Raw genomic sequence first — 115,343 nt, 5'->3', positions numbered from 1 at the left:
GAGCGAGACTACTTTGTGCTGTCGAAAGGCCATGCGGGCCCGGCGCTCTACAGCACGCTGGCGATTAAGGGCTACTTCCCGGTGGAAGAACTGAGCACCCTGAACCAGAACGGCACGCGCTTGCCAAGCCACCCGGACCGCCTGAAAACGCGCGGCGTGGATGCCACCACCGGCTCGCTGGGGCAGGGGATCTCCATTGCGGGCGGCATGGCGCTGTCGCACAGGCTGGCCGGGCGGCCAAACCGTGTCTTCTGCATCGTCGGTGACGGCGAGCTGAACGAAGGCCAGTGCTGGGAAGCGTTCCAGTTTATTGCTCACCATCGCCTGAACAACCTGACGGTGTTCGTGGACTGGAACAAACAGCAGCTCGACGGCGAGCTGGACGAAATCATCAGCGCGTTCGACCTGGAGGGGAAATTCCGCGCCTTCGGATATGACGTGGTGACGGTCAAAGGGGATGACATTCCGGCGCTGCTGGAGGTGACGTCCCTTGTGCCCGAGGCCGATGCGCGCCCGCTGGTGGTGATCCTCGACAGCATTAAAGGGCAGGGGGTGCCGTACCTGGAACAGCTCGGCAATTCGCATCACCTGCGTCTCACCGAGGAGAGCAAGGCCGCGCTTAACGAGACGATTCGCCAACTGGAGGCTTCACATGATTAAGGTTGCACCTGCAGGACAGAAAGACGCCGTTGAGATGCGTAAGGTCTACGCGGGCTTCGTGGCAAAGCAGATTGAGGCCGGAAGCGACATCATTGCGCTCGAAGCGGATCTCATGAGCTCAATGGCAATGGACGGCGTGGCGCGCGATTATCCGCAGCACGTGATCAACTGCGGCATTATGGAGGCCAACGTCATCGGCACGGCGGCCGGGCTGTCGCTCACCGGGCGCAAGCCGTTCGTCCATACCTTTACCGCCTTTGCCAGCCGCCGCTGCTTCGACCAGCTGTTTATGTCCCTGGACTACCAGCGCAACAACGTGAAGGTGATAGCGTCGGACGCGGGCGTGACGGCCTGCCACAACGGCGGCACGCACATGTCGTTTGAGGATATGGGCATCGTGCGCGGCCTGGCGCACTCGGTGGTCCTGGAAGTGACCGACGCGGTGATGTTCGAAGACGTGCTGCGCCAGCTTATCGACCTCGAAGGCTTCTACTGGGTACGCACTATTCGTAAGCAGGCCCCGAGCGTGTATGCGCCGGGCTCCACCTTCACCATTGGTAAAGGCAACGTGCTGCGTGAAGGCACCGATATTACCCTGATTGCCAACGGCATCATGGTCGCGGAAGCGCTTGAGGCGGCGCGCCAGCTCGAGCAGGAGGGGGTAAGCGCGGCGGTCATCGACATGTTTACCCTGAAGCCCATCGACCGGATGCTGGTGAAAAACTACGCCGAGAAAACCGGACGCATCGTGACCTGCGAAAACCACAGCATTCACAACGGCCTCGGGTCGGCGGTGGCGGAAGTGCTGGTGGAAACCTGCCCGGTGCCGATGCGGCGGGTAGGGGTGAAGGAGCGCTACGGCCAGGTGGGAACGCAGGACTTCCTGCAGAAGGAGTATGGCCTCACGGCGCATGACATTGTGTCGGCGGCGAGAGAGCTGCTGTAAATAAAAAAGGCGACCAGTTAAGTGGTCGCCTTTCTTGCCGGATGGCGCTTCGCTTATCCGGCCTACAAAACCGTAGGCCCGGTAAGCGCTAGCGCCACCGGGCTTTTTAGCTTACTGCTGCTGCGAAGACTGGATCGCGGTCAGAGCGATGGTGTAGACGATATCGTCTACCAGCGCGCCACGAGACAGGTCGTTCACAGGTTTGCGCATGCCCTGCAGCATTGGCCCGATGGAGATCAGGTCTGCAGAACGCTGTACCGCTTTGTAGGTGGTGTTACCGGTGTTCAGATCCGGGAAGATGAACACGGTGGCGCGACCTGCAACCGGAGAGTTCGGCGCTTTGGATTTCGCAACGTCAGCCATTACCGCAGCATCGTACTGCAGCGGGCCGTCGATCATCAGGTCAGGACGTTTTTCCTGCGCCAGACGGGTCGCTTCACGCACTTTCTCTACGTCGCTACCTGCACCTGAGGTGCCGGTGGAGTAAGAGAGCATCGCAACGCGCGGTTCGATACCGAAGGCAATCGCGGAGTCCGCGGACTGGATAGCGATTTCCGCCAGCTGTTCTGCGGTTGGGTCCGGGTTGATCGCGCAGTCGCCGTAAACGTAAACCTGTTCAGGCAGCAGCATGAAGAACACGGAAGAAACCAGAGAGCTGCCCGGTGCCGTTTTGATCAGCTGCAGCGGTGGACGGATGGTGTTCGCCGTGGTGTGAACCGCACCGGAAACCAGGCCGTCAACTTCGTCCTGCTCCAGCATCAGCGTGCCGAGCACCACGTTGTCTTCCAGCTGCTCGCGCGCAACGGCTTCGGTCATGCCCTTGCTCTTACGCAGCTCAACCAGACGGGCAACGTAGCTTTCGCGAACCACTTCCGGATCGACGATTTCGATGCCAGCGCCCAGCTCAACGCCCTGAGACGCCGCAACGCGGTTGATCTCGTCCGGGTTACCCAGCAGCACGCAGGTCGCGATGCCGCGCTCTGCACAGATGGCCGCCGCTTTAACGGTACGCGGCTCGTCGCCTTCTGGCAGAACAACGCGTTTGCCCGCTTTGCGCGCCAGCTCGGTCAGCTGGTAGCGGAAGGCTGGAGGAGACAGACGACGGCTGCGCTCGGAGGTCGCGGTCAGGGATTCAATCCAGTCTGCGTTGATGTAGCCCGCAACGTATTCCTGAACCTTCTCGATACGCTCGTGGTCATCAACCGGCACTTCCAGGTTGAAGCTCTGCAGGCTGAGGGAGGTCTGCCAGGTGTTGGTGTTCACCATGAAGACCGGCAGGCCGGTCGCAAATGCGCGTTCGCACAGCTTGCTGACGCGTGGATCCATCTCGTAGGCACCGGTAAGCAGGATCGCACCGATTTCCACGCCGTTCATCGCGGCCAGGCAGGCTGCAACCAGCACGTCAGGACGGTCTGCGGAGGTCACCAGCAGGGAGCCTGCGCGGAAGTGTTCCAGCATGTGCGGAATGCTGCGCGCACAGAAGGTCACGGACTTCACGCGGCGGGTGTTGATGTCGCCTTCGTTAACCACGGTGGCGTTCAGGTGGCGCGCCATATCGATTGCACGGGTGGCAATCAGATCGAAGCTCCACGGCACCGCGCCCAGGACTGGCAGCGGGCTGGCGTCCTGCAGTTTAGCCGGATCAACTTTAACAACCTTCGCTTTGGAAGAGTCGTCGAAGATTTCGGACAGGTCAGGGCGAGTACGACCCTGCTCATCAACCGGTGCGTTCAGTTTGTTAACAATAACGCCGGTAATGTTGGTATTTTTCGCGCCACCGAAGCTGCTGCGGGTCAGTTCGATACGCTCTTTCAGCTGTTCCTGGGTGTCGGTACCCTGGGACATCACGAAGACGATTTCCGCGTTCAGCGTTTTCGCGATCTCGAAGTTCAGAGACTGCGCGAACTGGTGTTTGCGGGTTGGGACCAGGCCTTCAACCAGCACCACTTCTGCGTCTTGCGCATTCGCGTGGTAGTTGGCGATGATCTCTTCCATCAGCACGTCTTTCTGGTTGCTGGAGAGCAGAGACTCAACGTGGCTCATCTTCAGCGGTTCAGCCGCTGGCAGATTGGAGTTCTTGCGAACGATGGTGGTGGTCTGGTCTGGCGCATCGCCACCGGCACGTGGCTGGGCGATAGGCTTAAAGACGCTCAGACGAACGCCTTTGCGTTCCATAGCACGGATCACGCCAAGGCTGACGCTGGTCAGGCCGACGCTGGTTCCGGTAGGGATCAGCATAATAGTACGGGACACGGTTTATCCTCTTTCGTTACCGCCGAATTCAGCGGGTTACAAAACAGCACCGCCAGCTAAGCTGGCGGTGTGGAATCAGGCAGTCAGACGGCTCGCGTCTTGCGCGATGACCAGCTCTTCGTTAGTTGGAATAACGATAGCAGGGCGGGTACCTTCTTTGTTGATGAAGCCAGACTTGCCGAAGCGGGCAGCCAGGTTACGCTCGTGATCAACTTCGAAGCCCAGAACGCCCAGTTTGCCCAGGGACAGTTCACGAACCATTGCCGCGTTCTCACCGATACCACCGGTGAAGATAACCGCGTCCAGACGGCCGTCCATCAGTGCAGTGTAAGAACCGATGTACTTCGCCAGACGGTGGCAGTAAACGTCCATTGCACGTTTAGCGTCAGCTTTTTCTGCGTAGTTGTCTTCAACGTAACGGCAGTCGCTGGTGACTTCGGTCAGACCCAGCAGGCCAGACTCTTTGGTCAGCATTTTGTTGATGTCGTCAACGCTCATGCCCAGGGTGTCGTGCAGGTGGAAGATGATCGCCGGGTCGATGTCACCGGAACGCGTACCCATCACCAGACCTTCCAGCGGGGTCAGACCCATGGAGGTATCAACACATTTACCGTTGCGGATGGCAGAAACAGAACCACCGTTGCCCAGATGGCAGGTGATGATGTTCACTTCTTCAACCGGCTTGTTCAGAACTTTTGCGGCTTCCTGAGTCACATAGAAGTGGCTGGTGCCGTGCGCGCCGTAGCGACGTACGCCGTGCTCTTTATACAGGCTGTACGGCAGGGCATACAGGTAAGACTCTTCCGGCATGGTCTGATGGAACGCGGTGTCGAACACGGCCACGTTTTTGTCTTTCAGATTCGGGAAGGATTTCAGTGCTTCAGCGATACCGATCAGGTGAGCCGGGTTATGCAGCGGTGCGAAGGATGCAGAGTCTTTGATGCCCTGAATCACAGATTCGTCAATGATGACGGAGCTGGTGTATTTTTCGCCGCCGTGGACGATGCGGTGACCAATCGCGGTCAGCTGAGCAGACAGTTCTGGTTTTTGTGCCAGAATAGTGTTAACGATAAAGTTCAGCGCTTCACTGTGAGCGGCGCCTGCACCTAAAGCCGCTTCTTGTTTGCTGCCGTCCATTTTCCACTTGATACGTGCTTCAGGCAGATGGAAACATTCGGCCAAACCAGAGAGGTACTCGTCACCGTTGAGCGCATCGATGATGGCGAATTTCAGTGAGGAGCTACCGCAGTTCAGAACCAGTACTAACTTACTCGACATGGAAGTACCTATTATTGATACGTGGCTAAAAAAACGTCAGTGAGTCTAAAAGCGTAACGCATGCTGACCCAGACATTTATGATTAACATCATGCCAAACGAACATTGTGGCATGATGAAAGGAATACTTATGATTTTATGCCATTTTGAACATTTTTCAGACAATGGCATAATAGGTAATAATTTGACGAGTTAACGATTCTCGTCTACAGCCCAATCAGGCTGGCACAGGATACCCGATACGGGGTAGCGATGACAAAATATTTTGAACGTTGTCATAGCCTGTTGTGGTTTTGCACAAAAATTTTAATTTTTATATGTGAAGTTGAGGTACAGCCATGTCGACACCCGAAATCCCATCCGTGAACTTTTTCAGTCTGTTTCGCCGGGGGCAGCACTACGCAAAGACGTGGCCGATGGAAAAGCGCCTTGCGCCAATGTTTATTGAGAATCGCGTCATTCGCGCCACGCGCTATGCGATTCGCTTTATGCCACCTGTCGCTATCTTTACGCTGTGCTGGCAAATTGCCCTTGGTGGGCAGCTTGGTCCGGCCGTCGCCACGGCGCTCTTTGCGCTGAGCCTGCCGATGCAGGGGCTGTGGTGGCTGGGTAAGCGTTCAATTACGCCATTACCGCCTACAATTTTACACTGGTTTTATGAAGTTCGCGGGAAACTTGAGGAAGCCGGACAGGCGCTGGCCCCGGTTGAAGGCAAGCCGGATTACCAGGCGCTGGCCGACACGCTCAAGCGCGCTTTTAAGCAACTTGATAAAACATTCCTTGATGACTTGTGATTGATCATCGAAACGACTAATAAAAGAAGGCACAGTAACAAACAGTTACCGTGTCTTTTTTTTAAAGTGCAATGCGCTACAGGAGTCGAAAGATGGAAATGACCCACGCTCAACGTCTGATTTTGTCTAACCAGTACAAGATGATGACCATGCTTGATCCCGATAACGCTGCGCGCTACAGCCGCCTGCAGACCATCGTCGAACGCGGGTTCGGCCTGCAGATGCGCGAACTGGATCGCGAATTTGGCGAGCTGAAGGAAGAAACCTGCCGCATCGTTATCGACATCATGGAGATGTACCACGCGCTGCATGTGTCCTGGACCAATCTTAAAGATCGGCAGTCTATTGACGAGCGCCGCGTAACATTCTTAGGCTTTGATGCGGCGACGGAAGCGCGCTATCTGAGCTATGTGCGCTTTATGGTGAACACCGAAGGGCGCTATACCCACTTTGATGCGGGTACCCACGGCTTCAACGCGCAGACCCCGATGTGGGAAAAATACCAGCGCATGCTGGGCGTATGGCACGCCTGCCCGCGCCAGTACCATTTAAGCAGCAACGAAATTCAACAAATCATTAATGCCTGACGGAGGTGCGTGTGCAGTGTAAAGGTTTTCTGTTTGATCTGGACGGTACGCTGGTGGATTCGCTGCCGGTTGTGGAGCGTTCGTGGTGCCATTGGGCCGACAGGCACGGCATCGACCATCAGGACGTACTGAATTTCATCCATGGCAAACAGGCCATTACCTCATTGCGGCACTTCTTGGCGGGGCGTTCTGAGGAGGAGATTCAGGCGGAGTTCAAATACCTTGAGCAGATTGAAGCCACCGATACCGACGGCATCACCGCGCTGCCCGGCGCGCGCGAATTGCTTGAGCACCTGAACGAAGCGCAGATCCCGTGGGCGATCGTTACCTCCGGCTCGATTCCCGTCGCCCATGCCCGCCATAAGGCAGCCGGTTTACCGAAGCCTGAGGTGTTCATTACGGCAGAGCGCGTCAAGCGCGGCAAGCCAGAGCCGGATGCGTTTCTGCTCGGCGCCGAGCTGCTGGGGCTTGCACCCGCGGACTGCGTGGTGGTGGAAGATGCCGCTGCGGGCGTGCTGGCCGGGCTGAACGCCGGCAGCCACGTCATCGCTGTGAACGTGCCGGCGGATTCTCTCCGGCTGGACGAGGCCGATTTTGTTCTGACCACGCTGACCGCGATTAACGTCTCGAAGGCACCCGACGGAGATGTAACCGTCTCGCTAAAAATGTAATCCCATGATTTAGCCCCACATTGCTGGGGCTTTTTTATGGCAAAATTCCGTCTCTTCCACTGACAAGGATACGTTGTGAACGGTGAACTGATTTGGGTCCTGAGCCTGCTGTTAATCGCCATCATTCTCTTTGCTACCGGCAAGGTGCGCATGGATGCCGTCGCCTTGTTCGTCATTGTCGCGTTTGTGCTGAGCGGCACGCTCACGCTGCCGGAGGCGTTCTCCGGTTTCAGCGATCCCAACGTTATTTTGATTGCCGCCCTGTTTATCATTGGCGATGGCCTGGTGCGCACCGGCGTGGCGACCATAATGGGCTCGTGGCTGGTGAAGGTGGCGGGCAGCAGCGAAACCAAAATGCTGATCTACCTGATGGTGACGGTTGCCGGGCTGGGGGCGTTTATGAGCTCGACGGGGGTCGTCGCGATCTTTATTCCGGTGGTGCTGAGCGTCTCCATGCGAATGCAGATTTCGCCGTCGCGCCTGATGATGCCCCTGAGCTTTGCCGGGCTGATCAGCGGCATGATGACGCTGGTGGCCACGCCGCCAAACCTCGTCGTCAACAGTGAACTGATCCGCGAAGGTCTGGAAGGGTTTAGCTTTTTTAGCGTCACTCCGCTGGGGCTGGTGATTCTGGTGATGGGCGTAGTCTATATGCTGCTGACCCGCTTTGCGCTGAAGGGCGAGAATCAGGATAAAAGCAAAGACGGCTGGAAAAGACGTACCTTCCGGGATCTGATTAAAGAGTACCGCCTTACCGGTCGCGCGCGCCGTCTCGCCATCCGCCCCGGTTCACCGATGATTGGGCAACGCCTGGACGACCTCAAGCTGCGCGAACGTTACGGTGCAAACGTGATTGGCGTGGAGCGCTGGCGGCGCTTTCGGCGCGTGATCGTGAACGTAAACGGCGTGTCCGAGTTTCGGGCGCGTGACGTGCTGCTGATTGATATGTCCACTGCAGAGGTGGATCTGCGCGAGTTTTGCACGGAACAGCTGCTGGAGCCGATGGTGCTTCGCGGCGAATATTTCTCCGATCAGGCGTTAGACGTGGGCATGGCAGAAGTATCGCTCATACCGGAATCAGAGTTGCTGGGTAAAACCGTTCGGGAAATGGGGTTCCGTACCCGCTATGGCCTGAACGTCGTGGGGCTGAAGCGCGACGGCGTGGCGATGGAAGGGGCAGTGGTCGATGAGCCGATCCTGCTGGGCGATATTTTCCTCGTTGTGGGCAACTGGAAGCTCATCAGCCAGCTTGGCCAGAAAGGCCGTGATTTCGTGGTGCTGAATATGCCCGTCGAAGAGAGCGACGCGTCACCTGCGCACAGCCAGGCGCCGCACGCCATTTTTTGCCTGGTGCTAATGGTGGCGCTGATGCTCACCGATGAAATCCCCAACCCGATCGCGGCAATTATCGCCTGCCTGCTGATGGGGAAATTCCGCTGTATTGACGCCGAAAGCGCGTATAAAGCCATTCACTGGCCAAGCATTATCCTTATCGTCGGGATGATGCCCTTTGCCCTGGCGCTGCAGAAAACAGGCGGGGTGGATCTGATCGTGAAAGGGCTGATGGACGTCGGCGGGGGCTATGGCCCGTATATGATGATGGTCTGTCTGTTTGTCATGTGCGCCTCGATCGGGCTGTTTATCTCTAATACCGCGACGGCGGTGCTGATGGCGCCGATCGCGCTGGCGATGGCGAAATCGATGGGCGTGTCGCCTTACCCGTTTGCGATGATGGTCGCCATGGCGGCCTCTGCGGCATTTATGACGCCGGTCTCTTCACCGGTGAATACGCTGGTGCTGGGGCCGGGGAACTATAAATTCAGCGACTTCGTGAAGATTGGCGTGCCGTTCACCGTGCTGGTGATGGTGGTGTGCGTGGTGTTGATACCGGTTTTATTCCCGTTTTAGCGTGAGCGCAGAAACGTAGGCCGGGTAAGGCGAAGCCGCCACCCGGCTAAAAATTACAACGGAGAGTCCTGGCTAATCTCATCCAGCGACAGATGGAAGCTCGGCACAAACACCTGCATAAAGTAATCCATCTCTTCGCTGCGGCGCGATTCCAGCGTTTTTTCCAGACGCGTTTTCGCCAGTAAAAACTCGTTGTTCCCCGCAGACAGCTCTTCCAGACACTTCAGGTAGGCGCAGAGCGCGTCGGCCTGCTTCACCAGCAGCTTCTCATCTTCAGTGTACTGATGCTCGTCGATCAACGGCTCAAAGATATCGCGCAGCTCCTCCGGCACCATTTCGATCAGCTTTTGTTGGGCAATTTTCTCGATGGCCTTATATTCCTGCGCAATCTGCGAATTGAAATATTTCACCGGCGTAGGCAGATCCCCGGTCAACACTTCTGACGCGTCGTGATACATCGCCAGCAGCGCAATGCGTTCAGCGTTCACCTGTCCGTTGAATTTGCGGTTTTTAATGGCGGCCAGGGCGTGAGCGACCATGGCGACCTGAAGGCTGTGCTCGGATACATTTTCGGTGCGCACGTTGCGCATCAGCGGCCAGCGGTTGATGAGCTTTAGGCGGGAGAGGTGGGCAAAGAAATGACTCTGACTCATAGGTTACCTTTTGTCTTTACTGCGACAGGCGTTCATTGTGCGGGGAGGGGAGGCAAGATGCAAATTTGCGGGTTTTGTAGGCCGGGCAAGCGCAGCGCCACCCGGCTGATAGTGAACGTTACTGATGGTAGCCAGAGAGGAAGCGCCCGAAGCGGCTGATGGCCATTTCGAGATCGTCTTCGCGCGGCAGGGTCACAATACGCACGTGATCCGGCCACGGCCAGTTAAACGCCGTACCCTGAACCAGCAGCACTTTTTCCTGCAGCAGGAAATCGAGCACCATCTTCTGGTCGTCGTGAATGTTAAAGCGCTTCGCGTCAATTTTCGGGAACATATACAGCGCGCCGTTCGGCTTCACGCAGGAGACGCCCGGAATGTCGTTGATCAGCTCCCACGCGCGGTTGCGCTGTTCGTACAGGCGGCCCCCGGGGACGATGAACTCGCTGATGCTCTGATAGCCGCCCAGCGCGGTCTGGATCGCATGCTGCGCCGGCACGTTGGCACAAAGGCGCATTGACGCCAGCATTTCCAGGCCTTCAATATAGCCTTTTGCGTGCTTTTTCGGGCCGTTCAGCACCATCCAGCCCTGGCGGAATCCCGCCACGCGGTAGGTTTTAGACAGGCCGTTGAAGGTAACGGTCAGCAGGTCCGGCGCCAGCGCGGCGATTGAGTGGTGCTGCGCCGCGTCGTACAGGATCTTGTCGTAAATTTCGTCCGCGAAGATGATCAGATTGTGCTGGCGGGCGAGCTCTACGATCTCCATCAGCAGCTCTTTTGAATACACCGCGCCCGTCGGATTGTTCGGGTTGATGATCACGATCCCGCGCGTGCGCGGCGTGATTTTGGCGCGGATATCATCCAGGTCCGGGAACCAGTCAGAGGATTCGTCGCACAGATAGTGCACGGCTTTCCCGCTGGAAAGGGACACTGCCGCCGTCCACAGCGGGTAGTCCGGCGCGGGGACCAGCATTTCGTCACCGCTGTTCAGCAGCGCCTGCATGGCCTGCACGATCAGTTCGGAGACGCCGTTGCCGATATAAATATCCTCAACGGTAACATCACGCATGCCGCGTGCCTGATAGTGCTGCATGATGGCTTTACGTGCGGAGTAGAGTCCTTTTGAATCGCAGTAGCCTTGTGCAGTGGGCAGGTTGCGGATCACATCAACCAGGATTTCATCCGGCGCTTCAAAACCAAACGGCGCGGGGTTACCAATGTTGAGCTTCAGAACCTTGTTGCCCTCTTCTTCAAGGCGCTTGGCCTCTTTCAGTACCGGGCCGCGAATGTCATAACAGACGTTATCTAATTTGCTGGATTTTTCGATAGGGGACATGAACCTTTAACCTTTTCGCTATTATTGCCACTCCCTGCCGTGGAAGTCAGCATGGAACAATGTACTCCCCCCTCGTCTGGTTTTGAAGGGTATACAGAAGAAGATTTCGTGCAATCGGTCAAAAGCTTTGTAATCTATATTACTGGCTGGTCGCCTTTTTAACATGCAAAAATCACGCTTTTAACATGTGTTATGGGTTAATATTCCATATGTTTGCGTTATGACTCTATTTTGTGTTGTGGAAAATAAAGCGTCAGGCGGAAAGCCACCATCAGTTTACCTGAGTGACATTTCGTAAAACCTGAACACTCCATTACGGCTTGATCTAATAGGACGTTCAGGCTAAAAGTTACTCATGTGAAATTAATGTTAAGTGTTATTAATGAATGACCTTAATCTAAATTAAACTTTATTTATTATTAACGATGAAAATGCAACTTTCGTTAATTTTAATAAAATTAGTTTTTCTGGCTGGCGACGGCCTTAAATCCTGAATAGTGCATTAAGACTTATAAATAAAGTGGATTTGGGTTAAGATGTCTTTCAGGGAAGCAGCGCTACGAAACGTTTTTTTCGTATTTCTGAACCTGCATCTCTGAATTAATCGATTGTTATTGTTATAGTTATCTCTGGCCGGACGGTGTGAAACACATCCAGCTACGTTGACAGCGCTGCGATAAAGATGGCAGAAAACGTATCGACCTTTAATGGAATTTACATAAACCTGCAAACATCTAAATATTCTGAACCTTTTAGAGAATAAAAATAACGTCATGAAACGTGATTTCTGACTGTTGATATAAGGCAGCACAATAACTATCTGTCAGGCAGTCTGCCGGGCCGGGACGCGAGGGAAACCTTCAGAGGGAATTGCTTAACTGTTACACACAGCTTCAACCCGGGCAGCTCCGCACGAGCAACCTGAAAGTGAATTGATATGATAAATGCAAATCGTCCGATAATGAATCTCGACCTCGATCTGCTGAGAACGTTTGTTGCGGTCGCCGATCTCAACACTTTTGCAGCAGCTGCTGCCGCAGTTTGCCGAACCCAGTCTGCCGTTAGCCAACAAATGCAGAGGCTGGAGCAGCTGGTCGGTAAAGAGCTTTTTGCCCGTCATGGGCGTAATAAGCTTTTAACTGAACACGGTATTCAGCTACTGGGTTATGCCAGGAAAATACTTCGCTTTAATGATGAAGCATGTATGTCTTTAATGTTTAGCAACCTTCAGGGGGTGTTAACCTTAGGGGCGTCTGATGAGTCTGCGGATACGATATTACCGTTCCTTCTTAATCGAATTAGTTCGGTTTATCCGAAGCTTGCGCTGGATGTGAGCGTCAAGCGTAATGCTTTTATGATTGAGATGCTGAAAGAGAACGAAGTTGACCTCGTGGTCACGACGCATCGCCCGGGGCAATTTGATTGCCTGACGCTGCGAACCTCTCCGACGCATTGGTATTGCGCCGCGGAATATGTTTTGCAAAAAGGGGAGCCTATACCGTTGGTTCTGCTTGATGAGCCGAGCCCGTTCCGCGATATGGTGCTCTCGGCGCTGAACGAAGCCAGCATTCCGTGGCGTCTGGCCTATGTTGCCTCTACGCTACCTGCGGTACGTGCTGCCGTTAAGGCTGGCCTTGGCGTTACGGCGCGTCCGGTGGAGATGATGAGCCCCGATTTGCGCGTGCTGGGTAAAAGCGATGGTCTTCCTGCTCTACCCGATACGGAATACCTGCTGTGCCATAACTCGTCGAGCGGCAATGAACTGGCGAAGCTGGTCTTTGACGCGATGGAAAACTACCATAATCCATGGCAGTACGAGCATGTTACTCCTGAAGGGGGGGACAACTCCCTCATCGTGGAAGGGGACTTTGAGTGATCAATCACTCAAAATTCTGGTAACAAAATGTAAGTGTAAAAAAGAGCCACTCGCGCGAATTTCGCGTGAAGTGGTTTTTTTTTGACAAAAATAACCCTAAGTTAAGCGCGGATTTTGTAAATAAGTCATATTTATCAATGTGGTAAATGTATTTGCGTGAAAAGTGCTCACTTTCTGTTCCAACTTCCATCACATCCCTCGCTTGTTAAAAAAACAGGAAATATGTTGCTGTTTTTTTGATTGAATTAACAAAAGCGTGTCTCAGATCAAGAAAATACTCCTATTTGGGGGGAGGAATCGTTCGCAAATCCTGTCAAAATAGGAGGGTTATTTTTTTTACTTCCAAAACGGACACGATTCAACAACATGCATTTGACGTAAAGTCATGTACCCACCAGGGTTAAAGGGCATGAAATGTTAATGAGAATCGCTCGATGTCATTTAATGTGAAGAAACCTTTGTTAAAGTTGACAAAAGGTTATAGAAAGGAGTAAAAAACCCCATCATTTTGCTGTCTATGTCTCATTTCTGACAGTTAGTGTAAGGTTATTTGTTCCTCCCCATGAATCGATGTGATGCCTATCTGCCAGCAAGAGCAGTGTTGTCGGTATCACTTTTGATGAGTAAGCAATGAGTATGTCAACATCCACAGAAGTCATCGCTCATCACTGGGCATTCGCAATCTTTCTTATTGTAGCCATTGGCCTGTGCTGCCTGATGTTAGTCGGCGGCTGGTTCCTGGGCGGTCGCGCCCGCGCAAGGCACAAAAACACACCTTTCGAATCAGGTATCGATTCCGTAGGTACCGCTCGCTTACGCCTGTCTGCCAAGTTCTACCTGGTAGCCATGTTCTTCGTCATCTTTGACGTGGAAGCGCTCTACCTTTTCGCATGGTCAACGTCCATTCGCGAAAGTGGTTGGGTGGGCTTTGTCGAGGCCGCAATTTTCATTTTAGTGTTACTGGCCGGCCTGGTTTATCTGGTGCGTATTGGCGCGCTGGACTGGACGCCTGCGCGTTCACGTCGCGAACAGATCAACCCGGAAAACAGTATCTCTAATCGTCAGCAGTAACAGCGAGGCAATAAGATGGATTATACGCTCACCCGCATAGATCCTAACGGTGAGAATGACCGTTACCCCCTGCAAAAACAGGAGATCGTAACCGACCCCCTGGAGCAAGAAGTCAATAAAAGCGTGTACATGGGCAAGCTCGAACATGCCATGCACGACATGGTCAACTGGGGTCGTAAGAACTCCATCTGGCCGTACAACTTTGGCCTTTCTTGCTGCTACGTTGAAATGGTGACGTCATTCACTGCGGTGCATGACGTTGCGCGTTTTGGGGCAGAAGTACTCCGTGCTTCCCCACGTCAGGCTGACCTGATGGTGGTGGCCGGTACGTGCTTTACCAAGATGGCGCCGGTCATTCAGCGTCTTTATGACCAGATGCTGGAGCCAAAGTGGGTTATCTCCATGGGCGCATGTGCAAACTCTGGCGGTATGTACGACATTTATTCTGTCGTGCAGGGCGTTGATAAGTTCATCCCGGTGGATGTCTACATCCCAGGCTGCCCGCCGCGCCCGGAAGCCTACATGCAGGCGCTGATGCTGCTGCAGGAGTCTATCGGTAAAGAACGCCGCCCGCTTTCATGGGTTGTTGGCGATCAGGGTGTGTATCGCGCGAACATGCAGTCTGAGCGCGAGCGTAAACGCGGTGAACGTATTGCCGTCACCAACCTGCGTACGCCTGACGAAATTTAATTTGCGCCTGTGGGCCTGGAGACTACCTTCGCATATCACTACTCAAATAGCGCGAAGCCAGGCTTAACAGTCACCACGGACCATTTGCAATGGTGAACAATATGACCGACTTAACCGCGCAAGAAGCCGCCTGGCAGACACGGGATCATCTGGATGACCCAGTCGTTGGCGAACTGCGCAACCGTTTTGGGCCGGATGCCTTTACTGTTCAGGCCACCCGTACCGGGGTACCCGTTGTTTGGGTGAAGCGTGAACAATTGCTGGAAGTGGTCGATTTCCTCAAGAAATTGCCGAAACCTTACGTCATGCTGTTTGACTTACACGGCATGGACGAACGTCTGCGTACGCACCGCCAGGGTCTCCCTGCTGCGGATTTTTCCGTTTTCTACCACCTGATCTCAATAGACCGCAACACGGATATCATGCTCAAGGTGGCATTGTCTGAAAACGACATGCATCTGCCGACGATCACCAAAATTTTCCCGAACGCGAACTGGTACGAGCGTGAAACCTGGGAAATGTTCGGCATGACCTTTGATGGCCACCCGCACCTGACGCGCATCATGATGCCGCAGACCTGGACCGGCCACCCGCTGCGTAAAGACTACCCGGCACGTGCAACCGAATTCGATCCGTTTGAGCTGACCAAAGCCAAGCAGGATCTGGAGATGGAAGCGCTGACCTTCAAGCCGGAAGACTGGGGCATGAAGCGCGGTACCGAAAACGAGGACTTCATGTTCCTCAACCTCGGTCCGAACCACCCGTCTGCGCACGGTGCATTCCGTATTATTCTTCAGCTTGACGGCGAAGAGATTGTCGACTGCGTGCCTGACATCGGCTACCACCACCGTGGCGCTGAGAAGATGGGCGAGCGTCAGTCCTGGCACAGCTACATTCCGTATACCGACCGTATCGAGTACCTCGGCGGCTGCGTAAACGAAATGCCCTACGTGCTGGCCGTTGAGAAGCTCGCGGGTATTACTACGCCGGATCGCGTCAACGTGATCCGCGTGATGCTCTCCGAGCTGTTCCGTATTAACAGCCACCTGCTCTACATCTCGACGTTCATTCAGGACGTCGGCGCGATGACGCCGGTCTTCTTCGCTTTTACCGATCGTCAGAAAATCTACGATCTGGTGGAAGCGATTACCGGTTTCCGTATGCACCCGGCCTGGTTCCGCATCGGCGGCGTGGCACACGATCTGCCGCGCGGCTGGGACCGTCTGCTGCGTGAGTTCCTCGACTGGATGCCGAAACGCCTGGCGTCTTACGAGAAAGCCGCACTGCGCAACACCATCCTGAAAGGCCGTTCACAGGGCGTTGCGGCCTACGGCGCGAAAGAAGCGCTGGAGTGGGGCACAACGGGCGCTGGCCTGCGTGCAACCGGTATTGATTTCGACGTGCGTAAAGCCCGTCCTTACTCTGGCTACGAGAACTTCGACTTTGAAGTCCCGGTAGGTGGCGGCGTTTCCGACTGCTACACCCGCGTGATGCTGAAAGTGGAAGAGCTGCGCCAGAGTCTGCGCATCCTTGAGCAGTGCCTCAACAACATGCCGGAAGGCCCGTTCAAGGCGGATCACCCGCTGACGACGCCGCCGCCGAAAGAGCGCACGCTGCAACATATCGAAACCCTGATCACCCACTTCCTGCAGGTTTCCTGGGGCCCGGTCATGCCGGCGCAGGAATCCTTCCAGATGGTGGAAGCGACCAAGGGTATCAACAGTTACTACCTGACCAGCGACGGCAGCACCATGAGCTACCGTACCCGCGTGCGTACGCCAAGCTTCGCGCACCTGCAGCAGATCCCAGCCGCCATCCGCGGCAGTCTGGTCTCCGACCTGATTGTGTATCTGGGTAGTATCGATTTTGTTATGTCAGATGTGGACCGCTAATTATGCACGAGAATCAACAACCACAGACCGAGGCTTTTGAGCTGAGTGAAGCAGAGCGTGCCGCCATTGAGCACGAGATGCACCACTACGAAGACCCGCGTGCGGCGTCCATTGAAGCGCTGAAAATCGTTCAGAAACAGCGTGGCTGGGTGCCGGACGGGGCGATCTACGAGATTGCAAAAGTGCTGGGTATTCCGGCAAGTGACGTAGAAGGCGTAGCCACGTTCTACAGCCAGATCTTCCGTCAGCCGGTGGGCCGCCATGTGATCCGCTACTGTGACAGCGTTGTCTGCCACATCACCGGTTATCAGGGCATTCAGGCTGCGATTGAGCAGAAGCTCAATATCAAGCCGGGCCAGACCACGTTCGATGGGCGCTTTACCCTGCTGCCAACCTGCTGCCTGGGTAACTGCGACAAGGGGCCGACCATGATGATTGATGAGGACACTCACAGCCATCTGACGCCGGAAGCGATTCCTGACCTGCTGGAGCAGTACAAATGAAAACGGTAATTCGTACTGCTGAGACGCATCCGCTGACCTGGCGTCTGCGCGATGATAAACAGCCGGTATGGCTTGAAGAATACGAAAGCAAAAACGGCTATGCCGGTGCGCGTAAAGCCCTTGGCGGCATGGCGCCGGATGAGATCGTTAACGCGGTGAAAGACGCTGGCCTGAAAGGGCGCGGCGGCGCGGGCTTCTCCACCGGTCTGAAATGGAGCCTGATGCCAAAAGATGAATCCATGAACATCCGTTACCTGCTGTGTAACGCCGATGAAATGGAGCCGGGCACCTATAAAGACCGCCTGCTGATGGAGCAGCTGCCGCACCTGCTGGTGGAAGGCATGCTGATCTCCGCGTTTGCGCTGAAAGCCTACCGTGGCTACATCTTCCTGCGCGGTGAGTACATCGAAGCGGCGGAAAACCTGCGTCGCGCGATTGCCGAAGCCACCGAAGCGGGACTGCTGGGCAAAAACATCCTCGGCACCGGCTTTGACTTCGAACTGTTCGTGCACACCGGTGCAGGGCGTTATATCTGCGGTGAAGAAACCGCGCTGATTAACTCCCTGGAAGGCCGCCGCGCGAACCCGCGCTCCAAGCCACCGTTCCCGGCAAGCTCCGGCGTGTGGGGTAAGCCGACCTGCGTAAACAACGTCGAAACCCTGTGTAACGTTCCAGCTATCCTCGCTAACGGCGTGGAGTGGTATCAGGGCATCTCCTCAAGCAAAGATGCCGGTACCAAGCTGATGGGCTTTTCTGGTCGCGTTAAAAATCCTGGCGTCTGGGAACTGCCGTTCGGTACCACCGCACGTGAAATTCTTGAAGACTACGCGGGCGGCATGCGCGATGGACTGAAATTCAAAGCCTGGCAGCCGGGTGGGGCAGGGACTGACTTCCTGACCGAAGCCCACCTTGACCTGCCGATGGAATTCGAAAGCATTGGTAAAGCGGGCAGCCGTCTGGGTACGGCGCTGGCGATGGCCGTCGACCACGAGATCGGCATGGTCTCGCTGGTGCGTAACCTGGAAGAGTTCTTCGCCCGCGAGTCCTGCGGCTGGTGTACGCCGTGCCGTGACGGTCTGCCGTGGAGCGTGAAGATCCTGCGCGCAATCGAACGTGGCGAAGGCCAGCCTGGTGATATCGAGACGCTTGAGCAACTGTGTCGATTCTTAGGGCCGGGTAAAACCTTCTGCGCACACGCGCCGGGTGCCGTCGAGCCGCTGCAGAGCGCGATTAAATATTTCCGCGACGAATTCGAAGCAGGCATCAAGCAGCCGTTCAGCAATACCCATTCAATCAATGGTATTCAGCCGAACCTGCTGAAAGCGCGCTGGTAGCTCCCCCTCACCCCGGCCCTCTCCCTCAAGGGAGAGGGAGAAAAACGGGCTGAGGGTGATAAAAAGAATTTTGATTAACGCTCGAAGCAATTCGAGCCAACTGGAAGCATGCTAATGGCTACGATTCATGTAGACGGCAAAGAATACGAAGTCAACGGGGCGGACAACCTGCTAGAAGCTTGTCTGTCTCTTGGCCTCGATATTCCGTACTTTTGCTGGCATCCGGCGCTGGGCAGCGTCGGTGCTTGCCGCCAGTGTGCGGTGAAGCAATATCAAAACGCGGAAGACACGCGTGGTCGCCTGGTAATGTCCTGTATGACGCCAGCCACCGAAGGCACCTTTATTTCGATTGATGACGAAGAAGCCAAACAGTTCCGCGAAAGCGTGGTGGAATGGTTGATGACCAACCACCCGCACGACTGTCCGGTTTGTGAAGAGGGCGGTAACTGCCACCTTCAGGATATGACCGTCATGACCGGTCACAGCTTCCGTCGCTATCGCTTTACCAAGCGTACCCACCGTAACCAGGATCTGGGGCCGTTCATCTCACACGAAATGAACCGCTGCATCGCCTGCTACCGCTGCGTGCGTTACTACAAAGACTACGCGGACGGTCAGGATCTGGGCGTCTATGGCGCACATGACAACGTCTACTTTGGTCGTCCGGAAGACGGTACGCTTGAGAGCGAATTCTCCGGTAACCTGGTAGAAATCTGCCCGACCGGCGTATTCACGGATAAAACCCACTCCGAGCGCTACAACCGTAAATGGGACATGCAGTTTGCGCCAAGCATCTGCCAGCAGTGTTCCCTCGGCTGTAACACCAGTCCGGGTGAGCGTTACGGCGAACTGCGCCGTATCGAAAACCGTTACAACGGTACCGTTAACCACTACTTCCTCTGCGACCGCGGTCGTTTCGGCTATGGCTATGTGAACCTGAAAGACCGTCCGCGTCAGCCGGTTCAGCGCCGTGGCGACGACTTCATTACCCTGAACGCCGAGCAGGCGATGCAGGGCGCGGCGGATATTCTGCGCCAGTCGAAGAAAGTGATTGGTATCGGCTCCCCGCGCGCCAGCATCGAAAGCAACTTTGCGCTGCGCGAGCTGGTTGGGGCGGAAAACTTCTATACCGGTATCGCCCAGGGCGAGCAGGAACGTCTGCAGCTGGTACTGAAGGTGCTTCGTGAAGGCGGGATTCATACCCCGGCGCTGCGCGAAATCGAATCCTACGATGCGGTGCTGGTGCTGGGTGAAGACCTGACGCAGACCGGCGCACGCGCGGCTCTGGCGGTTCGCCAGGCGGTGAAGGGTAAAGCACGTGAAATGGCAGCGGCGCAGAAAGTGGCCGACTGGCAGATTGCGGCGATCCTCAACATCGGCCAGCGCGCCAAGCATCCTCTGTTTGTGACCAACGTCGACAACACCCGTCTGGACGACATCGCCGCGTGGACCTACTGCGCGCCGGTTGAAGATCAGGCGCGTCTTGGCTTTGCGATTGCCCACGCGCTGGACAACAACTCTCCGTCGGTTGAGCTGGATCGCGACCTGCAGAACAAGGTCGACGTGATTGTTCAGGCCCTGGCGGGTGCGAAGAAACCGCTGATTATTTCCGGTACCAACGCCGGCAGCGCCGAGATTATCCAGGCAGCCGCCAACGTTGCCAAAGCCCTGAAAGGCCGCGGTGCGGACGTCGGTGTGACCATGATTGCCCGTGCGGTGAACAGCATCGGTCTGGGCATGATCGGCGGCGGCTCGCTGGAAGAAGCGTTAAGCGAACTGGAATCCGGTTCTGCCGACGCCGTTGTGGTGCTGGAAAACGACCTGCATCGCCACGCTTCTGCGGCACGCGTTGACGCCGCGCTCTCAAAAGCGCCGCTGGTAATGGTTATCGACCATCAGCGCACCGCGATCATGGACAAAGCGCACCTGGTGCTCTCTGCGGCAAGCTTCGCAGAAAGCGACGGTACGGTGATCAACAACGAAGGCCGCGCGCAGCGCTTCTTCCAGGTTTACGACCCGGCCTACTACGACAGCAACACCGTGATGCTGGAAAGCTGGCGCTGGCTGCACTCCCTGCACAGCACCGTGCAGAGCCGTGAAGTGGACTGGACGCAGCTCGACCACGTTATCGACGCGGTAGTAGAAAAACTGCCTCAGCTGGCCGGCATCAAAGATGCGGCACCTGACGCAAGCTTCCGCATTCGCGGCCAGAAACTGGCGCGTGAGCCGCACCGCTACAGCGGTCGGACCGCCATGCGCGCCAACATCAGCGTGCACGAACCGCGTCAGCCGCAGGACAAAGACACTATGTTTGCCTTCTCCATGGAAGGGAACAACCAGCCGTCTGCGCCGCGCTCTCAGGTTCCGTTCGCATGGGCACCAGGCTGGAACTCCCCGCAGGCATGGAACAAGTTCCAGGCTGAAGTGGGCGGCTCCCTGCGCCACGGCGATCCGGGCGTGCGCCTGATTGAAGCCTCTGAAACCGGTCTGGACTTCTTCACCACCGTTCCGGCGAGCTTCGAGGCTCAGGACGGTAACTGGCGTATCGCGCCGTACTACCATCTGTTCGGTAGCGACGAAATGTCCCAGCGTTCTCCGGTCTTCCAGACCCGTATGCCGCAGCCGTACATCAAGCTCAACCCGGCGGACGCCGCGAAGCTTGGCGTTAACGCGGGTGCGAACATTGCCTTCAGCTATGACGGCCAGACAATCAGCCTGCCGCTGATTATCTCCGAAGGTCTGACAGCGGGGCAGGTGGGTCTGCCGATGGGTATGCCAGGCATCGCGCCGGTACTGGCGGGTGCGCGTCTTGATAACCTGCAGGAGGCAATAGCATGAGTTGGTTAACGCCGGATCTTATCGACATTCTGCTGAGCATTCTGAAAGCAGTCGTTATCCTGCTGGTGGTGGTCACCTGCGGCGCGTTCATGAGCTTTGGTGAACGTCGTCTGCTCGGTCTGTTCCAGAACCGTTACGGACCGAACCGCGTGGGCTGGGGTGGTTCACTCCAGCTGGTCGCGGACATGATCAAGATGTTCTTTAAAGAGGACTGGATCCCGCGCTTCTCGGACCGCGTGATCTTTACTCTGGCACCGATGATCGCCTTCACCTCGCTGCTGCTGGCGTTTGCTATCGTTCCGGTCAGCCCGACCTGGGTGGTCGCTGACCTGAACATCGGCATTCTGTTCTTCCTGATGATGGCAGGCCTCGCGGTTTACGCGGTCCTGTTCGCAGGCTGGTCCAGTAACAACAAATACTCGCTGCTGGGTGCAATGCGTGCTTCCGCGCAGACGCTGAGCTACGAAGTGTTCCTGGGGCTATCCCTGATGGGCGTGGTGGCGCAGGCCGGTTCATTTAATATGACCGACATCGTCAACAACCAGGCCGACATCTGGAACGTTATCCCGCAGTTCTTTGGGTTTATTACCTTTGCTATCGCGGGCGTGGCGGTGTGTCACCGTCACCCGTTTGACCAGCCAGAAGCCGAACAGGAACTGGCCGACGGTTACCACATTGAATATTCCGGCATGAAGTTCGGCCTGTTCTTCGTGGGCGAGTACATCGGTATCGTCACCATTTCCGCGTTGATGGTAACGCTGTTCTTTGGTGGCTGGCATGGCCCGTTCTTACCGCCGTTCATCTGGTTCGCGCTGAAAACCGCGTTCTTCATGATGATGTTCATTTTGATTCGTGCGTCCTTACCGCGTCCGCGTTATGACCAGGTAATGTCCTTCGGCTGGAAAGTGTGCCTGCCGCTGACGCTCGTCAACTTGTTGGTAACGGCGGCTGTCATTCTCTGGCAGCAGCCATAAGGGGCTTTGAGATCATGACCTTAAAAGAATTATTGGTAGGTTTCGGCACCCAGGTACGCAGTATCTGGATGATCGGCCTGCACGCGTTTGCCAAACGCGAAACCCAGATGTACCCGGAAGAGCCGGTATATCTGCCGCCGCGCTACCGCGGCCGTATCGTGCTGACGCGCGATCCGGACGGCTCCGAGCGCTGCGTTGCCTGTAACCTGTGTGCGGTAGCGTGTCCGGTAGGCTGTATCTCTCTGCAGAAAGCAGAGACGGTAGACGGCCGCTGGTATCCTGAGTTCTTCCGCATCAACTTCTCACGCTGCATCTTCTGCGGTCTGTGTGAAGAAGCGTGCCCAACCACGGCGATTCAGCTGACTCCAGACTTCGAGCTGGGTGAGTACAAGCGTCAGGACCTGGTGTACGAGAAAGAGGATCTGCTGATTTCCGGTCCGGGCAAATACCCGGAATATAACTTCTACCGGATGGCGGGTATGGCAATCGACGGCAAAGATAAGGGCGAAGCAGAGAACGAAGCTAAGCCTATCGACGTCAAGAGCCTGTTACCGTAAGGAGAGGGCAATGGAATTCGCTTTTTATATCTGTGGCCTTATCGCCATCCTGGCTACGCTGCGAGTGATCACGCACACCAATCCGGTGCATGCGCTGCTGTACTTAATCATTTCGCTGCTGGCCATTTCTGGGGTGTTCTTTGCGCTGGGCGCGCACTTCGCCGGTGCGCTGGAAATCATCGTCTACGCCGGTGCCATCATGGTGCTGTTCGTGTTCGTGGTGATGATGCTGAACCTGGGCGGCTCTGAAATTGAGCAGGAACGTCAGTGGCTTAAACCGCAGGTGTGGATTGGTCCGGCAATTTTGTCGGCCATCATGCTGGTGGTGATTGTTTACGCCATTCTGGGCGTGAACGATCAGGGCATCGACGGCACGCCAATCAGCGCTAAGGCTGTGGGCATCGCCCTGTTTGGCCCGTACGTTCTGGCGGTTGAACTGGCGTCAATGCTGCTGCTGGCGGGCCTGGTTGTTGCCTTCCACGTCGGTCGTGAAGAGCGCATTGGTGAGGTGCTGAGCAACCGCACCGATGACCGCGCGAAGAGAAAAACGGAGGAGCGCGCATGATCCCCTTAACACATGGACTGATCCTCGCTGCGATTTTGTTCGTTCTGGGCTTAACCGGTCTGGTTATCCGCCGCAATCTGCTGTTTATGCTGATCGGTCTGGAAATCATGATTAACGCCTCCGCGCTGGCCTTCGTGGTCGCCGGGAGCTACTGGGGCCAGGCCGACGGTCAGGTGATGTACATTCTCGCCATCAGCCTTGCGGCTGCCGAAGCGAGTATTGGCCTGGCGCTGTTGCTGCAGCTCCATCGTCGCCGCCAGAACCTGAACATCGATTCAGTAAGTGAGTTGCGTGGATGAACATGCTTGCCTTAACCATTATTTTTCCGCTGATTGGCTTCGTGCTGCTGGCGTTTTCTCGCGGCCGCTGGTCTGAGAATCTGTCTGCGACCGTGGGCATCGGCTCCATCGGTCTGGCTGCGCTGGTCACGGCGTATGCGGGTATCGACTTCTTAAATAGCGGACGTCAGCCTTTCAGCGTGCCGCTGTGGACCTGGATGTCGGTCGGTGATTTCAACATCGGTTTCAACCTGGTGCTGGATGGTCTGTCTCTGACCATGCTCTCCGTGGTCACCGGCGTGGGCTTCCTGATCCACATGTTCGCCTCCTGGTATATGCGCGGTGAAGAGGGGTATTCCCGCTTCTTCGCCTACACCAACCTGTTTATCGCCAGCATGGTTGTTCTGGTGTTGGCCGATAACCTGCTGCTGATGTACCTGGGCTGGGAAGGCGTGGGTCTGTGTTCATACCTGCTGATCGGCTTCTACTACACCGATCCGAAGAATGGCGCAGCGGCCATGAAGGCGTTCGTCGTGACCCGCGTGGGTGACGTGTTCCTCGCTTTCGCGCTGTTCATTCTTTACAACGAACTGGGCACGCTGAACTTCCGCGAAATGGTGGAACTGGCGCCGGCGCACTTCGAAGCAGGCAACAACATGCTGTGGTGGGCAACGCTGATGCTGCTGGGTGGTGCCGTGGGTAAATCCGCGCAGCTGCCGCTGCAGACGTGGCTGGCCGACGCGATGGCGGGTCCTACCCCGGTCTCCGCGCTGATCCACGCCGCGACCATGGTCACCGCCGGTGTCTACCTGATTGCGCGTACCCATGGCCTGTTCCTGATGACCCCGGAAATTCTGCATCTGGTGGGTATCGTGGGCGCGGTCACGCTGGTGCTGGCAGGCTTTGCCGCGCTGGTGCAGACCGACATCAAGCGCGTTCTCGCGTACTCCACCATGAGCCAGATTGGCTACATGTTCCTGGCGCTGGGCGTTCAGGCGTGGGACGCGGCCATTTTCCACCTGATGACGCACGCGTTCTTTAAAGCGCTGCTGTTCCTCTCGTCCGGTTCCGTGATCCTGGCCTGCCACCACGAGCAGAACATCTTCAAGATGGGCGGACTGCGTAAGTCCATCCCGCTGGTGTATGTCTGCTTCCTGGTAGGCGGCGCGGCGCTGTCGGCGCTGCCGCTGATTACCGCAGGCTTCTTCAGTAAGGACGAAATCCTTGCGGGTGCCATGGCGAATGGTCATATCAATCTGATGGTAGCGGGTCTGGTCGGTGCGTTCATGACCTCCCTGTATACCTTCCGTATGATTTTCATCGTATTCCACGGTAAAGAACAAATTCACGCTCACGCAGGGAAGGGGATCACCCACCACCTGCCGCTGATTGTGCTGCTGGTACTCTCCACCTTCGTTGGCGCGATGATTGTGCCACCGCTGCAGGGCGTACTCCCGGCAACAACCGAGCTTGAGCACGGTCGCGTTCTGACGCTTGAAATCACCTCCGGCGTGGTCGCTATCGCGGGCATCCTGATTGCGGCATGGCTGTGGCTGGGCAAACGTACGCTGGTGACTGCCGTTGCCAACAGTGCGCCAGGCCGTCTGCTGGGCACCTGGTGGTACAACGCGTGGGGCTTCGACTGGCTGTACGACATGATCTTCGTTAAGCCGTTCCTGGGCATCGCGTGGCTGCTGAAGCGCGATCCGCTGAACAGCCTGATGAACATCCCGGCGATCCTGTCCCGCTTTGCAGGTAAAGGCCTGCTGTACAGCGAGAACGGTTACCTGCGCTGGTATGTGGCGTCCATGAGCATCGGTGCGGTTGTTGTGCTGGCGCTGTTGATGGTGTTGCGTTGATCGTTAAGTGAATTTTATTCGAATTCGTTGAAAATCAGGCCCCTGCTGGGGGCCTTAAAAAGGAATGTAAATCGCCATGTTACTACCCTGGCTAATATTAATTCCCTTCATCGGCGGCTTCCTGTGCTGGCAGACTGAACGCTTTGGCGTGAAGATGCCGCGCTGGATCGCGCTGATCACCATGGGATTGACGCTCGCGCTTGGCCTGCAACTGTGGTTGCAGGGCGGTTACTCACTGACCCAGTCTGCGGGTATTCCGCAGTGGCAGTCTGAGTTTATCCTGCCGTGGATCCCACGTTTCGGCATTACGATCCACCTGGCAATCGACGGCCTGTCGCTGCTGATGGTGGTGCTGACCGGCCTCCTCGGCGTTCTGGCGGTACTCTGCTCCTGGCGAGAAATCGAAAAATACCAGGGCTTCTTCCACCTGAACCTGATGTGGATCCTGGGCGGCGTGATCGGCGTGTTCCTTGCCATCGACATGTTCCTGTTCTTCTTCTTCTGGGAGATGATGCTGGTGCCGATGTACTTCCTGATCGCGCTGTGGGGCCACAAGGCGTCCGACGGTAAAACGCGCATCACGGCGGCAACCAAGTTCTTCATCTACACCCAGGCGAGCGGTCTGGTCATGCTGATTGCTATCCTGGCGCTGGTGTTCGTTCACTACAACGCGACCGGCGTCTGGACCTTCAACTACGAAGAGCTGCTGAAGACCCCGATGTCTCACGGCGTGGAATACCTGCTGATGCTGGGCTTCTTCATCGCCTTCGCGGTGAAAATGCCGGTGGTTCCGCTGCACGGCTGGCTGCCAGACGCGCACTCCCAGGCGCCAACGGCGGGTTCCGTTGACCTGGCGGGCATCTTGCTGAAAACCGCGGCCTACGGCCTGCTGCGTTTCGCACTGCCGCTGTTCCCGAACGCCTCCGCAGAGTTCGCACCGATTGCCATGTGGCTCGGCGTGATCGGTATCTTCTACGGCGCGTGGATGGCCTTCACGCAGTACGACATCAAGCGTCTGATTGCCTACACCTCCGTTTCCCATATGGGCTTCGTGCTGATTGCCATCTACACCGGCAGCCAGCTGGCGTATCAGGGCGCGGTCATTCAGATGATTGCGCACGGTCTCTCCGCAGCCGGTCTGTTCATTCTGTGCGGTCAGCTGTACGAACGTCTGCACACCCGCGACATGCGTATGATGGGCGGCCTGTGGGGCAAAATGAAATGGCTGCCTGCGCTCTCCATGTTCTTCGCGGTGGCGACGCTGGGTATGCCGGGCACCGGTAACTTCGTCGGCGAATTTATGATTCTGTTCGGCAGCTTCAAGGTGGTTCCGATGATTACCGTCATCTCCACCTTTGGCCTGGTGTTTGCTTCCGTTTACTCGCTGGCGATGCTGCATCGCGCCTACTTCGGTAAAGCGAAGAGCGAAATTGTTGCAAAAGAACTGCCGGGGATGTCGCTGCGCGAGCTGTTCATCATCCTGCTGCTGGTCGTACTGCTGGTGCTGCTGGGCTTCTATCCGCAGCCGATTCTGGATACCTCGCATTCCGCGATGGGTAACATCCAGCAGTGGTTTGTTAATTCTGCTTCTACTACAAGGCCGTAATTCGCCATGACAATAACTCCACAACAACTGATCGCGCTGCTACCGCTGCTGATCGTCGGATTGACGGTGGTGGTTGTGATGCTCTCCATTGCGTGGCGACGCAATCACTTCCTGAATGCGACCCTGTCCGTTTTGGGTCTGAACGCTGCGTTAGTCTCCCTCTGGTTTGTTGGCCAGGCGGGCGCGATGGACGTCACGCCGCTGATGCGCGTTGACGGTTACGCCATGCTGTACACCGGTCTGGTGCTGCTGGCGAGCCTGGCAACCTGCACCTTTGCGTACCCGTGGCTTGAAGGCTACAACGACAACAAAGAAGAGTTTTACCTGCTGGTACTGATTGCCGCACTGGGCGGCATTCTGCTGGCGAACGCGAACCACCTGGCCGCGCTGTTCCTCGGTATTGAGCTGATCTCACTGCCGCTGTTCGGCCTGATTGGTTACGCCTTCCGCCAGAAGCGCTCTCTGGAAGCGGCGATCAAATACACCATCTTGTCCGCTGCCGCGTCGTCGTTCCTGCTGTTCGGTATCGCGCTGCTGTACGCACAGACGGGGAATCTCTCCTTCCTGGCCATCGGCAAGAGCCTCGGCGACGGCATGCTGCACGAGCCGCTGCTGCTGGCGGGTCTGGGCATGATGATCGTGGGCCTCGGCTTCAAGCTCTCTCTGGTGCCGTTCCACCTGTGGACGCCAGACGTATACCAGGGCGCTCCGGCGCCGGTGTCGACCTTCCTGGCGACGGCGAGCAAAATCGCTATCTTCGGTGTGGTGATGCGTCTGTTCCTGTACGCGCCGGTAGGTGACAGTGAAGCGGTTCGCGTGGTGCTGGGCATTATCGCGTTCGTCTCCATCATCTTCGGTAACCTGATGGCGCTGAGCCAGACCAACATCAAGCGTCTGCTGGGCTACTCGTCTATCTCCCACCTGGGCTACCTGCTGGTGGCGCTGATTGCGCTCCAAAGCGGCGAGATGTCGATGGAAGCCGTGGGCGTGTATCTGGCGGGTTACCTGTTCAGCAGCCTCGGCGCCTTCGGCGTGGTGAGCCTGATGTCCAGCCCGTACCGTGGCCCGGATGCAGATTCACTGTTCTCCTACCGCGGTCTGTTCTGGCACCGTCCGATTCTATCTGCGGTGATGACGGTGATGATGCTCTCGCTGGCCGGTATCCCGATGACGCTGGGCTTTATCGGTAAGTTCTACGTGCTGGCCGTCGGTGTTAATGCGGGTCTGTGGTGGCTGACGGCGGGTGTCGTTATCGGCTCCGCGATTGGTCTCTACTACTACCTGCGCGTTGCCGTGAGCCTGTACCTGAGCGCGCCTCAGCAGCTCAACCGCGATGCGCCGACCAACTGGCAGTACAGCGCCGGGGGGATTGTGGTACTGATCTCCGCGCTGCTGGTGCTGATCTTCGGTATCTATCCGCAGCCGCTGATTGATATCGTGCAGCGAGCGATGCCATTAATGTAAAAACAAAAAACCCGCCTCGGCGGGTTTTTTATTGCCCAGCGGCGCTACGCTTGCAGGGCCTACGGGTTTTGTAGGTCGGGTAAGCGAAGCGCCACCCGACTAAGCCAGCTGCTTCCGGCTGATCAACGGCCCGTCTATCTTCTTCATCGAGCGGTCCAGCACTTCCTCAATCACCGACGACAGCTCGTTCAGCTCAAACTTCGCCACGTAGCCGTCGGCCTTCACCTTGCGAATATGATCCTCGTTGGCGTTGCCGGACAGAGATGAGTGGATCACCACCGGAATATCCTTCAGGAACGGATCGGTCTTGATTTTGCGCGTCAGCGTAAAGCCGTCCATCTCCGGCATTTCCAGGTCGGTCAGCACCAGCGCGATTTTATCGGTGATCGGCACGCCCTCGGCCTGAGCCTGCGCGGCCAGCACGCCAATTTTCTCCCACGCGTCCTTCCCGGTGATGTGCAGCTGGGCCGGGATTTCCATCGCCTGCAGGCCTTTCTCCAGCATCGAGCGCGCCACTTTGGAGTCTTCCGCCACAATGGCGACCGAGCCCGGCTTGATGTTGAATTTGGTGGTTTTCAGGTTGGTGGCGTGCAGGTCGTGGTTCGCCGGGGTGATGTCATACAGGATCTGCTCAACGTCCAGAACCATCGCCAGATCGTTGGTATCGGTCTTCTCGTCGAGGCAGGCGATGCTGGTGATGTAGCGCCCGCTGACGGCGGTTTCGGCGGCGTGAACCTGCTTCCAGTCGAGACGCATGATGTTCTCAACGGACTCCACGGCAAACGCCTGCACGCTGCGGGCGTATTCGGTGATCAGCAAAATGTTCAGTCCGGTCGTCGGTTTGCACCCGGCGACGGCAGCGAGGTCAATGACCGGGATCACCTGGTCGCGAATGTTCACCATCCCCATCAGCGGCGACTTCATGCCGGCGGGTTTGGTGAACTCCGGCATCGGCACGATTTCGCGCAGCTTGAACACGTTAATGCCAAACAGCTCGGATTTGTTTTCGTTCAGAGAGGTGCCAAGACGGAACAGCAACAGTTCAAAACGGTTGGACAGGGTGAGATTCGCCCTGTCATCAATATCTTTCTGGAAATTATCCATTCTACCCTCAAGAGAAATGCTGACCTTTTAATCGTTATCGGCATCCTGAGGGAAAAATGAAGGACTAAACGCTGACCTGAGTAAAATCTTCCGCCAGCACGCACTCAGAGAACACCTCGCGGCACTCTGCCAGCAGGCGTTCACATCCCTGCGCGTCGTAGCGTGAGCTTACGTGAGTGACGATCAGCTTCCCGACGCCCGCCTCACGCGCCAGCCGTGCAGCCTGGCGCGTCGAGCTATGGCCGCGACCGTTGGCTTTCTCTTCCATCGCCGCTTCCAGCGTGGCTTCGTGCACCATGACGTCCACGCTCTGAGCCAGCGAAAGCGCAGCGGCACAAGGTGCTGTATCACCAAAAATTGCCAGCTTTTTCCCCGGCTGAGGCGCAGAAAGATAGTCCTGCCCGTTCACCGCGCGCCCGTCTTCCAGCGTGACGGTTTCGCCCTGCTTCAGGCGCTGGAAGAGCGGGCCCGGCTTCACGCCGTCGGCGATTAACGCAGCGGCGTTTAGCGCGCCGGGTTTATCCTGCTCCTCTATGCGGTAGCCGTAGCACTCAACCGGATGATTCAGCGGATAGGCGGTCACCCTGTAATCGCCGTCATCGAACGCCAGACCTTCTGCAATCTCGACAACCTCCAGCGGATAATCCGTCCACGAGCCGCTCAGGCGCAGCGTGGTTTCAACAAACTCGGCAATACCTTTCGGACCGTAGATCGTGAGCGGATGCGCAATGCCCGCCATCGAGCGGCTGCACAGCAGGCCGGGCAGGCCAAAAAGATGATCGCCGTGCAGGTGGGTGATAAAAATCTTGTCCAGCTTGCCCGGATGGTACGCGGTGCGCAGCAGCTGGTGCTGCGTCCCTTCACCGCAGTCAAACAGCCACAGCCCGCCGCGGGTGGGATGCTGCAAATCCAGCAGGATTGCCGTCACATTTCGCGACCGGGTCGGCACGCCAGCGGACGTACCCAGAAAAATCAGTTCCATAACGCAATCAGCCCTTTGCCGAATGGGAAGGGGTTTAGTATAACGTGATGAACCCCAGGAAGGAGACAGACATGATTCAGTGGCAAGATTTACACCATAGCGAGCTTACCGTTCAGTCACTTTACGCGCTGTTAAAACTGCGCTGCGAAGTGTTTGTTGTAGAACAAACCTGCCCGTATCTGGATATCGACGGTGATGACCTGGTCGGAGAAAACCGCCATGTACTCGGCTGGCGCGATAACGAGCTGGTGGCGTATGCGAGGATTCTGAAAAGCGCCGATGATTTTGAGCCGGTGGTCATTGGCCGGGTCATCATTAGCGGCAACGCGCGCGGCGAAAAGCTGGGCTATCAGCTGATGGAAAAAACGCTCTCATCCTGCGAAAAACAGTGGCCTGACAGGGCGTTATACCTGGGCGCGCAGGCACATCTTCAGTCATTCTATGCGCACTTTGGCTTTGCCCCGGTGACCGACGTTTACGACGAGGATGGCATACCGCACGTTGGCATGGCGCGGGAAGCGAAGCAGGCGTAATCGCACGTCGTTGGCTATAGTTAGCGGACTGGTGTAACAACATGGAGAAAAATATGTCATTTCAATCCTGGGATACCCGTATCGACGACGACCTGGCCTTGCTGAGCGAAACGCTGGAAGAGGTGCTGCGTTCGTCGGGCGACCCTGCCGATCAGAAGTATATTGAGCTGAAGGCGCGTGCCGAACAGGCGCTGCATGAAGTGAAAAACCGCGTCAGCCATGCGTCTGACAATTACTACTACCGGGCCAAAAAAGCGGTATATCGTGCCGATGATTACGTGCATGAGAAACCGTGGCAAGGCATCGGCGCAGGTGCCGCCGTGGGGCTGGTGCTGGGGCTACTGTTAGCCCGCCGTTAACGGCGCTTAAAAACCTTAACCACTCCCTATACGTGGGTACTGCTATTTTCGGTCAGTACCCCGTATAATGCGAGGTTTCAACAGGGAGAGGTTCGCGTGCATTCGATTTTCCTCGCGCTGGAACGTCTGCGCAGCCAGCTTGCGCAAGCGCTACCCGCTACACCCGGTATGCGTCATTTCGACGTCTCTTTCCCATTGAACGATGCTTTCGATCCCCTGGCCTGGCTGGGTGCTCAGCAAATCTATCCTCAATTCTACTGGCAGCAGCGCAACGGTGATGAAGAACTCGCCGCGCTCGGTGCCGTTGCCCACTTTGACGCACTCTCGTCGGCCTCGCAGTTTTTGCAGCAGCAGAACGCGGCGCCCGATACGCGCATCTGCGGCCTTAACGCCTTTAATCCTGAGCAGGGGAACCTGTTTTTACCGCGCCTGCTCTGGCGACGTCAGGGCGGGGCTGCCACGTTGCGCCTGCAGCTGTGGAGCGACAGCTCGCTTGCGGACGATGCGATCGTCGCGCAGGCATTTTTACTCCAGCTCCGGGACGCTAGCCCCATCCGCCCGCTGTCGGTGCAGGTTATACAGGAGAGGCATCAGCCGCAAAAATCCGTATGGCTGCGTCTTATCCACCAGGCAACGGACGCTATCGCGCGCGGTAATTTTGAAAAGGTGGTGCTCGCCAGGGCCACCGATCTGCAGCTCAATCAATCCCTTAACGCCGTTGCGTTGATGGCCGCCAGCCGCGCGCTCAATTTAAACTGCTATCATTTTTGCATGGTATTTGATGCCCGCAGCGCGTTTCTCGGCTCCACGCCGGAGCGCCTGTGGCGGCGTCGCGGCACCCTGCTGCGCACCGAGGCGCTGGCAGGAACGGTTGCCGGCCACGGCGACGATAGCCAGGCGCAAAAGCTGGGCGACTGGCTGATGAAAGATGATAAAAATCAGCGTGAAAATATGCTGGTGGTGGAGGATATCTGCGAGCGATTGCAGCATCATACCCGCACCCTTGAGGTGCTGCCCGCCCAGGTTGTACGCCTGCGTAAGGTCCAGCACCTGCGCCGCTGTATCTGGACCGCGCTAAAACAGGCCGACGATGCGCTGTGCCTGCACGTGCTACAGCCGACGGCGGCCGTCGCCGGGCTACCGCGTCAGGCGGCGCGCGAATTTATTGATGATGTCGAACCCTTCGATCGCGAGTGGTATGCCGGATCGGCCGGGTATCTGTCGCCCGAGCAAAGCGAGTTCTGTGTGGCGCTACGCTCCGCGCGCGTTCAGGATGCTCAGCTTCGGCTCTACGCTGGGGCAGGGATTGTCAGCGGATCAGACCCGGAACAGGAGTGGCAGGAAATAGAAAACAAAGCCGCCGGGCTGCGTTCTCTGCTCCTTAGGGATTAATACTGATTCGCGCATTACCGATTCATATCAAAATTCCAAATTTTTCTATTATTTATACTGTGTCGCATTATTGATACCGGACAAACTCATGTCAGTAAGTTCTTTTAACCGGCGCTGGGCGACGGTGATCCTCGAAGCCCTGACCCGCCATGGCGTCAGGCACGTGTGCATTGCACCGGGTTCGCGCTCCACGCCGCTGACGCTGGCGGCGGCCGAAAATCGGGAATTTATTCATCACACCCATTTTGACGAGCGCGGTCTGGGCCATCTGGCGCTGGGCCTGGCAAAAGTCAGTAAAGCGCCGGTGGCGGTGATCGTTACGTCCGGTACGGCGGTGGCAAACCTCTATCCGGCCATTATCGAGGCCGGGTTAACCGGTGAAAAACTGATCCTGCTCACGGCGGATCGCCCGCCTGAGCTTATCGACTGCGGCGCCAATCAGGCGATCCGCCAGCCGGGGATATTTTCCTCTCACCCCGCGCAGGCGGTTGCGTTACCGCGTCCTACCCAGGACATTCCCGCAAGCTGGCTGGTTTCAACGCTCGATCACGCGTTGGGATCGCTGCGCAGCGGCGCTTTGCATATCAACTGTCCGTTTGCCGAGCCGCTGTACGGCGAAATGGACGACACCGGCCTCGCCTGGCAGCAGCAGCTCGGCGACTGGTGGGAGAGCGAAAAGCCCTGGCTGCGCGAGCAGGCGCATCTTGAAAGCGCAAAACAGCGCGACTGGTTCTTCTGGCGACAAAAACGCGGCGTGGTGGTTGCCGGGCGCATGAGCGCCGCCGAAGGGAAGCTGGTCGCCGAATGGGCGCAAACCCTCGGCTGGCCGCTGATTGGCGATGTGCTCTCCCAGACCGGGCAGCCGCTGCCCTGCGCCGATCTCTGGCTGGGCAACGCGAAGGCCGTCACCGAGCTTTCGCAGGCGCAAATTGTGGTGCAGATTGGCTCCAGCCTCACCGGCAAACGCCTGCTGCAGTGGCAGGCGACCTGCACGCCGGAAGAGTACTGGCTGGTGGACCCGCTGGAAGGGCGGCTCGATCCCGCTCACCATCGCGGGCGTCGCCTGGTGAGCGACATTGACGCCTGGCTGGACCTCCATCCGGCAGAAAAGCGCAAGCCCTGGGCCGTTGAGATCCCTGAACTGTCGCGTCAGGCGTGGGAACTCACCCAGGCGCAGTGCGACGATTTTAGCGAAGCCGGGCTGGCGCACCGTATACGTCAGTATCTGCCCGAGCAGGGTCAGCTGTTTGTCGGCAATAGCCTGGTGGTGCGCCTGATTGACGCGCTCTCTAAGCTGCCCGCGGGCTACCCCGTTTACAGCAACCGCGGTGCCAGCGGCATCGACGGGCTGATCTCAACGGCGGCGGGCGTGCAGCGCGCCAGCGCAAAATCGACGCTGGCGATCGTGGGCGATCTTTCCGCGCTCTACGATCTGAACGCGCTGGCGCTGCTGCGTCAGGCATCCGCGCCCGTTGTGCTGATTGTGGTCAATAACAACGGCGGGCAAATTTTTTCCCTGCTGCCGACGCCGCAAAGCGAGCGCGAGCGCTTTTATCTGATGCCGCAAAACGTGCAGTTTGAGCACGCGGCGGCGATGTTTAGCCTGAAATATCATCGCCCGGAAAGCTGGGAACAGCTGGAGGCGGCGTTAAGCGCGGCGTGGAAACAGCCCGGCGCAACGCTGGTTGAGCTGGTGGTGAATGATTCTGACGGGGCGCAAAAGCTGCAGCACCTGCTCGCCCAGGTGAGCCACCTGTGATCCTGGCTGGCGCGCAGCGGGCCGGAAAACCAGGCTACCCCTGGCTGGTCTTTTTGCACGGTTTCTCCGGCGACTGCCGCGAGTGGCAGACGGTTGGGGAGTCGTTAACAGACTATCCCCGGCTGTATCTTGATCTGCCTGGGCACGGAGGATCTGCCGGAATTTCCGTTTCTGGATTCTCCAACGTGAGCGATTTACTCGCCAGCACGCTTCTTAGTTACAACATACTTAACTACTGGCTGGTGGGGTACTCCCTCGGCGGCCGCATTGCGATGTTCCATGCCTGCCAGCAGCCAGCGGGGCTGAGCGGGATTGTCGTTGAAGGCGGTCATCCTGGGCTACAGAATGCAGATGCGCGCGAGGTGCGGTTAGCATCCGATCGCCGTTGGGCAACGCGTTTTCGCACTGAACCGCTCGCAGAGGTCTTTGCCGACTGGTATCAACAGCCGGTGTTTGCCTCGCTTACGAACGCCCAGCGCGGCGAGCTGATCGCGCTGCGTAGCCGTAACGACGGCGCGAATCTGGCGGCAATGCTTGAGGCCACCTCCCTGGCCGTGCAGCCCGACCTGCGTTCTGCGCTGAGCGCGTACAACGCCCCTTTTTATTATCTCTATGGCGAACGTGACGAGAAGTTTGCGGCCATCGCCGCCGAACTGAACGCCGAACGCCACGTTATTCCTCACGCCGGGCACAACGCCCATCGGGAAAATCCCGGTGCGGTTGCCGCGAGCCTGGCACAGATACTGCGTCTTCGAATAAAGGACACTCTATGATCTATCCTGATGAACACATGCTTTACGCGCCGGTTGAATGGCAGGACTGCTCCGAAGGTTACACCGACATTCGTTACCATAAATCCGCCGACGGCATCGCCAAAATCACCATCAACCGTCCGCAGGTGCGCAACGCGTTTCGTCCGCTGACCGTCAAAGAGATGATTCAGGCGCTGGCCGATGCGCGCTATGACGACAACATCGGCGTGATTGTGCTGACCGGCGAAGGCGACAAAGCGTTCTGCTCCGGCGGCGATCAGAAAGTGCGCGGCGACTACGGCGGATACCAGGACGATGCGGGTACGCACCACCTGAACGTGCTCGACTTCCAGCGCCAGATCCGCACCTGTCCAAAACCGGTTGTCGCGATGGTCGCCGGTTACTCCATCGGCGGCGGCCACGTGCTGCACATGATGTGTGACCTGACCATTGCTGCGGAAAACGCCATCTTCGGCCAGACCGGCCCGAAAGTCGGCTCCTTCGACGGCGGCTGGGGCGCATCCTACATGGCGCGCATCGTTGGGCAGAAAAAAGCGCGCGAAATCTGGTTCCTGTGCCGTCAGTACAACGCTCAGGAAGCGCTGGATATGGGCCTGGTCAACACCGTGGTGCCGATTGCCGATCTCGAAAAAGAGACCGTGCGCTGGTGCCGCGAGATGCTGCAAAACAGCCCGATGGCGCTGCGCTGCCTGAAGGCCGCACTGAACGCCGACTGCGACGGTCAGGCGGGCCTGCAGGAGCTGGCGGGTAACGCCACCATGCTGTTCTACATGACCGAAGAGGGTCAGGAAGGACGCAACGCGTTTAACGAAAAACGCCAGCCGGACTTCAGCAAATACAAACGGAACCCGTAATGCGTCGCGCGCAGGTTTACCGCTGGCAGATACCGATGGACGCGGGCGTGGTGCTGCGCGAGCGGCGGTTAAAAACCCGTGACGGACTCTTCGTGCATCTTCGTCAGGGCGAGCGGGAAGGCTGGGGTGAAGTTTCACCTCTGCCGGGCTTTAGCCTCGAGTCGCTGGATGACGCGCAGGCGGCGCTGCTGGCCTGGGTGCGCGAGTGGCGGGAAGGCGGTAATCCGGCGCTGCCGGACCTGCCTTCCGCCGCCTTCGGCATCAGCTGCGCGCTGGCGGAGCTGGACGACAGTTTGCCCCTTGAGGCAAATTATCGCGCCGCGCCGCTCTGCACCGGCGATCCGGACGACCTGTTCGCGCAGCTCTCCGCCATGCCCGGCGAGAAAGTGGCGAAAATCAAAGTTGGCCTGTACGAAGCGGTGCGCGACGGGATGGTGGCGAATCTGCTGCTGGAAGCGATCCCCGATCTGCGCCTGCGTCTGGACGCCAACCGCGCCTGGACGCCGCTCAAGGCCCAGCAGTTCGCGAAGTACGTCAACCCGGCCTACCGCAACCGCATCGCGTTTCTGGAAGAACCGTGCAAAACGCGGGACGACTCCCGCGCCTTTGCCCGTGAAACGGGCATTGCGATAGCCTGGGATGAAAGCCTGCGCGAACCTGATTTTGCGTTTGTCGCCGAGCCGGGCGTCAGCGCGGTGGTGATCAAGCCGACGCTCACCGGCAGCCTGCAAAAAGTACGCGAGCAGGTTGAGGCTGCGCACGCCCTGGGCCAGACGGCGGTGATCAGTTCGTCCATTGAGTCCAGCCTCGGGCTGACGCAGCTGGCGCGCATCGCGGCATGGTTAACGCCGGACACTATCCCCGGCCTCGACACGTTGAGCCTGATGCAGTCCCAGCTTATTCGTCAGTGGCCGGACAGCGCGCTGCCGTGCCTCGGCGCTGGAGCGCTGGAGCCGCTGCTATGAGGTTTACCGACTGGCCGTGGCGGCACTGGCGCGCGCAGTGGCCCGACAGGCCCGCTCTGCGGCTGAACGATGAGGTTCTCACCTGGCAACAGCTGTGCGCGCGCGTTGATAGCCTTGCCGCCGGGTTCCATCGTCAGGGCGTGGAGGAAGGCGAGGGGGTAATGCTGCTCGCCCATAACCATCCGCAGACCCTGCTGGCGTGGCTCGCGCTGCTCCAGTGCGGCGCGCGTATTCTTCCGGTGAACCCTCAGCTGCCGGGACCGCTGCTGGACGTGCTGATCCCGCCAATGACGCTGCGCCATGCGCTGGTGCTGGACGGCGCGTTTGACGGCTTGCCTTTACTGAGCATGAGCGAGTGTTCAGGCGATCGTGCAGCCTCGTGGCAGCCGCAGCGCCTGGCCTCTATGACGTTAACCTCAGGCTCGACGGGCCTGCCGAAAGCGGCCGTTCACACCTGCGCGGCGCATCTTGCCAGCGCGCAGGGCGTGCTGGCGCTGATGCCCTACGGTGATGACGATGACTGGCTGCTGTCGCTGCCGCTGTTCCACGTCTCTGGCCAGGGCATTTTGTGGCGCTGGCTGCTGGCGGGCGCGCGGTTAACCGTGCGTGAGAAACAGCCGCTGGAGCAGGCGCTGCAGGGCTGCACCCATGCGTCTCTGGTGCCGACGCAGCTCTGGCGTTTGCTTCATGCACAGCAGCGTGTTGCGCTGAAGGCCGTTCTGCTCGGCGGGGCGGCCATTCCCGTTGAGCTGACGGCGAAGGCGCGGGAGAAAGGCATTCGTACCTTCTGCGGTTACGGCCTGACGGAGTTTGCCTCAACCGTTTGCGCGAAAGCGGCGGACGGCGAGCCGGATGTGGGAACCGCCCTGCCGGGTCGGGAAGTGAAGCTGGTCGAGGGGGAAATCTGGATCAAAGCGCAAAGCATGGCGGCGGGCTACTGGCGAGACGGTGCGCTTCTTCCGCTCACTAACGCGCAGGGCTGGTTTGCCACCCGCGATCGCGGGGAATGGCGCAACGGTCGTCTGACGATTTTAGGTCGTATGGACAACCTCTTTTTCAGCGGAGGAGAGGGGATCCAACCCGAATCGCTGGAGCGCGTTATCGCCACGCATCCGCAGATAAGCCAGGTGTTTATCGTCCCGCTGGACGACGCCGAGTTCGGACAGCGTCCGGTGGCGGTGGTGGAGTGCGAGCCGGGAACGGATATCGCGCAATTCCCTGACTGGATCCAGGGCAGGCTGGCGCGTTTTGAACAGCCGGTGCACTGGCTGGCACTGCCCGCAGAGCTAAAAAATGGCGGGATTAAAATCTCCCGCCAGGCGTTAAAACAGTGGGTCAATGCCCTGCTTAGAAGCTGATCAGCCGACGTCCGGCTGAGGCTTGCGCTGGCGCCGACGCACCAGGCGCAGTACCGGCGGCACCACAATGACCACGATCGCCATCGCCAGCAGAACCTTCGTCACGCTGCTCTCCCACAGGATCGCCATATTGCCGTTGCTGATGGAAAGGGCGCGGCGCAGGTTTTGCTCCAGCATCTCACCCAGTACGAAGCCTAAAATCAGCGGCGACATCGGGAAGTGCATCTTGCGTAAGATGTACCCCAGCACGCCAAGCAGCACCATCAGCACCAGGTCGAAGGTTGTGCTGTGCACCGCGTACACCCCAACCGCAGAGACGGCGGCGATAGCCGGAACCAGGAACCACAGGGGAATGGTCAGCATGCGGGTGAACAGGCCGATCAGCGGAATGTTCATCACCAGCAGCATCACGTTGGCAATCAGCAGCGCCGCAATTAGGCCCCAGACGATATCCGGCTGCTCTGTGAACATCGCCGGGCCCGGGGTAATGTTATAGAGCGTCAGCGCGCCCATCATCACCGCCGTGGTGCCGGAGCCCGGCACGCCGAGCGTCAGCATCGGGATAAACGAGCCGCAGGCCGAGGCGTTATTGGCCGCCTCTGGCGCAGCGACGCCGCGAATATCGCCTTTGCCGAAGCTGTCGCTGTTGCCGCTCAGCTTTTTCTCGGTCATGTAGGTGATGGCGCTGGCGATGGTTGCCCCCGCGCCGGGCAGGACGCCGACGAAGAAGCCAATCACCGACGAACGCAGGGTGGCACCGATACACTGCGCCCCCTCTTTGGCGTTAAAGAGCATTCGGCCGGTCTTGCGCACCAGCGTCTGCCCGCTGCTGGTATGTTCCAGCATCAGTAAGATCTCCGATACAGAGAACAGGCCAATCACGACGACGATAAACTGCACGCCGTCGGACAGGTGAACGCTGTCGAAGGTGAAGCGATAAACCCCGGTGTTGGCGTCAACGCCGACGGTGGCCAGACTGAGGCCAATCAGCGCGGACAAAAACGATTTGAGCGGGTTCTGCGCCATCATGCTGCCGAGGCAGGCGATAGCAAACACCATCAGCGCAAAATACTCCGCCGGGCCAAACGCCAGCGACCACTGGGCCAGCGCAGGGGCGAACAGAATGATGCCGCCAATGGCGATCATGGAGCCAAAGAACGAGCTGACGGCGGAAATAGAGAGCGCCACGCCGCCGCGACCCTGCTGCGCCATCGGATAACCGTCGAGGGCGGTCATAATGGCGGCGGCATCGCCGGGAACGTTGAGCAGTATCGACGAGATACGTCCGCCGTATTCGCAGCCGATATAGACCGTTGCCAGCAGGATCAGCGCGGATTCCGCCGGCAGGTGCAGGGCAAAGGCCAGCGGCAGTAAAATCGCCACGCCGTTGATGGGGCCCAGGCCGGGCAGCAGGCCGACGATCGTCCCCACAAAGCAGCCGATCAGGGCAATCACCAGGTTTTCAGGGGTCATCGCCACCGCGAACCCCTGCGAGAGGTAAATCCAGGTATCCATAGCGTGCTCCGTCAGTTAAACCATGCGCCAAGGGGTAAGGTCACGTCCAGCAGGCGGTCGAAGGCGTACCAGAGCAAAATGCCCAGCACCGCGCCCGACAGCCCGGCCGCGGGCAGGGTAGCGTTAAACAACATGCCGATGACCATTGTCAGAATGGCGGTAGCAACCGGGAAGCCGAGCCATTCAAAGCCCCAGGCGTACATCAGCAGCACGATCACCATCACCAGCAGGCGTTGTAAAATCCGACGTGGCGGCCACTCCACGGTATCCGGATGGCGCAGCAGCAGCGCCACCGAGCAGAGCAGCATCAGGCCGACAATGCCCATCGGGAAGGGGCGCGGCCCCACGGGTTCATAGCTGTACTCGCTGTGGATCTGCCAGGCAACGAACAGTCCGCCAACGCAGAGCAGCAGCCATATTCCGGCAAAAATACGATCGCTCATAGCGCCTCCGGTTATTTCGCCAGGCCAAAGGCTTTTGCCTGCTCGCGGTAGTCATTCACCTGTTTTTTGACGTAGTCATCCAGCTGTTGACCGTTGAGGTTGAACTCAAACAGCCCGCGCAGATCGCGCTGCTTTTTGAACGCGTCGGTCTGCTGAAGTTTGGCGAAGGTCTCAACCCACCACTGGTACTCGGCGTCGGTCACTTTTGGCCCAACGAAGAAGCCGCGAATGATCGGCCAGACCAGGTTATAGCCCTGCTCTTTGGCGGTAGGAACGTTCGCCAGCTGGCCCGGCAGGCGGTTTTCCGCGAAGACCGCCAGCACGCGGATTTTGTCCCCGCTCAGGTAAGGCACCATTTCACTGAGATCGCCGGAGACCGCCTGAACGTGGTTGCCCATCAGCGCCGTGACCGGCTCGCCGCCGCCTTCAAAGGCCACGTAGCGCATCTTGTGCGGATCGACCTTTGCCTGCTGCGCCAGCAGGGCGGCTTTCATCCAGTCCTGGCTGCCGATCGACGCGCCCGCGCCAATCACCACGCTGTTCGGATCTTTTTCCATTGCGGTCAGCAGATCTTTTAGGGATTTCCACGGGGAGTCCGTGCGCACGGCGATCATGCCGTAATCCGTTCCCACGGTCGCGAGCCAGCGCACGTCGTTCACGTCGTAACGGCCAAATTTCCCCTGAGACAGGTTCAGCAGCGAGCCGCCGGAGAAGGCCACCACGGTGCCGGCTTCGGCAGGGCGCTGCGCCACGATGGCGTTGTAGGCTACCGCGCCCACGCCGCCGGGCATGTAGGTGACGCGCATCGGCTTCTCGATGGCCTTCGTCTCCAGCAGGCTGACTTGAATCAGCTTGCAGGTCAGGTCGAAGCCGCCGCCGGGCTTAGCCGGGGCGATGCACTCCGTGCGGGACGGAGCGTCCTGCGCCTGGACGACAGACGCGCTCAACAGTAATACGCTTGCAGCAAAAGTCGAAAGTAGTTGTTTTTTCATCATTTATCCTCACGCCGGAAAACCGGGGGTACGGGTACAGGTCTTTTTTCTGATTATGTGAACCGCCTTGTAGCGGTTCCGTTGCGTGATTGTTAAAACAATAACCTTTCATTTCCCTTTCACTGCGACACCAACTTTACAGGATGTGATATGCGTCTCTTACTCGCGGAAGATAATCGTGAGCTGGCTCACTGGCTGGAGAAAGCGCTGGTGCAGGGAGGTTTTGCCGTGGACTGCGTTAACGACGGAAGGGCGGCGGACCATCTGCTGCAGGGGGAAAACTATGCCGTTGCGATTCTGGACATCGGCATGCCCGGCTTCGACGGGCTGGAGGTGGTCCACCGTCTGCGAAAGCGCGGGCAGACGCTTCCCGTGCTGTTTCTCACCGCCCGCAGCAACGTGGCGGACAGGGTGAAGGGGTTGAACGCCGGGGCGGATGACTATCTGCCGAAGCCCTTCGAGCTGGAAGAGCTTGATGCGCGCCTGCGCGCGCTGCTGCGCCGAAGCGAAGGGCGCACGCAGGAGCGCCAGCTTCTGGGGGCGCTGGAGTATGACGATGAAGGCTTTTTCATGCTGCACGATGAACCGCTCTCCCTGACGCCGCGCGAACTTTCCCTGCTGAAGGTGCTGATGCATCGCCGGACCCGGCCCGTCTCGCGGCAGCAATTATTCGACCAGGTGTTCAGCCTGAACGATGACGTCAGCCCGGAGAGCATCGATCTCTATATTCATCGCCTGCGCAAGAAGCTGAGCGGCAGCGGCGTGAAGATCACCACCCTGCGCGGGCTGGGCTACGTGCTGGAGTGCGGCGATGAAGTGGGCTAAGCCGCAGTCGCTTTATCTGCAGCTATTGCTCTTTCTGGGCTTACCGCTGCTGCTGTTGTGGGGACTGTCGGCGTTTAACAGCTACGTCAGCGCCCTGCAGGCGGCGACGCAGGCGTATGACCGAACGCTGCTATCGTCGGCGCGAACGGTGTCAGAGCGGCTGGTGGTTCACGACGGCAGGCTGGAGGTCAACGTACCCTGGGTGGTGCTCGACAGCTTCGAGCTTAATATGAACGACAGGCTGTACTACAAGGTGGTCGATCCCGACGGGCGGGTGATCTCCGGCTACGACGACCTGCCGAAGATGCCGCCCTCCACGTCGCGCACCACGCTTTACCCGGCGCTGGCCTGGTTTTATCACACCGAATATCGCGGGCAGGCGATCCGCGTGGCGAAGCTGCTTCAGCCCGTTAATGAGGACAATATCGTCGGCATGGCTGAGATCTACGTCGCCGAAACGCTGCAGTCCCGTCGCTATCTCGCCAGCCAGCTGCTCTTTTCCTCCTGGGTTTCTCAGGGGCTGCTGGTGCTGCTGACGCTGAACTTAACGGCCTGGCTGTTACGCCGCGTGCTCCGCCCGATGCGCCAGCTCTCCTCGCTGATGGTGCGGCGCGAGCCGGGGCTGCTGGCGCCGCTGCCGGAGCTGCTGCCGTGGTCAGAAACCCGCCTGCTGATTGTGGCCTTTAACCGCTATATTGACCGGCTGCGCGGCGTGCTTTCGCGCCAGGAACGCTTTAATGCCGACGCCTCTCATCAGCTTAAAACCCCGCTCGCGGTGCTCAAAACGCAGGTCTCGGTGGCTTTAACCCGCAACGATCCCGCGCTGTGGCAGGAAAGCCTCCGGGCGATGAACGTGACGCTGGATAACACCATTGTGCTGACTGAACGCCTGCTGCAGCTTTCGGCGGTGAAGCGCAAAGAGCAGGGAGAGCGCCAGTTCACGCCGGTAGATCTGGTGCAGGTGGTGCAGAACTGCTGCTTTTCCCGGCTGGCGCAGGCGCGCAGCAAAGCGATCGATTTGGGGTACGACGGCGAACAACAGCCGATGTTAATGGAAGGCGATGTTGTTTTACTGAGCGAACTCTGCGCCAACCTGCTGGATAATGCCATCAAATACACGCCGGAGAGAGGGATCGTGACGGTTTTCCTGCGCGCGGGTAGCGGGGCGGTTGAGCTGAGCGTGGAGGACAGCGGACCGGGTATTGCAGAAAATCTGATCCCACAGGCCGTGCTGCCGTTTCACCGTCTCGATAACGTGGGCGACGCGGCCGGATCGGGCATTGGGCTGGCGCTGGCGAGCGATATTGCCCGGCTGCACCGTAGCCATCTGCAGCTGGCGCGCAGCGAAGCCTTAGGCGGGCTGAGCGTGAAAATCCGTTTTTTGCTGATGGAATAAAGGCGGATATTATCAAATCGTTACAAACTAATCGTCCTACGCACGCAGAGTCCATTGATCCCAGAGAGACTCAGGTTAAAATCTCGCGGTTTTGGGACATCTCTAATTAAATTGTGCGGGATCACGACAATGAAAAAAGTGGCATTGATGGGCTTAGGCCTGATGATTATCTCTTCGGCGGCAAACGCCATCAGCTTTAACGGCTCGGCGGGTCAGGATTATACCCACCTGGGCTTTGGCCTGGGTACGGAAACCTCCGGCCTGGCGATGACCGGCGGCTGGACGCATAACGATGACGACGGCGATGCGGCAAGCCTCGGCCTGGGTCTGAACGTTCCGCTGGGCCCGTTCCTGGCGACCGTTGGCGGGAAAGGCATTTACACCAACCCGAACGACGGTGATGAAGGCTACGCGGCGGCAGTGGGCGGCGGCCTGCAGTGGAAAATCGGCGACAGCTTCGGCCTGTTTGGCGAGTACTACTACTCTCCGGACTCGCTCTCCAGCGGTATTGACAGCTATGAAGAGGCCAACGCCGGTGCGCGCTGGACCATCATGCGTCCGATCACTATCGAAGCGGGCTATCGTTACCTGAACCTGGCCGGTAAAGACGGCAACCGCGATAACGCGCTGGCCGACGGCCCGTACGTGGGCGTGAGCGCAGGCTTCTAATCTCTCCGGCGCGGCGTTCCGTCGCGCCTGTTTCTCTCTTCTCCCTCGTGCCATATGCGTTATAGTGTTTTGACCATAGAAGTGGGAGAACACAATGATAAACGTGGAAATGCTATCCACTGGCGACGAAGTGCTGCATGGTCAAATTATTGACACCAATGCCGCCTGGCTTGCCGATGTATTCTTTGAGCAAGGATTACCCTTAACGCGCCGCAACACCGTGGGCGACAATCTTGAGTCGCTGGTGAATATTCTTCGCGAGCGTAGCGAGCAGTGCGACGTGCTGATTGTGAACGGGGGACTCGGCCCCACCAGCGACGATCTCAGCGCGCTGGCCGCCGCCACCGCCAAAGGCGAGGGGCTGGTATTGCACGAGGCGTGGCTGACGCAGATGGAACGCTTCTTTTCCGATCGTGGACGCGTGATGGCACCCAGCAACCGCAAGCAGGCCGAAATCCCCGCCAGCGCGGAGCTGGTGGATAACCCGGTCGGCACCGCCTGTGGATTCGCCGTTCAGCTCAACCGCTGCCTGATGTTCTTCACCCCGGGCGTGCCGTCGGAATTTAAGGTGATGGTTGAACAGCAGATCCTGCCCCGCCTTCGCCAGCGCTTTACGCTGCCGGAGCCGCCGCTGTGCCTGCGCCTGACCACCTTTGGTCGCTCGGAAAGCGATCTGGCGCAGAGCCTTGACCACCTGCAGCTGCCGCCGGGCGTCTCGATGGGCTATCGCTCGTCGATGCCAATTATCGAACTCAAGCTGACCGGCCCGGCGACGGAAAAAGCCGCCATGCTGGCAATATGGCCTGAAGTGCAGCGCGTGGCGGGCGAGAGCCTGATCTTTGAGGGAACGGAAGGGCTGCCCGCGCAGATCGCGCAGAACCTGCAGGCCCGCCAGCTGAGCGTCACCCTAAGCGAGCAGTTCACCGGCGGCCTGCTGGCGCTGCAGCTTTCGCGTGCCGACGCTCCCCTGCTGGCAAGCGAAGTCGTGCCGTTCCAGCAGGAGACGCTGGCGCAGACCGCGCGCTGGGCGTCCGAGCGCAGGGTGAAGCATTTTGCCGGGCTGGCGCTGGCCGTTGGCGGCGTGGACGACGAGCATCTCAATTTTGCCCTCGCGACGCCGGAAGGCACCCACGCCCTGCGGGTGAAAATGAGCATCACGCGCCACAGCGTGGCGGTGCGGCAGGAAGTGTGCGCCATGATGGCGCTGAACATGCTCCGCCGCTGGCTGAACGGTAAAGAGGTTGCCAGCGAGCACGGCTGGATCAACGTCGTAGAATCGCTGTTCGTTGAGTGAGCCGTGTGCCGGGGCCGTCGCCCCGGCAACGTTTAGCCCAGCGCCTTCGCCAGCAGGGTGATTGGATGTTCGCAGCGCTTGCTGGTGGACATCTCAATCTGCCATTTGCAGGTTTCGCAGTCGGTCACCACGATGTCCGCGCCGCTCTCCTCAATCTGCCTGAACAGCGGGGCGCCAATCGCCTGCGAGGTGGCGTAGTTTTCACGCTTAAAGCCGTAGGTGCCCGCGATGCCGCAGCAGCGCGAGTCCAGCACCGTCAGCTCCAGCCCCGGAATAAGCCGCAGCAGCTCAAGCGTATACAATGACCAGCCCATCTTTTCCATGTGGCACGGCGTGTGGTACACCACCTTAAGCGGTAAGGCCTTCAGCGGTAACGTTTTTCCGCTGTCCAGCCTGCGCCACAGGAAGCGCGTCGCCAGCTCAATGTGTTCGCGCAGGCCGGTGTTATCCACGTCCAGCAGGTGCGGATATTCATCGCGCAGCGTAAAGGCGCAGGTGGAGGAGGTGGCCAGCACCGGTGTCCCCCTGTCTACAATGGCTTCGCGCAGCGACGAGACGTTACTTTTCGCCTGCTTACGCGCTTTATCCGTAAATCCGTTGGCAATCAGCGGCACGCCGCAGCATTTTTCCTGACTCAGCAGCTCCACGCCGGTGCCCATGGCATTCAGTACCTTGAGCAGATCTTTTCCCAGCTGCGGATGGTTGTAGTTCACGTAGCAGCCGTGGAAGAAGGCCACCCGATCGGCGTACTGCGCCTGTTCCGCCGCGACGGATTTGTACCAGCGGCGAAAGGTGCCGTGAGAATATTTCGGCAGGCTGCGGTGATGGTCGATTTTAAGCGTGGCATCCAGCAGCTGGCGCACCGGCTTGAGTGCGGTTGCGGCATTCACCAGCGGGGCAAACGGCGTCGAGACGCTGCCCATCAGGTCGGTATGGCTTAGGATCGCGTCGCGCAGCGTCGGCTTCTGCGTGCTGTAGCGCGCGCGGGCGCGCTGGATGATATCGCCGATTTTAACATCCGACGGGCAGGCGACTTCGCAGCGCTTGCAGTTGATGCAGTATTTTAGCGCCTCGTCGTACAGTTTGCCGTCCTTCAGGCGAAGACGCTCGCCGTCCGGCCCGGCCTGCTTCGGACCGGGGTAGCGCGGGTTGACGCCGCTGACCGGGCAGACGGTGGTGCATACCGTGCATTTGATGCAGCTTTCAAAACGGGTATCGTTCATCGTTCAGCCTCCGTGCGCTGGATAATCTGCTCTGCCACGTGGAGCGCCGTCACCGCGCAAACGCCGCCGCCGCAGCCCTGCACGATGGGGTCGTAGCCGCCCAGCAGCGAGCCGATGGCAAAGAGATTACTGACGGGTTTACCGGAAAGTTGCGGATGCAGCTGGTTATCGACAATCACGCCGAACTGCTGCCAGGGCTGCGGGGTGAAGAAATCACTCTGATACCAGTCCGCGCGCGAGGCGCTTTGCCGGACGTCCAGCCCCAGGATCGCCTCCCGAATGCCCTCCCGGCTGCTGAGCAATCCGTTGCTGAAAAAGCTGCCGCTGGCCAGCACCGTATAGCGTGCCCGAAGGGGAATATCGCCGTGGTTTCGTGTCCACACCTCGCTGGCCTCGCCGCCGTTCAGCGTGATTTTTTTTACTTCATCACCCGCCATCCACACGCCGCCCTGCGCCACGAACCGGCGCTGTAGCTGGGTATGCAGGCGAATGCCCGGAACGGACGGTGGAAGCGTGGGAAGCAGCCCGAGGGTGCAGGAAAGACGTTCCGACAGCCAACGCCAGAGACGGTTGTCCACAAGGCCAAAGCAGGCGGGCATAAACAGCGCGTCGTATTTCTCACCGAGGGGTTTGAGCGCTTCATAGAGCAGCGGCCACTTATCTTCGTTATCCAGCAGTCGGGCAATATTGACCGCCCGGAACTCGCTGGGGTTATCGCGCAGAACGTCAAGCTCGGGCAGGTCTATCTCCGCTGTTTCTGCATTAACGCCCTGGCGACAGAGCGATGCCGCCGCGAGGTGCGGCTGAAAATCGAGAAAACCACTGATGCCGACCACCAGCACGGTCTCATCCTTAAACGGTGCGACGGGAACGTCTTCCGGGCTGAGCCAGGCGGAGCGCAGGGTGCCAAGCGGCGTCACGCGCTGATGGTTTTGCCGCGCGCTGCCCTGCAGCCGCGCGCCGCACTCTGCCAGCAGCGCTTCGGTTTCAAGGGCAAAGCGGTCAATATGCTGCGCGCCAATCAGGTGATAGGGGTGCTCGGGCGGCAGTTTATCGCGCCAGGCGTCGTCCACCAGATCCAGCGATCCCGACGAGAAGTGCAGGGCGCTCTGACCCCGGGTGATAATGGCGCAGCGCAGCCCCTGCTTCGTGAGCTTAATGCCGCAGAGCAGGCCCGCCAGGCCGCCGCCGATAATCACGGTATCAAATTTCATCCTGTGGCTCCTTTTCAAGGCCGCAAAGTCCCTGGTAGACCCAGCGGGTGAACTCGCTTTCGCGCAGGGCGTCCCCCCAGGCGACGGGCTGAATGCCTTTCCAGCGTTCGTTCAGGAAATCGCTGAGCTGAGCAAGCGACTGGGTAGAGGAGGTGGCGTGAAAACGCTGCAATAGCCCGGCGGCACGGCAGGCGCACAGCTCGCCCTGACAGGTCCCCATCCCGACGCGCGTGCGGCGGCGTAAATCGAGCAGGTTATTCACCGTCAGATTCTCCACGGCGTACTGCACTTCCCCGGCGGTGACCGCTTCGCACTCGCACACCAGGCTGCGGCTCAGGCGACCTTCACCCAGCCACTGCGGCGTTCTGTCGCCGTGGCGGTAGATAGCGGACCCGCGCAGCGGCGCGGGGAGCGAGATGATTTTTTGCAGCGTCTTCTCGGTGGACTGCCGCGAGCCGGGCAGCGGCTGTTCCGCCGTCACGCAGCGTTCGGTATTCCCCAGCTTGCGGCAGACGGCATCGGTTGCCCACTCGGCCATCAGGCGGTAGGTCATCAGCTTGCCGCCGGTGATGGTGATAAAGCCCTCCATCCCGTCGCGCTCGGCGTGATCGAGCAGCACGATCCCCCGGCTGACGTTGCGCCCGCTCGGGTCATTGTCGCTGGCAACCAGCGGACGCACGCCCGCGTAGGCCCGCAGGATGCGCGTCTGCGCCATGACCGGAGCCAGTTTTTCCCCTTCGCGCAGCAGGATGTCGACCTCTTCGGCGGTCACGCGGTTGTAGTCAATCTCGCTGTAGTCGACGTGCGTGGAGGTGGTGCCGATCAGCGAAATGGTATCGCCAGGTACCAGAATGTCGGCGTCGGACGGTTTGCGGCAGCGGTTGATGACATGGTTGTTGATGCGGTGATCGAGGATCAGCAGCGACCCTTTGGCCGGGAACATGCGGATCGACAGATCGGCGTACTCTGCGATGCGCTGCCCCCAGATCCCCGCGGCGTTGATCACGACGGCGGCAAACAGTTCGCTGTGCTCGTTATACTGCGTATCAAAGACCCGTACGCCACGCACGGTACTGCTTTCGCGGATAAGCCCGGTCACTTCGTGCCCGGTCAGTATGCGCGCGCCGTGCTCGCGGGCGTCCAGCATATTGGCGGCGGTCAGGCGGAAGGGGTCGACGGTGCCGTCAGGCACTTTCACCGCGCCGATAAGCGCCGGGTTCACCGAGGGTTCCAGCCGCTGCGCCAGCGCCGGGTCCATCGCCTCTGCCTGAATACCGGCTGCATTGCAGGCGGTGATAAAGGTCGACTGAAACGACAGGTCATCTTCGGGAAGGGTAATAAACAGGCCGTCGGTGGGTTCAACGCAGTGTCGGGCGATGCGCTTGAGGATCTGATTTTCGGCAATACACTCGCGCGCGGATTCGCCGTCGGTGACCGCATATCGCGCGCCGCTGTGCAAAAGGCCATGGTTGCGCCCGGTCGCGCCGGTGGCGATATCATGGCGCTCCAGCAGCGTAACGCTTAGGCCTCTCAGGGCGCAGTCACGGGCGATCCCGGCGCCGGTGGCACCACCGCCAATGATTATCACATCGCTGTAGCGAGGATCGTGAATGGTCATTGTTTACCCTCTATGTTCGTTTTTTACCATTTAGCCACATCAATAATGTGGTTTGTTTGATTTCGAACATAAACGCGCGCAAATCGAAAGTGAAACGTGATTTCATGCGCTTTTTTGCGCATCCTGTCATATTTCTGTAACAATCTGTGCGTTGATTCACAGTAACAATCACCGTGATTTCTTAACATCCCCGCCTCTGGAATCCAGGTGCGAGCCACCTGCTCTCTCAATACAAGGCCACGGAGGCTGTTATGCTCAGTATCTTCAAACCTGCGCCGCACAGGGCGCGTCTGCCTGAGGCAGAAATAGATCCGCTTTACCGCCGTCTGCGTTGGCAAATCTTCCTGGGGATTTTCTTCGGGTACGCGGCGTATTATCTGGTACGTAAAAACTTCGCGCTCGCCATGCCGTATCTGGTGGAGCAGGGCTTCTCCCGCGGCGATCTGGGGTTCGCGCTGTCGGGGATCTCCATTGCCTACGGTTTTTCCAAATTCATTATGGGCTCGGTATCGGACCGCTCGAATCCGCGCGTGTTCCTGCCTGCTGGCCTGATCCTGGCCGCTGCGGTGATGCTGTTTATGGGCTTTGTGCCGTGGGCAACCTCCAGCATTGCGATTATGTTCGTGCTGCTGTTCCTCTGCGGCTGGTTCCAGGGGATGGGGTGGCCGCCGTGCGGGCGTACCATGGTGCACTGGTGGTCGCAGAAAGAACGCGGCGGCATCGTGTCGGTGTGGAACTGCGCCCATAACGTTGGCGGCGGTATTCCGCCTCTGCTGTTCCTGCTCGGCATGGCCTGGTTCAACGACTGGAAGGCCGCGCTGTATATGCCCGCCTTTGGCGCCATCGTGGTGGCGATTATTGCCTTCGCGCTGATGCGTGATACGCCGCAGTCCTGCGGCCTGCCGCCGATTGAAGAGTACAAAAACGACTATCCGGATGATTACAGCAAGGAGCACGAAGAAGAGCTGACCGCAAAACAGATCTTCATGAAGTACGTCCTGCCTAACAGGCTGCTGTGGTATATCGCGGTGGCGAACGTCTTCGTTTACCTGCTGCGCTACGGCATCCTCGACTGGTCACCAACCTACCTGAAAGAGGTGAAGCACTTCGCGCTGGATAAATCGTCCTGGGCCTATTTCCTGTATGAATATGCCGGGATCCCGGGCACGCTGCTCTGCGGCTGGATGTCGGATAAAGTGTTCCGCGGCAACCGCGGTGCGACGGGCGTGTTCTTTATGACCCTGGTCACCATCGCGACCGTCGTGTACTGGCTCAACCCGCCGGGCAATCCTGGCGTTGATATGGCCTGTATGATCGTGATTGGCTTCCTGATCTACGGTCCGGTGATGCTGATCGGTCTGCACGCGCTGGAACTCGCGCCGAAAAAAGCGGCGGGCACGGCGGCGGGCTTTACCGGCCTGTTCGGCTATCTGGGCGGTTCGGTCGCGGCGAGCGCCATCGTGGGCTACACCGTTGACTTCTTCGGCTGGGACGGCGGCTTTATGGTGATGATCGGCGGTAGCGTGCTGGCGGTACTGCTGCTGATTGTTGTGATGATCGGTGAGAAACGCCACCACGCGGAAGTGCAGGCGCGTCGTCAATAAGGAGCATTGCGATGAAACTAACTCAATTAGCGACCGGCCTGCTGCTGGCCGGTTTGATGACCGGCTCCGCGCTGGCGGCGGAGAAAATCGTTATCGCCCACCGCGGCGCCAGCGGCTATCTGCCGGAGCACACGCTGCCGGCAAAAGCGATGGCCTATGCGCAGGGGGCGGATTACCTGGAGCAGGATCTGGTGATGACCAAGGACGACCGGCTGGTCGTCCTGCACGATCACTATCTTGACCGCGTGACGGACGTGGCGGAACGTTTCCCCGACGGCGCGCGAAAAGATGGCCGCTACTACGCCATCGACTTCACGCTGGCGGAGATCCGCTCGCTGAAGTTTACCGAAGGCTTCGAGATTGAGAACGGCAAGAAGGTGCAGGTCTATCCGGGGCGCTTCCCGATGGGCAAATCCGACTTCCGCATTCATACCTTTGAAGAGGAGATTGAGTTTGTTCAGGGGCTGAACCACTCTACCGGTAAAAACATCGGCATCTACCCGGAAATCAAAGCGCCGTGGTTCCACCATCAGGAAGGGAAGGACATTGCCGCGAAAACGCTGGAGGTGCTGAAACAGTACGGCTACACCAGCAAGCAGGACAAGGTCTACCTGCAGTGTTTTGACGCCGCCGAGCTGAAGCGCATCAAAACCGAGCTGGAACCGAAGATGGGCATGAACCTCAACCTGGTTCAGCTGATCGCCTATACCGACTGGAATGAAACCCAGGAGAAGCAGCCGGACGGAAAGTGGGTTAACTACAGCTACGACTGGATGTTCAAGCCGGGCGCGATGAAGCAGATTGCGCAGTACGCCGACGGCATCGGGCCGGATTACCACATGCTGGTGGCGGAAGGCTCAGCGCCGGGCCACGTGAAGCTGACGGCGATGGTGAAAGAGGCGCACGCCAGCAAGATGCAGGTGCATCCGTATACCGTGCGTGCAGACCAGCTGCCGCCGTATGCCACGGACGTGAATCAGCTTTATGAGGTGTTGTATAACCAGGCGGGCGTGGACGGGCTGTTTACGGATTTCCCGGATAAAGCGGTCGAATTCATTCACCGGAAGTAGGTTTTGTAGGTCGGGTAAGGCGAAGCCGCCACCCGACAATCAGGCTTTGCGGCCTGATGCCCTCACCCTAACCCTCTCCCACCGGGAGAGGGGATAGGACACAATCACATCTCGATCTCAATATCGCCTTTTGCCCGGCAGCAGCAGGGCAAAATTTCCCCATCGTTAATAAAGGCCAGCGGTTCGGTCAGCCAGTCCACCTGGCCTGCGACCAGGCGGCAGCGGCAGGAGCCGCAGTAGCCGGAACGACACTGGTACTCTACTTCTACCTGATGCGCCTCAAGCGCCACCAGCAGAGAAGGGTGCTCTTCCCGACACAGCACCTCAGTGCCGGAAAGACGTAGCGTCACGCGTGACATCAGAGCTGGAAGTCGCTCAGGTCGTCAGTATTCACTTCTGAGTCAATCTGACCGACCAGGTAAGAACTCACTTCCACTTCCTGCGGCGCGACCTGCACGTTATCGGACACCAGCCAGGTATTGATCCACGGGATCGGGTTGGAGCGCGTCTGGAACGGCAGATCCAGACCCACAGCCTGCATGCGGATGTTGGTGATGTACTCAACGTACTGGCACAGAATGTCTTTGTTCAGGCCAATCATGGAGCCGTCGCGGAACAGGTAGTCTGCCCACTCTTTTTCCTGCTGGGCCGCCAGCACGAACAGGTCGTAGCACTCCTGCTTGCACTCTTCGGCGATTACCGCCATCTCCGGGTCGTCCGTGCCGCTGCGCAGCAGGTTCAGCATGTGCTGGGTGCCGGTCAGGTGCAGGGCTTCGTCACGGGCGATCAGACGGATGATTTTGGCGTTGCCTTCCATCAGCTTGCGCTCGGCAAAGGCGAAGGAGCAGGCGAAGCTCACGTAGAAGCGAATCGCTTCCAGGGCGTTCACGCTCATCAGGCACAGGTACAGCTGCTTTTTCAGCGCGCGCAGGTTTACGGTAACGGTTTTGCCGTTCACGTTATGGGTGCCTTCGCCCAGAAGATGCCAGTAGCTGGTCATCTCGATCAGCTCGTCGTAGTAGTGCGCAATGCCTTCCGCGCGCTTCTGGATCTGCTCGTTGGTGACGATATCGTCAAACACCACCGCCGGATCGTTCACGATGTTGCGGATGATGTGGGTGTAAGAGCGGGAGTGGATCGTCTCGGAGAACGCCCAGGTTTCCACCCAGGTTTCCAGCTCAGGAATCGAGATCAGCGGCAGCAGCGCCACGTTAGGGCTACGTCCCTGAATCGAGTCCAGCAGCGTCTGGTACTTCAGGTTGCTGAGGAAGATATGCTTTTCGTGATCCGGCAGGGCCTGGAAATCGATACGATCGCGCGAAACGTCCACTTCTTCAGGGCGCCAGAAGAAGGAGAGTTGCTTTTCAATCAGCTTTTCGAAGATGTCATATTTTTGCTGATCGTAGCGTGCCACGTTGACCGGTTGGCCGAAGAACATCGGCTCTTTGAGCTGGTCGTTTTTCGTCTGTGAAAAGGTGGTGTATGCCATTGTGGTGAGTCCTGTTGAGATTGTATTGCCCGGCGGCACTGCGTTTGCCGGGCCTACAAAACCGTAGGCCGGGTAAGCGTAGCGCCACCCGGCGAAGTGCTTAGATCTTACATGCGCCGCTTTCGCAGCCATCGTCCTGAATTGACGGCACCATGTCGTCCTGCGCGTCTTCTGCACCGTCACGGGTGTTGTGATAGTACAGCGTTTTCACGCCAAATTTGTAGGCGGTGAGCAGGTCTTTCAGCAATTGCTGCATCGGCACCTTGCCGGACGGGAAGCGCGTCGGGTCATAGTTGGTATTGGCAGAGATCGACTGGTCGATAAACTTCTGCATGATACCCACCAGCTGCAGGTAACCGTCGTTGTTTGGCATTTCCCACAGCAGCTCGTAGTTGCCGCCCAGGGTTTCGTAATCCGGTACGACCTGACGCAGCACGCCGTCTTTCGAGGCTTTGATGCTGACGTGGCCGCGCGGTGGCTCAATACCGTTGGTGGCGTTGGAGATCTGCGAGGAGGTCTCGGACGGCATCAGGGCAGAGAGCGTGGAGTTACGCAGGCCGTGGGTCTTGATGGACTCGCGCAGGCCTTCCCAGTCGAGGTGCAGCGGCTCGCTGACGATCGCATCCAGGTCTTTCTTGTAGGTGTCGATCGGCAGAATGCCTTTCGCGTAGGTGGTTTCGTTGAACCACGGGCACGCGCCTTGCTCTTTCGCCAGCTCGTTAGAGGCTTTCATCAGGTAGTACTGAATGGCTTCGAACGTCTGGTGCGTCAGGTTGTTGGCGCTGCCGTCCGAGTAACGCTTGCCGTTTTTCGCCAGCCAGTACGCGAAGTTGATCACGCCAATGCCCAGGGTACGACGGCCCATTGCACCGCGTTTAGCGGCCGGGATTGGGTAATCCTGGTAATCCAGCAGGGCGTCGAGCGCGCGAACCGCCAGCACGGCCAGCTCTTCCAGCTCGTCCAGGCTCTTAATTGCGCCCAGGTTGAATGCGGACAGCGTACACAGCGCGATTTCGCCGTTTTCGTCGTTCACGTCTTCCAGCGGCTTGGTCGGCAGGGCGATCTCCAGGCACAGGTTAGACTGGCGCACCGGCGCGACGACCGGATCAAACGGGCTGTGGGTGTTGCAGTGGTCCACGTTCTGGATGTAGATACGGCCGGTAGAGGCACGTTCCTGCATCATCAGGGAGAACAGGTCTACCGCCTTCACGCGCTGCTTGCGGATGCTGTCGTCTTTTTCGTATTTGGTGTACAGACGCTCGAACTCGTCCTGATCGGCGAAGAACGCGTCGTACAGGCCCGGCACGTCGGACGGGCTGAACAGGGTGATGTCTTCACCTTTCAGCAGACGGGTGTACATCAGCTTGTTGATCTGCACGCCGTAGTCCATGTGGCGCACGCGGTTGCCTTCAACGCCGCGGTTGTTTTTCAGAACCAGCAGGCTTTCCACTTCCAGGTGCCACATCGGGTAGAACAGGGTTGCCGCGCCGCCGCGCACGCCGCCCTGAGAGCAGGATTTCACCGCCGTCTGGAAGTGTTTGTAGAACGGGATACAGCCGGTGTGGAACGCTTCACCGCCGCGAATCGGGCTGCCCAGCGCACGGATGCGACCGGCGTTGATGCCGATACCGGCGCGCTGGGAAACGTATTTCACGATGGCGCTGGAGGTGGCGTTGATGGAATCCAGGCTGTCACCGCACTCGATCAGCACGCAGGAGCTGAACTGGCGGGTTGGGGTACGCACGCCGGACATGATCGGCGTCGGCAGAGAAATCTTGAACGTGGATACCGCATCGTAGAAACGCTTCACGTATTCCAGACGGGTGTCACGCGGGTAGTTAGAGAACAGGCAGGCGGCCACCAGAATATAGAGGAACTGGGCGCTTTCGTAGATCTCACCGGTTACACGGTTCTGAACCAGGTATTTGCCTTCGAGCTGCTTCACCGCCGCGTAGGAGAAGTTCATATCGCGCCAGTGATCGATAAACCCGTTCATCTGCTCGAACTCTTCTTCCGTATAGTCTTCCAGCAGATGCGTGTCGTATTTGCCCAGCTCAACCATTTTCACCACGTGATCGTACAGCTTCGGCGGCTCAAACTGGCCGTAGGCTTTTTTACGCAGGTGGAAAATGGCCAGACGTGCGGCGAGGTACTGATAGTCCGGTGCGTCGCGGGAGATCAGATCCGCCGCTGCTTTGATAATGGTTTCGTGGATATCAGACGTTTTGATGCCGTCGTAGAACTGGATGTGGGATCGCAGTTCGACCTGGGAGATAGATACGTTATTCAGTCCTTCTGCTGCCCAGTCGAGAACTCGATGGATTTTGTCCAGATTGATACGCTCGGTGGTACCGTCGCGCTTTGTCACCAGCAGACTCTGATTCATTGGGTTTTACCTGTCCGTGAAATAAAAAATATCCCCCGTTTATCCACAGATCCGTCTTGTGACTAAGTCTGTGGATAAATACTACATATAGGGGGTTTGCGATAAGAGAAACGCTATATGGTGAGTATTCTAGTATCGAATCATTTCAGCACAAGGGTTGATTTTGAGGTTAAATTGAGGTTGTGAAAGGGTAAAAAAGCCTAAGTCCTCGTACCGTAAGGCCTGGACGACATGTCAATAATTAAGAAAAAAAATTCAAAATTTGATCGAGTGCTGATTTCTTCAACGGGAGGTCAGAATTGCGCAACATGATGTCGCGCAATCTTTATAAGAATAGTTGATGACGTTAGTCGTTTTTGGCGGTTGTATGCAACATATAGTTAACATCTACGCCCGGGGCGAGCTTGAATTTATCCGTCAGTGGATTGTAATGCAGGCCGGTGATGTGCTGCTCCCTGAGCCACGTCTGGTCAACCCAGCTCAATAGCTCAGCAGGCTTGATGAATTTCTTCACGTCGTGCGTGCCTTTCGGCACCATGCGCAGCACGTACTCCGCGCCTACGACCGCCATCAGCCAGGCTTTACCGTTGCGGTTGATGGTCGAGAAGAAGACCTGTCCGCCCGGCTTCACCAGCTTTGCGCAGGCCTGCACCACCGATTGCGGATCGGGCACGTGTTCCAGCATCTCCATGCAGGTCACCACATCGTACTGGTGGGCGTGCTTAGCCGCATGATCTTCAACGGTTTCCTGCACGTATTCCACCTGCACGCCGGACTCCAGAGCATGAAGCCGGGCAACCTGCAGCGGTTCAAAGCCCATGTCCAGGCCGGTAACGGTAGCCCCTTCGCGCGCCATGCTCTCCGCCAGGATGCCGCCGCCGCAGCCGACGTCGAGCACCTTTTTACCGAACAGACCGCCGGAACGCTCTGCGATGTAGCCCAGACGCAGCGGGTTAATGCGATGCAGCGGTTTGAACTCACCTTCGAGATCCCACCAGCGGGACGCCACCGCTTCAAATTTGGCAATCTCTTCGTGGTCAACGTTGTGAGCCACCGGGGATTTTTCGGCATTCATGGGCGCTTTTACTCCTTATTTAGCAAGACAAAGGAGTATATCAGGCAATCCCCGTGAATAAAGCGTATAGGTTTACCTCAATCACCGCGGCTGTGTTATAATTTGCGACCTTTGAATCCGGGATACAGTAGAGGGATAGCGGTTAGATGAGCGACCTTGCGAGAGAAATTACACCGGTTAACATCGAGGAAGAGCTGAAAAGCTCCTATCTGGACTATGCGATGTCGGTCATTGTTGGCCGTGCGCTGCCGGACGTCCGCGATGGCCTTAAGCCGGTACACCGTCGCGTACTATACGCCATGAACGTATTGGGCAATGACTGGAATAAAGCCTATAAAAAATCTGCCCGCGTCGTGGGTGATGTCATCGGTAAATATCACCCGCACGGTGATACCGCCGTTTATGACACCATCGTTCGTATGGCGCAGCCATTCTCCTTGCGGTACATGCTGGTAGATGGTCAGGGTAACTTTGGTTCTGTTGACGGCGACTCCGCAGCGGCGATGCGTTATACGGAAATCCGTATGTCGAAAATCGCCCACGAGCTGATGGCCGACCTGGAAAAAGAGACCGTTGATTTCGTCGATAACTACGACGGCACAGAGCGCATTCCTGATGTTATGCCAACCAAGATCCCGAACCTGTTAGTGAACGGTTCGTCCGGCATCGCGGTTGGTATGGCCACCAACATTCCGCCGCACAATATCACCGAAGTGATCAACGGCTGCCTGGCCTATATCGACGATGAAGAGATCAGCATTGAAGGGCTGATGGAACACATCCCGGGGCCGGACTTCCCGACGGCGGCGATCATCAACGGTCGTCGCGGCATTGAAGAAGCGTACCGCACCGGCCGCGGCAAGATTTATATCCGTGCCCGCGCCGAAGTGGAAGCGGACGCTAAAACGGGCCGTGAAACTATTATTGTTCACGAGATCCCGTATCAGGTGAACAAGGCTCGACTGATTGAAAAAATCGCCGAGCTGGTAAAAGAAAAACGTGTTGAAGGTATCAGCGCGCTGCGCGACGAGTCTGACAAAGACGGTATGCGCATCGTGATTGAAATCAAACGCGACGCGGTGGGCGAGGTTGTGCTGAACAACCTGTACTCCCAGACTCAGCTTCAGGTCTCCTTCGGCATCAACATGGTTGCGCTGCACCATGGCCAGCCGAAGATCATGAACCTGAAAGAGATCCTGAGCGCGTTCGTGCGTCACCGCCGTGAAGTGGTGACCCGTCGTACTATTTTCGAACTGCGCAAAGCGCGCGACCGTGCGCACATCCTTGAAGCACTGGCCGTTGCGCTGGCAAACATCGACCCGATTATCGAGCTGATTCGCCGTGCACCGACCCCTGCGGAAGCGAAAGCGGCGTTAGTGGCCCGTCCTTGGGCGCTGGGTAACGTCTCCGCGATGCTTGAACGTGCGGGCGATGATGCTGCGCGTCCTGAGTGGCTGGAACCTGAGTTCGGCGTGCGCGACGGTCAGTACTACCTGACGGAACAGCAGGCCCAGGCGATTCTGGATCTGCGTCTGCAGAAACTGACCGGCCTTGAGCACGAAAAACTGCTCGACGAATACAAAGAGCTGCTGGAGCAGATTGCTGAGCTGCTGCACATCCTGGGTAGCGCAGAGCGCCTGATGGAAGTGATCCGCGAAGAGCTGGAGCTGGTCCGCGATCAGTTCGGCGACGAGCGTCGCACCGAAATCACCGCAAACAGCTCTGATATCAACATTGAAGATCTGATCAACCGCGAAGACGTGGTGGTCACCCTGTCTCACCAGGGCTATGTGAAGTATCAGCCGCTGACCGACTACGAAGCACAGCGTCGTGGCGGTAAAGGCAAATCTGCAGCACGTATTAAAGAAGAAGACTTTATTGACCGCCTGCTGGTAGCCAACACCCACGACACGATCCTCTGCTTCTCAAGCCGCGGTCGTTTGTACTGGATGAAGGTCTATCAGCTGCCGGAAGCGAGCCGCGGTGCGCGTGGTCGTCCTATCGTCAACCTGCTGCCGCTGGAAGCGAACGAACGTATTACGGCTATTCTGCCGGTGCGCGAGTATGAAGAGGGCGTGAACGTCTTTATGGCGACCGCCAGCGGCACCGTGAAGAAAACCGCGCTGACCGAATTCAGCCGTCCGCGTTCTGCCGGTATTATCGCCGTGAACCTGAACGAAGGCGACGAACTGATCGGCGTGGATCTGACTTCCGGTTCCGATGAAGTCATGCTGTTCTCCGCCGCCGGTAAGGTGGTGCGCTTCAAAGAGAACGCGGTGCGCGCAATGGGCCGTACGGCGACCGGCGTTCGCGGCATCAAGCTGGCGGGTGAAGACACCGTGGTTTCCCTGATTGTTCCACGCGGCGAAGGGGCTATCCTGACCGTCACGCAGAACGGCTACGGTAAACGTACGGCGGAAAGCGAATACCCGACCAAGTCTCGCGGCACCCAGGGCGTTATCTCCATCAAGGTAACCGAGCGCAACGGTTCCGTTGTGGGCGCGGTGCAGGTAGACGATGCTGACCAGATCATGATGATCACCGATGCCGGTACGCTGGTGCGTACCCGCGTGTCTGAGATCAGCGTGGTAGGGCGTAACACCCAGGGCGTTATCCTCATCCGTACGGCGGAAGATGAAAACGTGGTGGGTCTGCAGCGCGTTGCTGAGCCGGTGGATGACGAAGAGCTCGACTCCATCGACGGCAGCGTCGCGGAAGGTGATGATGAAATCGCGCCGGAAGCGGAGAGCGACGACGACGCAGCGGATGACGCTGACGAGTAATGTCTCCTGATGCAAAAAAGGGCCGATTTCCGGCCCTTTTCTTTTGCAGATGCAGAAACGTGAACGTTGCGACCTGTCGCGTTTACCGCTACCTTAACCACATTCTTTTTGACCCCGACGGCGGAGCCTCGCCCCTTTGAAATACCTCGTCTCCTTTCGTACCACGCTGAAAGTCTCTCGCTATCTGTTTCGGGCGCTGGCGCTCCTGCTTTGGTTGCTGGTGGCTCTGTTCTCGGTGTTCTACATCGTAAACGCGCTACATCAGAAAGAAGCGGAGATCCGCCAGGAGTTCAACCTCAGCTCCGATCAGGCACAGCGCTATATTCAGCGAACCTCCGACGTCATGAAGGAGCTGAAGTACATTGCCGAAAATCGCCTCACCGCTGAGAATGGCGTGCTTGCGCTGCGTGGGCGTAATGATAAAACCGAAGTGCCGGACTTTGAGCCGCTGTTTCCGGACTCCGACTGTTCCGCAATGGGCAATACCTGGCGCGGATCGCTGGAATCACTGGCGTGGTTTATGCGCTACTGGCGCGACAATTTCTCCGCCGCGTACGACCTGAACCGCGTCTACCTGATTGGCAGCGAGAATCTCTGCATGGCCGACTTCGGCCTGCGCGATATGCCCGTCGAGCGCGACGATGCCCTGAAGAGCCTGCACGAACGCATTGTGAAATACCGCAACGCGCCGCAGGACGAGCGCGGCAATAACATCTTCTGGATTAGCCAGGGCCCGCGCATGGGCGTTGGCTATTTCTATGCCCTGACGCCGGTTTACCTCGGCAACCGCCTGCAGGCGCTGCTGGGCATCGAACAAACCATCCGCATGGAAAACTTCTTTACGCCGGGCAGCCTGCCGATGGGCGTGACTATTCTGGATGAAAACGGCCACTCCCTGATTTCGCTCACCGGGCCGGAGAACCGCTTAAAAGTCGATCCGCACTGGATGCAGGAGCGCTCGTGGTTTGGCTACACCTCTGGCTTCCGCGAGCTGGTGCTGAAGAAAAGCCTGCCGCCATCCTCGCTGAGCATCGTCTATTCCGTGCCGGTCGACGTGGTGCTGGAGCGGATACGCATTCTTATCATGAATGCGATCCTGCTTAACCTGCTGGTGGGTGGGGCGCTGTTTACCCTGGCGCGTATGTACGAGCGCAGGATCTTCATTCCAGCTGAAAGCGATGCCCAAAGGCTGGAGGAGCACGAGCAGTTTAACCGTAAGATTGTTGCCTCCGCGCCCGTCGGGATCTGTATTCTTCGCACCCAGGACGGGACCAACATCCTCAGCAACGAGCTGGCGCATAACTACCTGAACATGCTGACGCACGAGGACAGGCAGCGGCTGACGCAAATCATCTGCGGGCAGCAGGTGAACTTTGTCGACGTGCTGACGAGTACCCATACCAATCTGCAAATCAGCTTCGTCCATTCCCGCTATCGTAATGAAAACGTGGCGATTTGCGTGCTGGTGGATGTCTCCGCGCGCGTGAAGATGGAAGAGTCGCTGCAGGAGATGGCGCAGGCGGCGGAACAGGCCAGCCAGTCGAAGTCGATGTTCCTTGCGACGGTCAGCCACGAGCTGCGAACGCCGCTGTACGGGATTATCGGCAACCTCGACCTGCTGCAAACCAAAGAGCTGCCGAAAGGGGTCGATCGCCTCGTCACGGCGATGAACAACTCCTCAAGCCTGCTGCTGAAAATCATCAGCGATATTCTCGACTTCTCGAAAATCGAGTCCGAGCAGCTGAAAATCGAGCCGCGCGAGTTCTCCCCGCGTGAAGTAATGAACCATATCAGCGCCAACTATATGCCGCTGGTGGTGCGTAAACAGCTGGGGCTTTACTGCTTTATCGAACCGGACGTACCGCTGACGCTGCACGGTGACCCGATGCGTCTGCAGCAGGTCATCTCTAACCTGCTCAGCAACGCCATTAAGTTCACCGATGTCGGCTGTATCGTGCTGCACGTCTGCAAGTCAGGGGATTACCTCAGTATCCGCGTGCGTGACACCGGCGTGGGTATTCCTGCGAAGGAAGTGGTTCGTCTCTTTGATCCGTTCTTCCAGGTCGGGACGGGCGTGCAGCGCAATTTCCAGGGCACCGGGCTGGGGCTGGCGATTTGCGAGAAGCTCATCAGCATGATGGACGGGGATATTTCTGTTGATACCGAGCCGGGCATGGGGAGCCAGTTCACCATCCGCATTCCGCTCTATTCTGCGCAGTATCCGGCGAAAACGACGGTCGACGGATTGAGCGATAAGCGCTGCTGGCTGGCGGTGAATAATGCCTCGCTAAACGATTACCTGACGGCGATGCTAACGTACAGCGGCATACGGGTATCGCGCTATGAAGGGCAAACGCCGGACGTGGACGATATGCTGATAGCGGACGACATGCTGGAGCAGGCATGGCCGGGGCGTGGGGCGATTATCTTCTGCCGCCGTCACATCGGTATCCCGCTTGAGCATGCGCCCGGGGAGTGGCTGCACAGCGTGGCAACCCCGCACGAGGTGTTAGGGCTGCTGGCGCGTATTTACAGCGTTCAGCTGGAGGACAGCGATGGCGCGGCCGCGCTGCCGTCCCCGGACTCCCTGACGCCAGCGAATGACGATATGATGATTCTGGTGGTGGACGACCATCCGATCAACCGCCGCCTGCTCGCTGACCAGCTTGGCTCTCTGGGCTACCAGTGTAAAACCGCCAACGACGGCGTGGATGCGCTGAACGTGCTGAGTAAAAACCATATTGATATCGTACTGAGCGACGTTAACATGCCGAATATGGACGGCTACCGCCTGACGCAGCGTATTCGCCAGCTTGGCCTGACGCTGCCCGTCGTCGGCGTGACGGCAAATGCCCTGGCGGAAGAGAAGCAGCGCTGTCTGGAATCCGGCATGGACAGCTGTCTGTCGAAGCCGGTGACGCTGGACGTGCTGAAACAGACATTGTCGATTTATGCGGATCGCGTGAGAAAAACCAGAATATAAAAAAGGCCCTTACGGGCCTTTTACGTTTTTCACCCTCTCCCACAGGGAGAGGGGCGGGGTGAGGGCATCAGGCCGCACACCCTCCGGGATCAATCCTTGTCCGTTGCGCTCAGCGTAACGGAGGAGAGATAGTTCAGCAGGGCAATATCATTGTCCACACCCAGCTTCATCATTGCTGATTTCTTCTGGCTACTGATGGTTTTAATACTGCGGTTCAGCTTCTTGGCAATTTCGGTCACCAGGAAACCTTCAGCGAACAGACGCAGAACTTCGCTCTCTTTTGGAGACAGACGTTTGTCGCCATAGCCACCCGCGCTGATTTTCTCCAGCAGACGAGAGACGCTTTCAGGCGTGAACTTCTTCCCTTTCTGCAGCGCAGCGAGCGCTTTCGGCAGGTCGGTTGGTGCGCCTTGTTTAAGCACAATCCCTTCGATGTCCAGATCCAGAACGGCGCTCAGGATCGCCGGGTTATTGTTCATGGTCAGAACAATTATCGAAATGTCCGGGAAGTGACGTTTGATGTATTTAATCAGCGTAATGCCGTCACCGTATTTATCACCGGGCATGGAGAGATCGGTAATAAGCACGTGTGCATCAAGCTTTGGAAGGTTATTGATCAGTGCTGTGGAGTCTTCAAATTCACCGACTACATTCACCCACTCGATCTGCTCAAGTGATTTGCGAATACCGAACAGTACAATCGGATGGTCATCGGCAATAATTACGTTCATATTGTTCATGTATAAGGCTACCTTGCTACAGCAAGCTCTTGACGTAGGCGTCAATGTCGCTGATGTATTTTTCAATGCCAGAGGCATCTTTCTCACGAATTAGATGTTCCAGCGTTTCACATAACTGCTTGCCGGGAACCAGATTAAGCATGGCAAACACCCCTTTAAGCCGGTGTGCTGTCTGTGCCAGCGCTGCAAAATCATTCGCAGCGGACTCAGTATACAACCGCTTAACATCATCTGGAACTGTATCAACAAAGAGTGAATAGTAGCCGCTGGCATGGAGCTCGGCATTTTCATTGCCGCCTAACGGTGACTCCGATATCTCTTCCTGCGCCAGCTGCTCTTCTATTAGTTGTAGTACAGCCTCCTGCATCGCATTGCTCATATTAAAGTTGACGCGCAGCTGGCCAGGGCCGATTTTTCGCACGCCTGACTCATCATCGCTTAAAAGCAAGCCCGAGGCAGTAAGATTAGACGGATTATCAGTTAAAAACAGATCAAATTCTTGACTCGCAAGCCTTTCGTCCGGCGTTACGCACGCTGCGCCCCAGTTTTCCAGCTGACGAACCACGATATTACGGATCTCATTAGAGGTCACATCCACCATCACCACGACGTCATCCAGCAGACGTTCTTCATCTTCTTCCTGCGGATTCGCCGCCATTTTAACGTGGAGGGAGTAACGTGTACCGAGCGATTCCCTTGCCTTGATATTCAGGTGGCCCCCCAGCTTACGTGCCAGCTGATCGCACAGCCAGAAGGTGAGGGCGTTCGCTTTGCCATAATGATCGCGTTGCGTGTCGTTCAGGAACGGGAAATGCAGATTATCAATTTCGCTCGTCGTCACGCCTTCACCGGTATCGAGAATGCGGAACGTCAGACGATCCTCTGCCGATTCGTCCGTGCTGACCTCAAGCGTGATTTTGCCAATCTGCGTCGTGGTGACGGCGTACTGAATAATCATCAGCAAAACTCGACGCAGCGCTTCACGATCGCCATGACGTTCGTCGTTTGCGGGTAGGTGGTTGTTAATCAGCAGCTGCAGCCCTTTACGTTTAATGACCGGCAGAACGTCAGGAACGACCTCGTCGATCAGCGCCTGAATGGAGAAGAGGGTAGGACTGCCCTTCCAGTTGTCATTTTCAAGCATATTTGCCAGCTGGATCTCATCAACCAGGCGAACCAGCGAGTCAGCCTGACTGGCAAGCTGCTGGCTTTGTGGCGTGCTTAACTCTGCTGCCTGCGCCGCCAGGGTTTTAAGCGGCTGCTTGAAGGCATCGCCAATATTCTGCATAAAGGCTGCGCGGCCCTGCTGGTTTTTCTCATACAGCCTTTGCGCCTGCTTGAGCTTTTTATTCACCAGCACTTCTCTGTCCTGATCGCGGATCACGAAGATTTGCGTGCGCGATGCCACCTGGCTGCGGAACTGGCGGATTTCGTACAGCTCGTTGTTGATGGTCGCCTGAATAATACCCTGGTGCTGATCGGCCATGGTGGTGATGTTTTGCAGATTCAGGTGCGGCAGCAGGTGATCGGCAATTTTATTGCTCATCACCGTGCGGTTCGCCTCCTGATCGTGAACCAGCACGCCGAGCGGCAGCACGGAGATGATCTCTTCATTCAGCGCGCGCAGCACGCGTAGCTCGTTGCTGGTGCCGGTGGACACCGAGGTTGAACCGCTCTGACGTCCCGGCTGGAAACGAAACGTGCTGTAGCCAAACAGCGCCAGGGCCAGCAGACCGATATTCAGCAGCAGCGGCAGCAGGATATTTTGCAGCGTGTCGAGCAGCAATGTGCCAAACGGTACTTGCCACACCAGACGCATGCCGGTCGAGTTAAGGGATGATGCAATTTCAATCCTGGAGCCGTTGAAGGAGATGGATACGCTCTCCGCGGCCTCTTTGTCCGCCGGCGTACGCATATTTTGCGTGCTGTTGTCGGGGTCGAGGCGGAAGCTGTCGAGCGGCATATCCGGTGGGATCAAATCATTAACGGGCAAATCGAAGGCGACCACGGTCGCCAGGTGGCCCGGCTGGTTAAAGGTTGTACGCAGGGTAAAGTAATGGCCGTTTTGCCAGGCCAGGCGACGCAGCGACGAGAAGCTCTCGCGCTCGTCAAGAGCGTTAGCCTGCTGCAGCATTTCTGCCCGGCGGGAATCGACGATACTGCCCACGGTGGTCTCTTTAAAACCGGAGGAGAGATCTTTCAGCGGCAGCGTTGAGATCAGGATCATGCTGTTGTCCTGACCGTTCAGATAGTACATCGACCACGGCACCGTCTCGGCACCCCAGAGGGTATCAAGGTAGCTTGAAATGCGCTGCGTCATCTCAAGCGTTGCGCTGTCGTGGGAGCCAAAAATGAGGGCTTCCGTCTTACGCTGCGGTTTTTCAAGATAATAGACATCCTGCTTGAGGCGTGTCTCCTGAAGCCCTTCTCCTGATGACGTTGATGGCGCGGCTGCAATATTGTCGTAAATCTGCCAGGTGGCATAGCGCCAGGTATCTATACGCTTGTGCACGGCATGGGTGATATCTACCACCTGATAGCTTTTATCCTTCAGCCATGCGTTGACGGCGCTCTGAACCATGACACCCATTGTGACCAACAGCACCACGATCAACAGAAGAAAGAAACGGGTAATACTCCCGGGTAGAAGGGAGAACTTACTGGCGGGAGTTGTTTCAGTCTGACTCATTGATATGTTTAACCCGTGATGGCCGTGCTGTAAGGGGATACGGCAGTATAAAGGGTAATAGTTGAATTTCCAGCGTCACTGTCAGAGAAGATGCGACTTTTTCCGCTGCGGTTATTCGACGTTAGCCTTGGGTTAAACATGTACAACTCATCGAGGAGTGTACAAATAAAGAACAAGAACGCCTCAAGAATAGCACGAATAAACAAGAAATTATGTTTTTCATTCAAAAATTGCGAGTGGGAAGGGTCTTGAGAGGATTTAGTTAATAGTCGTTACAATTTCATGGCGGTAGCACAAAAAAATCATAATTACGTAAAGAAAGGTAAAAAAAAACCGAATGCAGAGCATTCGGTAGAATTTGGGATAAACAGACATTCAAAGCTGAATGACGGTAATAAATAAAGTTAATGATGATAGCGGGAGTTATTTTAGAGATATTGCGTCATTTTGTTTTGTCATTCAGTGCTGTAAATGTTTTCTTTATAACTTATTGATTTTTATGTTTATTAATAACTGTTTGATTATGCGTGCTATATTTTTAAGCTCTTTGTGCTTTGTAAAAGTTCCCTTGCGTTTACATATTGAAACATCTTGGGCGATAAATGAAACATCTTCAAAGTTTTCGTATCATATTCCCATTGGATTATTCTGTAATTTTAAGGAGAATGAACTTGCCGACTGGTTAAGAGGGTTGATCAGTAAGCAGTGGTAATAATAAGGCATATAACAGAGGGTTCATAAAATGAAAGTTAAAGTACTGTCCCTCCTGGTACCAGCACTGCTGGTAGCAGGCGCAGCAAATGCGGCTGAAATTTATAACAAAGACGGCAACAAATTAGATCTGTACGGCAAAGTTGATGGTTTGCACTATTTCTCTGACGACGACGGTCAGGATGGCGATCAGACCTATATGCGTCTCGGCTTCAAAGGCGAAACCCAGGTTAACGATCAGCTGACCGGTTACGGCCAGTGGGAATACCAGATTCAGGGCAACACCGACGAAGGTGATAACCAGTCCTGGACTCGTGTGGCGTTCGCAGGTCTGAAATTCGCAGACGCAGGCTCATTCGATTATGGTCGTAACTACGGCGTTATCTACGACGTGACTTCCTGGACCGACGTCCTGCCAGAATTCGGCGGCGATACCTACGGTGCAGATAACTTCCTGCAGTCTCGTGCTAACGGCGTAGCAACCTACCGTAACCAGGACTTCTTCGGCCTGGTTGACGGTCTGAACTTCGCTCTGCAGTATCAGGGCAAAAACGGCAGCGTTGACGGTGAAAACGACGGCGGCCGCAGCCTGCTGAAACAAAACGGTGACGGTTACGGCGCATCCGTGACCTATAACCTGGGCGAAGGCTTCAGCATCGGTGGTGCGATGGCTTCCTCCAAACGTACTTACGATCAGAACAACTCTGCGGCGCTGGGTGATGGCGATCGTGCAGAAGTCTACTCTGGCGGCCTGAAATACGATGCGAACAACATCTATCTGGCAACCCAGTATTCTCAGACCTACAACGCAACTCGTTTCGGTACCTCTAACGGCAGCAACCCGAGCACCGTTTACGGCTTCGCTAACAAAGCGCAAAACTTCGAAGTGGTTGCACAGTACCAGTTCGACTTTGGTCTGCGTCCATCCGTGGCTTACCTGCAGTCTAAAGGTAAGGACATCGAAGGGTACGGCGATCAGGATCTCCTGAAATATGTTGATGTTGGCGCGACCTACTACTTCAACAAAAACATGTCTACCTATGTGGACTACAAAATCAACCTGCTGGATGACAACGACTTCACCCGCCAGGCTGGTGTCGGTACGGATGATATCGTAGCGCTGGGTCTGGTTTACCAGTTCTAATCGTTCGCCGATATGACTTAGGGGCCTGCTGGCCCCTTTTTTCATGCCTTTTTTAAGGTCTTACAATTCACCCGTTTTGGTGTACTCTTGCCGCCCTGGCATGAGGATAATAATGAATGGATATGACTTTTTTACGCGCCAGCGTTCTGGCTACCTTTTTTTTCCTGACGGCATGTGACTCATCAACCCCTCCTGTAAAAACCAGCGCGCCAGCGGCAACGGTGCTGGAAGGCAAAACGATGGGCACGTTCTGGCGCGTAAGCGTCATGAATCTCGACAATGCGCGTGCTGACGAACTGCGCGGCAAAATTCAGTCGCAGTTGGACGCCGACGATCAGCTGCTTTCTACTTATAAAAATGACTCGGCGCTGATGCGTTTTAACCTGTCCAAAAGCACCTCGCTCTGGCCGGTGAGTGAATCGATGGCCGATATCGTTACCGAATCCATACGCGTGGGCTACAAAACCAACGGTGCGATGGACGTGACGGTCGGGCCGCTGGTGAACCTCTGGGGATTTGGCCCGAACAAACAGCCGGTAAAGACGCCTGACCAGGCGGCCATTGATGACGCCCGCGCCCGCACCGGGCTACAGCACCTGACGGTGATCAACCAGTACGGCCAACAGTATCTGCAAAAAGACATACCCGATCTGTTCGTCGATCTTTCGACGGTAGGGGAAGGCTACGCGGCGGATCATCTGGCGGCGTTAATGGCGCAGGAGGGGATCTCACGTTACCTGGTGTCCGTGGGCGGCGCCCTCGTTAGCCGGGGAATGAACGCCAGCGGTAAACCGTGGCGGGTGGCGATTCAAAAACCGACCGACGAGCAGAATGCCGTGCAGGCGATTGTTGACATCAACGGTCACGGCATCAGCACTTCCGGCAGCTACCGTAACTATTACGAGCTTGACGGTAAGCGCATCTCGCACGTTATCGATCCGCAGACCGGTCGTCCGATCCAACATAACCTCGTGTCCGTCACGGTGATCGCGCCAACCGCGCTGGAGGCCGATGCCTGGGACACCGGATTGATGGTTCTCGGTACGGAGAAAGCCAAAGAGGTGGTTCGCCAGGAAGGGTTGGCGGTGTACATGATCACCAAAGAGGCTGACGGCTTTAAAACCTGGAGCTCACCGCAGTTTAATAGCTTCCTGGTGCGCGAAAAAAATTAAAAAGCAAGGTTGCAGGTTTTTGTTCGCTGGCACTCAGGCACGCTGTATGTATGCTTGTAAGAGGAGCCGATGATGATGAAAACCAACTTTACGACCGATGACGATCGCTGGCTGGCCGTGCTGGCCCGCGATCCCCGCGCAGATAGCCAGTTTGTTTTTGCCGTGCAGACGACGGGGATTTACTGTCGCCCGTCCTGCCGCGCCCGTCACGCGTTGCGTAAAAATGTCTGCTTCTACCCTGATGCTCAACATGCCGCTTTGGCGGGGTTTCGTCCGTGCAAGCGCTGCCTGCCGGACCAAAGCGATCCTCAGGCGCAGAAGCTGGCAAAGGTTGAGCAAGCCTGCCGCCTTCTGGCACAGGATCCTGCGATAACCCTCGACGCGCTGGCGCAGCAGGTTGCCAGCAGCCCTTTCCATTTCCATCGCCTGTTCAAATCCGTCACCGGCCTGACGCCGAAAGCCTGGCAGCAGGCGGCACGAGAACAGCGTCTGCGCAGCGCGCTGGCTCAGGGGGATAACATCACCGATGCCGTTCTGGCCGCGGGATTTCCCGATAGCAGCAGCTACTACCGCAAAGCGGATGATGCGCTGGGGATGACCGCAAGGCAGTACCGAACGGGCAATGTTGCGGTGCGTTACGCCATCAGCGATTGTTCCCTTGGGCGTTGCCTGGTGGGCGAAAGCGAGCGGGGGATCTGCGCAATTTTATTGGGTGACGACGATGCGTCATTAATCCTCGAGCTGCAGTCCTTGTTTCCGCATGCCGAATCAGAGCCGCTTGAAGGCGCCTTTGCGCAGCGCATCCGGCAGGTGATTGCCAGTATCGATAGCCGCGACGTGCCGTTCACGCTCCCGCTGGATATACGCGGCACGGCCTTTCAGCAGCAGGTCTGGCAGGCGCTCCGCGCCATTCCCCGCGGTGAAACGGCAAGCTATCAGCAGGTGGCCCGGGCGATTGGCAAACCTAACGCGGTGCGCGCGGTGGCGGGAGCCTGCGGTGCAAACAAGCTGGCGATTGTGATCCCCTGTCATCGCGTTGTCCGTAACGATGGTGCGCTGTCGGGATACCGCTGGGGGACGACGCGAAAGGCAATGCTGCTAAAACGAGAGGCCGGGAGCCGGGAGGAATAATGCTCGATCTATTTGCAGATGCGGAACCCTGGCAGGAGCCGCTTGCGCCAGGGGCGGCGATCCTGCGGCGCTTTGCGCTCTCCCGAGCGGCGGCGCTGCTGGAGGCTATCGATGACGTCGCAGCCGCGTCGCCTTTTCGTCATATGGTGACGCCGGGAGGCTATACCATGTCGGTGGCAATGACCAACTGCGGCCAGCTTGGCTGGGCAACGAATGCGCGCGGCTACCTGTACGCATCGGTTGACCCGATGACCGGCACGCCCTGGCCGCCCATGCCTGACGTCTTTCAGACGCTGTGCCGCGATGCCTCAGCCGCGGCGGGCTACGCCGACTTCAGGCCGGATGCATGTCTGGTTAACCGCTACGCGCCGGGCGCAAAACTCTCTTTGCATCAGGATAAAGATGAACCCGACCTGCGCGCGCCGATCGTCTCGGTATCCTTAGGCTTACCTGCGGTTTTTCAGTTCGGCGGATTACATCGTAACGATCCGCTCAAGCGCCTGATGCTGGAGCATGGCGACGTGGTGGTGTGGGGTGGCGAATCGAGGCTGTTTTACCACGGCATACAGCCGCTTAAGCCGGGCGTTCATCCGCAGACGGGCGAATACCGCTATAACCTGACCTTCCGGCAGGCATCGTATAGCGAATAAAAATAAGAATTATTCTTGATGTAGCCGTAAGGCAGTTTACACTGCTGGCTGTTTTTATTGCCTGGACTGTTTTGCATGCAACTTCTTCTTCTTGTCTGGCGTCAGTATCGCTGGCCCTTTATAGCGGTAATGGCGCTCAGCCTTGCCAGCGCGGCGTTGGGTATTGGCCTTATTGCCTTTATCAACGTGCGCTTAATTGAAATGGTCGATACCTCACTTTCCGTGTTACCGGAATTTCTGGGCTTACTGCTTTTGCTGATGGCGGTCACGCTGGGTTCGCAGCTCGCGCTGACGGTACTGGGCCACCATTTCGTTTTCCGCCTGCGCAGCGAATTTATCAAGCGGATCCTCGACACGCACGTTGAGCGCGTGGAGCAGCTTGGCAGCGCCTCCCTGCTGGCGGGGCTGACCAGCGACGTGCGCGCTATTACCATCGCGTTTGTCCGTCTGCCTGAACTGGTGCAGGGCATCATCCTGACCTTTGGATCGGCGGCCTATCTCGCCTGGCTCTCCACAAAAATGCTGGCCGTCACCGCAGTATGGATCGTCATCACCATCTGGGGCGGATTCCTGCTGGTATCGCGCGTCTATAAACATATGGCGGTGCTGCGTGAAACCGAAGACAAACTCTATAACGATTACCAGACGGTGCTGGAAGGGCGGAAAGAGCTGACCCTTAACCGCGAGCGCGCCGAGCATATCTTCAACAATCTCTACATTCCCGATGCGCGTGAGTATCGCCATCACATCATTCGCGCCGATACCTTCCACCTGAGCGCGGTGAACTGGTCGAACATCATGATGCTGGGCGCCATCGGCCTGGTGTTCTGGATGGCGAACAGCCTCGGCTGGGCGGATACCAACGTGGCGGCAACCTACTCGCTGACGCTGCTGTTTTTACGCACGCCTCTGCTTTCTGCCGTTGGCGCATTGCCCACATTGCTGAGCGCACAGGTGGCGTTTAATAAGCTCAAGAAATTCGACCTGGCGCCATTTAAGGCTGAATTCCCACGCCCGCAGGCCTTCCCGAACTGGCAGACGCTGGAGCTGCGGAACGTGACGTTCCGCTATCAGGATAATGCCTTCTCCGTCGGGCCGGTCAATCTGACGATCCATCGCGGCGAACTGCTGTTCCTGATCGGCGGTAACGGCAGCGGAAAATCGACGCTGGCGATGCTGCTGACCGGGCTTTACCAGCCGCAATCAGGCGAGATTCTGCTGGACGGCAAGGCGCTGAGCGCAGAGAAACCGGAAGATTACCGCAAGCTGTTCTCCGCGGTATTTACCGACGTCTGGCTGTTTGACCGTCTCCTCGGGCCGGAAGGGCAACAGGCTAACCCTGCGCTGGTGGATAAATGGCTGGCGCACCTGCAGATGTCGCACAAGCTGGAGCTGCAGGATGGCAAGATCCTGAACCTCAAGCTTTCGAAGGGGCAGAAAAAGCGCGTGGCGCTGCTGCTGGCGCTGGCCGAGGAGCGCGACATCATCCTGCTGGACGAGTGGGCGGCGGATCAGGACCCGCACTTCCGCCGCGAGTTCTATCAGGTGCTGCTCCCGCTGATGCAGGAGATGGGTAAAACCATTTTCGCCATCAGCCACGACGATCACTACTTCATTCACGCCGATCGTCTGCTGGAGATGCGCGACGGCAAGCTGAGCGAGCTGACTGGCGACGAGCGCGATGCGGCCTCGCGTGACGCGGTGGCGCGTACGGCCTGATGCCTTCATCCTGACCCTCTCCCACGGGGAGAGGGGATAAATCGTGGCCGCAATGCCGCTTTTTTCTCCATCCCGCCCCGTTGTTTATTCTTATTTACATATCCCCGCGCTATGCTTAGCAACAACTCATTTAATGGATTTATGATTGATGTCGGTATTAAAGAAAAACAGCGCCAGGCAGCGTGACCAGGAGCGCGCGCGTCTCATCTGGCTCCTCACGACCGATAAAGCGGTCACCTCCACCTTATTAGGCAAACTGACTCTGGCTGAGCAATATGATGTCGGCACGCTGGCCGACGATATTGCTGAGGTAGGTGCGCTGGTTGCTCATTTACCCCCGCCCGATCTGGCGGATACCCTTGAAGCGCTGCCATCCGAAGAGCGTCACGCCCTGTGGCGGCTGGTTCAGGATCACGAGCGCGGGCAGGTGCTGCTTGAGGCCTCCGAAAACGTCTGGGATGACCTCATCGATGAGATGAGCGACCGGGATATCCTCGACGCCCTGCAAACGCTGGATATCGACGAGCAAATTTACCTGGTTCAACACCTGCCGCGCAACCTGACCGGGCGCCTGCTGGCGTCTCTGCCTGCCGATGAACGCGCGCGCGTGCGTCAGGTGATGCACTACGAGAAAAACACCGTCGGCGCGATTATGGAGTTTGGCGTCATTACGGTCCGCCCGGACGTCACGCTCGGCACGGTGCAGCGCTACCTGCGCCGCCTGGGCAGTATGCCCGACAACACCGATAAACTGTTCGTGACCTCGCGGGATAAAACCCTGCTCGGCGAGCTGGAGCTGAAAACGATCCTGCTGAACAGCACCCAGCGGCGGGTGAGCGAGGTCATGGAAACCGAGCCGATGGTCTTCTCCCCGGAGGATGACGCGGAGAAAGCGGCGCGCACCTTCGAACGTGATGACCTCGTGAGCGCGGCGGTCGTGGATTCTGTCGGCAAGCTGATGGGGCGTCTGACCATCGACGAAATCGTTGATGTGGTTTACGAAGAAACCGATAACGATTTACGTGCTCTTGGCGGGATCAGCGCCGAAGATGACGTTCATGCCTCGGTAGGGAAGGCGGTTAAAACCCGCTGGGCGTGGCTAGCCATTAACCTGTGTACCGCCTTCATCGCCTCACGCGTGATTGATGGTTTCGAACACACCATTTCGCAGCTGGTCGCGCTCGCCTCTCTGATGCCTATCGTCGCCGGGATTGGCGGTAATACGGGCAACCAGACGATTACCATGATTGTTCGCGCGCTGGCGCTGGAAAATATTCAGCCCGGTAACTTTACGTGGCTCATCTTTAGAGAGATGGGCGTCGCGCTCATCAACGGTCTGGTGTGGGGCGGGATTATGGGCGGCATCACCTGGTGGCTGTACGACGATATGGCCCTGGGCGGCGTGATGATGCTGGCGATGGTGCTGAACCTGCTGGTGGCATCGATGATGGGGGTGATTATCCCGCTGACGATGACCAAACTGGGGCGCGACCCCGCGGTGGGGTCGAGCGTCATGATCACCGCCATTACCGATACCGGCGGTTTCTTTATTTTTCTTGGGCTGGCGACGATTTTTCTTCTTTAAGCCGACGCCTGATGCGGGCGGGAAGCAGGACCATGACGATAATCCCGCCCAGCACGCCAATCGCCAGATTGCCGGTTGATACCGTGGCGGCAACGGTGACCAGCATCACGACGGTTTCCGCTATCGGGGCATTTTTCACGGTCGCTGGCTGAACGCTGTGCCAGCTGAAGGTTTTGATGGCGACAATCGCCATAATCCCCGCCAGCACCGCCATCGGAATTTTTGCCATCACCTCGCTGAGCGCCGTCACCAGGATCAGCAGTACGACGCCCGCCGCAACGGTTGAAATGCGGCTGCGGCCTTTCCCCATCTCCACGTTGACGATGGTTTGACCAATCATCGCGCAGCCCGCAATCCCGCCGTAGAGCCCGGCCAGAATATTTCCCACGCCCAGCCCGATGCTTTCACGACGCTTGTTCGACGGCGTTGCGGTCAGTTCATCCACCAGCTTTGCCGTCAGCAGGGATTCCAGCAGGCCGACAAAGGCAATGCTTAACGCACATGGCCAGATGATGCTCAGCGTCTGGAGATTAAGCGGCACCAGCAGCGCCGTGAACCCCGGCAACCCGCCGCTCATCGAGCCCTCATCACCGACGGTCGGCAGGATTTGCCCGGTGGTGACGGTAAACAGGGTTAACACCACAATCGCAATCAGCGGGGAGGGGATGCTTTTGATAAAGCGAGGTACCCACAGCACAATCAGCAGCGTCAGCACGAACAGGCCGACAATCAACGGGCTTCGGCTCCAGAAATGGGGCACCTGCGCAAAGAAAATCAAAATCCCGAGGGCGTTAACAAATCCGGTCATCACCGACGGCGGAATAAATCGCATCAGCCGCGCCATGCCCAGCGCGCCGAAAAGGATCTGGATAGCGCCGGCCATCAGCACGGCCGGTAAAATGTACTGTACGCCGTGCTGATGTACCATCGGGCCAATCACCAGCGCCACGGAACCGGCTGCTGCGGTCACCATCGCCGGACGACCGCCGAGCACAGACAGAGAAAGACACAGCACCACGGAGGCGATCAGGCTGACTTTTGGATCAACGCCCGCCACCACGGAAAACGAAATGACTTCGGGAATAAGCGCCAGGGCGGTAATGACGCCCGCCAGCGTTTCACGCATGAGATGTTTGGGTGAACGTAGCACCGTGGCGACTTGGCCTTCAGGGGATACAGCAGAATGAGGTAATGACATAGAACTTCGCTGGTTAGGGCAGGCTTCCGTGCGCGCGATCGCAAAGTGCAGCATAGTATCCACAAAATTTCGTGATTGCCAGTTGCCAGCGCAATTCCCTACAAACAATCCATCATTAAATTTCACAATTACAATAATTTCGTAACCTTTAAACAATATTTAAAAGTTGCTACCGTTCCCCCCGCAGCTTTTTTCACCTGCATTTTCCACGCATCACGCACTAGTAAACTAAGGCATAAATTATGAAAAAAATGACTGCCATGCTCTTTTCTCTGGCCGTCGGGCTCAACGCCGTCTCAATGGCAGCGAAAGCAGACGCACCTAAAGAGCAGGAAACGGACGTCCTTTTAATTGGTGGCGGCATCATGAGCGCCACGCTGGGAACCTACCTGCAAGAACTGCAGCCGGACTGGTCAATGACCATGGTCGAGCGCCTCGACGGCGTGGCGCAGGAGAGCTCTAACGGCTGGAACAACGCCGGTACGGGCCATTCGGCACTCATGGAACTGAACTACACGCCGCAGAAAAAGGACGGTTCCATTAGTATCGAGAAGGCGGTCGAGATCAACGAAGCGTTTCAGATCTCGCGCCAGTTCTGGTCTCACCAGGTCAACAGCGGCGTGATGCACGATCCGCACTCCTTTATTAACACCGTACCGCACATGAGCTTTGTGTGGGGCGACCAGAACGTCAACTTCCTGCGCGCGCGCTACGCTGCCCTGCAGCAGAGCACCCTGTTCCGCGGCATGAAGTATTCAGAAGATCACGCTCAGATCAAAGAGTGGGCACCGCTGGTGATGGAAGGGCGTGACCCGAACCAGAAAGTGGCGGCGACCCGCACCGAGATTGGCACCGACGTCAACTACGGTGAAATCACCCGTCAGCTGGTGACGTCTCTCAAGAAAAAAGAGAACTTTAGCCTGCAGCTCAGCACCGAAGTGCGCGGCTTCAAGCGCAACGCGGACAACAGCTGGAGCGTGACCGTTGCCGATCTGAACAACAATGACGCCGAGCGCGTGATCAAGGCGAAATTTGTCTTCATCGGTGCGGGCGGCGCGGCGCTGAAGCTGCTCCAGGAGTCCGGTATTCCTGAAGCGGACGATTACGCGGGCTTCCCGGTAGGCGGCCAGTTCCTGGTCTCTGAAAACCCGGAAGTGGTGAATCGCCACCTGGCGAAAGTGTATGGTCAGGCTTCCGTGGGCGCACCGCCGATGTCCGTTCCGCACATCGACACCCGTATGCTTGACGGCAAACGCGTGGTGCTGTTTGGGCCGTTCGCGACCTTCTCCACCAAGTTCCTGAAAAATGGCTCGCTGTGGGATCTGCTCAGCGCAACCACCACCTCAAACGTTAAGCCAATGATGGACGTGGGCCTGGATAACTTCGATCTGGTGAAATACCTGATTAGCCAGGTCATGCTCTCTGATGACGATCGTTTTGAAGCGCTGAAAGAGTACTATCCGCAGGCGAAGAAAGAAGACTGGCGTCTGTGGCAGGCCGGCCAGCGCGTGCAGATCATCAAGCGCGATCCGAAAGAGGGCGGCGTGCTGCGTCTGGGTACCGAAGTGGTGAGCGATAAAGAAGGCACCATCGCCGCGCTGCTGGGCGCGTCACCGGGCGCGTCTACCGCCGCGCCAATCATGCTGCACCTGATGGAAAAAGTGTTTAAAGATAAAGTTTCCAGCCCGGAATGGCAGGCGAAGCTGAAGACCATTATTCCTTCTTACGGTACAAAGCTGAACGGTAACGTGGATGCGACGGAGCAGGAGCTGGAATACACCAGCCGCGTGTTGCAGCTGCAATACATCAAGCCACAGGCTGCGGATGCTGCGCCAAAAGCGGAGCTGAAGCCTCAGGCGGAAAACAAACCGGTTGCGGATATCGCGCTGTAAGGTAAAAGCAAAACGGTAACATCCGTTACCGTTTTTAGTGTTTTCTCCCTCTCCCGGTGGGAGAGGGTTGGGGTGAGGGCATCAGAGCGCACCCGACCTGGTTTTAACGTACTACCGCTTGTCCGACGTTCTCACCCGCCTGCCACACGCGATACTTCACTTCCACGTTTTCAGGCGTATAGACCACGATCGGCAGCTTGCTGTTGTAGCGCAGCAGGCTGTTATCACCCAGATACGCAGTCACAAATTTCTTCTCTTTCTTACCGTCCGGACACGCCATCATGGTGGAAACCGGCGACGTCACTTTGTCAAAGACGTAGTAGTCATAACCCCAGCCTTCCAGGGTTTTGCTTTCCAGCTGGCCGCCGAGACGGTGCTGGTTGCAGTCCACCTCCAGCGTCTGGCCAATTAACAGCTCAACTTTAAAGTTTGCTTCATCCTGCTGAACAGGCAATTGGATCACCTGACGCTTCATGCCTTTATCCGCCTGCGGGTAAGGTGCCACTTTTTCCAGCGGCTGCTCTTTTGGAGCCTCGTTCGCGAAAGCGCTGGTGCTAACACAGGCAGCGGCGATAAGGGCGATAGCAAATTTAGGTGCGTTTTTCACAGTCATTCCTTAATGTCAAAACGATCGTGTCCAGATTAGCATAACTCAAATGAATGATTAGAGTGATTTACTTACATTTTCAAAATGATCAGATTTATGAACTGCTTTGTAGGCGTTGTTTTGGTGTTTAATGCTGGGTGGAGTCGGCTGGGAGATCGTGTTATTTTAAGCGGCAGAATATGTTATTCATCTGTAAAGGGAAGAGAGATGGTTCGTGCAAAACTGAAAACACCTGAAGGCCGTAAGTTCCTGCTGGCGCTGCTGGTTGTGTTTATGATTGCTGCCGCATGCGTTGGACGGGCAACCATTGTCGGCGTCATTGAGCAGTACAATATTCCCCTCTCCGCATGGACGACCAGCATGTACGTTCTGCAGTCGGCGATGATCTTTGTATATAGCCTGGTGTTCACCGTACTGCTTGCCATTCCGCTGGGCATTTTCTTCCTCGGCGGACGCGATAAGCACTAAGCTATCGCTTTCGCTCATTAAGCCAGCCCACGGGTTGGCTTTTTTTATCCCTCCCTATTTATTAACGATATTTATTCGCATTTCCAGGATATTCTGTCCCGAACATAATGATTGTTCTACAGAAAGCAGGAGATGCTCAATGTTATCCCGGTTTGCAACGCTCAGCCGGATCCCGAAGGGAGTCTGGGTTGTGGGCGGCGTCAGTATGCTGATGGATATCTCTTCGGAGATTATTCATAGCCTGCTGCCGCTGTTTATGGTGACAACGCTGGGTGCCAGCGTGATATTTATCGGCCTGATTGAAGGCCTGGCTGAAGCCACCGCGCTATTTATCAAAGTTTTTTCCGGAGCCATCAGCGACTATCTGGGCAAGCGTAAAGGGCTCGCGGTGCTTGGCTATGGGCTGGGTGCGTTGAGCAAACCCCTGTTCGCCATCGCTTCCTCTTCCGGCATGATTCTGGGGGCGCGGTTAATCGACCGCGTAGGGAAGGGGATTCGCGGCGCGCCGCGCGATGCGCTGGTTGCAGACGTCACGCCGCCGGAACTGCGCGGCGCGGCATTCGGGCTACGCCAGTCGATGGATACCGTCGGAGCGTTTCTTGGGCCGCTGCTGGCCGTCGGGCTAATGCTGCTGTGGAACGATGATTTTCGCACCATTTTCTGGATAGCGGTGATCCCCGGCGTACTTGCCGTGGCGCTGCTTTTTTTTGGTCTGCATGAGCCGAAAACGCCTGTTGAACATAAACGAACGAATCCGATAAAAAAAGAGAACCTGAAGCGTCTGGGCAAAGGCTGCTGGTGGGTCATAGGGTTGGGTGCGGTGTTTACGCTCGCGCGCTTCAGTGAGGCATTCCTGGTTCTGCGCGCGCAGCAGTCTGGCGTGCCGCTGGCGTTGATCCCGCTGGTGATGGTGGCGATGAACCTGCTCTATTTTCTCTCAGCCTATCCGTTTGGCAAATTATCGGATGCCATGAGCCACACCCGGCTGTTGCAGTGGGGGCTGGTCGTGCTGATTGGCGCAGATATTGTGCTGGCGCTGAGCACTCACTGGGCCGGGATTATCCTGGGCGTTGCGCTCTGGGGCGTGCATATGGGGATGACGCAAGGGCTGCTGGCGGCGATGATTGCTAAAACCGCACCCGCTGATTTGCGCGGTACGGCATACGGTATTTTCAGTCTGGTCAGTGGCGTCGGGCTGTTAATCGCCAGCGTCGGGGCGGGGGCGATCTGGGAAACGCTCGGCGCAGAATATACGTTTTATGCCGGGGCGGTGATTTGCGTGTTAACGCTGCTGTATCTGCGCAAAACGCCGGATGAGGTGCAATAAAAAAAACCAGCCAAACGGCTGGTTTTTTTTATGTGTGTTTGGTCGGCACGAGAGGATTTGAACCTCCGACCCCCGACACCCCATGACGGTGCGCTACCAGGCTGCGCTACGTGCCGACGCATAAAAGAATACTACTCGATTCCTTTTTGAATGCAAGGGCACGTGTCGCTAACTGATTTAAAATTAATCAGTTAGCGATGAAGCGTTTCTCATCTGTTAGCACCTGGAGGAGCAGGCTTAACTGGGGTTTCTGATCTTTAATCTTCTCGCCCTGCAGGTTATACGTCTGGTAATTACCGTTGCTGTTCAGCACCAGGGTCTGCTCTGGCGTGGTAACCACCAGCGAATTATTGCCTGCCGCGGTAACCCAGTTATGACGGCGCGTGGCGCTGAAGAGATCCTGCCCTTGAGAATACTCATTTGCCGGTGTGCTCACGTGCAGCAGGCGTTGCATCAGGGTGGTCATCACGTCTTTATGTTCGGTCAGCATATTAATGCGCTGCGCCGGCGTGCCCGGCCAATGGACGATCAGCGGAACATGAAGGTTAGGTCGCGACCACTCCATCTCCTTCGACCGATCGCCCAGCGGTACGCCATGACCTGCAGTGATAATCACTACGGTACTGTCCAGCTTGCCCGACTCGCGCAATGCATCCAGCACGCGCCCGATTTGCGCATCCACATCCGCTGCTGCACGACCGTAGCGGCGTGCAAAACCTTTCTGGTTGCTGTCATCCAGCGTGGTGCCGTTAAGGGCAACCCATGAGAACCAGCGGTTATCTTCCTGCGCATAGCGCTGAAGCCAGTTGATCCACTGATTCGCGGTCTGCTCATCCGACTGGCTTTGTGCGGCCGGAAGCGAGAAATCAGACAGCAGCGCCTGGCGATACAGCGAGCTGTTAAAGCCGTCCGAGGAGAACAGCCCTAACTGGTAGCCCTGCTGGTTCAGCCCGGTGATCAGCGCCGCAGGAATGCGTGCAGAAAGCACGCCGTCCATGTATCCGGCTGAAATCCCGTAGAACAAGCCAAAAATGCCTGCATCGGTTGAGTTACCGGAGCTCATATGCTGCGTGAACGCGACGTTCTGCCTGGCGAAATCGGCCAGCGCAGGCATCTGCTTCTCGTAACGCGAATAGTTAAGCCCGTCGACGGTGATCAGCAGAACGTTTTGACCGCGACCCATATCGCGATAGCGCAGCTCGCTCAACGGATACTGGACGCTGACTGCTTCGGGATTCCCCTGTTCCACCAGACGACGCTGATACTCCTGCGCGTCCAGCAGGCCGTGTTTCTCAAGGAAACGACGCGCCGTCATTGGATAAGAGAGCGGAAGGTTAGCGCGCTGCATGGTAATGGGGCGATAGAAGTTCGCATCCGCCCAGATATACATGATGTGCGAACTGATAAATGAGACGAAAAAGAGCGCGGCAACGGGCTTCGCGTAATGGCGACGCCGGGTCAGGCTGCGCAGTTTTTGCCAGCTCCAGGTGGCAAACAGCATCTCAATCAGCAGAATGACCGGAACGCTGATAAACATCAGCTGCCAGTCGCGTGCCGTCTCGTTCTGGTCGGGGTTAATCACCAGTTCCCAGACGATAGGGTTGAGATGGAGGTGGAATCGGGTAAAGACTTCGCTGTCGATCAGCAGCAGCGTCATGCCCGCCGTCGCGAGGATCGCGGACAAGAAGCGCATCAGGCGCTGCGACATCACGACAAACGTCAGAGGGAACAGAATCAGCAGGTAGGTGGCGAAAACCAGAAAGCTAAAGTGGCCGACCACGCTCATCCAGGAGTAAATACGCCCGGTTAGCGTCGTTGGCCAGTCCGCCACAAACAGATAACGACAGCCAATGACCGTCGCCAACAGAATGTTGAACAGGGCAAACCAGTGCCCCCAGCTGACCATCTGGGAGACTTTTTCACGGTAGCGCTGACGGTTCGTCACCATAAACTGTTGTTCGTTTCCCTTAGTGTGCCTGGTCGTCGCTAACGGAAGACTGCAGTGCCTGGGCGAAAGATTTGGCGATCGCCTGACGCTGAGCCGGAGCAACGCTGGTATTGATAAGGTTGGTGACCATGTTTCCCAATACCATCAGGGAAAGATCGGTCGGCGTTTTATGTTTTTCCAGTACGTTGACCAGCTCACTGAGCAATTGTTCAACGTGTTCGTCACTGTAGCGGGAATGTTGTGGCATAAATCAAAATCAGTTTGTTGAGAGAAGGGCGACATATTACCGTAGCAACAGCTTTTTTTCCCCTTTTTTATCTTCTGTTGCACACATGCGCTGGTGGTGGTTGAATACCGCCCGGTCTAAAAGGAGAGTTTATCATGAGTCTGGAAATCAACCAGATTGCCTTGCACCAGCTTATCAAACGCGATGAGCAAACCCTTGAGGTGGTGCTGCGCGATTCGTTGCTTGAACCCACTGCTACCGTTGTAGAAATGATGGCGGAGCTGCACCGCGTCTACAGCGCGAAAAATAAAGCCTACGGCCTGTTCAGCGATGAGAGCGAGCTGGCGGACAGCCTGCGTTTGCAACGTCAGGGTGAAGAGGATTTCCTGGCGTTTAGCCGTGCTGCCACCGGTCGCCTGCGCGACGAGCTGGCGAAATATCCGTTTGCCGATGGCGGTATCGTCCTGTTTTGTCACTATCGCTACCTGGCGGTGGAGTATCTGCTGGTCACCGTGCTGAATAACTTAAGCAGCATGCGCGTGAACGAGCAGCTGGATATCAGCTCTACGCACTATCTGGATATTAACCATGCCGACATCGTGGCGCGTATTGATTTGACCGAGTGGGAAACCAATCCGGAATCGACCCGCTACCTGACCTTCCTGAAAGGGCGGGTGGGTCGTAAAGTGGCGGATTTCTTTATGGACTTCCTCGGTGCCAGCGAAGGCCTCAACGCTAAAGCGCAGAACAAAGGTCTGCTGCAGGCGGTAGATGACTTCACCGCAGAGGCGCAGCTCGATAAATCCGAGCGTCAGACCGTGCGTCAGCAGGTTTACAGCTACTGCAACGAACAGCTGCAGGCGGGCGAAGAGATTGAGCTGGAGTCGCTGTCTAAAGAGCTGGCGGGCGTGAGCGAAGTCAGCTTCCAGGCATTCACCGCGGAGAAAGGCTACGAGCTGGAAGAGAGCTTCCCGGCGGATCGCAGCACGCTGCGTCAGTTAACCAAATTTGCCGGCAGCGGCGGTGGGCTAACCGTGAACTTTGACGCCATGCTGCTCGGTGAGCGTATTTTCTGGGATCCGGCCACCGACACCCTGACCATCAAGGGCACGCCGCCGAACCTGCGCGATCAGCTGCAGCGCCGCACCTCCGGCGGTAAATAGCAGGCATAAAAAAACCCCGCAGACGCGGGGTTTTTTTTCGACAGGTTTGCGATTACGCGCGAACGAAGTCGATGTGAGACAGTTTTGGCTTGAACGGGTGACGCTGAACAGCCTGAACCTTCACTTTTTCTTCTTTACCGCCAACAACGATGGTCAGAACTTCGCTGTAGAATTCAGCTTTGTTCTGCATGTTCCACACTTTGTCGTGATCCAGTTCGATAGCAACTGGAGCAGCTTCGCCACCGTAAACGATAGCCGGGAACTTGTTAGCGTTACGCAGGCGGCGGCTCGCACCCTTACCCTGCACGTTACGTACTTCTGCTTCGATAGTGAACATTGATTTCTCTCTGTATTTAAAACCCTGCTACAGGCGACCCAGCAGCAGGCGAGTGTTCTGCCTCACGGATGTGAAGCGGGCGGCATTTTATACTCAAATGCCCCGCACATCAACGAAAAGTCCCGTTAACCGCGTAATTCATTCGCCCGGCGGAAGCGTCCTTCGTAGTCAAAGACCTTCTCACGCACCTGCCAGAACTGACCTTTTTTACGGGCGACGACGAAATCAGGATGGCGCAGCAGCGCCTGCTGATGAACGATGTCGGCAACGGTTATCCAGCGCAGGGGCACGCCCGGCGTGCGGGTGTGCGGGCGGATAAACAGCTGTTCGAAGGCCGTCCGCTGGGCCGGCGTCTGGACCCGGAAGCGCTCGCTAACGTCCGCGCCGTCCTCGTCGTAATAGGTAATTTTTAGCCACTCGCCTTTTTCATCGGCGCCGGGCTGCAGCGCCATGCCGGAACAGCGCAGCACCAGGGCATCTTTCAGCTTCAGCGCGGCTTTCAGCATATCGTCAGGGTCGACCAGCACCGTGTCGCACTCCCGGCAGCGGCGGGCGGCAATGTCGTTTTCGGCGTTGCACTGCGGGCAGTTTTTAAAGCGGAAACGAAAGTCGCACTGCTCGCGATGCCCGTCATCATCTTCAAACCAGCCCTGACAGCGGCGGCCGAAATGCTCAATCAGCGTGCCGTCGGCGGTCGTTTTACCCCAGAAGGTGTTGGCAAACCCGCAGGCGGGGCAGAAGACCTGAACGGGCACGTTGTCACTTTTGCCTTTAGGCGTGCCCACTTCAGGGGAGTAGAGATCGTGCGGGTTGCCCGCATAATCCAGAATCAGGCAGTCGGTTTTCCCCGGCGCCAGGCGCAGTCCGCGGCCAACAATCTGCTGATACAGGCTGACGGATTCGGTTGGGCGCAGAATGGCGATCAGATCGACGTGCGGCGCATCGAAGCCGGTGGTTAATACCGAGACGTTAACCAGATAGCGAAACTGCTGTGCCTTGAACGCATCAATCAGGCGATCGCGTTCCGGGCCGGGCGTTTCGCCGGTAATCAGCGCGGCGTCGTCAGCGGGCAGCAGGCCGGTGATTTCGCGCGCGTGTTCAACGGTAGCCGCAAAAATCATCACCCCTTTGCGCGTCTGCGCGAACTCCTCAATCTGGCTGATGATGTGCGGCGTAATGCGTTTTTGCTTTTTCAGCTCCTGATTGAGATCCGCTTCGCTGAACAAGCCGTTGCTTTGCGCCTGCAGGCGGCTGAAGTCGTACTGAACGACGGGCATATCCAGCCGCTCCGGCGGCGTCAGGTAGCCGTGTTTAATCATGTAGCGTAGCGGAAGCTCGTAAATGCAGTCGCTGAACAGCGCTTTCGCGTCTCCCCGCACCATGCCGTGATAGTGGAAGTGGTAAATCCAGCCTTTCCCCAGACGAAACGGCGTTGCCGTCAGGCCGAGCAGGCGAATGTGAGGGTTTACGTCCTTTAGATGAGAGAGGATTTGCTGGTACTGACTGTCGTCGTCATCGCTGATGCGGTGGCACTCATCGACAATCAGCAGCGAAAATTCGCTGCGAAACAGGTCCAGATTGCGCGCGACGGACTGCACGCTGCCAAACACCACCTTACCGTGGCTCTCTTTGCGCTTTAGCCCGGCGGCGAAGATATCGGCCTCCAGTCCAAGCGCGCAATACTTGGCATGGTTTTGCGCCACCAGCTCTTTGACGTGCGCCAGCACCAGCACGCGCCCGCGCGCCAGACGCGCCAGTTCGGCTATCACCAGGCTTTTGCCTGCGCCGGTCGGAAGCACAATGGCAGCAGGCTCCCGATGCTTACGGAACCAGGCGAGGGTGGCGTCAACGGCTTCCTGCTGATAGGGACGGAGTGTAAAAGTCATGAGATCTCGGTTTCGTTATTCCGCGTATAGTATGCCACGAAACTTTTTCCCTTGAGTGGCGCAACCAGACCATTATACTGAACCGTTCTTGACTGCTTCTTTTTCGGACGCGTTGTCCGACTCTCAGCACCATTAAGGCTAAAAAGATTTCATGCGACTTGATAAGTTTATCGCTCAGCAACTCGGCGTAAGCCGCGCTATTGCCGGGCGCGAAATTCGCGCCAGCCGCGTTACCGTGGATGGCGACATTGTGAAAGACACCGCTTTCAAACTTCAGCCTGAGCATCAGGTCGAGTATGACGGCAATCCGCTGACCCAGCAGCACGGCCCGCGTTATTTCATGCTGCATAAGCCGGAAGGCTACGTCTGTTCAACGGACGATCCGGATCATCCTACGGTGCTCTACTTCCTCGACGAACCGGTGGCGCACAAGCTGCATGCCGCGGGGCGTCTTGATATCGATACCACCGGCCTGGTGCTGATGACCGATGACGGCCAGTGGTCGCACCGCATTACCTCTCCGCGTCATCATTGTGAAAAAACCTATCGGGTGACGCTGGAGTCGCCTGTTGCGGATGACACGGCAGAGCAATTCGCCAAAGGCGTTCAGCTGCATAATGAAAAAGATCTGACCAAACCGGCAGTTCTTGAGGTCATTACCCCGACGGAAGTGCGTTTGACCATCAGCGAAGGGCGCTATCACCAGGTGAAACGCATGTTTGCCGCGGTGGGCAATCACGTCGTGGGCCTGCACCGCGAACGTATCGGGGCGATTGAACTCGACGCGGATCTGGAACCTGGCGAGTATCGCCCGCTGACGGAAGAAGAGATCGCGAGCGTCGGTCTGCCTTCGCATTAATTTCAGGAGAACTCTGTGACCACCAGGCCACACTCGTCTTTCAAAATCGTCTTCATTCTTGGCCTGCTGGCCATGCTGATGCCGCTGTCTATCGATATGTACCTGCCTGCGCTCCCGGTGATTTCCGCGCAGTTTGGCGTTCCGGCAGGCAGCGCGCAGATGACGCTCAGTACCTATATTCTCGGTTTTGCCATTGGCCAGCTGTTTTATGGCCCCATGGCCGACAGCCTTGGGCGTAAGCCGGTCATCCTGGGCGGTACGCTGATCTTTGCGGGCGCAGCCGTAGCCTGCGCGCTGGCGCAGAGCATCGATCAGCTGATCGTTATGCGCTTCTTCCACGGTCTGGCGGCGGCAGCGGCAAGCGTGGTGATCAACGCCCTGATGCGCGATATTTACCCGAAAGAAGAGTTCTCCCGCATGATGTCGTTCGTCATGCTGGTAACGACCATTGCGCCGCTGGTGGCCCCGATGGCCGGTGGGGCGGTGCTGGTGTGGTTTAGCTGGCATGCGATTTTCTGGATACTGGCGATAGCCGCGCTGCTGGCGTCGGCGATGATCTTCTTCTTTATTGATGAAACGCTGCCCGTTGAGCGTCGGCAGAAATTCCATATCCGCACCACGCTCGGCAACTTTGCCTCGCTATTCCGCCACAAGCGCGTGCTGAGCTACATGCTGGCAAGCGGCTTCAGCTTTGCCGGGATGTTCTCCTTCCTGAGCGCCGGGCCGTTTGTTTACATCGAGCTGAACCACGTTTCGCCTCAGCACTTTGGCTACTACTTTGCGCTGAACATCGTCTTCCTGTTCGTTATGACCATCATTAACAGCCGCTTTGTCCGCAGAGTCGGGGCGATCAATATGTTCCGCGCCGGACTGTGGATACAGTTTGTGATGGCCATCTGGCTGGTGGTGAGCGCGTTTTTCGACGTGGGATTCTGGGCGCTGGTGGTCGGCGTGGCCGCCTTTGTCGGCTGCGTCTCGATGGTATCGTCCAACGGGATGGCGGTGATCCTCGACGAGTTCCCGCATATGGCGGGAACGGCATCGTCGCTGGCAGGGACGTTCCGCTTCGGCATTGGTGCTGTCGTGGGTGCGCTGCTCTCCATGGCGACGTTTAACACCGCCTGGCCAATGCTGTGGGCGATCGGATTTTGCGCGACCAGCTCTATTCTTTTCTATCTCTATGCCAGCCGGCCGCGTAAAGCGGCTAACTAACCCCCACCTAAGGCCCGATACGGGCCTTTTTGTTGATGCATATCAACCAAACCCGCGTTCGTTTACCCTGTGTTTGTTTCTTTTATGTAAAATCTATTTATGTAAAAAGTCACATCATTGTATTTAAAAAGGTTGAGTTAGATCGCAGAAACGGGTACATATAGCGCCGACGCGAACCTGTAACGCCTATAAAAACCGCCGATGAGTGCAGGTTTGCGATGATGTGTTACTATAAATGTAAATAAATTGTGAAGTAAATTTGCTTCCGGGGAACGAACGTGAATACATTACAACTCTCCATTGTCCATCGCTTGCCCCAGAGCTATCGCTGGTCGACGGGTTTTGCAGGTTCGAAAGTTGAACCGATTCCGCAAAGCGCTGCCGGGTGCGAGAATTGTCTGGTTGCACTCAAGCTGCTTAGCCCGAGCGACGAAAACGCATGGCCTGTGATGGAGCGTCTCAGCCAGGCGCTGACCGATATTGAAGTGGATAGCTCCGTCGTGGAGTGTGAAGGGGAGCCGTGCCTGTTTGTGAACAGCCAGGACGAGTTCGCCGCTACCTGCCGCCTGAAAAACTTTGGCGTGGCTATCGCCGAACCCTTCTCCGGGCAGTATCCCTTCTAAGCACTAGTCCGCTGATAATAGCTGGCGCGTGTAGCTCTGCGTCGGTGCAGCAAATACGCGCTGGCACTCTCCCTGCTCGACCACTTCTCCCTGCCGCAAGACAATCACCTGATGGCATAGCGCCCGAACGACCTGCAGGTCGTGGCTGATGAAGATATAGGCCAGCCTGTGTTTTGCCTGCAATCCTTTTAACAGCGTTAGGATCTGCGCCTGCACGGTGCGGTCCAGCGATGACGTAGGTTCATCCAGAATAATCAGCTCCGGCTTCAGGATCAGCGCGCGGGCGATGGCAATGCGCTGGCGTTGCCCGCCGGAAAACTCGGCCGGATAACGATGCCGCGCGTCGGGCTCCAGCCCGACTTCCGTCATCACGCGCACCACCTCGTCTTCGCGCTGCTGAGCGGTCAGCGCAGGCTGATGGACGCGCAGGCCCTCTTCGACAATCTGCAACACGCTTAGCCTTGGGTTGAGCGATGAGTTCGGGTCCTGGAAAACCACCTGCATCCGCGGGCGGATGGGCAGCATCTGGCGGCGGTTTCGGCCCTGCAGCGGCATACCGTCAAAGAGGATTTCGCCCTCAGAGGCAATCAGACGCAGCAGCGCCAGCCCGGTAGTGCTTTTACCCGAACCCGATTCGCCCACCAGCCCGAGCGATTCTCCCGGACGAAGGGAAAAGCGGATATTTTTTAGCACCGGATTTTGGTCGACCACCCGCCGCAAAATGCCTTTGCGGATGGGGAAGGAAACGCGCAGGTCGTCAACGCGCAGCAGCGGCTCGCTGCCAGCGTCCAGGGGAACCGGGTCGCCGGAGGGTTCGCTATCGAGCAGCCGCTGCGTATAGGGATGCTGAGGCGCGTTGAGCAGCGTAGCTGCCGCGTTCTGCTCTACACATCGTCCGTTTTGCATGACCGCGACGCTGTCGGCCAGCTTTCTCACAATGCTCAGATTGTGGGTGATAAACAGCAGGCTCATGTTCAGCTCGTCACGCAGCTCCCGCAGCAGCGTCAAAATTTGCGCCTGCACCGTCACGTCCAGCGCGGTGGTGGGTTCGTCGGCAATCAACAGTTCTGGCCGCGTGAGCAGGGCCATTGCAATCATGACGCGCTGACGTTCGCCGCCGGACAGCTGGTGCGGGAAATCGCTCAGCCGTTTGGCCGCGTTGCGAATGCCGGTGCGTTCGAGGCAGTCGAGGATCTCACCCCGCGCCGCCTCCCTGCGCATGCCTCGGTGCAGAGAAAGCACTTCGTACAGCTGTTTTTCCAGGGTGTGCAGCGGATTCAGGGAAACCATCGGCTCCTGGAAAATCATGGCGATTTTATTGCCGCGGATGCCGCGCAGCGTCTGCTCGTCGGCATGCAGCAGCGAGCTGCCGTGAAAGAGAATATCTCCCTGCGGGTAGCTGACCGGCGGGGAAGGAAGCAGGCGCAGGACCGACAGCGCCGAGACGCTCTTGCCTGAACCCGACTCGCCCACCAGCGCCAGCGTTTCTCCGCGCTGGATCTGCAGCGACAGATCGCTGACCACGGTACGCATTTCACCCTGCTTTGAAAAGGCAATCGACAGGTTATCAATGCTGAGAAGGGGCTGCGTCATTTTATACCGCCTTATTGGGATCGAAGGCGTCGCGCACGGCTTCACCAATAAAGATCAGCAGCGAAAGCAGCACTGCCACAGAGAGAAACGCGGTAATACCTAACCACGGCGCCTGCAGGTTGTTCTTGCCCTGCAGCAACAGCTCGCCGAGCGACGGTGAGCCGAGCGGTAGCCCAAACCCGAGAAAATCGAGCGAGGTGAGGGTGGTGATGGAGCTGCACAGGATGAAGGGCAGGAAGGTGAGCGTCGCCACCACGGCGTTAGGGAGCATATGGCGGAAAATAATCCCCCGGTCGCTGACCCCCAGCGCCTGCGCCGCACGGATATAATCGAAGTTACGCGTGCGCAGAAACTCTGCGCGCACAACCCCGACCAGCGCCATCCAGCCAAACAAAACGGTGATCCCCAGCAGCCACCAGAAGCTTGGCTGCACCACGCTTGAAAGCAGGATGATCAGAAACAGCGTCGGCATCCCTGACCACACCTCAATCACGCGCTGGCCCCAGAGATCGATTCTCCCGCCGTAGTAGCCCTGAACGGCGCCTGCCACCACGCCCATCACACTGGAGAAGAGCGTCAGCATCAGCCCAAAGAGGATGGAAATGCGCGTGCCGTAAAGAATGCGCGCCAGCACATCGCCACCGTTAGCGTCCGTTCCCAGCCAGTTTTGCGCGGAGGGCGGAGAAGGGAAGGGGCTGGTGGTGGCGAAGTTAATGCTGTTCGCCCCAAAGCGCACCGGTGCCCAGAGCGCCCACCCATGCTGCTCGATCTGCTTGCGCAGCCATGGGTCCTGATACTCTGCAGGGGTCGCAAACGGGCCGCCAAAGTCGCTTTCGCTATAGTTGGCGAGTACGGGTACGTACCAGCGATCGTTAAAATGCACCAGCAGAGGTTTATCGTTGGCTATCAGCTCCGAGCACATGCTCAGGACAAACAGAACGGCAAAGATCCACAGCGACCAGTAGCCGCGGCGATTGTGGCGAAAACGGGCCCAGCGGGCCTGATTGACGGGGCTTAAACGCGGCATCAGCGGCCCTCAAAGTCGATGCGGGGATCGACCAGCGTATAGCTGATATCACTGATGATATTCAGCAGCAGGCCAATCAGGGTAAATATGTAGAGCGTGCCAAACATCACCGGATAATCGCGCGACACGGTGGCTTCATAGCCCAGCAGGCCCAGACCGTTAAGCGAGAACATCACCTCGATCAGCAGCGAGCCGGTAAAAAACATGCTGATGAACGTGGCGGGAAATCCGGCAATCACCAGCAGCATGGCGTTACGAAAAACGTGCTTCCACATGATCTGTTTTTCACCCACGCCTTTCGCGCGCGCGGTGACAACGTACTGTTTGCGGATTTCATCAAGGAACGCGTTTTTGGTCAGCATGGTCAGCGCGGCAAAACCGCCGATCACCGTCGCAAGAACCGGCAGCGTGATATGCCAGAAGTAATCGGTGATTTTTTGATACCACGGCAGGGAGCTGAAATCGGCAGACACTAACCCGCGCAGCGGGAAAATATCGAAATAACTGCCGCCCGCAAAAAAGACGATCAGCAGGACGGCAAACAGAAATGCCGGGATGGCATAGCCGATGATGATAAAGGTGCTGCTCCAGATATCAAACCGGCTGCCGTTGTCGATCGCCTTGCGGATGCCGAGCGGAATGGAGACCAGATAGATTATCAGGGTGCCCCACAGACCGAGCGTCACCGATACCGGCAGGCTTTGCTTGATTAAGGTTAACACTGACGCACTGCGAAACAGGCTATCGCCAAAATCAAAGCGGACGTAATTCCAGAGCATGTTGAAATAACGCTCGTGAAGCGGTTTATCGAAACCGTAACGCTGCGTGATCTCGGCGATCACCTCGGGATCGAGCCCGCGTCCTCCGCGATAGTGGCTTTCGCTGATATTGCCCACGCCGGTTCTGGCATGGCTTGCGCCCATCCCCTCGCCCCCGCCGCCGGGCATACCGCCGCTGTTACCAAATTCAACCGCGGCAATGGCCTGATCGACCGGCCCGCCGGGCGCGATTTGCACGATAAAAAAGTTAATCGTAATGATGGCCCACAGCGTTGGGATAACCAACAGCAGGCGGCGGATCAGATAAGCACCCATCGTAATTCCTTAACGCCGCTCGGCCGGCAGTTTTGCAGCTTTATTCACGTCATACCACCAGGTATCAAAGCCTAGCGTATAGACGGGGCGCACGGCGGGCTGTGAAAACTTATCCCAGCGGGCAACGCGATCTTCGCCCATATACCACATTGGCAGCATGTAATAGTTCCAGGTTAAGACCCTGTCGAGCGCGCGGCCAAGCGGTAGAAGCTTCTCTTTATCGCCCTGCGCCGCCACGATTTTTGCGATTAGCGCATCGATAACCGGGCTCTTGACGCCCGGCGCGTTGTAGGAAGAGTCGATATAGCTGGATGCCCAGGAGATTTGCAGGTCTGAACTTGGCCACGGCTGTGCCTGCCACAGGCGCTGCATCATATCGTAGTCGCGGCTGCGCATGCGGTTGGTAATTTGCGCGTTATCCACCTGGCGGATGTTCATGGTAATCCCCAGGCGGTCAAGATTTTGTTTAAACGGCAGCACCCACTGATTATTGGCACCCGACGAGACCAGCAGTTCAAAACTGAGCGGCTTGCCGGTTTGAGCATTGACCCGTTTCTGATTTTTCAGCACCCAGCCCGCCTCGTCCAGAAGGGCGCTGGCTTTGAGAAGATTTGCGCGATCGAAACCGTTACCGTCAGATTTCGGTGGTGCAAACACGCTGGTGAATACCTCGGGCGGGAGTTCTGCTTTAAAGGGCGCCAGCAGAACCAGTTCATCAGCGTTAGGATAATGGCGGGCGGCGTATTCCGTATTCTGGAAATAGCTGTTCGCCCGACTGTAGGCACCGTAAAACAGGGCTTTATTCATCCATTCGAAATCAAACGCCAGGGCGATCGCCTCGCGTACTTTACGATCGGAAAATACCGGGCGCTGAATGTTAAACGCCAGCCATCGCGTGTCCTGAGCCGATTCGTTTTTGTGTTCATCCTTGACGATGTAACCCTTCGCGAAGTTTTTGCCGATATAGCGCGTCGCCCAGTTTTTAGCGCTGCTCTCAACCCGCAAATCGAAAGCGCCGGCTTTAAACGCCTCAAAGGCGACGTTATCGTCGAGGTAGTAATCATAGCGAAGGGTGTCGAAGTTCCAGCGGCCACGGTTTACCGGCAGGTTGGCTGCCCAGTAATCCTTAACGCGGGAATAGACGACGTACTGCCCCATACGCCAGTCGGTGATGCGGTACGGGCCGCCCGCCAGCGGCGGTATGGAGAGCGGGTCGCTCAGCTTGTGATTTTTCCAGAACGACTCCGGCATCACGGGGAGCGAGAACAGGCTCAGCATATCTTCTTTGTTCGGCTTGCTCAGCTCGATGCGTACGGTGAGCGGGGCAATGGCTTTAACCGTTGCGCCTTTATACACCAGACGGAACTGGGGGACGCCTTCCGTCATAAACTTATGGAACGTGAAGGCCACGTCGCTGGCTTTCACCGGGGTGCCATCATGAAAACGCGCCAGTGGGTTAATCGAAACCTCAGCCCAGGCAAAGTTATCGGCATAACGGACGTTATCGGCGACCAGGGGATAGTAGCTGCCGGGCTCATCATCCGAGGTGACAAAAAGGGTGTCGTAAAGAGATTCAGTCCGTGCCGCCGCCACGCCGCGCAGGGCGTAGCGGTTGAAGTTGTCGAAGGTGCCGGTGGCGGAAAGCGTCACCTGTCCGCCTTTGGGAGCGGCAGGATTGGCGTAGTCGAAGTGCGTAAAGTTGACCTCGTACTTGGGTTCGCCAATCACGGCGAACGCGGTGCTTTCTTTGATGGTTTGCGCCTGGCTGGACAGACTGGTTAATGCCAACAGCAACACTATGAAGCGCATAAGCATCTTGCGGCGTCTCCCTCGTTCTCAATTAAGCTGAATAATAAGTGACGTCGCAAGCATTGTGAAATTATTCACCTGCGGGCGGCAAATCAGGCTTCCAGATCCTGAACTGCTCAAGCGGCATCGGGCGGCTAATCCAGTAGCCCTGCAGGAAATTGACGCCATGCTCGCGCAGCCAGGCCGCCTGCTCGGGCGTTTCCACGCCTTCCGCCACGGTCAGCATGTTGAGGCGTCTCGCCAGGGTCAGTACCGCATCGAGCACCGGCGAGGTGACGGTTTCTGTACCAATCGCGTTGACAAACCCCCGGTCGATTTTGAGGTAGTCCATCGTGAAGCGCTCCAGGTAAATCAGCGCGCTATGTCCGGTGCCAAAATCATCAATCGCTATCTCAAAGCCTTCGTTATGTAGCCATTCGAACAGGTTATTGGCTTCGTGATGGTTAAGCATATCGCGCTCGGTGATTTCCAGCACGATCTGGAAATGATCGGGCGGTAACAGAGACTTGAAGGTGCGCATATCGTCTTTAAAACTTTCTGAATGCAGGTGCCCCGGGGCAATATTGATGCCCATTTTGGCTCCCGGCGGTAACACGCCTTCAAGCACCGGTGCATCGGCAATAATGAGGTCAAAAAGATGCAGCGTTAACGGGACAATCAGCTTTTGCGCTTCGGCAAAATTGATAAAAGCATCGGGGGGAATTTCACCCATCGTAGGGTGTTTCCAGCGCATCAGCACTTCAAGTCCGGTCATCCTGAGCGTGGTGGCATCGACAACGGGCTGATACACCACGTAAAACTGACCTCGCTTGATCGCGCTTAAAATTTCTTTGCCCGGATTTTGACGAATGGTGAGGATATAAAAATTGAGCGAACCGGCGGCAATACCGCACACCAGGCCGAAGAACAGGGCGTAGAGTATTTCATCGCTTGTCCACGCATCGGCATAGAGGTTAATGGTCAGCGGGACATCTTTCAGCGTAGCCGTGCGAGCGGGCACTTCATGCAGGTCGTTCGCGCCGATCAGGTTGCTCGACATGGTCGATAGCGCATGGTCGCCAATGATGATGGCAATGCCCGCAAAATCGTCCTGGCGCGCGGTGTAGAGCAGATAGGGGGTCAGGTTGAGATTTACCGAGGTAAAGACGCCCCCATCCTTTACCAGCGGATTACGGTACCAGATGGCGATGGCCGGCTTGTTGGGCAGCATTGGCGTGCCGGGCAGCAGCACCATGTCGATCGGCTTGTTGATGTGAAGCTCGGGAATAAGCTCCTCAATCGGGGCATTCATCGGGCCGGTGGCGGATGAGCAAAAGGCCATTTTGTCCCTGACCAGCAGGAAGGCGCGCACGTTGAGGCTGAAGGCGGCGCGCGAGGTCAGTTCGGCGTTGACGTCATGACAATTGCTGAGGGTCAGCGGCTGGAGGATATCGATAGAGGTTTTCAGCTCGTCGAAATAGCTCTGCATGTAGATGTTCACGTCTTTTATCAGGGTGTCGTACCTGACTTCTCGCTTGTGGTAACTCCAGAAAAACTGTAGCGAGCCCAGGAGCAGGGCGACAAAAAGTCCTGAAAGAATGCTGATGAGCAGGATCTTGCGATTGCTGGAGAAATAGCGGGTGAACATAGACGTCGTGGTTCCTGAATTGCCGCTTAATATTTACAGTGTAACGGGCAAAAAAAAACACCGCCGAAGCAGTGCTTTTTTTATCGTATCGCCAGCCAAGGGATAACCAACGATACGAACATGATATCAACTGCGGGTCAGTACGCGACGCGCTTCGTTGTAGCGCTTCTTCCAGTACGGTTCATTCATGCTGGAAATGGTCACACCGCTGCTGGTGGAGGCATGTACAAACTGGTCGTTACCAATATAGATGCCAACATGTCGACCTGTAGAACCCGCTTTGAACAGGACTAAATCACCTGTGCGCAGTTTGGTACGTGAAATCGACTTGCCCATGACCTGCTGTTCATAGGTTGAACGCGGAAGGTCTAACCCAAATTGCTCGCGGAAGGTACGCTGTACGAAACCGGAACAATCAATACCTTTTTTCGTGCTGCCGCCCAGGCGATAGCGCACGCCTTTCCAGTCAGCATACTGGTCCATAATGCGGGACTTCACGTCCAGATTACGTACCATATTTTCAAATTCATCCTGAGAGGCTTGCAGTGACGAGGAATCTTCTATTCCCACAACACGCGTCTCAGGATGCATATTCTTAGCGGTGTTCGATGTACTACATGCCGAAAGCAGAACCGCAACTGCTATCGCCGGGATCCCCCGCAAGATATATCTCAAAATCGGTTGAGATTTGACCATTTTATGTATTTTCCCTTGAAGTCCTTAACGATAAATATCGTTATAAAAATGCCAACCGTGACGAGACTAATTATCTGTTCACAATGAGACAATTCTTTCTGGTCAGATTTGTGGCGCAGCGCACAAATTTATTCACCACGAAAATAACTCTCTCAGTGGGGCAAAACGAGTTCGAGATTAACCGATTGCGTAGGTCATTGCGAGTAAAAATAACCATTTTTTTATAAGAAATTGTGATACAGAAAGTGAATTTGCGGGATTGCCTGAAATAGCAGCAGATCTGAGTGCAAATCGCGCAATGCATTCATTTATATCGTGAATAGTATGACAAGAGGATGACAGGGAGAGGGGAAGATGAATGAAAATCCATCAGGGATCGAAAACGATCTCTGATGGATTGTGTTAATTCAGGTTGTTTATTTGTTTTTAATTTGTTGCGTTTTGCCGGGTAAATAGCGATCGAAAAGGGCAATTAACCGATCGCTGAGCGGGGTCATCAGAACCCAGGGCGCACCAATCAGCACCGCTGTGAGCGAGCCGACAACAATATCCGTCAGCCAGTGGGCGCCAATCATGACGCGCGGAAACGCGAATACCACCACAATCAGCAGGGCGACGGCAAAGGCTTTTTTGCCGAAATAGCGCAGCATGAACGCGGAGAATATAAGCAACATCATTCCGTGGTCGCCCGGGAAACTGTCTTTAGAAGCATCTTTGGTTGGAATATGCAGTAGTTCACTCACGCGGTGAATATTCGGGAAATAGAGCGACGGGCTGGCACGTTTTACCGGCATCAGATGCTGCGCCAGCTGGTTAATCACCACTGCGGCAAGCAGCATCACCAGGCCGATAATCATAATGCGACGACGCCCGGTTTTGTCCTCCTTCAGCCAGAAAGAGAGCATCAGGCAGCCCATAGCCAGCAGCGAAAAGCCGTCAAACGCGCGGTTGTTGGTGATAGCAACCAGCCACAGGAAGGCTTCACTCTTCACCAGCTCCTGGTTGAAGAAATGAAAGAGGGTGGAATCCAGCGGAAACCAGAAGCCGTGATTCGCCGGGAGATACCAGGAGAAAAACAGCGCCAGGCCGGCGGCATTCAGTAGCAATATCAAGGGAAATCGAGTTTTCATAACATTCAGCATACAATTAAATCAGGGGCAACGTTAGCCGCCCGAACTTAAACGAAGCTTCAACAGGCTGGACTGCAGTGCGTTCCAGTCGGCGTTAACCGCACTAATTAACTCTATTCTGCTGTCCGGCGGGGCAACGTTTTGCGTTTCGATAAAGAAATCGCTTCCCTGACGATTAATCCGCACCAGTCCGTCCGGAGTGCGCATGATCCCTTTCACGCGATCGACCGGGGCGAGTCTGGCCCACTCAAGAATGCCGATCGTGTCGAAAACGGTATCAGCGTCAAAAATCCATCCGCAGGCCTGATATCCCTGACCGCTGTTCAAATTGCGACGCCAGCGCTGGTGTTCCGGCAGGCTCAGCGCGGCCAGACCTTGTTTCGCCGGATGGCTATGCGAATGTTCCGCGCTTGCAGGAAGTTCGGCCAAATTGCGACGAGGGAGATCGAGTAGGGCAACGTCAATATTCCCCTGCGTGGCTTCAATACGCTGACGATCGCCACCGAAGTGCTGCCACCAGGCCTCCAGCGCCGCACGGCTTTCAGCCGTGGCGCGGTCGGCTTTATTTGCCACGATGATGTCTGCCGAGGCGAGCTGGTCGCGGAAGTTCTCGTTAGCCACGGCCTTTTCATCCAGCAGCTGGCGCGGATCGACAACACACAGCGTGGCGCGCAGGTCGATCCACGGTTCGTAAACCGGCGCGGTCAATAAATCGAGTATTTGTTTCGGGTGTCCAAGGCCGGTAGGCTCAATCAGCAGGCGGTCTGGCTTCCCCTGGCGCAGCAGCGTATTCAGGCCCACCTGCATGGGCAGGCCATTCACGCAGCACATGCAGCCGCCCGGGATCTCCTTAATCATCGCGCCGCTGTCGGACAACAGCGCGCCATCGATACCCACCTCGCCGAATTCATTGACCAGCACGGCCCATTTTTCCGCCGGGTTTTTATTTGCCAGCAGGTGCAGAATTGAGGTGGTTTTACCGCTGCCGAGAAAACCGGTAATGAGGTTGGTTTTGGTCACATGCGCTCCGGGAGATAATTGTGATGCTGTAACAATTATCCATCATCCTGACGAAAAAAGAGCGTATTGAGAAGAGGAGGGGCGAACGAAGACCTTTTCCGTTCGCCTTAACCGCAATAATCGCTAAATATTTAACGTTTCAATAACAGCCTGACGCGCGCCGTGACGGACGATACGCTGGTATGCCTGATTCACCGCCTCCACAAAGCGGCCGTTTTGCACAAGATCCTGACCAAACACTTCACTCAGCTCCAGCAGGGCATTAACGCGATCGGCGTCACCGCTGGCGTCAACGATAGCGCGGATCTTACCGCTAAGCGGGTCGCGAACATCAATGTCGTTACCGCGATCGTCCTTACCGCTTACGTAGCGTATCCAGCCCGCGACGCCCAGCGCCAGCAGGGGCCACGCGCTTTGCCGCTCAAGATGCACGCGAATGCCGTCCAGCATGCGCTGGGGCAGCTTCTGGCTGCCGTCCATCGCAATTTGCCAGGTGCGGTGCTGCAGCGCCGGGTTGGCAAAACGCTCAATCAGGCTGTCGGCATAGGCCGTGAGATCCACATCGGTAATGCGCAGGGTGGGAGCCTGTTCGTCAAGCATCAAGCGTCGCGCGGCGTCGCGGAAACAGGCGTCCTCCATGCATTCATTAATATGCGCGTAGCCAGCAAGGTAACCCAGGTAAGCGAGGAAGGAGTGGCTGCCGTTGAGCATTCGCAGCTTCATCTGTTCCCAGGGCAGGACGTCCTTCACCATTTGCACGCCAGCGACTTCCCATTCCGGGCGCCCGGCAACGAAGTTGTCCTCCACGACCCACTGAATGAAGGGTTCGCAGCTGATGGCGCACGGATCTTCAACGCCAAGCTCCTGCGTGATTTCTGCAAGCGAGGCGTCCGTTGCCGCAGGCACAATTCTGTCAACCATCGTTCCCGGGAAACTCACCTGCTCTTTAATCCACTCCGCCAGCGCGGCAGAGCGTTTCTGCGCCATGCCGAGCACGGCGTTTTTCACCACGTGGCCGTTGTCGGGAATATTGTCGCAGGAGAGCACGGTGAAGGCCGGCATGCCGCGCTCGCGACGGCGGTGGAGTGCTTCAACCAGGATCCCCGGCGCGGAGTGCGGCTCGGACGGATGTTCCAGGTCGTGAATAATGCGCGCGTTTTGCATGTCCAGCCTGCCGGCCGCAGGGTCGATGCAATAGCCCTTTTCGGTAATGGTGAGTGAGACAATCGCCACCTGCGGTTCGCAAAATTTCTCAATGATGGCGGCAAGCGAGTCGAGTTTTGCATTCAGGCATTCACGTACGGCACCGACAATAATGGGATGATTACCCTCCGCGCCTTTTTCCAGCACGGTAAACAGATGATCCTGCGCGCGCAGCTGGCTCATCAGCACGTCGCCGCTGAAGAGGCTAATCTCACAAATGCCCCAGTCGCCTCCGTTTGCATTCAACACCCGGTCCGTTAACAACGCCTGGTGCGCGCGGTGAAAAGCCCCGAAGCCGAAGTGGACGATGCGGGAGCGCAGCTGGCTGCGGTCATAGCGAGGCTGCTGAACGTGCGCGGGAAGCGTGATAGAGGCAATTGTCTTCATTAAATACACACCTGATTAACCATTAATTAACAATGGCAGTGTAAAGTTATATGACAACAAATTGAATTGGTAAGCCGTAAATATCGCTGTTCTGTGAGTTTGATCAATCAATGCGTGGCGGTGAGTTGACCCTTACGGTTAAACATGTATGGTAGTCGTCATTGCATTAACACATATTGGTATAACAACTTGAGAGGGTGGGGCAATGGAACAAACCTGGCGTTGGTACGGGCCGAACGATCCGGTTTCTCTTGATGATGTGCGTCAGGCTGGCGCAACGGGCGTCGTAACGGCACTGCATCACATTCCTAATGGTCAGGTGTGGCCAATAGACGAAATTCAAAAGCGCCAGGCGGTACTGGCGGAAAAAGGGTTAATCTGGTCTGTCGTGGAGAGCATTCCCGTTCACGAAGACATTAAAACCCATTCAGGCGACTGTCAGACCTGGATTGCCAACTATCAGCAGAGCATTCGGAACCTGGCGGCCTGCGGCATTGATACCGTTTGCTATAACTTTATGCCTATCCTGGACTGGACGCGAACCGATCTTGAGTACCAGATGGCGGACGGCTCCAAAGCGCTGCGTTTCGATCAGATTGCCTTTGCAGCCTTTGAGCTGCACATTCTGAAGCGCCCGGGTGCTGAAGCGGATTATACCGCAGAAGAGCAGGAGCAGGCGCTCGTGTGGTTCCACGCGGCAAGTGAAGCGGATGTCGAAAAGCTGACCCGCAATATCATCGCCGGGCTGCCGGGCGCAGAAGAAGGCTACACCCTGGACCAGTTCCGCGCGCGTCTGGCGGAATACGGTGATATCGATAAAAAACAGCTGCGCGAAAACATGGCTCACTTCCTGCGCGCTATCGTGCCGGTCGCGGAAGAGGCGGGCGTGCGTCTGGCGGTACACCCGGACGATCCCCCGCGTCCAATCCTCGGCCTGCCGCGCATTGTTTCGACTATCGAAGACATGCAGTGGCTGAAAGAGACGGTGGACAGCATCTATAACGGCTTCACGATGTGCACGGGCTCATACGGGGTACGCGCGGATAACGACCTGGTGCGGATGATTGAAACCTTTGGCGATCGCATTCACTTTACGCACCTGCGTGCGACCTGCCGCGAAGATAACCCGAAAACCTTCCACGAGGCGGCGCACCTGGGCGGCGATGTGAACATGGTTGCGGTGGTGGATGCCATTCTGGCGGAAGAGGTGCGTCGTAAGCAGGCGGGCGACGTGCGTCCTATCCCGTTCCGTCCGGATCACGGGCACCAGATGCTCGACGATCTTCGCAAGAAAACTAACCCTGGCTATTCGGCGATTGGCCGCCTGAAAGGGATGGCTGAAGTGCGCGGCGTTGAGCTGACGCTGAAGATGCTGAAGTATCCGGAGCTTCTGTAAGCTCTGTTGCCCGGTGCTGCGCTTACCGGGCCTACAATAAAAAACCGGCCTGAGAGCCGGTTTTTGTGTTTTTGTAGGTCGGGTAAGGCGAAGCCGCCACCCGACAAATGCCGCAATCAGTCAGCGCGACCCATGTAGCGTTTTTCTTCGATATGGATGCGGATTTTCTCGCCGGCAGACAGGTATTCCGGCACCTGCACAACCAGACCGGTGGTCAGGGTAGCGGGTTTGTTGCGCGCACTCGCAGACGCACCCTTGATGCCCGGCGCCGTATCCACGATTTCCAGATCGACGGTCTGCGGCAGTTCCAGCGCCAGCAGCACGCCGTCCCAGGTCAGAACCTGCATGTCCGGCATACCGCCTTCAGGAATGAACAGCAGCTCTTCTTCAATCTGATCTTTGGTGAAGATATACGGGGTGTAATCTTCTTTATCCATGAACACGTATTCGTTGCCGTCGATGTAAGAGAAATCAACATAGCGACGGGTCAGGGTGACGGTATCAACGATATCGTCACCCTTGAAGCGTTCTTCAACCTTCAGGCCGGTACGGACATCGGCGAAACGCATCTTGTACAGCGTTGCTGCACCACGGGCGCTCGGGGCCTGAATATCGATATCTTTCACAATCAGCAGCTTGCCGTTGTAATTCAGTACCATACCTTTCTTAATTTCGTTCGCTCTTGGCATTGCAGTAATCCTGTCTACGGGAGGTAAAAAATATCGCGCCAAATTACTCGCGCGCGGCCTTTCAGGCAAGAGGAATTCGTGGCTTTTGCTATCAATACATAAAAGGTGTTACTGTGCGCGCAATGCCCGACTGCGCGGGTGTTAACACCAACAGAGAGCATGTATGGATTGTCGTCCAGACTGTGGCGCGTGCTGTACCGCACCGTCCATTTCAAGCCCCATTCCAGGAATGCCGGAGGGCAAGCCTGCCAACACCCGCTGCGTTCAGCTCTCTGCAACCAATCTGTGCATGATCTTTGGTTCGCCGCTGCGCCCGAAGGTGTGCGCCGGGCTTCAGCCTTCTGCAGACATGTGCGGCAGCACGCGGGCGCAGGCAATAACATATCTTCTTGAGCTGGAAGCGCTCACCGCGCCCTAAACGTCCTTGATGCGCGTCAGGCAGCCGATCGTCAGGGCGCACATCACCAGCGCAATCCAGAACACCGTGTGATAGTTCCAGATCTCTGCAACCACGCCCGCCATGGAGCCTGCGATGATCCAGCCCACGCGCGTAGTATTAGTATAAAGGGTGGTGGCTGCCCCTGCCTGACCCGGCATCAGATCCTGAAAATAGAGCATACCGATACCTGCCAGGATGCCGATATAGATGGCGTTCAGCAGCTGTAAGGCCAGCAGTAAGCCCGGCGTGTGAACCGTCAGCATACCGACATAAAACAGCAGACCGGCGACCGCCGCGATGCGCATCAAAAAACGTTTCCCAAAGCGCTTCGCGTAATAGCCCGCAATCAGCATGGTCGGTATTTCCAGACCCGCTGCGGTGCCCATCATGATGCCCGCCAGCTTCTCCGGCAGGTGCAGCTCGTCAATAATAAACAGCGGCATATTAATGATATAAAGGCTGTTGGTGCCCCACATCAGCGTACAGATAATAAAGAGCAGCAGCGCATCACGGCGGTTACGACGCGGCGCTTCCAGCGTGCCCGTCGCCAGCTTCGGCTCTTTGCGCATCGACGGCAAAAAGAACCACACCATTGCGCCGCACACCACAAAGGCGATGGCCGCGCTCAGGTACATCACCGTAAAGCCAAACCCCATCGCCAGCGCGTAGGCGAGCGGCGGGCCTATCACCCACGCCAGCGACACCTGAGCACGAAGAATCGAGCTAAACATAACCGCTTCACGCCCGGTGCGGTCGGCATGTTCACGGGCAAGGGCGAACATCTGCGGGTTAGCGGTCGAACCAAAGCTGCTCAGGAACACGCCAACAAACAGCAGAACAAAGTAGTTGCGATTCCAGGCAAACAGCACGCAGGCGAATACGCCCAGCAGACAGCAAAACACGATCAGGCTTTTGCGGTCCCCCTTTCTGTCGGAGCGTCCCGCCAGAAACTGGCTCACCAGGATGCCGATGATGGCGCTTCCGGTAAAGAAGAAGCCAACCATCGCCGGGCGCGCGTGGACTTCGTTGGTCAGAAATAAACTCAGCGTTGGCGTTTGTAACGCACCGGCGATCCCGGTGAGGAAGGCAACAATCAAAAACGCCGTTGACGTCAGATCAAAAGGCTTTGGAGAGGCGGCAGCGGGGGTGTTATGCATGGTCATTGATTAGCGAGTAACAGAGAGAGGCGGAGTGTACGCCGCTTGTCAGAAAATAAACAGGTGGTGCGGTCAATTTCGCTACAAAAAATCAAAATGGCATTTCAGTTTCAGCTTATGGCTGATCTTAGCTGAAAATGGTTTGCTGAACGTCAGCAGGTTTCAGCTGAACGATGAAGAAATGTGCTGTATCTCAAAATTCTGAAATGAGAAATGTAACTTTTCTTGCAACGCCTTGCAGAAAGGACAAGACTTCTTGAAACGTTTCAGCGCTTTCTTGTTTTAACTGACGGAGCAGGTTAGCGCATTTTTTCTCATTAAGGCTGAAACGATTCAAGTTCAGCAGGAGAGGAGAACCATGTTCCAGTTATCTGTACAGGATATCCACCCGGGTGCTCAGGCCGGGGACAAAGAAGAGGCTATTCGCCAGGTTGCAGCTGCCCTTGTGCAGGCCGGCAACGTGGCAGATGGCTACGTCAACGGCATGCTGGCGCGCGAGCAGCAGACCTCAACCTTCCTCGGCAACGGTATCGCCATTCCGCACGGCACGACCGATACCCGCGACCAGGTGCTGAAAACCGGCGTTCAGGTTTATCAGTTTCCGCAGGGCGTGCTCTGGGGTGATGGTCAGGTGGCTTATGTCGCTATCGGTATTGCCGCCAGCAGCGACGAGCACTTAGGTCTACTGCGCCAGCTGACGCACGTGCTGAGCGATGACTCCGTAGCTGAGCAGCTGAAATCTGCGACCACCGCTGAAGAACTGCGCGCCTTGCTGATGGGCGAAAAGCAGAGCGAAGCGCTGAAGCTGGATAATGAAACCCTGACGCTGGACGTTGTCGCTTCCGATCTGGTGACGCTGCAGGCGCTTAACGCGGGCCGTCTTAAAGAAGCCGGTGCAGCAGATGCGACCTTCGTCACGCGCGTCATTAATGATATGCCCCTGAACCTGGGTCAGGGCATTTGGCTGAACGACAGCGCTGAAGGCAACCTGCGCAGCGCCGTTGCGGTGAGCCGCGCGGCAAGCGCATTCGACGTAGACGGCGTTAGCGCCGCGATGCTGGTGACCGTTGCGATGGTCGACGACCAGCCGGTTGCCGTGCTGAAGCGTCTGAGCGATCTCCTGCTGAACAACAAAGCTGAAAAGCTGCTGAACGCCGATGCCGCAACCGTGCTGGCGCTGCTGACCAGCGATGATGCCTTGACCGACGATGTGCTGAGCGCCGAGTACGTGGTGCGTAACGAACACGGTCTGCATGCCCGTCCTGGCACCATGCTGGTGAACACCATTAAACAATTTGAAAGCGAGATCACCGTGACCAACCTGGATGGATCTGGCAAGCCGGCCAACGGCCGCAGCCTGATGAAAGTCGTCGCGCTCGGCGTGAAGAAGGGCCACCGTCTGCGCTTCACCGCGCAGGGTGCCGATGCTGAACAGGCGCTGAAAGCCATTGGCGATGCCATCGCGGCGGGCCTGGGGGAGGGCGCATAATGAGCAGACGTGTTGCAACCATTACGCTGAACCCGGCTTACGATCTGGTGGGTTTTTGCCCGGAAATCGAACGCGGCGAAGTAAACCTCGTGCGCACCACCGGCCTGCATGCGGCAGGTAAAGGGATTAACGTCGCGAAGGTGCTGAAAGACCTCGGTATTGACGTCACCGTTGGCGGCTTCCTCGGTAAAGATAACCAGGACGGATTCCAGCAGCTGTTCAGCGAGCTAGGGATTGCTAACCGCTTCCAGGTGGTGCAGGGCCGTACCCGCATCAACGTTAAGCTGACCGAGAAAGACGGCGAAGTGACCGATCTGAACTTCTCCGGCTTTGAAGTCACCCCGTCCGACTGGGAGCGTTTCGTTAACGATTCCCTGACCTGGCTGGGCCAGTTCGATATGGTGTGCGTCAGCGGCAGCCTGCCGTCCGGCGTGAGCCCGGAAGCCTTCACCGACTGGATGACGCGCCTGCGCAGCCAGTGTCCGTGCATCATCTTTGACAGCAGCCGCGATGCGCTGGTCGCCGGCCTGAAAGCCGCGCCGTGGCTGGTGAAGCCAAATCGCCGTGAGCTGGAGATCTGGGCGGGCCGTAAGCTGCCAGAATTAAAAGATGTCATTGAAGCTGCCCATGCGCTTCGCGAGCAGGGTATCGCTCACGTGGTGATTTCTCTTGGCGCAGAAGGGGCGTTGTGGGTTAACGCGTCTGGCGAATGGATCGCCAAACCGCCGTCAATGGAAGTTGTCAGCACCGTTGGCGCCGGGGATTCCATGGTTGGCGGCCTGATTTATGGCCTGCTGATGCGTGAATCCAGTGAACATACGTTACGTCTTGCCACCGCCGTTGCTGCCCTGGCCGTGAGCCAGAGCAATGTCGGTATTACCGATCGTACCCAGTTGGCCGCGATGATGGCGCGCGTTGACTTAAAACCTTTTAACTAACAGCAGGAGAGGAATAATGAAAACGCTGCTGATCATTGACTCCGGTCTCGGACAGGCTCGCGCCTATATGGCGAAGACCCTGCTGGGCGCGGCGGCACAAAAAGCACACCTGGAGATTATCGATAATCCGGGCGATGCCGAACTGGCGATTGTCCTGGGCGATAAAATCCCGGCCGACAGCGCGCTGAACGGCAAAAAAGTGTGGCTGGGCGATATTAATCGCGCCGTGGCACATCCTGAACTGTTTCTGAGCGAAGCGAAAGGCCACGCGACGGCCTACAGCGCACCTGTCGCGGCGGCTCCGGCTGCGGCGGCTGGTCCGAAACGCATCGTTGCGATTACCGCCTGTCCTACGGGCGTCGCACATACCTTTATGGCGGCTGAAGCCATTGAAACCGAAGCGAAAAAACGCGGCTGGTGGGTAAAAGTTGAAACGCGCGGCTCCGTTGGCGCGGGCAATGCCATAACTCCTGAAGAAGTGGCGGAGGCCGATCTGGTGATCGTTGCCGCGGACATCGAAGTGGATCTGGCGAAGTTTGCCGGCAAGCCGATGTACCGCACCTCTACCGGACTGGCGCTGAAAAAGACCGCGCAGGAGTTTGATAAGGCGCTGGCTGAAGCGAAACCGTATCAGGCGACCGGTGCCGCGAAAACCGCTACCGAAGGGAAAAAGGAGTCTGCGGGGGCATATCGTCATCTGCTGACCGGCGTCTCCTACATGCTGCCGATGGTGGTGGCGGGCGGCCTGTGTATCGCGCTCTCCTTTGCGTTCGGTATCACCGCATTTAAAGAAGAAGGCACGCTGGCTGCTGCGCTGATGCAGATCGGCGGCGGCTCAGCGTTCGCGCTGATGGTGCCGGTGCTGGCGGGCTTTATCGCTTTCTCCATTGCTGACCGTCCTGGCCTGACGCCGGGTCTGATCGGCGGTATGCTGGCGGTAAGCACCGGTTCCGGCTTTATCGGCGGTATCATTGCCGGCTTCCTCGCGGGTTACGTTGCGAAGCTCATCAGCTCTAAGCTGAAGCTGCCGCAGAGTATGGAAGCGCTGAAGCCGATTCTGATTATCCCGCTGATCTCCAGCCTGGTGGTCGGCCTGGCGATGATTTACCTGATCGGTAAGCCGGTTGCGGGCATCCTGGCGGGTCTGACCCACTGGCTGCAAACCATGGGAACGGCGAACGCGGTCCTGCTGGGTGCGATCCTCGGCGGAATGATGTGTACCGACATGGGTGGTCCGGTGAACAAAGCGGCGTACGCGTTTGGCGTTGGCCTGCTGAGTACCCAGACCTACGCGCCGATGGCCGCGATCATGGCGGCAGGCATGGTGCCACCGCTGGCGCTCGGCCTGGCGACGATTATTGCCCGTCGCAAGTTCGACAAAGCGCAGCAGGAAGGCGGCAAGGCGGCGCTGGTGCTGGGCCTGTGCTTCATCACCGAAGGTGCGATTCCGTTTGCGGCCCGCGACCCGATGCGCGTTCTGCCGTGCTGTATCGTCGGTGGCGCGGTAACGGGTGCTATTTCAATGGCGGTGGGCGCGAAGCTGATGGCGCCGCACGGCGGTCTGTTCGTACTGCTGATCCCAGGCGCTATCACCCCGGTGCTGGGTTATCTGCTGGCAATCGTTGCCGGTACGCTGGTGGCGGGTCTGTCCTACGCGGTGCTGAAGCGTCCGGAAGCGGAAGTTGTGGCAAAAGCAGCGTAAGCGATAAACAACAAAAAAGCCGGGTTGCATTATGCACCCGGCTTTTTTTATGCCGCCTGTTCAGCGGTTTGCTGAGCCTTCAGCCAGGCAATCTCTTCCGCCCAGATATCCGGATTAATGGTTTCCAGCACCATCGGAATGCCGTCGAAGCGGGCGTCCTGCATGATAAAACGGAACGCATCGTGGCCAATATTGCCTTCGCCCAGGCTGTGGTGGCGGTCAACGCGGCTGCCGAACGCGCTTTTCGCATCGTTCAGGTGCATCCCGCGCAGGTACTGAAAGCCGACAATGCGCTCAAACTCATCGAAGGTGTGCTTCGTCGCCTCGGTGGTGCGCAGGTCATACCCGGCCGCAAACGCGTGGCAGGTGTCAATGCACACCCCCACGCGGGATTTATCCTCTACGCCGTCAATAATCGCCGCCAGATGCTCAAACTTAAAGCCGAGGTTGCTGCCCTGACCTGCGGTGTTTTCGATCACTGCGGTGACGCCTTTGGTTTTATCCAGCGTAATGTTAATGGACTCGGCAATGCGAGCCAGGCAGGCGTCTTCATCTATTTGCATCAGATGGCTACCCGGATGGAAGTTCAGCAGCGTCAGCCCCAGCTGTTCGCAGCGCTGCACTTCATCAAGAAACGCCTCGCGGGATTTCTCCAGCGCGTCCTGAACCGGATGGCCGAGGTTAATCAGATAGCTGTCGTGGGGGAGGATCTGCCCTGGCCCGTAGCGGTATTTCTCACAGGCGGCTTTGAAATCATCAATGACTTCAGCGGTGAGCGGCGCGGCGCGCCACTGGCGCTGATTTTTGGTGAACAGGGCGAAAGCAGTCGCCTCGATTTCGGCGGCGCGAATGGCGGCATTCGCAAGGCCACCTGCAGCGCTAACGTGCGCTCCAACATATTTCATAAAAAACTCCTGCTAACCCGAAACGCATATGATAGCGGGTTAGCAGGAGAAGGACGAGATGGTTTATGCCATCAGGCTGTGCACCGCGAGGTTAATCGCGCCGCCGCCGACAATCAGCCAGATGAAGAGCACCAGCGCCATCAGCAGCGGTTTCGCACCGGCTTTTTTCAGCGCGCTGACGTGGGTGGTCACCCCCAACGCCGCCATTGCCATCGCCAGCAGCACGGTATCGAGCGTCACCAGCATATCCACAGCGGCTTTCGGCAGCAGGTGGAAGGAGTTAAAAATCGCGACCACGATAAACAGGATCGCAAACCACGGAATGGTGATTTTGCTCTTCTCGTTGCCGCCAGCCGGCGCCAGCTGCTTAACGCGGGCGGCCAGGAAAATCAGGAACGGGGCCAGCATCATGACGCGCAGCATTTTCGCAATCACCGCCGCGTTTTCCGCTTCCGGGTTGATGGCGTGACCCGCTGCCACCACCTGCGCGACTTCGTGCATGGTAGAGCCGATATAGATGCCGTAGGTTTCAGGGCTAAACCAGTGCGCCACCAGCGGATACATGGCGGGATAGAGGAAGATCGCCAGCGTACCGAAGATCACCACCGTCGCCACCGCAACGGTCACCTTGCTGGCCTCTGCTTTAACAACGGGTTCCGTAGCCAGCACCGCCGCCGCGCCGCAAATGCTGCTCCCCGCGCCGATGAGCCAGCTGGTTTGCTTGTCCAGGCCAAAGATCTTCTGGCCGATAAAGCAGGCCAGCAGGAAGGTGCTGGTGAGGGTCAGGACGTCGATGGCGATGCCGCTGACGCCCACGTCCGCAATCTGCGAAAAAGTGAGGCGGAAGCCATAAAGGATGATCCCGAGGCGCAGCAGATGCTGCTTGGCGAAGAGCACGCCGCCGTCGCAGGATTTCCAGATGTGCGGGTAAACGGTATTCCCGACCACCATGCCGAGCAGTATGGCCAGCGTTAACGCGCTAAAACCCGCTCCCGCGACGGCGGGGATGCTGCCGCCCCATAACGCCACGCCGGTAACCACGGCGCTGAGGGCAAGACCCGGCACGAAGTGCCACACTGTACGATGATGCTGTAAGGTAATTTCGGACATAACCTTCTCCTTTGTCTGGCTAAAAGGTTACGGCGTGCTGGCTTAAAAATAAAATTGATTATATATTTATAATTAATCTATATAAGTGGTAACTCCTCATGCACATTACATTGCGCCAGCTGGAAGTCTTTGCTGAAGTGCTGAAAAGCGGCTCGACAACCCAGGCGTCGCAGATGCTTTCTCTCTCTCAGTCGGCGGTTAGCGCCGCGTTGACCGATCTTGAAGGCCAGCTGGGCGTGCAGCTGTTCGACAGGGTAGGGAAGCGGCTGGTGGTCAACGAGCACGGACGTCTCCTGTACCCGCGCGCGCTGGCGCTGCTGGAGCAGGCCATCGAGATAGAACAGCTGTTCCGCGAAGACAACGGTGCGATCCGCGTCTTTGCCAGCAGCACCATCGGCAACTATATCCTGCCGGAAGTGATTGCCCGCTACCGCCGGGATTTCCCGACCCTGCCGCTGGAAATGAGCGTCGGCAATAGCCAGGACGTCATCAATGCGGTGATCGATTTCCGCGTGGACATCGGGCTGATCGAAGGGCCATGCCACAACGTGGATATTATCGCCGAGCCCTGGCTGGAGGATGAGCTGGTGGTCTTTGCATCCCCGGCCTCCTCTTTACTCCAGGGTGAGGTGACGCTGGAGCGGCTGGCGCAGGCGCAGTGGATCCTGCGCGAGCAGGGTTCCGGCACGCGCGAGATTGTTGATTATTTACTGCTCTCGCACCTGCCGAAGTTCCAGCTGGGCATGGAGCTGGGAAACTCAGAAGCCATCAAGCATGCGGTGCGTCACGGGCTGGGCATCAGCTGTCTTTCCCGACGCGTGATTGCTGAACAGCTGGAAACCGGCTCGCTGGTTGAAATCCCCGTCCCACTGCCGAAGCTGGTGCGCACGCTGTGGTGCATTCATCACCGCCAGAAACACCTTTCCAGCTCTCTGCAGCGTTTTCTGCGCTACTGCGAAATGTGAAAGCGCCCCTCACCCCAGCCCTCTCCCCAAAGGGGAGAGGGTGTTTTAAGTCCCCTCTCCCCTTTGGGGAGAGGGTCAGGGTGAGGGGAACGACCCTATTTCTGCTTTACTTATAATCCTGGCCGAGTCATGAAGCTCTCTTATAACTGGGGATTTCTGCCGGAAGGAACGCAGATCGTCTGCTACAATCGCGCCTCATTTATTAAATGGACAGCATTTTCACATGGTTTCAGAAACTAAAACCACAGAAGCGCCCGCGCTACGTCGCGAACTTAAGGCGCGTCACCTGACGATGATCGCTATCGGCGGTTCAATCGGTACAGGTCTTTTCGTTGCTTCTGGCGCAACGATTTCGGCAGCAGGCCCGGGCGGGGCACTTTTCTCTTATATGCTGATTGGCCTGATGGTGTACTTCCTGATGACCAGTCTGGGCGAACTGGCGGCGTACATGCCGGTGTCCGGCTCGTTTTCCACCTACGGCCAAAAATACGTTGAAGAAGGCTTCGGCTTCGCGCTGGGCTGGAACTACTGGTACAACTGGGCGGTGACCATCGCCGTTGACCTGGTCGCTGCGCAGCTGGTGATGAACTGGTGGTTCCCGGATACGCCGGGCTGGATCTGGAGCGCACTGTTCCTTGCCGTCATCTTCCTGCTGAACTACATCTCCGTGCGCGGCTTCGGCGAAGCTGAATACTGGTTCTCTTTAATTAAAGTGGCTACCGTCATCATCTTTATCGTTGTCGGCGTGGCGATGATCGTGGGTATTTTCAAAGGGGCCGAACCTGCCGGATGGAGTAACTGGACGATAGGCGATGCGCCGTTTGCCGGGGGCTTCTCGGCGATGATTGGCGTGGCAATGATTGTTGGCTTCTCCTTCCAGGGCACCGAGCTTATCGGTATCGCCGCCGGTGAGTCTGAAAACCCGGAGAAGAACATTCCGCGCGCGGTGCGTCAGGTGTTCTGGCGTATCCTGCTGTTCTATGTGTTCGCCATCCTGATTATCAGCCTGATCATTCCGTATACCGATCCGAGCCTGCTGCGCAACGATGTGAAAGACATCAGCGTCAGCCCGTTCACGCTGGTCTTCCAGCACGCGGGCCTGCTCTCGGCTGCGGCGGTGATGAACGCGGTGATCCTGACGGCGGTGCTGTCGGCGGGTAACTCCGGTATGTATGCGTCCACCCGTATGCTCTACACCCTGGCCTGCGACGGTAAAGCGCCGCGTATCTTTGCCAAACTGTCGCGTGGGGGCGTCCCGCGCAACGCGCTGTATGCGACCACGGTGATTGCGGGTCTGTGCTTCCTGACCTCCATGTTCGGCAACCAGACGGTGTACCTGTGGCTGCTGAATACCTCCGGCATGACGGGCTTTATCGCCTGGCTGGGGATTGCCATCAGCCACTACCGCTTCCGTCGCGGCTACGTGATGCAGGGTCATGACCTGAACAACCTGCCGTACCGCTCAGGATTCTTCCCGCTGGGGCCGATTTTTGCCTTCATTCTGTGCCTGATTATTACCTTGGGACAGAACTATGAAGCCTTCCTTGCGGATTCCATTGACTGGGGCGCGGTGACGGCCACCTACATTGGTATTCCGCTGTTCCTGATCATCTGGTTTGGCTACAAGCTGACGAAAGGAACCCGTTTCGTTCGCTACGGTGAAATGGATTTCCCGGAACGATTTAAATAATAACCGCACTTTCTCTCTTCAGCCCGCTCATTCGAGCGGGCTTTTTTGTCTCCACAGTATGAAGAACGGATATATTTATTAACAATTAAATTGATAATAGTTATCGTTTGCTTTATCGTTACGGAAAAATGAGCAGGTACCCGACCGGCCAGAGAAGCAGGCGGGCAGAAACACCTTGTGAGTAATAATTATCTGATTTAGTTGTATTTACCTCATGGAGATATGGAATGTTTAGGTTGAATCCCATCGTCAGGGGAGGGCTTTGTGCATCCGCAATGTCCCTGGCACTGCCTGTCATCGCTGCGGAATCCGGCGACACAATGGTTGTAACGGCCTCCGCGACCGAGCAAAACCTGAAAGACGCACCGGCGAGCATCAGCGTCATCACCCAGGAAGATTTGCAGCGTAAACCCGTTCAGAACCTGAAAGATGTGTTACAGGATGTGCCGGGCGTACAGCTCACTGACGAAGGTGACAACCGCAAAGGGGTAAGTATTCGCGGTCTGGACAGCAGCTATACGCTGATCCTGGTTGACGGCAAGCGCGTTAACTCCCGCAACGCCGTATTCCGCCATAACGATTTTGACCTGAACTGGGTGCCGGTTGACGCCATTGAGCGTATCGAAGTGGTGCGCGGACCGATGTCATCCCTCTACGGTTCCGACGCCCTGGGCGGCGTGGTCAACATTATTACCAAAAAAATCGGCCAGAAATGGACCGGAACCCTGAGTGCCGATTCCACTATTCAGGAACACCGCGATCGCGGTGATACCAACAACGGCCAGTTCTACACCAGCGGCCCGCTGGTCGATGGCGTGCTGGGGCTTAAGGCCTACGGCAGCGTCTCTAAGCGCGAAAAAGACGATCAGCAAAAATCCTCTTCCACCGCGACCGGTGAAACGCCGCGCATTGAGGGCTTTACCAGCCGCGATGCCAACGTTGAATTCGCCTGGACGCCGACGGAAAACCACGACTTCACCGCGGGCTATGGCTTTGACCGTCAGGATCGCGAATCCGATTCCCTCGACAAAAACCGTCTTGAGCGTCAGAACTACTCCCTCAGCCACAACGGCCGTTGGGACGTGGGCAACAGCGAGCTGAAGGTCTACGGCGAGAAGGTCGATAACAAAAACCCGGGTAACAGCAATCCGATCACCTCCGAGAGCAACGCGGTGGATGGGAAATACATCCTGCCGCTCGGCGAAATCAACCAGATGCTGACCTTCGGCGGCGAGTGGCGCCACGACAAGCTGAAGGACCCCGTTAACCTGACGGGCGGCTCCAGCAGCACGACCTCGGCAAGCCAGTACGCGCTGTTCCTGGAAGATGAGTGGCGTATCTTTGAACCTCTGGCGCTGACAACCGGCATCCGTATGGATGACCATGAAACCTATGGCGATCACTGGAGCCCGCGCGCCTATCTGGTCTACAACGCGACCGATACCGTAACGGTGAAAGGCGGCTGGGCGACCGCGTTTAAGGCTCCGTCTCTGCTGCAGCTTAGCCCGGACTGGGTGACCGGCTCGTGCCGCGGCGCCTGTGAAATTGTGGGTAACCCGGATCTGAAACCAGAAACCAGCGAAAGCTTTGAGCTCGGTCTTTACTACAGCGGGGAAGAGGGCTGGTTAGAGGGCGTGCAGGCCAGCATTACCACCTTCCAGAACGATGTGGATGACCGCATCAGCATCAGCCGTACGGCCAATGTGAATCAGGCGCAAAGCTACCCGAACTACGTCGGGCTGAATGCCGACGGCGAGCCTATTTTCCGGTATTACAACGTCAACAAGGCGCGCATCCGCGGGGTGGAAACCGAGGTGAAGTTCCCGGTTGCCGAAGACTGGAAGGTGACGCTGAACTACACCTATAACGACGGGCGTGACATCAGCAACGGCGGCAACAAACCGCTGTCCGAACTGCCGTTCCACACCGCCAACGGAACCGTTGACTGGAAGGCAACGCAGGACTGGTCCTTCTACGTGCAGGGCAACTATAAGGGCGAGAAACGCGCGCTGACCAGCGGCGAACCGACGCCGGGCGGCTACGTGATCTGGAATACCGGTGCGGCATGGCAGGTAACGAAAGCGGTTAAGCTGCGCGCGGGCGTGCAGAACCTGCTGGATAAAGATCTGAGCCGTGACGATTACAGCTACACGGAAGATGGCCGTCGCTACTTTGTGGGCGTGGATTATAAGTTCTGATGAGGCCAGGGTGAAAGCAAAACGGCAACGTAAGTTGCCGTTTTTAGTGTTTGTTCCCTCTCCCTGTGGGAGAGGGTCAGGGTGAGGGCATCAGAGCGCACACACTCGCACTTACCCGAACAAATGCTCCGCATGGAAGCGGAGATGATCCTCAATAAAGGACGCCATAAAGTAATAGCTGTGGTCGTATCCCGGCTGAATGCGCAGCGTCAGCGGCCAGTCCTTCTGGCGCGCGGCTTCGGCAAACACCGCGGGCTGTAGCTGCCCGGCGAGAAACTGATCCGCATCGCCCTGATCGATAAGCATCGGGATCGCATTCCCGGCATGGCTTGCCAGCATCAGGGCACAGCTGTCCCATTCCTGCCACGTTTGCTCATCATTTCCAAGATAGTGCGTAAACGCTTTCTGTCCCCACGGCACCTGAGAAGGGTTCACGATCGGCGCAAAAGCCGACACGCTGACGTATTTCCCTGGGTTTTTCAGCGCCATGATTAACGCGCCATGTCCGCCCATAGAGTGCCCGCTAATGGCGCAGCGGTCGCTCA

General features: G+C 57.2%; 95 protein-coding genes and 1 tRNA gene (2 of these 96 only partly in view). 57 read left to right on the top strand and 39 right to left on the bottom strand.

The features are described 5' to 3' along the window. Positions 1-660, top strand: partial view of a transketolase gene (locus tag VPX56_RS15540; RefSeq protein WP_131634873.1) — the 3' portion only. It extends 171 nt beyond the left edge of the window; only the last 660 of its 831 coding nucleotides appear in the window; its start codon lies beyond the left edge, outside the window; it ends in the stop codon at positions 658-660. Continuing rightward, entirely contained in the window at positions 653-1,606 is a 954-nt protein-coding gene (locus VPX56_RS15535; RefSeq protein ID WP_090419965.1) for a transketolase family protein, read from the top strand. Before VPX56_RS15540 ends, VPX56_RS15535 begins: the two co-directional genes overlap by 8 nt. Positions 1,607-1,717: 111 nt before the next feature. Here the strand turns inward: VPX56_RS15535 and pta are convergent, their stop codons facing one another. Together pta and ackA are read right to left on the bottom strand one after the other, a co-directional pair. Next, the gene (pta, locus tag VPX56_RS15530) at positions 1,718-3,859 is read right to left on the bottom strand and encodes a phosphate acetyltransferase (RefSeq protein ID WP_263609835.1); all 2,142 of its coding nucleotides are present in this window, start codon (positions 3,857-3,859) and stop codon (positions 1,718-1,720) included. A gap of 75 nt (positions 3,860-3,934) precedes the next feature. Continuing rightward, complete coding sequence (gene ackA, locus VPX56_RS15525; RefSeq protein ID WP_263609836.1) at positions 3,935-5,137, bottom strand: acetate kinase; 1,203 nt, start codon at positions 5,135-5,137, stop codon at positions 3,935-3,937. A 337-nt stretch (positions 5,138-5,474) separates the two neighbouring features. Between ackA and yfbV the strand changes: the two genes are divergently transcribed. The 4 genes from yfbV to VPX56_RS15505 all read left to right on the top strand — a co-directional run bounded on the left by yfbV (position 5,475) and on the right by VPX56_RS15505 (position 9,096). Next, entirely contained in the window at positions 5,475-5,930 is a 456-nt protein-coding gene (gene yfbV, locus VPX56_RS15520; RefSeq protein ID WP_119937097.1) for a terminus macrodomain insulation protein YfbV, read from the top strand. Between the two features lie 92 nt (positions 5,931-6,022). Then, positions 6,023-6,517 carry a YfbU family protein gene (locus tag VPX56_RS15515; RefSeq protein ID WP_131634876.1) on the top strand — a complete coding sequence of 165 codons (495 nt, stop codon included), beginning with the start codon at positions 6,023-6,025 and terminating at the stop codon, positions 6,515-6,517. Positions 6,518-6,528: 11 nt separating this feature from the next. Continuing rightward, complete coding sequence (locus VPX56_RS15510) at positions 6,529-7,188, top strand: sugar phosphatase (RefSeq protein ID WP_326467475.1); 660 nt, start codon at positions 6,529-6,531, stop codon at positions 7,186-7,188. 75 nt (positions 7,189-7,263) lie between these two features. Continuing rightward, positions 7,264-9,096: an SLC13 family permease gene (locus tag VPX56_RS15505; protein ID WP_131634878.1), complete on the top strand. Its 1,833-nt coding sequence runs from the start codon at positions 7,264-7,266 to the stop codon at positions 9,094-9,096. 53 nt (positions 9,097-9,149) lie between these two features. Here VPX56_RS15505 and yfbR read toward each other — a convergent pair whose 3' ends face one another. Both yfbR and alaA read right to left on the bottom strand, forming a co-directional pair. Continuing rightward, positions 9,150-9,749 (bottom strand): 5'-deoxynucleotidase, encoded by a 600-nt coding sequence (gene yfbR / locus VPX56_RS15500; protein WP_131634879.1) that lies wholly within the window; start codon positions 9,747-9,749, stop codon positions 9,150-9,152. A 118-nt stretch (positions 9,750-9,867) separates the two neighbouring features. Next, complete coding sequence (gene alaA / locus VPX56_RS15495) at positions 9,868-11,082, bottom strand: alanine transaminase AlaA (protein ID WP_008500204.1); 1,215 nt, start codon at positions 11,080-11,082, stop codon at positions 9,868-9,870. Between the two features lie 937 nt (positions 11,083-12,019). Here alaA and lrhA point away from each other — a divergent pair. The 14 genes from lrhA (at position 12,020) to nuoN (ending at position 28,589) form a co-directional block, all read left to right on the top strand. After that, positions 12,020-12,958: a transcriptional regulator LrhA gene (gene lrhA, locus VPX56_RS15490; RefSeq protein ID WP_131634880.1), complete on the top strand. Its 939-nt coding sequence runs from the start codon at positions 12,020-12,022 to the stop codon at positions 12,956-12,958. Positions 12,959-13,588: 630 nt separating this feature from the next. Further along, complete coding sequence (gene nuoA, locus VPX56_RS15485) at positions 13,589-14,029, top strand: NADH-quinone oxidoreductase subunit NuoA (protein WP_010433335.1); 441 nt, start codon at positions 13,589-13,591, stop codon at positions 14,027-14,029. A gap of 15 nt (positions 14,030-14,044) precedes the next feature. Beyond that, on the top strand, positions 14,045-14,719 hold the full coding sequence (gene nuoB, locus VPX56_RS15480; protein ID WP_003861482.1) for an NADH-quinone oxidoreductase subunit NuoB: 675 nt from the start codon (positions 14,045-14,047) through the stop codon (positions 14,717-14,719). Between the two features lie 89 nt (positions 14,720-14,808). After that, entirely contained in the window at positions 14,809-16,611 is a 1,803-nt protein-coding gene (gene nuoC, locus VPX56_RS15475) for an NADH-quinone oxidoreductase subunit C/D (protein ID WP_131634881.1), read from the top strand. Positions 16,612-16,613: 2 nt separating this feature from the next. Then, positions 16,614-17,114: an NADH-quinone oxidoreductase subunit NuoE gene (gene nuoE, locus VPX56_RS15470; protein ID WP_119937089.1), complete on the top strand. Its 501-nt coding sequence runs from the start codon at positions 16,614-16,616 to the stop codon at positions 17,112-17,114. Next, positions 17,111-18,448 (top strand): NADH-quinone oxidoreductase subunit NuoF, encoded by a 1,338-nt coding sequence (nuoF, locus tag VPX56_RS15465; RefSeq protein ID WP_014071106.1) that lies wholly within the window; start codon positions 17,111-17,113, stop codon positions 18,446-18,448. The genes nuoE and nuoF overlap by 4 nt, the downstream gene beginning before the upstream one ends. Positions 18,449-18,562: 114 nt before the next feature. Continuing rightward, entirely contained in the window at positions 18,563-21,286 is a 2,724-nt protein-coding gene (gene nuoG, locus VPX56_RS15460) for an NADH-quinone oxidoreductase subunit NuoG (RefSeq protein ID WP_326467469.1), read from the top strand. Beyond that, the gene (gene nuoH / locus VPX56_RS15455; protein WP_010433351.1) at positions 21,283-22,260 is read left to right on the top strand and encodes an NADH-quinone oxidoreductase subunit NuoH; all 978 of its coding nucleotides are present in this window, start codon (positions 21,283-21,285) and stop codon (positions 22,258-22,260) included. Before nuoG ends, nuoH begins: the two co-directional genes overlap by 4 nt. Positions 22,261-22,274: 14 nt before the next feature. Then, positions 22,275-22,817 (top strand): NADH-quinone oxidoreductase subunit NuoI, encoded by a 543-nt coding sequence (gene nuoI, locus VPX56_RS15450; RefSeq protein WP_010433353.1) that lies wholly within the window; start codon positions 22,275-22,277, stop codon positions 22,815-22,817. A gap of 10 nt (positions 22,818-22,827) precedes the next feature. Beyond that, entirely contained in the window at positions 22,828-23,382 is a 555-nt protein-coding gene (gene nuoJ / locus VPX56_RS15445) for an NADH-quinone oxidoreductase subunit J (RefSeq protein WP_131634883.1), read from the top strand. After that, a complete protein-coding gene (nuoK, locus tag VPX56_RS15440; protein WP_006176506.1) occupies positions 23,379-23,681 on the top strand; it encodes an NADH-quinone oxidoreductase subunit NuoK in 303 nt (100 codons plus the stop codon). The genes nuoJ and nuoK overlap by 4 nt, the downstream gene beginning before the upstream one ends. Then, positions 23,678-25,519, top strand: a complete 1,842-nt coding sequence (nuoL, locus tag VPX56_RS15435; RefSeq protein WP_119937085.1) for an NADH-quinone oxidoreductase subunit L — start codon at positions 23,678-23,680, stop codon at positions 25,517-25,519. Before nuoK ends, nuoL begins: the two co-directional genes overlap by 4 nt. A gap of 76 nt (positions 25,520-25,595) precedes the next feature. Further along, positions 25,596-27,125: an NADH-quinone oxidoreductase subunit M gene (gene nuoM / locus VPX56_RS15430; protein ID WP_131634885.1), complete on the top strand. Its 1,530-nt coding sequence runs from the start codon at positions 25,596-25,598 to the stop codon at positions 27,123-27,125. Between the two features lie 6 nt (positions 27,126-27,131). After that, positions 27,132-28,589 (top strand): NADH-quinone oxidoreductase subunit NuoN, encoded by a 1,458-nt coding sequence (gene nuoN, locus VPX56_RS15425; protein WP_131634886.1) that lies wholly within the window; start codon positions 27,132-27,134, stop codon positions 28,587-28,589. Positions 28,590-28,688: 99 nt separating this feature from the next. Here nuoN and VPX56_RS15420 read toward each other — a convergent pair whose 3' ends face one another. Together VPX56_RS15420 and rbn are read right to left on the bottom strand one after the other, a co-directional pair. Beyond that, the gene (locus VPX56_RS15420; RefSeq protein ID WP_131634887.1) at positions 28,689-29,693 is read right to left on the bottom strand and encodes a chemotaxis protein; all 1,005 of its coding nucleotides are present in this window, start codon (positions 29,691-29,693) and stop codon (positions 28,689-28,691) included. 64 nt (positions 29,694-29,757) lie between these two features. Continuing rightward, on the bottom strand, positions 29,758-30,675 hold the full coding sequence (gene rbn / locus VPX56_RS15415; protein ID WP_326467462.1) for a ribonuclease BN: 918 nt from the start codon (positions 30,673-30,675) through the stop codon (positions 29,758-29,760). Between the two features lie 71 nt (positions 30,676-30,746). Between rbn and VPX56_RS15410 the strand changes: the two genes are divergently transcribed. The 8 genes from VPX56_RS15410 to menE all read left to right on the top strand — a co-directional run bounded on the left by VPX56_RS15410 (position 30,747) and on the right by menE (position 38,668). Next, positions 30,747-31,208: a GNAT family N-acetyltransferase gene (locus VPX56_RS15410; protein ID WP_326467460.1), complete on the top strand. Its 462-nt coding sequence runs from the start codon at positions 30,747-30,749 to the stop codon at positions 31,206-31,208. Between the two features lie 53 nt (positions 31,209-31,261). Beyond that, the gene (gene elaB / locus VPX56_RS15405) at positions 31,262-31,567 is read left to right on the top strand and encodes a stress response protein ElaB (protein WP_131634890.1); all 306 of its coding nucleotides are present in this window, start codon (positions 31,262-31,264) and stop codon (positions 31,565-31,567) included. 96 nt (positions 31,568-31,663) lie between these two features. Further along, on the top strand, positions 31,664-32,959 hold the full coding sequence (gene menF, locus VPX56_RS15400; RefSeq protein WP_326467457.1) for an isochorismate synthase MenF: 1,296 nt from the start codon (positions 31,664-31,666) through the stop codon (positions 32,957-32,959). An 88-nt stretch (positions 32,960-33,047) separates the two neighbouring features. Further along, complete coding sequence (menD, locus tag VPX56_RS15395; RefSeq protein ID WP_326467455.1) at positions 33,048-34,718, top strand: 2-succinyl-5-enolpyruvyl-6-hydroxy-3-cyclohexene-1-carboxylic-acid synthase; 1,671 nt, start codon at positions 33,048-33,050, stop codon at positions 34,716-34,718. After that, positions 34,715-35,491, top strand: a complete 777-nt coding sequence (menH, locus tag VPX56_RS15390; protein ID WP_326467453.1) for a 2-succinyl-6-hydroxy-2,4-cyclohexadiene-1-carboxylate synthase — start codon at positions 34,715-34,717, stop codon at positions 35,489-35,491. The genes menD and menH overlap by 4 nt, the downstream gene beginning before the upstream one ends. Next, positions 35,488-36,345 carry a 1,4-dihydroxy-2-naphthoyl-CoA synthase gene (gene menB / locus VPX56_RS15385; protein ID WP_080328564.1) on the top strand — a complete coding sequence of 286 codons (858 nt, stop codon included), beginning with the start codon at positions 35,488-35,490 and terminating at the stop codon, positions 36,343-36,345. Before menH ends, menB begins: the two co-directional genes overlap by 4 nt. Further along, on the top strand, positions 36,345-37,310 hold the full coding sequence (gene menC, locus VPX56_RS15380) for an o-succinylbenzoate synthase (RefSeq protein ID WP_131634894.1): 966 nt from the start codon (positions 36,345-36,347) through the stop codon (positions 37,308-37,310). The genes menB and menC overlap by 1 nt, the downstream gene beginning before the upstream one ends. After that, positions 37,307-38,668 carry an o-succinylbenzoate--CoA ligase gene (gene menE, locus VPX56_RS15375; RefSeq protein ID WP_263609848.1) on the top strand — a complete coding sequence of 454 codons (1,362 nt, stop codon included), beginning with the start codon at positions 37,307-37,309 and terminating at the stop codon, positions 38,666-38,668. Before menC ends, menE begins: the two co-directional genes overlap by 4 nt. On the opposite strand, the gene VPX56_RS15370 is transcribed toward menE, so the two are convergent. Genes VPX56_RS15370 through VPX56_RS15360 form a run of 3 tightly spaced genes read right to left on the bottom strand, consistent with a single transcriptional unit; the run spans position 38,669 to position 41,618 of the window. After that, positions 38,669-40,183 (bottom strand): tripartite tricarboxylate transporter permease, encoded by a 1,515-nt coding sequence (locus VPX56_RS15370; protein WP_131634896.1) that lies wholly within the window; start codon positions 40,181-40,183, stop codon positions 38,669-38,671. It abuts the gene before it with no gap. Positions 40,184-40,194: 11 nt separating this feature from the next. Beyond that, the gene (locus tag VPX56_RS15365; RefSeq protein ID WP_131634897.1) at positions 40,195-40,626 is read right to left on the bottom strand and encodes a tripartite tricarboxylate transporter TctB family protein; all 432 of its coding nucleotides are present in this window, start codon (positions 40,624-40,626) and stop codon (positions 40,195-40,197) included. 11 nt (positions 40,627-40,637) lie between these two features. Further along, positions 40,638-41,618, bottom strand: coding sequence for a Bug family tripartite tricarboxylate transporter substrate binding protein (locus tag VPX56_RS15360; RefSeq protein ID WP_131634898.1), 981 nt, complete (start codon positions 41,616-41,618; stop codon positions 40,638-40,640). A 150-nt stretch (positions 41,619-41,768) separates the two neighbouring features. Here VPX56_RS15360 and tctD point away from each other — a divergent pair, with 150 nt between their 5' ends. The 4 genes from tctD to VPX56_RS15340 all read left to right on the top strand — a co-directional run bounded on the left by tctD (position 41,769) and on the right by VPX56_RS15340 (position 45,802). After that, entirely contained in the window at positions 41,769-42,443 is a 675-nt protein-coding gene (tctD, locus tag VPX56_RS15355; RefSeq protein WP_131634900.1) for a transcriptional regulator TctD, read from the top strand. Continuing rightward, on the top strand, positions 42,430-43,839 hold the full coding sequence (locus VPX56_RS15350) for a sensor histidine kinase (protein WP_326467445.1): 1,410 nt from the start codon (positions 42,430-42,432) through the stop codon (positions 43,837-43,839). The genes tctD and VPX56_RS15350 overlap by 14 nt, the downstream gene beginning before the upstream one ends. 129 nt (positions 43,840-43,968) lie before the next feature. Then, positions 43,969-44,508: a YfaZ family outer membrane protein gene (locus tag VPX56_RS15345; RefSeq protein WP_131634902.1), complete on the top strand. Its 540-nt coding sequence runs from the start codon at positions 43,969-43,971 to the stop codon at positions 44,506-44,508. 94 nt (positions 44,509-44,602) lie between these two features. Further along, positions 44,603-45,802 (top strand): nicotinamide mononucleotide deamidase-related protein YfaY, encoded by a 1,200-nt coding sequence (locus VPX56_RS15340; protein WP_263609852.1) that lies wholly within the window; start codon positions 44,603-44,605, stop codon positions 45,800-45,802. Between the two features lie 32 nt (positions 45,803-45,834). Here the strand turns inward: VPX56_RS15340 and glpC are convergent, their stop codons facing one another. The 3 genes from glpC to glpA are packed head-to-tail and all read right to left on the bottom strand — an operon-like array spanning position 45,835 to position 49,857. Further along, the gene (gene glpC, locus VPX56_RS15335) at positions 45,835-47,025 is read right to left on the bottom strand and encodes an anaerobic glycerol-3-phosphate dehydrogenase subunit GlpC (RefSeq protein ID WP_326467441.1); all 1,191 of its coding nucleotides are present in this window, start codon (positions 47,023-47,025) and stop codon (positions 45,835-45,837) included. Continuing rightward, complete coding sequence (glpB, locus tag VPX56_RS15330; RefSeq protein WP_326467439.1) at positions 47,022-48,239, bottom strand: glycerol-3-phosphate dehydrogenase subunit GlpB; 1,218 nt, start codon at positions 48,237-48,239, stop codon at positions 47,022-47,024. The genes glpC and glpB overlap by 4 nt, the downstream gene beginning before the upstream one ends. Beyond that, positions 48,229-49,857 carry an anaerobic glycerol-3-phosphate dehydrogenase subunit A gene (glpA, locus tag VPX56_RS15325; protein WP_326467437.1) on the bottom strand — a complete coding sequence of 543 codons (1,629 nt, stop codon included), beginning with the start codon at positions 49,855-49,857 and terminating at the stop codon, positions 48,229-48,231. The genes glpB and glpA overlap by 11 nt, the downstream gene beginning before the upstream one ends. Positions 49,858-50,108: 251 nt before the next feature. On the opposite strand from glpA, the gene glpT reads away from it, so the two are divergent. Both glpT and glpQ read left to right on the top strand, forming a co-directional pair. Further along, on the top strand, positions 50,109-51,461 hold the full coding sequence (glpT, locus tag VPX56_RS15320; RefSeq protein ID WP_131634907.1) for a glycerol-3-phosphate transporter: 1,353 nt from the start codon (positions 50,109-50,111) through the stop codon (positions 51,459-51,461). A gap of 11 nt (positions 51,462-51,472) precedes the next feature. After that, complete coding sequence (glpQ, locus tag VPX56_RS15315) at positions 51,473-52,531, top strand: glycerophosphodiester phosphodiesterase (protein ID WP_326467434.1); 1,059 nt, start codon at positions 51,473-51,475, stop codon at positions 52,529-52,531. Positions 52,532-52,635: 104 nt separating this feature from the next. Here the strand turns inward: glpQ and yfaE are convergent, their stop codons facing one another. The 4 genes from yfaE to ubiG form a co-directional block, all read right to left on the bottom strand. Then, complete coding sequence (gene yfaE / locus VPX56_RS15310; protein WP_119937067.1) at positions 52,636-52,890, bottom strand: class I ribonucleotide reductase maintenance protein YfaE; 255 nt, start codon at positions 52,888-52,890, stop codon at positions 52,636-52,638. After that, positions 52,890-54,020 carry a class Ia ribonucleoside-diphosphate reductase subunit beta gene (gene nrdB / locus VPX56_RS15305; protein ID WP_326467432.1) on the bottom strand — a complete coding sequence of 377 codons (1,131 nt, stop codon included), beginning with the start codon at positions 54,018-54,020 and terminating at the stop codon, positions 52,890-52,892. The genes yfaE and nrdB overlap by 1 nt, the downstream gene beginning before the upstream one ends. Positions 54,021-54,120: 100 nt before the next feature. Next, entirely contained in the window at positions 54,121-56,406 is a 2,286-nt protein-coding gene (gene nrdA, locus VPX56_RS15300) for a class 1a ribonucleoside-diphosphate reductase subunit alpha (RefSeq protein WP_131634910.1), read from the bottom strand. Positions 56,407-56,752: 346 nt separating this feature from the next. After that, positions 56,753-57,481, bottom strand: a complete 729-nt coding sequence (gene ubiG, locus VPX56_RS15295; protein ID WP_326467429.1) for a bifunctional 2-polyprenyl-6-hydroxyphenol methylase/3-demethylubiquinol 3-O-methyltransferase UbiG — start codon at positions 57,479-57,481, stop codon at positions 56,753-56,755. A gap of 146 nt (positions 57,482-57,627) precedes the next feature. On the opposite strand from ubiG, the gene gyrA reads away from it, so the two are divergent. Both gyrA and rcsC read left to right on the top strand, forming a co-directional pair. Next, positions 57,628-60,264, top strand: coding sequence for a DNA topoisomerase (ATP-hydrolyzing) subunit A (gyrA, locus tag VPX56_RS15290; protein WP_326467427.1), 2,637 nt, complete (start codon positions 57,628-57,630; stop codon positions 60,262-60,264). A gap of 136 nt (positions 60,265-60,400) precedes the next feature. Next, positions 60,401-63,247 (top strand): two-component system sensor histidine kinase RcsC, encoded by a 2,847-nt coding sequence (gene rcsC, locus VPX56_RS15285; RefSeq protein ID WP_326467425.1) that lies wholly within the window; start codon positions 60,401-60,403, stop codon positions 63,245-63,247. An 89-nt stretch (positions 63,248-63,336) separates the two neighbouring features. On the opposite strand, the gene rcsB is transcribed toward rcsC, so the two are convergent. Together rcsB and rcsD are read right to left on the bottom strand one after the other, a co-directional pair. Beyond that, a complete protein-coding gene (rcsB, locus tag VPX56_RS15280) occupies positions 63,337-63,987 on the bottom strand; it encodes a response regulator transcription factor RcsB (protein ID WP_003859405.1) in 651 nt (216 codons plus the stop codon). Between the two features lie 16 nt (positions 63,988-64,003). Then, positions 64,004-66,676 carry a phosphotransferase RcsD gene (gene rcsD, locus VPX56_RS15275; RefSeq protein WP_131634914.1) on the bottom strand — a complete coding sequence of 891 codons (2,673 nt, stop codon included), beginning with the start codon at positions 66,674-66,676 and terminating at the stop codon, positions 64,004-64,006. A gap of 742 nt (positions 66,677-67,418) precedes the next feature. Here rcsD and VPX56_RS15270 point away from each other — a divergent pair. The 6 genes from VPX56_RS15270 to mgtE all read left to right on the top strand — a co-directional run bounded on the left by VPX56_RS15270 (position 67,419) and on the right by mgtE (position 74,788). Then, the gene (locus VPX56_RS15270) at positions 67,419-68,531 is read left to right on the top strand and encodes a porin OmpC (protein ID WP_131634915.1); all 1,113 of its coding nucleotides are present in this window, start codon (positions 67,419-67,421) and stop codon (positions 68,529-68,531) included. 116 nt (positions 68,532-68,647) lie between these two features. Beyond that, positions 68,648-69,703 (top strand): FAD:protein FMN transferase ApbE, encoded by a 1,056-nt coding sequence (apbE, locus tag VPX56_RS15265; protein WP_131634916.1) that lies wholly within the window; start codon positions 68,648-68,650, stop codon positions 69,701-69,703. Positions 69,704-69,775: 72 nt separating this feature from the next. Then, on the top strand, positions 69,776-70,834 hold the full coding sequence (gene ada, locus VPX56_RS15260) for a bifunctional DNA-binding transcriptional regulator/O6-methylguanine-DNA methyltransferase Ada (protein WP_407655154.1): 1,059 nt from the start codon (positions 69,776-69,778) through the stop codon (positions 70,832-70,834). Continuing rightward, entirely contained in the window at positions 70,834-71,484 is a 651-nt protein-coding gene (gene alkB / locus VPX56_RS15255) for a DNA oxidative demethylase AlkB (protein ID WP_326467418.1), read from the top strand. Before ada ends, alkB begins: the two co-directional genes overlap by 1 nt. Before the next feature lie 75 nt (positions 71,485-71,559). Further along, the gene (locus tag VPX56_RS15250) at positions 71,560-73,203 is read left to right on the top strand and encodes a multidrug ABC transporter permease/ATP-binding protein (protein WP_326467416.1); all 1,644 of its coding nucleotides are present in this window, start codon (positions 71,560-71,562) and stop codon (positions 73,201-73,203) included. Between the two features lie 148 nt (positions 73,204-73,351). After that, positions 73,352-74,788, top strand: a complete 1,437-nt coding sequence (gene mgtE, locus VPX56_RS15245; RefSeq protein ID WP_131634920.1) for a magnesium transporter — start codon at positions 73,352-73,354, stop codon at positions 74,786-74,788. On the opposite strand, the gene VPX56_RS15240 is transcribed toward mgtE, so the two are convergent. Continuing rightward, the gene (locus VPX56_RS15240; protein WP_326472080.1) at positions 74,751-76,040 is read right to left on the bottom strand and encodes a SulP family inorganic anion transporter; all 1,290 of its coding nucleotides are present in this window, start codon (positions 76,038-76,040) and stop codon (positions 74,751-74,753) included. The genes mgtE and VPX56_RS15240 overlap by 38 nt on opposite strands. Before the next feature lie 188 nt (positions 76,041-76,228). On the opposite strand from VPX56_RS15240, the gene mqo reads away from it, so the two are divergent. Beyond that, a complete protein-coding gene (gene mqo / locus VPX56_RS15235) occupies positions 76,229-77,878 on the top strand; it encodes a malate dehydrogenase (quinone) (RefSeq protein ID WP_326467414.1) in 1,650 nt (549 codons plus the stop codon). A 103-nt stretch (positions 77,879-77,981) separates the two neighbouring features. On the opposite strand, the gene eco is transcribed toward mqo, so the two are convergent. Beyond that, positions 77,982-78,491, bottom strand: a complete 510-nt coding sequence (gene eco / locus VPX56_RS15230; RefSeq protein WP_131634922.1) for a serine protease inhibitor ecotin — start codon at positions 78,489-78,491, stop codon at positions 77,982-77,984. A gap of 201 nt (positions 78,492-78,692) precedes the next feature. On the opposite strand from eco, the gene VPX56_RS15225 reads away from it, so the two are divergent. After that, on the top strand, positions 78,693-78,953 hold the full coding sequence (locus tag VPX56_RS15225; RefSeq protein ID WP_010433451.1) for a DUF2534 family protein: 261 nt from the start codon (positions 78,693-78,695) through the stop codon (positions 78,951-78,953). 139 nt (positions 78,954-79,092) lie between these two features. Then, positions 79,093-80,280, top strand: coding sequence for an MFS transporter (locus tag VPX56_RS15220; RefSeq protein ID WP_131634923.1), 1,188 nt, complete (start codon positions 79,093-79,095; stop codon positions 80,278-80,280). A gap of 39 nt (positions 80,281-80,319) precedes the next feature. Here VPX56_RS15220 and VPX56_RS15215 read toward each other — a convergent pair. From VPX56_RS15215 to VPX56_RS15205, 3 genes are all read right to left on the bottom strand, one after another. Continuing rightward, positions 80,320-80,396: transfer RNA gene (locus VPX56_RS15215), tRNA-Pro, on the bottom strand. A gap of 71 nt (positions 80,397-80,467) precedes the next feature. Further along, positions 80,468-82,228, bottom strand: a complete 1,761-nt coding sequence (gene yejM / locus VPX56_RS15210; RefSeq protein WP_263609863.1) for an LPS biosynthesis-modulating metalloenzyme YejM — start codon at positions 82,226-82,228, stop codon at positions 80,468-80,470. 19 nt (positions 82,229-82,247) lie between these two features. Next, on the bottom strand, positions 82,248-82,475 hold the full coding sequence (locus tag VPX56_RS15205) for a YejL family protein (protein ID WP_001135586.1): 228 nt from the start codon (positions 82,473-82,475) through the stop codon (positions 82,248-82,250). A gap of 134 nt (positions 82,476-82,609) precedes the next feature. Here VPX56_RS15205 and yejK point away from each other — a divergent pair, with 134 nt between their 5' ends. Next, positions 82,610-83,617 carry a nucleoid-associated protein YejK gene (yejK, locus tag VPX56_RS15200; RefSeq protein ID WP_263609864.1) on the top strand — a complete coding sequence of 336 codons (1,008 nt, stop codon included), beginning with the start codon at positions 82,610-82,612 and terminating at the stop codon, positions 83,615-83,617. A 52-nt stretch (positions 83,618-83,669) separates the two neighbouring features. Here the strand turns inward: yejK and rplY are convergent, their stop codons facing one another. Continuing rightward, positions 83,670-83,954, bottom strand: a complete 285-nt coding sequence (rplY, locus tag VPX56_RS15195) for a 50S ribosomal protein L25 (RefSeq protein WP_022648733.1) — start codon at positions 83,952-83,954, stop codon at positions 83,670-83,672. Positions 83,955-84,079: 125 nt separating this feature from the next. Continuing rightward, positions 84,080-85,840: a DNA repair helicase RadD gene (locus VPX56_RS15190; protein ID WP_326467408.1), complete on the bottom strand. Its 1,761-nt coding sequence runs from the start codon at positions 85,838-85,840 to the stop codon at positions 84,080-84,082. A 151-nt stretch (positions 85,841-85,991) separates the two neighbouring features. On the opposite strand from VPX56_RS15190, the gene rsuA reads away from it, so the two are divergent. From rsuA to VPX56_RS15175, 3 genes are all read left to right on the top strand, one after another. Further along, the gene (gene rsuA / locus VPX56_RS15185) at positions 85,992-86,699 is read left to right on the top strand and encodes a 16S rRNA pseudouridine(516) synthase RsuA (protein WP_131634951.1); all 708 of its coding nucleotides are present in this window, start codon (positions 85,992-85,994) and stop codon (positions 86,697-86,699) included. A gap of 15 nt (positions 86,700-86,714) precedes the next feature. Beyond that, a complete protein-coding gene (locus VPX56_RS15180; protein ID WP_131634952.1) occupies positions 86,715-87,911 on the top strand; it encodes a Bcr/CflA family multidrug efflux MFS transporter in 1,197 nt (398 codons plus the stop codon). Positions 87,912-88,189: 278 nt separating this feature from the next. Next, positions 88,190-88,534 carry a YejG family protein gene (locus VPX56_RS15175; RefSeq protein WP_131634953.1) on the top strand — a complete coding sequence of 115 codons (345 nt, stop codon included), beginning with the start codon at positions 88,190-88,192 and terminating at the stop codon, positions 88,532-88,534. A 3-nt stretch (positions 88,535-88,537) separates the two neighbouring features. Here VPX56_RS15175 and yejF read toward each other — a convergent pair whose 3' ends face one another. The 9 genes from yejF to VPX56_RS15130 all read right to left on the bottom strand — a co-directional run bounded on the left by yejF (position 88,538) and on the right by VPX56_RS15130 (position 100,120). After that, positions 88,538-90,127 (bottom strand): microcin C ABC transporter ATP-binding protein YejF, encoded by a 1,590-nt coding sequence (yejF, locus tag VPX56_RS15170; RefSeq protein WP_326467403.1) that lies wholly within the window; start codon positions 90,125-90,127, stop codon positions 88,538-88,540. 1 nt (position 90,128) lies between these two features. Further along, positions 90,129-91,154 carry an ABC transporter permease gene (locus tag VPX56_RS15165; RefSeq protein WP_263609868.1) on the bottom strand — a complete coding sequence of 342 codons (1,026 nt, stop codon included), beginning with the start codon at positions 91,152-91,154 and terminating at the stop codon, positions 90,129-90,131. Beyond that, a complete protein-coding gene (locus tag VPX56_RS15160) occupies positions 91,154-92,248 on the bottom strand; it encodes a microcin C ABC transporter permease YejB (RefSeq protein ID WP_131634956.1) in 1,095 nt (364 codons plus the stop codon). The genes VPX56_RS15165 and VPX56_RS15160 overlap by 1 nt, the downstream gene beginning before the upstream one ends. A gap of 9 nt (positions 92,249-92,257) precedes the next feature. Further along, positions 92,258-94,063 (bottom strand): extracellular solute-binding protein, encoded by a 1,806-nt coding sequence (locus VPX56_RS15155; protein WP_326467400.1) that lies wholly within the window; start codon positions 94,061-94,063, stop codon positions 92,258-92,260. A 64-nt stretch (positions 94,064-94,127) separates the two neighbouring features. Next, the gene (locus VPX56_RS15150; protein WP_263609870.1) at positions 94,128-95,684 is read right to left on the bottom strand and encodes a cyclic di-GMP phosphodiesterase; all 1,557 of its coding nucleotides are present in this window, start codon (positions 95,682-95,684) and stop codon (positions 94,128-94,130) included. Positions 95,685-95,810: 126 nt separating this feature from the next. Then, positions 95,811-96,380: a bifunctional murein DD-endopeptidase/murein LD-carboxypeptidase gene (mepS, locus tag VPX56_RS15145; protein WP_131634959.1), complete on the bottom strand. Its 570-nt coding sequence runs from the start codon at positions 96,378-96,380 to the stop codon at positions 95,811-95,813. A gap of 416 nt (positions 96,381-96,796) precedes the next feature. Continuing rightward, on the bottom strand, positions 96,797-97,510 hold the full coding sequence (locus VPX56_RS15140; RefSeq protein WP_326467396.1) for a phosphatase PAP2 family protein: 714 nt from the start codon (positions 97,508-97,510) through the stop codon (positions 96,797-96,799). A gap of 33 nt (positions 97,511-97,543) precedes the next feature. Beyond that, positions 97,544-98,530, bottom strand: coding sequence for a CobW family GTP-binding protein (locus VPX56_RS15135; RefSeq protein WP_326467394.1), 987 nt, complete (start codon positions 98,528-98,530; stop codon positions 97,544-97,546). 123 nt (positions 98,531-98,653) lie between these two features. Further along, positions 98,654-100,120 (bottom strand): mannitol dehydrogenase family protein, encoded by a 1,467-nt coding sequence (locus tag VPX56_RS15130; RefSeq protein ID WP_326467392.1) that lies wholly within the window; start codon positions 100,118-100,120, stop codon positions 98,654-98,656. Positions 100,121-100,325: 205 nt separating this feature from the next. Here VPX56_RS15130 and uxuA point away from each other — a divergent pair, with 205 nt between their 5' ends. Continuing rightward, positions 100,326-101,516, top strand: coding sequence for a mannonate dehydratase (gene uxuA, locus VPX56_RS15125; protein WP_326467391.1), 1,191 nt, complete (start codon positions 100,326-100,328; stop codon positions 101,514-101,516). A gap of 116 nt (positions 101,517-101,632) precedes the next feature. On the opposite strand, the gene yeiP is transcribed toward uxuA, so the two are convergent. After that, entirely contained in the window at positions 101,633-102,205 is a 573-nt protein-coding gene (yeiP, locus tag VPX56_RS15120) for an elongation factor P-like protein YeiP (RefSeq protein ID WP_006176435.1), read from the bottom strand. Between the two features lie 163 nt (positions 102,206-102,368). Here yeiP and VPX56_RS15115 point away from each other — a divergent pair, with 163 nt between their 5' ends. Further along, positions 102,369-102,623 carry a YkgJ family cysteine cluster protein gene (locus VPX56_RS15115; protein WP_131634964.1) on the top strand — a complete coding sequence of 85 codons (255 nt, stop codon included), beginning with the start codon at positions 102,369-102,371 and terminating at the stop codon, positions 102,621-102,623. Here the strand turns inward: VPX56_RS15115 and setB are convergent. Next, on the bottom strand, positions 102,620-103,801 hold the full coding sequence (gene setB, locus VPX56_RS15110; RefSeq protein WP_131634965.1) for a sugar efflux transporter SetB: 1,182 nt from the start codon (positions 103,799-103,801) through the stop codon (positions 102,620-102,622). The genes VPX56_RS15115 and setB overlap by 4 nt on opposite strands. A gap of 358 nt (positions 103,802-104,159) precedes the next feature. Between setB and fruB the strand changes: the two genes are divergently transcribed. The 3 genes from fruB to fruA are packed head-to-tail and all read left to right on the top strand — an operon-like array spanning position 104,160 to position 107,930. After that, positions 104,160-105,290: a fused PTS fructose transporter subunit IIA/HPr protein gene (fruB, locus tag VPX56_RS15105; RefSeq protein ID WP_131634966.1), complete on the top strand. Its 1,131-nt coding sequence runs from the start codon at positions 104,160-104,162 to the stop codon at positions 105,288-105,290. Beyond that, positions 105,290-106,228 (top strand): 1-phosphofructokinase, encoded by a 939-nt coding sequence (fruK, locus tag VPX56_RS15100; protein WP_131634967.1) that lies wholly within the window; start codon positions 105,290-105,292, stop codon positions 106,226-106,228. Before fruB ends, fruK begins: the two co-directional genes overlap by 1 nt. Before the next feature lie 16 nt (positions 106,229-106,244). Continuing rightward, positions 106,245-107,930: a PTS fructose transporter subunit IIBC gene (gene fruA / locus VPX56_RS15095; RefSeq protein ID WP_131634968.1), complete on the top strand. Its 1,686-nt coding sequence runs from the start codon at positions 106,245-106,247 to the stop codon at positions 107,928-107,930. A gap of 47 nt (positions 107,931-107,977) precedes the next feature. Here fruA and nfo read toward each other — a convergent pair whose 3' ends face one another. Next, positions 107,978-108,835: a deoxyribonuclease IV gene (nfo, locus tag VPX56_RS15090; protein WP_263609875.1), complete on the bottom strand. Its 858-nt coding sequence runs from the start codon at positions 108,833-108,835 to the stop codon at positions 107,978-107,980. Positions 108,836-108,898: 63 nt separating this feature from the next. Then, positions 108,899-109,945, bottom strand: a complete 1,047-nt coding sequence (locus VPX56_RS15085; RefSeq protein ID WP_326467383.1) for a YeiH family protein — start codon at positions 109,943-109,945, stop codon at positions 108,899-108,901. A 98-nt stretch (positions 109,946-110,043) separates the two neighbouring features. Between VPX56_RS15085 and yieE the strand changes: the two genes are divergently transcribed. The 3 genes from yieE (at position 110,044) to cirA (ending at position 114,798) form a co-directional block, all read left to right on the top strand. After that, on the top strand, positions 110,044-110,910 hold the full coding sequence (yieE, locus tag VPX56_RS15080; protein ID WP_131634971.1) for a DNA-binding transcriptional regulator YeiE: 867 nt from the start codon (positions 110,044-110,046) through the stop codon (positions 110,908-110,910). 223 nt (positions 110,911-111,133) lie between these two features. Next, on the top strand, positions 111,134-112,600 hold the full coding sequence (locus tag VPX56_RS15075) for an amino acid permease (RefSeq protein WP_131634972.1): 1,467 nt from the start codon (positions 111,134-111,136) through the stop codon (positions 112,598-112,600). A 227-nt stretch (positions 112,601-112,827) separates the two neighbouring features. Then, positions 112,828-114,798 (top strand): catecholate siderophore receptor CirA, encoded by a 1,971-nt coding sequence (gene cirA, locus VPX56_RS15070; RefSeq protein ID WP_326467379.1) that lies wholly within the window; start codon positions 112,828-112,830, stop codon positions 114,796-114,798. 111 nt (positions 114,799-114,909) lie between these two features. Here cirA and fghA read toward each other — a convergent pair whose 3' ends face one another. Then, on the bottom strand, positions 114,910-115,343 hold the 3' portion of the coding sequence (gene fghA / locus VPX56_RS15065; protein ID WP_131634974.1) for an S-formylglutathione hydrolase. The gene runs 394 nt beyond the window's last position; the window shows 434 of its 828 coding nt (coding positions 395-828); its start codon lies beyond the right edge, outside the window; its stop codon occupies positions 114,910-114,912.

The sequence above is a fragment of the Enterobacter wuhouensis genome (assembly GCF_035835995.1).
Lineage (GTDB): Bacteria > Pseudomonadota > Gammaproteobacteria > Enterobacterales > Enterobacteriaceae > Enterobacter > Enterobacter wuhouensis.
Note: the sequence above shows the minus strand (reverse complement) of the source record. Positions and strands in the feature narration are given on the sequence as shown.

What these genes read in the sequence shown, in the direction of transcription:
- VPX56_RS15150 (WP_263609870.1), bottom strand. Translation starts at nt 95,684, where the DNA reads ATGTTCACCCGCTATTTCTCCAGCAATCGCAAGATCCTGCTCATCAGC.
- nuoN (WP_131634886.1), top strand. Translation starts at nt 27,132, where the DNA reads ATGACAATAACTCCACAACAACTGATCGCGCTGCTACCGCTGCTGATC.
- VPX56_RS15225 (WP_010433451.1), top strand. Translation starts at nt 78,693, where the DNA reads ATGGTTCGTGCAAAACTGAAAACACCTGAAGGCCGTAAGTTCCTGCTG.
- VPX56_RS15140 (WP_326467396.1), bottom strand. Translation starts at nt 97,510, where the DNA reads ATGAAAACTCGATTTCCCTTGATATTGCTACTGAATGCCGCCGGCCTG.
- glpB (WP_326467439.1), bottom strand. Translation starts at nt 48,239, where the DNA reads ATGAAATTTGATACCGTGATTATCGGCGGCGGCCTGGCGGGCCTGCTC.
- VPX56_RS15365 (WP_131634897.1), bottom strand. Translation starts at nt 40,626, where the DNA reads ATGAGCGATCGTATTTTTGCCGGAATATGGCTGCTGCTCTGCGTTGGC.
- nrdB (WP_326467432.1), bottom strand. Translation starts at nt 54,020, where the DNA reads ATGGCATACACCACCTTTTCACAGACGAAAAACGACCAGCTCAAAGAG.
- eco (WP_131634922.1), bottom strand. Translation starts at nt 78,491, where the DNA reads ATGACTGTGAAAAACGCACCTAAATTTGCTATCGCCCTTATCGCCGCT.
- nuoI (WP_010433353.1), top strand. Translation starts at nt 22,275, where the DNA reads ATGACCTTAAAAGAATTATTGGTAGGTTTCGGCACCCAGGTACGCAGT.
- glpC (WP_326467441.1), bottom strand. Translation starts at nt 47,025, where the DNA reads ATGAACGATACCCGTTTTGAAAGCTGCATCAAATGCACGGTATGCACC.
- elaB (WP_131634890.1), top strand. Translation starts at nt 31,262, where the DNA reads ATGTCATTTCAATCCTGGGATACCCGTATCGACGACGACCTGGCCTTG.
- nuoA (WP_010433335.1), top strand. Translation starts at nt 13,589, where the DNA reads ATGAGTATGTCAACATCCACAGAAGTCATCGCTCATCACTGGGCATTC.
- VPX56_RS15350 (WP_326467445.1), top strand. Translation starts at nt 42,430, where the DNA reads ATGAAGTGGGCTAAGCCGCAGTCGCTTTATCTGCAGCTATTGCTCTTT.
- menE (WP_263609848.1), top strand. Translation starts at nt 37,307, where the DNA reads ATGAGGTTTACCGACTGGCCGTGGCGGCACTGGCGCGCGCAGTGGCCC.
- VPX56_RS15115 (WP_131634964.1), top strand. Translation starts at nt 102,369, where the DNA reads ATGGATTGTCGTCCAGACTGTGGCGCGTGCTGTACCGCACCGTCCATT.
- gyrA (WP_326467427.1), top strand. Translation starts at nt 57,628, where the DNA reads ATGAGCGACCTTGCGAGAGAAATTACACCGGTTAACATCGAGGAAGAG.
- VPX56_RS15075 (WP_131634972.1), top strand. Translation starts at nt 111,134, where the DNA reads ATGGTTTCAGAAACTAAAACCACAGAAGCGCCCGCGCTACGTCGCGAA.
- mepS (WP_131634959.1), bottom strand. Translation starts at nt 96,380, where the DNA reads ATGGTCAAATCTCAACCGATTTTGAGATATATCTTGCGGGGGATCCCG.
- mgtE (WP_131634920.1), top strand. Translation starts at nt 73,352, where the DNA reads ATGTCGGTATTAAAGAAAAACAGCGCCAGGCAGCGTGACCAGGAGCGC.
- setB (WP_131634965.1), bottom strand. Translation starts at nt 103,801, where the DNA reads ATGCATAACACCCCCGCTGCCGCCTCTCCAAAGCCTTTTGATCTGACG.
- lrhA (WP_131634880.1), top strand. Translation starts at nt 12,020, where the DNA reads ATGATAAATGCAAATCGTCCGATAATGAATCTCGACCTCGATCTGCTG.
- VPX56_RS15220 (WP_131634923.1), top strand. Translation starts at nt 79,093, where the DNA reads ATGTTATCCCGGTTTGCAACGCTCAGCCGGATCCCGAAGGGAGTCTGG.
- nuoC (WP_131634881.1), top strand. Translation starts at nt 14,809, where the DNA reads ATGGTGAACAATATGACCGACTTAACCGCGCAAGAAGCCGCCTGGCAG.
- VPX56_RS15410 (WP_326467460.1), top strand. Translation starts at nt 30,747, where the DNA reads ATGATTCAGTGGCAAGATTTACACCATAGCGAGCTTACCGTTCAGTCA.
- yfbV (WP_119937097.1), top strand. Translation starts at nt 5,475, where the DNA reads ATGTCGACACCCGAAATCCCATCCGTGAACTTTTTCAGTCTGTTTCGC.
- nuoK (WP_006176506.1), top strand. Translation starts at nt 23,379, where the DNA reads ATGATCCCCTTAACACATGGACTGATCCTCGCTGCGATTTTGTTCGTT.
- uxuA (WP_326467391.1), top strand. Translation starts at nt 100,326, where the DNA reads ATGGAACAAACCTGGCGTTGGTACGGGCCGAACGATCCGGTTTCTCTT.
- yejF (WP_326467403.1), bottom strand. Translation starts at nt 90,127, where the DNA reads ATGACGCAGCCCCTTCTCAGCATTGATAACCTGTCGATTGCCTTTTCA.
- yeiP (WP_006176435.1), bottom strand. Translation starts at nt 102,205, where the DNA reads ATGCCAAGAGCGAACGAAATTAAGAAAGGTATGGTACTGAATTACAAC.
- glpA (WP_326467437.1), bottom strand. Translation starts at nt 49,857, where the DNA reads ATGACCATTCACGATCCTCGCTACAGCGATGTGATAATCATTGGCGGT.
- nuoG (WP_326467469.1), top strand. Translation starts at nt 18,563, where the DNA reads ATGGCTACGATTCATGTAGACGGCAAAGAATACGAAGTCAACGGGGCG.
- yejM (WP_263609863.1), bottom strand. Translation starts at nt 82,228, where the DNA reads ATGGTGACGAACCGTCAGCGCTACCGTGAAAAAGTCTCCCAGATGGTC.
- fruK (WP_131634967.1), top strand. Translation starts at nt 105,290, where the DNA reads ATGAGCAGACGTGTTGCAACCATTACGCTGAACCCGGCTTACGATCTG.
- fruB (WP_131634966.1), top strand. Translation starts at nt 104,160, where the DNA reads ATGTTCCAGTTATCTGTACAGGATATCCACCCGGGTGCTCAGGCCGGG.
- ackA (WP_263609836.1), bottom strand. Translation starts at nt 5,137, where the DNA reads ATGTCGAGTAAGTTAGTACTGGTTCTGAACTGCGGTAGCTCCTCACTG.
- rcsB (WP_003859405.1), bottom strand. Translation starts at nt 63,987, where the DNA reads ATGAACAATATGAACGTAATTATTGCCGATGACCATCCGATTGTACTG.
- VPX56_RS15205 (WP_001135586.1), bottom strand. Translation starts at nt 82,475, where the DNA reads ATGCCACAACATTCCCGCTACAGTGACGAACACGTTGAACAATTGCTC.
- cirA (WP_326467379.1), top strand. Translation starts at nt 112,828, where the DNA reads ATGTTTAGGTTGAATCCCATCGTCAGGGGAGGGCTTTGTGCATCCGCA.
- VPX56_RS15165 (WP_263609868.1), bottom strand. Translation starts at nt 91,154, where the DNA reads ATGCCGCGTTTAAGCCCCGTCAATCAGGCCCGCTGGGCCCGTTTTCGC.
- VPX56_RS15240 (WP_326472080.1), bottom strand. Translation starts at nt 76,040, where the DNA reads ATGCTGCACTTTGCGATCGCGCGCACGGAAGCCTGCCCTAACCAGCGA.
- menB (WP_080328564.1), top strand. Translation starts at nt 35,488, where the DNA reads ATGATCTATCCTGATGAACACATGCTTTACGCGCCGGTTGAATGGCAG.
- nuoE (WP_119937089.1), top strand. Translation starts at nt 16,614, where the DNA reads ATGCACGAGAATCAACAACCACAGACCGAGGCTTTTGAGCTGAGTGAA.
- VPX56_RS15190 (WP_326467408.1), bottom strand. Translation starts at nt 85,840, where the DNA reads ATGACTTTTACACTCCGTCCCTATCAGCAGGAAGCCGTTGACGCCACC.
- VPX56_RS15370 (WP_131634896.1), bottom strand. Translation starts at nt 40,183, where the DNA reads ATGGATACCTGGATTTACCTCTCGCAGGGGTTCGCGGTGGCGATGACC.
- VPX56_RS15155 (WP_326467400.1), bottom strand. Translation starts at nt 94,063, where the DNA reads ATGCTTATGCGCTTCATAGTGTTGCTGTTGGCATTAACCAGTCTGTCC.
- nrdA (WP_131634910.1), bottom strand. Translation starts at nt 56,406, where the DNA reads ATGAATCAGAGTCTGCTGGTGACAAAGCGCGACGGTACCACCGAGCGT.
- yejK (WP_263609864.1), top strand. Translation starts at nt 82,610, where the DNA reads ATGAGTCTGGAAATCAACCAGATTGCCTTGCACCAGCTTATCAAACGC.
- nfo (WP_263609875.1), bottom strand. Translation starts at nt 108,835, where the DNA reads ATGAAATATGTTGGAGCGCACGTTAGCGCTGCAGGTGGCCTTGCGAAT.
- tctD (WP_131634900.1), top strand. Translation starts at nt 41,769, where the DNA reads ATGCGTCTCTTACTCGCGGAAGATAATCGTGAGCTGGCTCACTGGCTG.
- VPX56_RS15535 (WP_090419965.1), top strand. Translation starts at nt 653, where the DNA reads ATGATTAAGGTTGCACCTGCAGGACAGAAAGACGCCGTTGAGATGCGT.
- nuoL (WP_119937085.1), top strand. Translation starts at nt 23,678, where the DNA reads ATGAACATGCTTGCCTTAACCATTATTTTTCCGCTGATTGGCTTCGTG.
- nuoJ (WP_131634883.1), top strand. Translation starts at nt 22,828, where the DNA reads ATGGAATTCGCTTTTTATATCTGTGGCCTTATCGCCATCCTGGCTACG.
- VPX56_RS15515 (WP_131634876.1), top strand. Translation starts at nt 6,023, where the DNA reads ATGGAAATGACCCACGCTCAACGTCTGATTTTGTCTAACCAGTACAAG.
- mqo (WP_326467414.1), top strand. Translation starts at nt 76,229, where the DNA reads ATGAAAAAAATGACTGCCATGCTCTTTTCTCTGGCCGTCGGGCTCAAC.
- nuoM (WP_131634885.1), top strand. Translation starts at nt 25,596, where the DNA reads ATGTTACTACCCTGGCTAATATTAATTCCCTTCATCGGCGGCTTCCTG.
- rsuA (WP_131634951.1), top strand. Translation starts at nt 85,992, where the DNA reads ATGCGACTTGATAAGTTTATCGCTCAGCAACTCGGCGTAAGCCGCGCT.
- VPX56_RS15340 (WP_263609852.1), top strand. Translation starts at nt 44,603, where the DNA reads ATGATAAACGTGGAAATGCTATCCACTGGCGACGAAGTGCTGCATGGT.
- nuoH (WP_010433351.1), top strand. Translation starts at nt 21,283, where the DNA reads ATGAGTTGGTTAACGCCGGATCTTATCGACATTCTGCTGAGCATTCTG.
- VPX56_RS15360 (WP_131634898.1), bottom strand. Translation starts at nt 41,618, where the DNA reads ATGAAAAAACAACTACTTTCGACTTTTGCTGCAAGCGTATTACTGTTG.
- VPX56_RS15420 (WP_131634887.1), bottom strand. Translation starts at nt 29,693, where the DNA reads ATGGATAATTTCCAGAAAGATATTGATGACAGGGCGAATCTCACCCTG.
- nuoB (WP_003861482.1), top strand. Translation starts at nt 14,045, where the DNA reads ATGGATTATACGCTCACCCGCATAGATCCTAACGGTGAGAATGACCGT.
- VPX56_RS15085 (WP_326467383.1), bottom strand. Translation starts at nt 109,945, where the DNA reads ATGTCCGAAATTACCTTACAGCATCATCGTACAGTGTGGCACTTCGTG.
- yfbR (WP_131634879.1), bottom strand. Translation starts at nt 9,749, where the DNA reads ATGAGTCAGAGTCATTTCTTTGCCCACCTCTCCCGCCTAAAGCTCATC.
- VPX56_RS15160 (WP_131634956.1), bottom strand. Translation starts at nt 92,248, where the DNA reads ATGGGTGCTTATCTGATCCGCCGCCTGCTGTTGGTTATCCCAACGCTG.
- VPX56_RS15250 (WP_326467416.1), top strand. Translation starts at nt 71,560, where the DNA reads ATGCAACTTCTTCTTCTTGTCTGGCGTCAGTATCGCTGGCCCTTTATA.
- rplY (WP_022648733.1), bottom strand. Translation starts at nt 83,954, where the DNA reads ATGTTCACTATCGAAGCAGAAGTACGTAACGTGCAGGGTAAGGGTGCG.
- glpQ (WP_326467434.1), top strand. Translation starts at nt 51,473, where the DNA reads ATGAAACTAACTCAATTAGCGACCGGCCTGCTGCTGGCCGGTTTGATG.
- VPX56_RS15130 (WP_326467392.1), bottom strand. Translation starts at nt 100,120, where the DNA reads ATGAAGACAATTGCCTCTATCACGCTTCCCGCGCACGTTCAGCAGCCT.
- VPX56_RS15345 (WP_131634902.1), top strand. Translation starts at nt 43,969, where the DNA reads ATGAAAAAAGTGGCATTGATGGGCTTAGGCCTGATGATTATCTCTTCG.
- nuoF (WP_014071106.1), top strand. Translation starts at nt 17,111, where the DNA reads ATGAAAACGGTAATTCGTACTGCTGAGACGCATCCGCTGACCTGGCGT.
- rcsD (WP_131634914.1), bottom strand. Translation starts at nt 66,676, where the DNA reads ATGAGTCAGACTGAAACAACTCCCGCCAGTAAGTTCTCCCTTCTACCC.
- apbE (WP_131634916.1), top strand. Translation starts at nt 68,648, where the DNA reads ATGGATATGACTTTTTTACGCGCCAGCGTTCTGGCTACCTTTTTTTTC.
- alkB (WP_326467418.1), top strand. Translation starts at nt 70,834, where the DNA reads ATGCTCGATCTATTTGCAGATGCGGAACCCTGGCAGGAGCCGCTTGCG.
- yieE (WP_131634971.1), top strand. Translation starts at nt 110,044, where the DNA reads ATGCACATTACATTGCGCCAGCTGGAAGTCTTTGCTGAAGTGCTGAAA.
- alaA (WP_008500204.1), bottom strand. Translation starts at nt 11,082, where the DNA reads ATGTCCCCTATCGAAAAATCCAGCAAATTAGATAACGTCTGTTATGAC.
- yfaE (WP_119937067.1), bottom strand. Translation starts at nt 52,890, where the DNA reads ATGTCACGCGTGACGCTACGTCTTTCCGGCACTGAGGTGCTGTGTCGG.
- ubiG (WP_326467429.1), bottom strand. Translation starts at nt 57,481, where the DNA reads ATGAATGCCGAAAAATCCCCGGTGGCTCACAACGTTGACCACGAAGAG.
- glpT (WP_131634907.1), top strand. Translation starts at nt 50,109, where the DNA reads ATGCTCAGTATCTTCAAACCTGCGCCGCACAGGGCGCGTCTGCCTGAG.
- rbn (WP_326467462.1), bottom strand. Translation starts at nt 30,675, where the DNA reads ATGGAACTGATTTTTCTGGGTACGTCCGCTGGCGTGCCGACCCGGTCG.
- fruA (WP_131634968.1), top strand. Translation starts at nt 106,245, where the DNA reads ATGAAAACGCTGCTGATCATTGACTCCGGTCTCGGACAGGCTCGCGCC.
- menC (WP_131634894.1), top strand. Translation starts at nt 36,345, where the DNA reads ATGCGTCGCGCGCAGGTTTACCGCTGGCAGATACCGATGGACGCGGGC.
- VPX56_RS15270 (WP_131634915.1), top strand. Translation starts at nt 67,419, where the DNA reads ATGAAAGTTAAAGTACTGTCCCTCCTGGTACCAGCACTGCTGGTAGCA.
- menD (WP_326467455.1), top strand. Translation starts at nt 33,048, where the DNA reads ATGTCAGTAAGTTCTTTTAACCGGCGCTGGGCGACGGTGATCCTCGAA.
- ada (WP_407655154.1), top strand. Translation starts at nt 69,776, where the DNA reads ATGATGAAAACCAACTTTACGACCGATGACGATCGCTGGCTGGCCGTG.